Source organism: Pseudomonas sp. Q1-7 (assembly GCF_028010285.1).
Classification (GTDB): domain Bacteria; phylum Pseudomonadota; class Gammaproteobacteria; order Pseudomonadales; family Pseudomonadaceae; genus Metapseudomonas.
Window position 1 is genome coordinate 3,309,693 of sequence record NZ_CP116304.1, and the last position, 114,340, is coordinate 3,424,032.

A 114,340-nucleotide genomic window follows, 5' to 3' on the forward strand; every position below is an offset into this window, starting at 1 on the left:
AGAACGCGCTGGTCGAGCAAGTCGCGATCGCGTACCCGACGCAGTCGGCACTCATGGATCAGCGGACAAGCTTGGCCGCAGCGCCCACATTCGGGGATGGCGTCGGCTCGAGGCTTGAGTTCGATCAGCAGGGTGTTGTCGGCAGAGGGGCGACAGGCGACGACTTCGTAGCCTGGCCAGAACTGGGCAAGATCAATAGGATGCACGGCGGCAGCAGGGAGTGGGGGTTGGTTCGTTTGGCGACTGCCAATTTACCCACTTCCCTGACTGTCAACGCGCTCTTCCCCCAGACTCCGCGAAGAACCTTTTTTTGCCTGCACTAAGGCGCCGGTCGCCCTACTTCCGGCGCAGGCGAAACACCGGCTCATGCAGGGCGTTCAGCCCCCGTGAAGCGAACTTCCAGTTCTTCTCCAGCACATCGTTGCGCTCCAGCAGTTCGACCTCCCAGCCCGCCTCCAGGCGCTGGCGAACTTCCGCCTCCGATACGGAAAACGGCGGGCCGTCCAGGCGCGTCTGTTCATAGTCCAGGGTCACCATCAGCCCCTCGCACGGCTTTGGCAGAATGCGCTCCAGATGGCTCACGTAATCGTCACGCATGGCCGGCGGCAGGGCGATGATCGCTGCGCGGTCGTAGAGCGCGTGGCAATCGGCGACATCGGCGGCACCGAGGGCGAAAAAGTCTCCCTGGAGGATTTCGATGGCCCCCACGCTGTAGCGGCGCAAGGCACCTTGCTGCGTGACCTCGGGAATCAACGCCTGTTCGGCAAAGAAGTCCTGCACCGCCCGCTCGGCCAGCTCGATACCCAGCACGCGGTGCCCCTGCCCCACCAGCCAGACCATGTCCAGGGTCTTGCCGCAGAGCGGCACCAGCACCCGGGCGCCTTGGGGTAACCCCAAGCGTGGCCAGTAGCGCTGCAGATAGGGGTTGACCTCGTGCTGATGGAAGCCGATCTGGCTCTCCGCCCAACGTGCCTGCCAGAACTGCTCGTCCATGATTCCTCCACGAGTTCGATCAAAACGCTCAAATATTTATGCTGGATGTCGATACATCCAGCCCGGATGATGCCGGCATCCTACCTAAGGCACTCCGAAATGCTACCCAGCCTCTATATCTCCCACGGTTCGCCCATGCTGGCCCTGGAACCCGGCGAAAGCGGCCCGGCGCTGAAGGCCCTGGCCGACGCCCTGCCGCGCCCGCAGGCCATTCTGGTGGTCTCCGCCCACTGGGAAAGCAACCTGCTTCGACTCAGCGGCGGCCCCCATCCGGAAACCTGGCATGACTTCCATGGCTTCCCGCCACCGCTCTACGCCGTGCAGTACCCGGCTCCCGGCGCACCGGCGCTGGCCCGCGAGATCGCCGAGCTGCTGACCGGCGCCGGCCTTGACGCCAGTGTCGACCCGCAACGCCCCTTCGACCACGGCACCTGGGTACCGCTGTCGCTGATGTACCCGCAAGCCGATGTCCCGGTACTCCAGCTCTCGCTGCCGAGCCGGCTCGGCCCGGCATTCCAGACCCGCGTCGGCAAGGCCCTGGCCGGATTGCGCCAGCGCGGCATCCTGCTGATCGGCTCCGGCAGCATCACCCACAACCTGGGCGAGCTGGACTGGCGCGCCGGCCCCGAGGTGGTCGCACCCTGGGCCCGGGAATTCCGCGACTGGATGGTGGAGCGCCTGGAAGCCGACGACGAGGCCGCGCTGCACGACTACCGACGCCTGGCGCCTCATGCGGCGCGCAACCATCCCCGCGACGAACACTTGCTGCCGCTCTACTTCGCCCGTGGCGCCGGCGGACGCTTTGGCCTGGTACACAGCGGTTTCACCCTGGGGGCGCTGGGGATGGATATCTACCGCTTCGACTAGCCACGCGCAGGCAAGTAATTGCTGTCCGCGAGTGAACGTATTCGCGAATGAATTCGCTCCCCCCCTTTTCAGCCACCCATGAAAAAGCCCCGCGTTTGCGGTAATGCTGTTCACATAAGCATTTGAGCTGCAGCCGAGGCTCCCCGAGAATCCGATGCCAGACCTCTGGCATCGGATTTTTTATGTCCTTTCAACAGCAGTTGCTCGACCTGGGCGAGTTGTTCAACTTCTCCGACTTGAGCACCTTCACCCAAAACATCCCGATCGAGTGGGTGGCCTCGGCGCTGGACCTTTCTGCCCAGGCCACCATCCGCCGCCGACGCCTGCCCAGTGATCAGGTGCTCTGGCTGGTGCTCGGCATGGCCTTGTTCCGCGACGAGCCGGTCCATGAGGTGGCGCGGCGCCTGAACATCTGCGCCCAGGGGCTGGCCTCCGACCACCTGCTGGCCAGAAGTGGGGTCACCGAGGCACGCAAACGGCTGGGGGCCGATCCGGTTGAATGGCTGTTTCGCCAGACGGGTCAGCAATGGGGGTGTGAGCGCTATGACGGCGATAGCTGGCAGGGCCTGCAGGTGTTGGCGGTGGATGGTGCACTGCTGCGCACCCCGGATACACCCGAACTGCGGGAGCATTTCGGCTCTGGCAATACCGCCACCGACCGTCAGACGCCGTTCCCCATGCTGCGGCTCGTGGCCCTGATGAACGTGCGCTCGCACTTGATTCTGGATGCCCAGCTGAGCCCATACCGGCGCAGTGAAATGCGTTTGGCCGATGCCTTTGTGCAGCAGATTCCCGACCATTCGGTGACCTTGTTCGACAAGGGGTTCTGGAGCGCCGACTTGCTGTTGGGGTTGAACAAGGGCGGTGACCACCGACATTGGTTGATCCCGGCCCGCCAGGGTCTAGTCAGCGAGGAAGTGACGCGTTATGGCAAAGGGGATCGCCTGTTGCGCATGAAGGTGTCGCCCCAGGCGCGAAACCGTAACCCGAACCTACCCACGCACTGGGAGGTGCGCGAGGTCAGCTACGAAGTCCAGGGCAAGGTAAAAACCGTTCTGACCTCGCTGCCGGCCGAGCGCTACAGCGCCAAGGCGGTCGCCACACTGTACCGGGAGCGCTGGGAGATCGAACTGGGTTTCCGGAACATCAAGAGTTCCCTGCAGCAGAATGCGGTGACCCTGCGCAGCAAGGTCAAGGCGTTGGTCTACCAGGAGGTCTGGGGATTGTTGCTGGCCTACAACATCATCCGCCGTGAGGCCGGTCAGGCGGCAGTCGCCTTCGGCCGCTCACCCGCCGACATCCGCTTCAAGCCGGTGGCTCACTATATCGCCGTGCAATTGATCGTGATGGCGGCGGCCAACCCGATTTCGGCCACGGGCCGTCGCCTGTCGGAGTTGCGAGCCGGTATTGGCGGACTGTTTCTGGATCACCGCCCCAAGCCATCAAGACCCAGGACGGTGAAGATTTCCAAGACCCGCTACCCGGTGGACCGCAAGGCTGCTCCGCTTAAGTGAACAGCATTACGCGTTTGCGGGGCTTTCTCGTTGCTGACGGCGTATCAGTCTTCGCGGTAGCGACGCAGCTTCAGTTGCTTGCCGGCGACGCGGGTGTCCTTCAGCTTGCCCAGCAGGCGGTCGAGGCCTTCTTCCGGCAGCTCGATGAGACTGAAGGTCTCGCGGATCTGGATACGGCCGATGGCCTCGCGGGCGATGCCGCCTTCATTGAGGATGGCGCCGAGCAGGTTCTTCGCGGCGATGCCGTCGCGGGTCCCCAGGGCGGTACGGCAACGTACGCGGCCCTCGGCCAGCGGCATCGGCGCCCGACGCTCGCGGTATTCGCCACGCTCGCCACCTTCGCGCTCGCGGCGCTCGCGCGGCTGGAAGCTCGGCACCAGCGGCTGCTCGCGCTCCACATCGGCCAGGTTCAGCGCCTGACCATTGGTGGCCTTCTTCAGCAGCGCCGACGCCAGGGCACGCGGGCTGCAGCCGATATCGGCGATCAGGCGGTCCAGCAGCTCGCCGTGGCTGGCTTCTGCCTCGGCGACCAGCGGAGTGAGGCCGGCGGTGAGCTTCTTGATGCGTGCGTCCAGCACCTGCTGGGCGTTGGGCAGGCGCACCTCGGCAACCTTCTGGCCGGTCACGCGCTCGATCACCTGCAGCATGCGGCGCTCGCGCGGGGTCACCAGCAGCAGCGCACGACCATCGCGGCCGGCACGACCGGTACGGCCGATGCGGTGCACGTAGGATTCCGGGTCGTACGGCATGTCCACGTTGAACACGTGGGTGATGCGCGGTACGTCGATACCACGGGCGGCGACGTCGGTGGCGACGACGATGTCGAGGCGGCCGTCCTTGAGGGACTCGATCACGCGCTCGCGCTGGTTCTGGGCGATGTCGCCGTTCAGCGCGGCGGCCTTGTAACCCTTGGCTTCCAGGGCGCTGGCCAGGTCCAGGGTGGCCTGCTTGGTGCGCACGAAGGCGATCAGGGCGTCGAATTCCTCGACTTCCAGCAGACGCAGCACGGCGGCGGTCTTCTGGTCGGCGTGGACCATCAGGTGGGCCTGTTCGATACGCGCCACGGTCTGGGTCTTGGCAGCGATCTTGACGTGCTGCGGGGTCTTCAGGTGACGCTCGGCGATGGAGCGGATCGACGGCGGCAGGGTGGCGGAGAAGAGCACGCTCTGGCGGCTTTCCGGGAGGGCCTCGAAGATCACTTCCAGGTCGTCCATGAAGCCGAGCTTGAGCATCTCGTCGGCCTCGTCCAGCACCAGTTGGTGCACGGTGGCGAGCATCCTGTCGTCACGGCGCAGGTGGTCGCAGAGGCGGCCGGGGGTGGCCACGATCACCTGAGCGCCCTGGCGCAGGGCCTTGAGCTGCGGCCCCATGGGCGCGCCACCGTAGACGGCGACGACGTTCAGGCCGGGCATCTGCTTGGCGTAGGTTTCGAAGGCGGTGGCGACTTGCAGTGCGAGCTCGCGGGTCGGTGCCAGGATCAGCGCCTGCGGCTCTCGTTTGGCCGGATCGATGCGCGACAGGATCGGCAGCGCGAAGGCTGCGGTCTTGCCGGTACCGGTCTGGGCCTGGCCGATCATGTCGTGACCGGCGAGGATCACCGGAATCGACTGGGCCTGAATGGGGGACGGCTCTTCGTAACCGACCGCCGAGATGGCGGCCAGTACGGAAGGATGAATGCCGAGCGCGGCGAATCCGCCGATTTCCTGGGTCATGGGTCTGCCTCGTGTGCATCCGCAAAGACCCTTGTTCCATGGCTGCGCATGCCGTGAAGGACCTTGTGGGTCAACCCTGGCAGCCTGGTAGAGAATTTGCGTGAACGCTTTTATGGGAATGGATGTGACGTCAAGGGTAGCCCGCAGTGCGGACTCGTCGCCGAAGGCAAAGGGCCTCGGGATAACGCAGTACTTGAACGGGGCCGTCAATTGGCCGGCGCGCATCATACAGCAAAAAACCCGACCAGCGTGCAGTTTTTTTGGCGCCGGGTGTTCCGCTCCGCCGGACGGCGCGGGTCAATGGACAAGCCTCCGGAGGCGGTCTATATCCCACCTGCCCTACCGCCATTCCTTCGAAGGAAAGCCCGCCATGTCCCCGAACGCCCAAGGCCGCGTCAGCCGTGAAACGCGTGGCCACGTCCTGCTGATCGGCCTCGACCGCACCGCCAAGCGCAATGCCTTCGACCTGCCCATGCTGGAGGAGCTGGTCCTGGCACTGGGCGACTACGAGCGGGACGACAACCTGCGCTGCGCCCTGGTCTTCGCCCATGGCGAACACTTCACAGCAGGCCTGGACCTGGCCAGTATCGGCGACACCTTCCGCCAGGGCTGGCAGGTGCCGTCCGGCGCCATCGACCCCTGGGGCACCTTCGGCGGCCCCCGCCTGACCAAGCCCCTGATGGTGGCGGTGCAGGGCTACTGCTACACCATCGGCATCGAACTGATGCTGGCCGCGGACATCAATCTCTGCGCCAGCAACACCCGCTTCGCCCAGATTGAGGTGCAACGCGGCATCTTCCCCTTCGGTGGCGCGACCCTGCGGCTGCACCAGATCGCCGGCTGGGGCAACGCCATGCGCTGGTTGCTCACCGGCGACGAGTTCGACGCCCACGAGGCCTACCGGCTGGGGCTGGTGCAGGAAGTGCTGGCCAGCGAGGACCTGCTACCCCGTGCCATCCACCTGGCAGAACGGGTGGCGGCCCAGGCGCCCCTCGGCGTGCGGGCGGTGCTGGCCTCGGCGCACCAGACCCTGGACGAAGGGGAAAAGGCCGCCGCGCACAGCCTGCCGGCCACCGCCCAGCGGTTGCTGGACACCGAAGACGCCAAGGAAGGGCTGCGGGCGATGTTGGAAAGGCGTGACGGCCACTTCAAGGGTAAATAGCCGGGACCGAACCAGAGAAGGATGACCTGGCAACGCCGCTACCGACTCCTCGCAGCGCCTAGCTCGCCGGCCGCAGCACATCCAGCAGTGACTGCAACGAATAGCCCAGCGCCGGCGCCAGGGCGTCGGCCCTGGCCTTGAGGGCATCGAGGTCCAGCGTCTGGTCCAGGTCGGCCGGCACCAGCAGCACCACGTTGCCCTCCTTCACCGGGCATTCCCAGTAATGCCGGTGGAACAGTCCGCGCAGCAAGGCCGCGCCCAGGGGCCTGCCGTCGTCCCCCGCCCACTGGTTGATTACCAGCCAACCGCCAGGGCTCAGGCGCTTCTGGCAGGCTGCGAGGAAATTCCAGGCCAGGTGACCGACACCCGGCCCCTGGTCGGTGTAGAGGTCGACGAAGATCAGGTCTGCCGGCTCGGCGCTGTCCAGCAGTTCCAGCGCATCGCCGATGCGCACGTACAAGCGCGGATCATCTGTCAGGCCCAGGTATTCCATGGCCAGGCGCGGTACGTCGGGTCGCAGCTCGATCACCTCCACGTCCTCCAGCGGCAGGAACTTCAGGCAGGCCTGGGTCAGCGTGCCGGCGCCCAGGCCGAGGAACAGCGCGTTTTCCGGCGCCTCGTGACACAGCGCGCCGAGCAGCATGGCGCGGGTGTAGTCGTACTCCAGCCAGGCGGGATCGGCGATGAACACACAGCTCTGCTCTACCGCCTCGCCGAATTCGAGAATGCGATAGGGCCCCACCTCGTAGACACGGATCACGCCGAAATCATCGTGCACTTCCGCGAGCAGGCGCTCCTCGGACATCAAGTCATCACTCCTGAAAGGCCGGCGCTGACAATTCGCACCACCCCGACGCAACACCGGCGCCTATTGCCATTGAAGCCGGAACCCATGCTCCCGGCATAATCCAAACCGTTCGCCCGTCGGGGCGAAAACCGCACAAGAATAACAGCGCAGAGGTCGAACCCAGCATGTACGCCATCATCGGCGCCGGCCCCATGGGCCTGTGCAGCGCCCGCCAGCTGCAGAGATACGGCATCCCCTTCATCGGTTTCGAGCTGAACGGCGATGTCGGCGGGCTCTGGGACATCGACAACCCCCACAGCACCATGTACGACTCGGCGCACCTGATCTCCTCCAAGCACACCACGGAGTTCAGCGAGTTCCCCATGGCCGCCGACGTGGCGCCCTATCCGCACCACAGCGAAATGCGCCGCTACTTTCGCGACTACGCCAGGCATTTCGACCTCTACAAGCACTATCGCTTCAATACCCGCGTGCTGCACCTGGAACGCCTGGAGCGCGGCTGGAAGCTGATCAGCGAGCAGGACGGCCAGCGCCGCGAAGGCATCTTCGACGGCGTGCTGATCGCCAACGGCACCCTGCACGCCCCCAATCGCCCCGCCCTGCCCGGCCGCTTCGACGGCGAGCTGCTGCATTCGGCGGACTACCGCTCCGCGGAGCGCTTCGACGGCAAGCGCGTGCTGGTGGTGGGTTGCGGCAACTCGGCCTGCGACATCGCCGTCGACGCCGTGCACCGCGCCCGTTCGGTGGACCTCTCGGTGCGCCGTGGCTACTACTTCCTGCCCAAGTTCCTGCTCGGCCGGCCGATCGACACCTTCGGCGGCGCCGTGAAGCTGCCCCGCCGCCTCAAGCAACTGGTGGACGGCCTGCTGGTACGGGCGCTGATCGGCAAGCCTTCCGACTATGGCCTGCCGGACCCGCACTACAAGCTCTACGAATCCCATCCGGTGGTGAACTCGCTGGTGTTGCACCACCTGGGCCATGGCGACATCACGCCGCGCCCGGACATCACCCTCGTCGAGGGCCGCCGCGTGACCTTCAGCGACGGCCGCCAGGCCGAGTACGACCTGATTCTGCAGGCCACCGGCTACAAGCTCGACTACCCCTTCATCGACCGCGCCGAGCTGAACTGGCCCGAGCGCGCCGGTGCGCCGCAGCTGTACCTGAACATCTTCCACCCCGCGTACGACGACCTGTTCATGATGGGCATGGTCGAGGCCTCCGGCCTGGGCTGGCAGGGACGCGCGGAACAGGCCGAGCTGGTGGCCCTGTACATCCGCCAGCAGCAGGCGCGTAGCGCCCAGGCGGCACGCTTCCGGGCACTGAAGGCGGAGCGCGCCAGCCAGCGCCTGGACGGCGGCTACACCTACCTGGAGCTGGAGCGCATGGCCTACTACGTGCACAAGGACAGCTACCGCAACCAGGTGAAACGGCACATCGCCGAACTGCGCCAGGGCCTTGCGGCCGGCGCTCCCGCAGACGCCACCCAGAGCCTGGCCTGAGCATGGGGAGGCAGGACATGAACGTGATCCTGATCACCGGTGCCGCCAGCGGCCTGGGCTGGGAGCTAGCGCGTGCCTGCCATGCCCGCGGCGACGCGTTGCTGCTCACCGACCTGGACGCCGCCGGCCTCGCCGCGCGGATAGCCGAACTGGGCGAGGCGCGGGTCCTGGGCCTGGCCGGCGACATCACCGACAGCGACCTTCACACACGCCTCGTCGACGCCTGCCGCGCGCGCTTCGGCCGACTCGACCTGCTGATCAACAATGCCGGCATCACGCACCGGTCGCCCACCGTCCGGACCGCGCCGCAGGTGTTGCGCCGGGTGATGGCGGTGGACTACCACGCACCGCTGGAGCTCACCCTGGCCGCCCTGCCGCTGCTGCGCGAAAGCCGGGGCCAGGTGATCGCCATCGGCTCCATGGCCGGCTGGATGCCGGTGCTGGGGCGCGCCGGCTACTGCGCTGCCAAGAGCGCCCTGGCCCAGGCCTTCGAAGTGCTGCGCGCGGAAATCGCCCGTGACGGCGTGGGCCTGCTGATGGTCTACCCGAGCTTTCTCGACACCCCCATCGACCGTAACGCCCTGGGCGGCGACGGGCGCCCGGCGCAGCACGCACGTTCCACGATTGGCAAGGTACGCCGCGCCGACTGGATGGCCGGCGAGATCCTCAAGGGCGCCGATGCCCGCCGCCAGCGGCTGTTTCCCGATCGCGGCAGCTGGCTCGCCAGCCTGCTGTGGCGCATCGCCCCGAACCTCTACTACCGCACGATGAGCCAGCGTTTCGCCGGGGAACTGGATTGACGGAATTCGCCTGGCTGGCCCTGGGCGGCTTCATCCTCCTCGCCTACACCCTGGAAGCCATCACCGGCTTCGGCGGCACCCTGGTCGCCCTCTCCCTGGGGGCCCTGCTGCTGCCGATCCACGACCTGCTGCCGGTGCTGGTGCCGCTGAACATCCTCATGAGCGGGGCCCTCGCCTGGCACCACCGGCGCCTGGTGCAATGGCGCCTGCTGCTGTTCACCGTGCTGCCGGGCATGCTCGTCGGCACCCTGGTCGGCTATGGGCTGCGGCCCTGGCTGGAGGACAGCGCGATGAGGCTCGGCTTCGGCGTGCTGATTCTCTGCGTCGCCCTGCGCGAGCTGCTGCGCGGCGCGCCCAGTGGCCGCGCACCGGCCTGGATGATCCGCCTGCAGACCGGCGCCGCCGGCATCAGCCACGGCCTGTTCGCCTCCGGCGGGCCGCTGCTGGTCCACGCCCTGGCCGGCAGCGCGCTGGACAAGTCGCGCCTGCGCGCCACCCTGCTGTGCGTCTGGTTCGGCCTGAACAGCCTGCTCACCCTGGCCTTCCTCGCGGATGGCAGCCTGGCCCCCGCGCTGCCCCGGGTTGCCGCCTATGCGCCGCTGCTCATCCTCGGCGTGCCGGCCGGGGAATACCTGCACAAGCGCCTGGCGGAGGCGCACTTCCGCACTGCCATCCACCTGCTGCTCGGCCTCTGTGGCGTGCTGCTCTGCTGCCGCGCCCAGGCTTTCGGTTAACATGGCTCATCTACCGCAAGCAGCCGTATCGAGACCCTGATGAGCAGCCAAGAATGGAGCCCTGAAAGCTGGAGGAGCAAACCCATCCAGCAACAGCCCGAGTACCCGGACGCCACCAAGCTGGCCCATGTCGAGAAGACCCTGGCGAGCTTCCCGCCGCTGGTGTTCGCCGGCGAGGCACGCGAACTGCGCCGCCAGTTCGCCGAGGTCACCGAAGGCCGCGCCTTCCTGCTGCAGGGCGGCGACTGCGCGGAAAGCTTCGCGGAGTTCTCCGCCGCGAAGATCCGCGACACCTTCAAGGTGCTGCTGCAGATGGCCATCGTCATGACCTTCGCCGCCGGCTGCCCGGTGGTGAAGGTGGGCCGCATGGCCGGCCAGTTCGCCAAGCCACGCTCCTCCGGCTTCGAGACCCAGGGCGAGGTCACCCTGCCGGCCTACCGGGGCGACATCGTCAACGGTATCGGCTTCGACGCCGCCAGCCGCGTGCCGGACCCTGAGCGCCTGCTGCAGGCCTACCACCAGGCCACCGCCACCCTCAACCTGCTGCGCGCCTTCGCCCAGGGTGGCTTCGCCGACGTGCACCAGGTGCACCAGTGGAACCTCGACTTCATCGCCAACTCGGCCCTCACCGAGAAGTACAGCCAACTGGCCGACCGCATCGACGAAGCCCTGTCCTTCATGCGCGCCTGCGGCCTGGACAGTGCGCCGCAGCTGCGCGAGGCCAGCTTCTTCACCGCCCACGAAGCCCTGCTGCTGAACTACGAACAGGCCTTCGTGCGCCGCGACAGCCTCACCGGCGGCTGGTACGACTGCTCGGCGCACATGCTCTGGATCGGTGACCGCACCCGCCAACTGGAGGGCGCCCATGTGGAGTTCCTGCGCGGCGTGGGCAACCCCATCGGCGTCAAGGTCGGACCGAGCATGGACAGCGAGGAGCTGATCCGCCTGATCGACATTCTCAACCCGGACAACGACCCGGGCCGCCTCAACCTGATCGTGCGCATGGGCGCCGAGAAGGTTGGCGAGCACTTGCCGCGCCTGATCCGTACGGTCCAGGGCGAGGGTCGCAAGGTGCTGTGGAGTTCCGACCCCATGCACGGCAACACCATCAAGGCCTCCAGCGGCTACAAGACCCGCGACTTCGCCGCCGTTCTCGGCGAGGTGAAGCAGTTCTTCGAGGTGCACCGCGCCGAAGGCAGCTACGCCGGCGGCATCCATATCGAAATGACCGGGCAGAACGTCACCGAATGCATCGGCGGCGCCCGCCCGATCACCGAGGACGGCCTCTCCGACCGCTACCACACCCACTGCGACCCGCGCCTGAACGCCGACCAGTCGCTGGAACTGGCGTTCCTGATCGCGGAAACCCTGAAGCAGATTCGCCGCTGACGGCCGTGCTGCTCGTGTGGGAGCGATTTCAATCGCGATGCGGGTCGAAGACCTGCCAGTAAGACCTTGGGACGGCTATGCCGTCCTTTCGCGAATGAATTCGCTCCTACAAGTCCCGTAGGTTGGGCTGAAGCATGAAGCCCAACGTGATCCCGCGCTGGAGGACAGGTCCCTCGTTGGGCTTCGCTCAGCGCCAACAGAGCGTCCCCACACCAGGCGTCAGCCCAGGCAGGCCTGTAACCGCAGCGTCCCCGGCCGGCGACAGGTCACCGCCACTTCGCTCAGCCCCAGCCAGCCCGCCATGCGCCGCAGGCTGTCCGCCAGCGCCTGCATGCCGGCTTCGCCAAGGCCATGTTCTTCCTCGTGCAAGGCATGCACCGCCAGGCGGTCCTGGGCGCGCTCGGCACGCAGGTCGACCCGCGCGGCGAGGCGTTCGTCGTGCAGGAAGGGCAGTACGTAATAGCCATATTGGCGCTTGTGCTGGGGCGTGTAGATCTCCAGGCGGTAGCGGAAATCAAACAGCCGCTCGGTGCGCGAACGCTCCCAGATCAGTGAATCGAAAGGCGACAGCAAGGCACTGGCCCGCACCTTGCGCGGCACCCGTGGCTCGCCCAGGCAGAAGGCCGGCTGCTTCCAGCCAGCCACCCGCGCCGGATGCAGCGCGCCCTCCTCCACCAACTCGGCCAGCCGCGCCTGGCTGTCGCCGGCATCCAGGCGGTAGTAGTCGCGCAGGTCGCGCTCGGTGGCCACGCCCAGGGCCTGGGCCGCGCGCAACAGCAAGTGGCGTTGGGCATCGGCCTCGGGCATGTCCGGCTGGTTGAGGAGGTCGCCGGGAATCACCCGCTCCGGCAGGTCGTAGAGTCGCTCGAACCCGCGCCGTCCGGCCACTGTCACCTCGCCGGCGGCGAACAACCACTCCATGGCGTGCTTTTCCGCGCTCCAGTCCCACCAGGGGCCAGCCCGCTCCTCGCGGGTACTCAGCGCGCCGGCGCCCAGCGCGCCCTGTTCGCGCACCGCCTGCAGGACCCGCTGGACCACATCCCGCTGCTCGACGCCAAAACGCGCCAGTTGCTGGTAGATGCCCTGGCCATTGGCCGCGCGGCGCATGCGCCAGCGCATCAGCGGATAGAGCTCCAGCGGCAGCAGCGACGCCTCGTGCCCCCAGTATTCGAACAGCGCCCGGCGCCGGGGCTTGCCCCAGGCCAGGTCGTCCAGCAGTTCGCGGTCATAGTGGCCGAGCCGGGAAAAGGCCGGCAGGTAGTGCGACCGCACCAGGGCGTTGACCGAATCGATCTGCACCACCCCCAGCGCTTCCAGTTGCGCCAGCAGTTGCCGGTGGCGGATCGCACCACGCGGCGCGCGGGCGAAGCCCTGGGCGGCCAGGGCCAGGCGGCGGGCTTCGGGAAGGGAAAGGCTCAGCGTCATGGGGCTCCGTGCCGACAGGGAAAATGACGCGTCACAGTAGCATCAGCTCGCCTCGCTTTCGCGTGCCGACTCGAAGGGCGCGAAGGGTACGCACTGGTCCGGGGCGAGGAAGGTCTGGCGGAAGGTGAAGGCCTCCGGCGTGGGGCCGGTCTCGCGCAGCCGCGCCAGGCGTTCCGCGGCTTCCTGCACGTCCGGCCGATGCCCTCTGGGCACCCACCAGAGTACCTGGCTCACGCCGTCGATGCGCTCGAACCATTCCTTGCGGCGGCGCAGCATCTCGACATGGGCGGAGCGGTAGACGAATTCATTCAGGCTGGCCACGTCTCGCCACACCGAGAGGTTGACCAGCACGTCCGGGCCGAAGGGGCGGATGGCGGTGGCATCGCCCTCCTCGTCCTGCAGCCGCCAGACGAATCCCGGCGCGCTGTCGGCCAGGGCATTGACCGGCGCCAGGTTAGCGACGAAGTCGGCCATGAGTGGAGAATCCAGGGGCGCCTTCATCGAGGCGATATTCAGTTGGGCCAGTTCGTGGGTGTTCGACATCGTTCCTTTCCTGTCAGTCCGACAAAGGATTGCGGCCCGCCCTGCGCTTCACCGGTGGCGGGCCGCATCGCTGCATCACTTCTTCAACGGCTCTTCCCAGAAGTGGCGCTCGCTTTCTTCCATCACATCGGCGCGGGACAGGCCGATGTCCTTGAGCATTTCGTCGCTCATGCTCGCCAGTTGTTGCCGTTGCCGGGACAGCTCCTCCCAGCGCCGGATGTGCTTCCAGGCGGCGGCGAGCCAGCTTTCGCCATGCGACGGCGCCTCGAAATGGATCTGTTGCAGAATACCGATAAAGCCGCGTTGACCTTTCATCTTGTTGCCCTCCCAGTGGGGATGGCGCCAGTGTCCGTCCGGGTCTAAGATCAATCCAACGAATGTTTCTTATGCACTGCATCTCAGGAATTGATGAATGAGCTACCCCGCCATCGACACTGAACTGCTGCGCACCTTCGTCGCCATCGCCGACAACGGCGGCTTCACCCGCGCGGCGGAAGTGGTCAACCGCACCCAGTCGGCGGTGAGCATGCAGATGAAACGCCTGGAAGAGGACGTGCTGCAGCGCACGGTGTTCGAGCGCGACGGCCGCCAGGTCAGGCTGACCGCCGAAGGACAGATCCTGCTCGGCTATGCGCGGCGCATCCTCAAGCTGCACGGCGAGGTGATGAACACGCTGCGCCAGCCGCATATGGTGGGTTCGGTGCGTATCGGCACGCCGGACGACTACGTGATGCGCTTCCTGCCGGGCATCCTCTCGCGCTTCGCCCAGGCCTATCCGCTGGTACAGGTGGAAGTGCACTGCGAATCCAGCGCCCAGCTACTGCAACGCCAGGACCTGGACCTGACCATCATCACCCGCAAACCGGGCCACGATATCGGCGAACTGCTGCGCCAGGAGCGCTTCGTCTGGGCCGAGGCGGTGGGCTTCAGCCCCCATGAGCAGACGCCTCTGCCGCTGGCCATGTTCAACAGCGACTGTTTCTGCCGCGAATGGGCCTGCAACGCACTGGACGCCATGGGCCGCGAATACCGCGTCGCCTACACCAGCCCCAGCCTGGCGGCGCTCATGGCGGTGGTCAGCGCCGGCCTGGCGGTGACCGCGCAACTGCAAAGCCTGATCACCCCTGACATGCGCGTCCTGGGTGAAGCGGAAGGCCTGCCGCAGTTGCCGCTGAGCAACATCATGCTGCTGCGCAACCAGAGCCATCAGTCGCCGGTAACCGAAACCCTCGCCGAGCACATCATCGAAGGCTTCCGCATCTGAGACCTAGCGGATCATCAGCAGCACCGCGCAGAGCAGCAGGAAAACGCAGAACAGCGAACGCAAAACCCGCTCCGGCAAGGCGTGGGCCAGGCGCACGCCCCAACTGATGCTGAGCAACCCGCCCAGTGCCAGAGGCAGGCCCATCGCCCAGTTCACGTGATCGTGCAGGCCGTAGGTGGCCAGGGTCACCGCCGTGCTCGGGGCCGCCAGCGCCAGCGAAAGCCCCTGGGCGACCACCTGACTGGTGCCGAATACGCTGGTCAGCACCGGTGTGGCGATCACCGCGCCGCCCACCCCGAACAGGCCGCCTGCCGCCCCCGCCACGCCGCCCAGCACCCCCAGCCAGGGCCAGGGCCGGCGCAGTTCGGCACTGGCCTGGACCCTGGCCATGAACATCCGCGCGAAGTTGTACGCGGCCAGCGCCAGCAGGAAGCCGACGAAGGCCAGGCGCATGCTTTCCGAATCCACCCCAACGGCGAAGAGCGAGGCCAGCCAGGCGAAACCGAAGCTGGTGGCCGCCAGCAGCGAGGCGTAGCGCGGATCGATGCGGTTGCGCTGGTGATAGCGCCACAGCGCCAGCAGCACGTTGGGCACCACCATCACCAGGGCCGTGCCCTGGGCCAGTTGCTGATCCAGGCCGAACAGCACGCCCAGGGCGGGAATGGCGATCAGCCCGCCACCGATGCCGAAGAGCCCACCCAGGGTGCCGAGCAGAGCGCCCAGCACGATATTCAGAACGAAAGCCAGGAAATCCATGACGCCTCCCAATCAGGTGGAGAGGATGCTACGCAGGTTCGGTTGTTGCGGAAACGCACAGCGGCGCACAATGGCTTTGCGCAACTCGCACAGGCAAGCCGATGAATCCCGATACCTTGACCGAACAACTGGCCCTCTTCCTCGACGTGCTCGAAGCCGGCAGCTTTTCCGCCGCCGCCCGCCGCCACCCGCTCACCCCCTCGGCCGTGGCGCGGCGCATCGATACCCTGGAGCGCGCCCTGGGCAGCCACCTGTTCGTGCGCAGCACCCATGCGGTGAAGGCCACTCCGGCCGGACTGGCCTTTGCCGAACGGGCAAAGCGGGTGCTGGCGGAACTGCGCCTGGCCCGAGCCGAAGCGGTCTCCCTGAGCAGCGCGCCGGAGGGCTTGATCCGCATCGATGCCCCCGCGCCATTCGGACGTCGTCACTTGGCCCCGGCCATTGCGGAGTTCCTGGCCACCTATGCCGGCCTCGACGTGCAACTGCGGCTGATCGACAGTTTCGTCGACCTGCAGGGCGAGAACCTCGGTCAGGTGGACCTGGTGCTGCGCATCGGCCCACTGGCCGATACGCGCCTGGTGGCCACCCCGCTGGCGCCCATGGTGCGGGTGCTCTGCGCCAGTCCGGAGTACCTGCGCCGACGCGGCGTACCCCGCAACCCGAGCGAGCTGCCGGCACACGACGGGCTGGACTGGGACGCCCTGGCGCCGCCCTATGCCTGGCGCTTCGAAATGGACGGCAAGTTGCAACTGATCCGCCCCGGGCGCATGCGGATGACCGCGAACAACGCCGAGGCCCTGGTCATCAGCGCCCTGGCCGGACTTGGCATCGCCCACCTGCCGACCTGGCTGGTCAGCGACTACCTGGTACGCGGCGAGCTGGTACCGCTGTTCTGCGAAGCCGGGCTGCCGGCACCGGAGCCCAGCGGTATCCATGCGTTGCGCCTGGAGGGGGAAGCCAGCTCGCGAAGCCGCCTGTTGCTGGAGTTCCTGAAGAATCGCTTCGGCCCGGTGCCGCCCTGGGACCTCGCCCTGGCCGGCCTGGGCCGGGCCTGATCAGCGCGGCAACCGCACCACACGGGTGCCGGCCAGCAAGTCATGCAGACAGCGGCGGTCGCCACGGAAGATGAACAGGTAATCCACCAGCACCAGCCACACGCCCACGAGCGGCACATAGGCCAGCAGCCACCAGACCATGTAGCGCTTGAGCAGCAGGCCGCCCAACTCCGGTACCTGGCCGTCAAGGTTGACGATGGCGATCTTCAGCAACCGTTTGCCCAGGGTCTGGCCGTAGGTCTTGAGGAAATGGCCGTTGACCAGCAGGAATACCGCCACGCCCACCACCAGGCTCAGCAACTGCTGGCCAAGGCTCGGCTCGATACCCTGCTGGGCGGCGGCGAAGGTGCCGGAGAAATACGCCACCGGTACGGTCGCCAGGCTCATGATCAGGCCGTCGATCAGCGCCGCGCCGAGGCGCGTCCAGCGGGAAGCCAGCAGGGGTTCGGCGGCGCTGTCGAGCCGAAGTTCCGCCTGCGGGGCCTGATAGGGGTTTTGCAGGTTGTCCATGATGCAGTCCTTGCTGAAGTTGACCGGGCAATTGTGGCGGCTGGTCGGCACTCTGCAAGAACGCCCGGGTAGGCGATGGAAAGAATGAATTTTGCCCACGAAAGGCTTGCGCGCTAAATTGGTCACCGTTCCTTCCCTGTTTCTGGAGTCCGATCATGTCTACCCCCCCCTGCAAGGAGCTGATGCTCGACAACCAATTCTGCTTCGCCCTCTATTCCACCTCCCTGATGATGACCAAGGTCTACAAGCCGCTGCTCCAGGAGCTGGGCCTGACCTACCCGCAGTACCTGGCCATGATGGTGCTCTGGGAAAGCGACGGCATCACCGTGGGCGAGATCAGCAATCGCCTGCTCACCGACCCCGGCTCGGTCACCCCGCTGCTCAAGCGCCTGGAAGCCGAAGGCCTGATCACCCGCACCCGCAGCAGCAAGGACGAACGCGTGGTGGAACTGCGCCTGACCGAAGCAGGCCGGGCCTTGCAGGAAAAGGCCAAGTCAGTGCCGGCGTGCATCCTGGCCGCGACCGAACGCTCGGCCGAGGACCTGGGCAGCCTTCGAGACGAGCTGGTCGCGTTGCGCGGGAGTCTGGGAAAGGTCGTCTGACGGCCTTATTCCAAAATAGTCAGGCGGTTATTCCAAACTCTTCCAAAAAATATATTGCGCACTAAATAAATCGAGATTAACTTCTGCCTCACGCACTTACTTAGCGCGCAAACTTTTAGAAGACAAACCAGTCAGAGAGAGGAACCCGCCATGAAATCCATCAGCACCTTCGCCGCCGCCAGCCTGCTCGCCCTGTCCGTCGGCCACGCCTTCGCCGCTGGCAGCCCGGGCGTGGAACGCAACACCCAGGCCTTCCTCGAAGCCCTGGCCGCCGGGGGTGGCAAGCCCCTGGAAACCCTGGCCCCGAAAGATGCCCGCGCGGTACTGGTGGGCGCCCAGGCCAGCGTGCAGCTGGAGCTGCCGAAAGCCGACGTGAGCCAGAAGACCATCGAGGCCGACGGCCGGAAGATCGACCTGACCATCGTCCGCCCCGCTGGCGTGAAAGGCACCCTGCCGGTCTTCATGTTCTTCCACGGCGGCGGCTGGGTGCTGGGCGACTACCCCACCCATGAGCGCCTGATCCGTGACCTGGTGGCCAACTCCGGCGCGGTGGCGGTCTACGTCAACTACACGCCCTCCCCCGAGGCCAAGTACCCCACCGCCATCAACCAGGCCTACGCCGCGACCCAGTGGGTCGCCGAACATGGCAAGGAAATCGGCGTGGATGGCAACCGCCTGGCGGTGGCCGGCAACAGCGTCGGCGGCAACATGGCCGCGGTGGTCAGCCTGATGGCCAAGGACAAGGGCACGCCGAAGATCCGCTTCCAGGCGCTGCTCTGGCCGGTGACCGACTCCAGCTTCAACAATGCGTCCTACAACCAGTTCGCGGACGGCCACTTCCTGACCCGCAACATGATGAAGTGGTTCTGGGACAGCTACACCACCGACCCGCGCCAGCGTGCGGAGATCTACGCCTCGCCGCTGCAAGCGTCGACCGAGCAACTGAAAGGCCTGCCGCCGGCGCTGGTGCAGACCGCCGAGTTCGATGTGCTGCGTGACGAAGGCGAGGCCTACGCCCGCAAGCTGGATGCCGCCGGCGTGGAAGTGACCGCCGTGCGCTACAACGGGATGATCCACGACTTCGGCCTGCTCAACGTACTGGCCAAGGTTCCGGGTACCCGCGCCGCCATGCAGCAGGCCGGCGAAGCGATCAAGGAGCACCTGAAGTAAGCGTCGCAGAAACGAAAAAGCCCGGCATTGCCGGGCTTTTTCTTGTCTCGCTGAAAGCTTAGGCCTTGACGCGGGACTTGTACTCGCCGGTACGGGTGTCGATCTCGATGGAGTCACCGATTTCGCAGAAGGCGGATACCTGCAGCTCAGCGCCGTTGTTCAGGCGGGCCACTTTCATCACCTTGCCGGAGGTGTCGCCACGAACAGCCGGCTCGGTGTAGGCGATCTGGCGAACGATGGTGGTCGGCAGTTCGACGGAGATCACGCGATCGTTGTAGAACACGGCTTCGCAGACGTCGGTCATGCCGTCTTCGATGAAGGTCAGGACGCCTTCCAGGTCGGCTTTCTCGATCTCGTACTGGTTGAACTCGGTGTCCATGAAGACGTAGAGCGGATCAGCGAAGTAGGAGTAGGTCACTTCCTTGCGTTCGAGGATGATCGGCTCCAGCTTGTCGTCGGCCTTGAACACGGTCTCGGTGCCGGCACCGGTCAGCAGGTTCTTCAGCTTCATCTTGACGACAGCACTGTTACGGCCGGATTTGTTGAACTCGGCCTTCTGGATGACCCAGGGAGCGCCATTGATGTTGGCAACTTGGCCGGCGCGGAACTCTTGAGCGGTTTTCATACGAATATCCGATGTGGATGGGTGACAAAAAACTGGCCGCGTATCATAGCGGTTTTGTACAAAACTGCACCAGACCCGTTGCGAGGTCGGTTCGCGCAGCCTGTGCCGCGCACCAGCGCTCGGCGTGGCGTTGCAGTTCCGGCCACTCCGCCAGCAGGGCGTTCCACGCCACGCCCATGCCTTCGCCCCGGTTCCAAGCCCGCCAGCTATCACTCAGCGCGGCCGCCGCGGACGGGGACAGGTCGCGGCCATAAAGCCCGAGGAACGCCTCGAGCTTGTCCCAGTGGGCGTCCTCTTCCTGCTGGTAGATGTGCCAGAGCAGCGGCCGTCCGGCCCATTGCGCCCTGACGAAGGAATCCTCACCGCGCACCGCGTTGAAATCGCAGCTCCAGAGGACACGGTCATAATCCTCCTGGCTGACGAAGGGCAGCACGGCAATCGACAGGCGGCCGCGGCGGAATCGGGCACCTGCCGCTGGCGTGTCCTCACCCAACCAATGGGCCAGGTCCGTCAGTACGCGGCCGACCGGCACCAGCAGTTGAACCGCCCGGTCACCGGCCGCCAGCGCATCCAGCCAGCCCGCCAGCCCGGCATTCTCGTAGGCAAAGAGGGAAATCAGCAGGGCGTCCGCTTCCAGCGCCACACCCAGCTCCCCGAGAAAGGCGCGGCGCGCCTCGGGATCGGCCTGGAAGGCCTGGCGGCGCGCCACCAGGGCGGTTTCCCGCAGCAGGCCGCCGGTGCCCTCGGTAAAACCGGGGAAATAGAAAGTCTTCTGCAAGCCACCGGGCTGGAAGGACGGCAGACCGTGGCAGCCGACGACCCAATCCTCGGCACTGAGGTATTCCAGGTTCAGCCAGCGCGGCGTGTCCGCGCGCTCGGCCATGGCTTGCAGATAGGGGCCGGGCAACTGGCAGGCGAAAGCCTCGATCACCACATCCGCTGGCGCCACCGGCTGCCAGTCGCGCCGCCAGTGGCGGATTTCCACTCCCTGCCGCCGCTGGCTTTCCGCCTCGGGATCGGCCTGGGGGCAGAGCGGCGCGAACACCGCGGGCTCGTCTACCCAAAGGCGCACCGCCTGGCCGTGTTCGGCCACCAGTTGGCGAGCCAGGCGCCAGGTCACGCCGATATCGCCAAAGTTGTCGACGACGTTGCAGAAGATGTCCCACTTCACAATGCGGTTTCCCGGAAAAAACCGCAGTTTAACCAAGACGCCCGGCCCACGAACAAAATGCCCGCCATGAAGGCGGGCCAAGGGGAGCATTGGGACAAGAAGGTGGTGGGGAACGACGGACTCAGGCCAGCAGGCTGCAACCGTCACCCTGGCGGCGGGCCAGTTCCAACTGCCAGATCGCCTGGCTGGCGCCGGCCGCGTCGCGTGAGGTGAAAGGCCCTGCGCGCATCACGCCGTCCACGACGACGAACCAGCATGCGATGTAGCCATCGGCCCGGAGCGTTTCCGGAACTGCACTGCCGACCAGGGACATGACGTCTACGTGGGACATGGCCTCACCTCCGTCGTTTCGATGGGGCCCAGACTATCGACCCACCCCGGGCAATAGAAATCAGTCGCCTCGATAATGGCTATCCCCCTCAGCGATGGCCGTCCGCCAACTGGCGGCATCGACATCCGCAGCAGGCGCAAGGACAAACTCGGCCAACTGATGCAGGCGATGCAGGACATGACCGAACGCCTGCGCGGCCTGCTCAAGCGCCTCAGCAGCGGCATTCAGTGCCTGTCTCACGCCACCGTGCAAACCTCGGCCGCCAGCCTCGACCTCGCGCGGCCGGCGGCGAGCTGCAGACCGAGGTCAATCGCTTCCGCCCGGGCTGAACGCAAAGCCCCCTGTCCGCTCGCGCGGACAGGGGGCTCACCAGAGACAGTGCAGCGGCATCACGCAGGAGGGCCGGTCGGCCAGGGCTCTCGCCAAGCGAGCCCCCCTGGCATGACACGCGACGCCGTCTCACGACTGACGGCGCCGGGCCCTTCGCACCTTCGGCAGGCGCCGCCGGGAGGCAATCCCCCTGGTGGCGACGTCCCGACTGTGCTGCCGGTTTTCCTCTTCATCCTTGAACGCCCTTGGCAAATCGTGATTCAGGGCTCAAGATAAACACGTTTCGCATACTATACAAACACGATAAGTGAACCAAGGACGATTCATTCCGTCATTAAGATTCGCGGCATGAATACGCTTGGATCGCGCATTGCGCACTACAGAAAACAGAAAGGACTCTCTCAGCAGGCCTTGGCCAACGAGTGTGGGTGGGAATCGCAGTCCCGCATCGGCAACTACGAGCGGGATACCCGTGAGCCCTCGTTCGAGGACCTCAGGCGAATCGCCAAGGCGCTGGAGGTATCAGTCAACGACCTGTTCGGTTCCACCATGCAGATTGCTGAATCCCAGGATGGCCGCTATACCGCCGAAAACGTGCTCAGCCCGCGCTCGCGCCAGGTGCTCGAGCGTCTCACCCTCGCAGCCAGCGAAGGCCGCCTCGTCGAGCAGGACCTGATCCTGCTGGAACAGATCGCCCGTCGCCTGGAAAAGACCGACGGCTGACTGATCGAACCCGACCCTTTCCGCCGGTGGCCCGTTTCAAGGACATCTGGTGCCCTTTCCCACAAGTGGGAGCGGGCTGAACAGCGCAGCATGACCGTCATTCAACGCTGCTGGCGGAATCTACTGCCCATTTCAGCGCCGGGTGTATAGTCGGAACCCCCGGTTTCTCCGCGAGCGGTCAAGCATGGCTGCGTCTTCCCCCGGATTATCCCGCCGCCAGGTGCTCAAGGCGTTCGTCGCCCTGGGTGCCGCCCTGGTCGCGGGCGAAGCCCTGGCCAGCCGGATCGAAGTCACCCTGCGGCCGCGCAACCTCCACGCCCGCCTGCTCAACCGCGACCGCCACCTGCGCCTGGAGCGCCCGGCGGCCGGCGAGGTCGTCACCTTCTGCTATTTCCGCAAGGGCAAGGGCTGGGACCTCGAAGGCTATCGCCAGGGCTGCCGCATCCTGCGGGACGTGAAGTACAAGAGCACGGTGAAGATCAGCGTCAAACTGCTCGACCTGCTGTTCCTCATCCAGGCCTGGCTGCGCATCAACAAGCTGCCCACGCGCATCCTCATCAACAGCGGCTACCGCACCCCGCAGCACAATGCCAGCCTGGAAGGCGCCGCCCGCCAATCCCTGCACATTCGCGGCATGGCGGCCGATATCCGCATCCCCGGCGTCAGCGTCGAGCGGCTGGGCAGGCTGGTGCGCGCCATAGGTGCTGGCGGCGTGGGCTTCTATCCCTCAAAAGGCTTCATCCATGTCGACGTCGGCCGGGTCCGCACCTGGCGCGCGGCGGCGCTGGTGGAGCCGGGGCAGGAGGAATGGGCCCTGGCCGTGCTCGACCAGGGCGAGCATTTCGCCTGAGTTCAGTCGAATTCCGCGCAATCCGCACAGACGAACTGGCCGCGCCGGTCAGTCCTGTCGGTCGGCTCGCCACAGTAGTCGCACGCCCCTTCCACAGCGTCGAGCGGATCGGCGTCCTCATCATCGAAGTACCCGTCGTCCAGGTCGTCGTCATTGTCGAGCAGGTGATCGTGCTCGGGCTCGTGGAGGTCGAGGTCTTCGTCCATCGTGGGGGTCTCAGAGGCTATCGAGGGGAATCTTCAGGTAGCGGATGCCATTGCCTTCGGCCGGCGGCAGTTGCCCGGCGCGCATGTTCACCTGCACCGCCGGCAGGATCAGCGCCGGCATCGCCAGGGTAGCATCGCGGGCGGTGCGCATGGCGACGAAAGCGTTTTCGTCGATGCCCTGGTGAGCGTGGACATTGCCGGTGCGCTCTTCGACCACCGTGGTTTCGCAGCAGTACTGGTCACGCCCGGGCGCCTTGTAGTCGTGACAGAGGAACAGCCGGGTCGCGTCCGGCAGCTGGAACAGGCGACGAATGGAGCGGTACAGCGCACGGGCATCGCCGCCGGGAAAGTCGCAGCGGGCCGTGCCGTAGTCGGGCATGAACAGGGTGTCGCCGATGAAGGCCGCGTCTCCCACCAGGTAGGTCATGCAGGCCGGGGTGTGGCCCGGCGTGTGGATGGCCCGCAGTTCGAGGTTGCCGATAGCCAGTCGGTCGCCGTCCTGCAGCAGCCGGTCGAACTGGCGGCCGTCGGTGGCGAAGCCCTCACCGGCATTGAACAACGCGCCGAAGCGCCGCTGTACCTCGGTGATATGGCCGCCGATGGCCAGCCGCCCCCCCAGCTCGCGCCTGAGCCAGGCCGCCGCCGAGAGGTGGTCGGCATGGACATGGGTTTCCAGCAGCCAGTCGACCTCCAGGCCCTGTTCGCGTACCCGCTCGACGATTCGTCCGGCACCGGCGTGAGAGATGCGGCCACTGGCGGCACAGTAATCCAGCACCGGGTCGATGATCGCGCAGCGGCGGCTGGCCGGGTCGCGGACGAGGTAGCTGTAGGAACAGGTGGCCGGGTCGAAGAAGGCCTGCACCTGCGGACTCATGACGATCTTCCCCCTGCGACTGGGTTCGACCTCAAGTATGGATCGCGAATCCTTGCGGGGGCGATTTCAAGGGTCATGTCCGCATTGCGAGTTGCTGAAACGCCCTCCCAGGCGAGAGCCTTTCTCGCTCGCCAGTGGACGACTGAGCGCGCAGCGATCAGGGCGGGCCGGGTCAGCCCGTACGGAAACCTGAAAGCCCCATTCTAGACGGCGTGACGGCCTCTATCGCTGACACGGCCAGGCCAACCGCCGCTACGCCAGCGCCTCGGCCCTGGCCATGAACTGGTCGGCCGGCACCGGCCTGCCGAACAGGAAGCCCTGCAGGGAATCGCAGCCCAGGCCGGTGAGGAAGGCCTGCTGGGACTCGGTTTCCACCCCTTCTGCGACGATGCGCAGGTTCAGGGCCTGGCCCAGGGCGACGATGGCGGAAATGATCGCCGCGTCGTCGCTGTCGCGTTCCAGGTCACGGACGAAGCCGCGGTCGATCTTCAGTTCGTTGGCCGGCAGGCGCTTGAGGTACAGCAGGCTGGAATAACCGGTGCCGAAGTCGTCGATGGACAGGTCCACGCCCATTCCGGCCAGTTGGCGGAGAATCGCCAGGCTCGCATCGGCATCCTGCATGGCGGTGGTTTCGGTGATTTCCAGAGTCAGGCAGTTGGCCGGCAGGGCGTGCCGCTCCAGAGCCGCACGCACGCTGTCGACCAGCCCCGCCTGACAGAACTGCAGGGCCGAGAGATTGACCGCAACCCGCCACTCGTGGCGGCCTTCGGCGTACCACCGGCTCATTTGCCGACAGGCTTCGTCCAGCACCCAGTTGCCGATGGGGATGATCAGCCCGGTCTTCTCCGCCAATTCAATGAACTCGTCCGGCATCAGCAGGCCGCGTCGTGGGTGCTGCCAGCGCAACAGCGCCTCGGCGCCGATCACCCGGCAGCGGTCGCCGGCGGCGAACTTGGGCTGGTAATGCAGCACCAGTTCCCCGGCTTCCAGTGCCTGGCGCAGGTCGTGCAGCAGTTGCAGGTGGTTGCGCGCATTGGTGTTCATCGACTGTTCGAAGAAGCTGTAGCCGTTCTTGCCCGCCCCCTTGGCGTGATACATGGCGGCGTCGGCGTTCATCAGCAGCTCCTCGCGGGTGGTGCCATCGCCGGGATAGAGGGCGATGCCGACGCTGGTGGACACCCGCAGCACCTGGCCGCTCACTTCGAAGGCGCTGCCCACCAGGGACACCAGTTGGCTGGCGAAGGTCACCGCGTCGTTCGGCTCGCCCAGGCTGGCCAACAGCACGAACTCATCGCCGCCGATCCGCGCCAGGGTGTCCTCGGCGCGCAAGTTGCCGCGCAGGCGCTGGGCAACTTCGCGCAGCAGCAGGTCGCCGACGTGGTGGCCAAAGGCATCGTTGATCGGTTTGAAGCCATCGAGGTCCATGAACAGCAGGGCGAAGCAGCCGCCGTTGCGCTGGACCCGGTGGATGGCCTGGTCGATGCGGTCCTCCAGCAGGGTGCGGTTGGGCAGCTTGGTGAGGTTGTCGTGCAGGGCGAGGTGGGTGAGCTCCTGGTTGGCCTGCTCCAACGAATCGGCGAGCTGGGCGGTACGCGCCTCCAGGCGGGCGTCCAGCACCGAGGTCAGCAAAGCGATGGCCAGCACCGCCAGGGTCACCGCAATCACCAGGCTGGCCAGCCAGCGGCTGTCCAGGCCGGAGACGGCGGCGGCGCAGACGCTACCCAGGGGGAAGTTGGCCGCGGCCATGCCGGTGTAGTGCATGCCGACGATGGCCACGCCCATCACCAGCGCCGCGCCGGCCCGCGCCAGGCGCACGTAAGGGGTGTTGTGGCGCAGGCGGAAGGCGATCCACAGGGCGGCCCCGGAAGCGGCCACCGCAATGCCCAGGGACAGATAGAACAGGCCGGGGTCGTAGTCGATGCCCGGCACCATGCGCATGGCGTGCATGCCCAGGTAGTGCATCGAACTGATGCCGGCCCCCATGGTCACGGCGCCGCAAAGCAGTTGCCAGAGCGGCTGCTCTGGCTGGCTCACCAGCCACAGGGCGAAACCCGAGACCAGCACGGCGATCAGCAGCGACAGCAGGGTCAGCGGCAGGTCGTAGCCCAGCGGAATGGGCAGGCTGAAGGCGAGCATGCCGATGAAGTGCATCGACCAGATGCCGATGCCCATGGCGATGCCGCCGCCGCCCATCCACAGCAGCGCGCCACGCCCCTGGCTGCTGGCGACCCGCCCGGCCAGGTCCAGCGCCGTATAGGAGGCCAGTATGGCCACCAGCAGAGAAATGAAAACGAGGGAGTAGTCGTAGCTGCCCGTGAGCATGAAGAACCTACCAAGCGGAGACCGCCCCGGAATGGGCGGTCAAAATGGAAAGCATTCTAAACAAAGTCACGCCGGGCGGTGAGGGCCGTATGGCAGATGGCCGCCATCCGGGATGGCCTAATGCCTTCCGCCCTGGGCCGGGTCCTTCACTCGCGTGGCGGTTCCAGCCCACGCAGCGGGATGGGCGCCGACATGACGATGGAGGTGCGCGTCTCGCCGAAGTGATTGATGCTGCCCACGAAACGCTCCAGGTGGCGGATGTCCCGCGTCACCACGCGCAGGATGAACGAGTCCTGTCCGGTCACATGCAGGCACTCCAGCACCTCGGGCATCCCCTGCAACTGGGCGAGCAGCCGCGCCTTGTCCGGCTGCGGAGTGGTCATGCCGATCAGCGCCATCACGCCGTAGCCGGCCTTCTCCGCCGCCACCGTGGCGCGGTAGGCCTCGATCACCCCGGCCTCTTCCAGGCGCTTGAGGCGTTCCGACGTGGCCGGCACGGACAGCGCCACCCGCGCCGCCAGGTCGGTCAGGGAGATCCGGCCTTCTACCTGCACCACTTGCAGGATTTTCCAGGATTTCGCATCCAGCTCCACGATTTTAAGGTCTCCCCTGAATATTTCGTTAATTGCTCAGGCAACCGACGAGAACGACCGTAATTCCGGCATTCAACTCCGGCACAGTGCAGCGCAAACTGTAAACCCTGTCCACCACCGCCGGAGCCCGCCGCATGGAAAGCCTGCTGTTTCTCAAATCCGTCCTGATCGGCCTGTCCGTCGCCGCCCCCGTCGGCCCCATCGGCCTGCTGTGCATCCAGCGCAGCCTGGGTCACGGCGCGCGCATCGGTTTCATCAGCGGGTTGGGCGCGGCGGCGGCGGATGCCTGCTACGGCGCCCTGGGCGCCTTCGGCATCGGCGCCATCACCCACGCCTTCGTCACCCTGGCCACGCCACTGGCCCTAGCCGGGGCCCTGTTCCTCGCCTGGATGGGCCTGAAAATGCTGCGCGCCACCCCGCCCCGGCGCGCCGCCAGCGCCGGCGACCCGGCACGGGCGCTGCCGGCCTTCGCCTCGGTGTTCGTACTGACCCTCAGCAACCCGCTGACCATCCTCTCGTTCGTCGCCATCTTCGCCACCCTCTCCGGCGGCGCGGCGCTGTCCGCGGCCGACGGCCTGCTGATGGTGCTCGGCGTGTTCTGCGGCTCGGCCCTCTGGTGGCTGACCCTGAGCCTGGGAGTGGCCACCGTCCGCCACCGCCTGGGCACCCGCACCCTGCAATGGATCGACCGTTCGGCAGGCGCGGTCCTGCTGGGCTTTGCCGCCTGGCAACTGGCGCGGGTGATCGCCCACTGAACGCGGCCTCGGCCCCTCCCACCCTCGATTTCCTGCGGCACCTGGCCCTGATACGGGCAGGGCTATGCTTTCCCCCGGCCCCCATGGGCTTTGGCAGCCAACCTCAACCTGTGGCACGGGCACACAACGGATTGGCACGGACAACAAGTTCCTCGCCGCAGTCCGGCGGCAGACTAGGACTGCAGATTTTTGCCCGCACCCGCGATCCATTCCAATAATTCAGGGAGCCGCCCCTATGCGAATAACCAGGATCCTCGCTCAATCCACGCTGGCCCTGGGCGTCGCGCTCGCCGGCCTGGGCAACGCCAGCGCCGAGCTGCCGGCCGATCCAGGCATCGGCCAGACCACCCTTCCCTTCCCTCCGGAGCCGCACCGCGCCTACATCGTCGACGTGGAGTTCGAGAACTTCGTCGCCGGCCGCGTGACCGTGGTCGACCCGGAGAAAAAGAAGATGCTCGGCATGGTCAGCACCGGCTTCGCCGCGCCCTCCACCCTGAGCCGCGACGGCAAGCGGCTGTACACCGCCGACCTGTTCTACTCCCGTGGCACCCGCGGCATCCGCACCGACGTGCTGACCGCCTGGGACACCAGCAGCCTGTCGCCCTCCTGGGAAGTACTGATCCCCACCAAGCGCGCCGAAACCCTGACCCAGCGCTACGCCCTGGGCACCAGCTCGGATGACCGCTTCGTCTACGTCTACAACTTCACCCCGTCCACCTCGGTGACCGTGGTCGACACCAACGCCCAGGCCGTTTCCTCGGAAATCGCCATCCCCGGCTGCGTGCTGAACTACCCGGTCGGCAAGCGCTCCTTCGCCTCCCTGTGCGGCGACGGCAACCTGCAACTGGTGACTATTGACGACCAGGGCAAGGAAATCGCCCGCACCCACACTGCCTTCTTCGACCCCAACGCCGAGAAACTGGTGGAGCGTGCCTACGCCGTGGGCGACACCTACTACTTCGTCACCACCACCGGCACGGTGCGTGCCGTGGACTTCTCCGGCAAGCAGCCCAAAGTCCTCCCGGCCTGGGAACTGGTGGACCAGGACAGCGAGAAAAAGGCGGGCTGGGCGCCGGGCGGCTGGCAGCTGATCACCGTCGCGCCCAAGCTGAATCGCCTCTATGTGCTGATGCACGACGCCCATGAGCCGATGAAGTGGGAAGACCCGAGCCCCATCGTCTGGGTGTTCGACCTCAAGACCCACAAGCGCATCGGCACCCTGGAAGCGCCGAACCCGATCTGGAGCCTGCACGCCACCAGCGATGACAAGCCCCTGCTGCTGGGCACCAACATCAGCGGCGGCCTGGAAGTCTTCGACCTGACCAGCGGCAAGCACACCGGCACCATGGAAGCCATCGCCAAAACGCCGATCCAGGTCCTCAGCCACTGACGAGGTGCAGCCATGCAACCCGATCCCATCTTTGTCATCGCCGCCGCCCTCGCGGTCGCGGTGATCCTGGCCAGCGCGGCGACCCACAAGCTGCGTGCGCCGGCGCGCTTCGCCAATCAGGTGGAGGACTACCAGCTGCTGCCCCGTAGCCTGGTGCGCCCGGTGGCGCGGCTGCTGCCCTTCGTCGAAGTGGCCGTGGCCTTCGCCCTGCTAGTGCCCGCCAGTCGCAGCGGCGCCGCACTGGCCGCCGCCGCGCTGCTGGCCGGCTACGCCCTGGCGATCACCATCAACCTGTGGCGCGGCCGTCGCGACATCGACTGCGGTTGCGCCGGGCCCGAACAGGCCCAGCCGATCCGCCCGGTGCTGCTGGCACGCAACGCCGTTCTGGTGGGCCTGGCGCTGGTCGCCAGCCTCGTCCCCCACAGCCGCGATCTGGGCCTGTTCGACAGCTTCGTCGTCATCGCCTCCGCCGCCGTGGCCCTGCTCATCTATGCCGCCGCCGATGGCCTGATGGCCAACAGCCCCCGTCTGCTCAAACTCATTGGAAGGTGAATTATGGAAGCCCTGATCGTTTCCAACGTCCTGCTCTGGTGCCTCTTGATCGCCCTGGCCTTCGCCGTCATGGGCCTCGTTCGCCAGATCGGCGTACTCCACGGCCGCCTGGCCCCCGCCGGTGCACTGATGGTCGACAAAGGTGTGGCCGTCAACGAACCGGCCCCGAAAGTCACCGCCGCCGACCGTAACGGCCGTCCGGTGAACTTCGGCTATGCCGGCGAGAAAGCCCAACTGCTGTTCTTCCTCTCGCCCACCTGCCCGATCTGCAAATCGCTGCTGCCGGCCATCAAGTCCATCGCCAAGACCCAGGCCGACCGCCTCGACGTGGTCTACGTCAGCGACGGCGACATGGACGCCCAGCAAGCCCTGATCGCCGAACACAAGCTGGAAGACGCCACCTACGTGGTCGGCCCGGAAGTGGGCATGACCTACCAGATCGGCAAACTCCCCTACGCCGCACTGATCGACAAGGCCGGCGTGCTGCGCTCCAAGGGCCTGGTGAACTCCCGCGAGCACCTGGACAGCCTGTTCGAGGCCGAGCACCTGGGCAGCGCCACCCTGCAGCAGTACCTGCACAACCACCCGCACGCCAACGGCGCACACAACCACTAAGGAAGGGAGCACCCGATGAAACTGCTAGACCGCCTGTTCGAACGCTCCTCGCGCCACGTCGCCGACACCACGTCCCGACGCAACTTCCTCGGCCGCATCGGCTCGCTGATGGTGGCTGGCGCCGCCCTGCCCGTGCTGCTGCCCATCGACCGCACCAGCAAGGCCCTGGCCGCCGAAGCGCCCAAGGCCGGCGATCCGGGCGACCCCAACAGCTGCGACTACTGGCGCTACTGCTCCATCGACGGTTTCCTGTGCAGCTGCTGCGGCGGCTCGGTGACCTCCTGCCCGCCGGGCACCGAGGCTTCCCAGGTGACCTGGATCGGCACCTGCCGCAACCCGGCCGACGGCAAGGACTACATCATTTCCTACAACGACTGCTGCGGTAAGCACAGCTGCGCCCAGTGCGCCTGCACCCGCAACGACAGCGAAGAACCGATGTACCGTCCGTTCAACAACAACGACGTCAACTGGTGCCTGGCGGCCAAGTCGCACATCTACCACTGCACCGTTTCCATCATCCGCGGCGTCGCGATCTGATCCGGGGGGCTGCCATGCGTTTGCTGTTGATCGCCGGATTGCTGTGCACTATGGCCGCCCCGCCGGCCCTGGCCCGCGCCATTCCGGACCCGAACCAGAAGCACGCTCCGGGCAACGAAGCGCCGCAAAAGGCCATCGCCCAGGCCGGCTACAGCACCCCGGTGAACTACCAACTGCAGTGCGCCGGCTGCCACCTGGGCGACGGCACCGGGTCAAAGGCCAACGACACGCCGAAGATGAAGGGCTTCGTCGGCAACTTCCTCAAGGTGGACGGCGGCCGCGAGTTCCTCGTGCGGGTACCGGGCATGTCCCAGTCGGCGCTGAACGACGCCCAACTGGCCGACCTGCTCAACTGGCTGATGCGCAAGGACGGCATGGCCGGCAACAGCGTGCCGGACGACTACAAGCCCTACACCGAGGCCGAAGTCGCGTCCATCCGCAAGGTCTCCCTGCTCAACCTGCCGGAAACCCGTGCGGGCCTGATCAGGGCCATGCGCGAACAAGGCATCGAGATCGACGACGGCATGGATAACGCCTACTGAATTTCACTGCTGGACGGCTTGTGGCCCGCCTTCATGGCGGGCTTTTTTTCGCCAGCGCGAACGCAGGATGGGTAGAGGGACGAAACCCATCACAACGTGCCGATGGGTTTCGCTTCGCTCTAGCGGAACGCCGCCCGCACCATCCTACTGACTGTCGTGACGCTGACGTCCTGTCAGAGAGCTTCTTGTGCGATTCTCTCGTCACCGAAAAGCAAGGAGGTCAAGGATGCAGCCAACATTCGACACGGCCAAGGTCAGGCAGCTTCGTCAGCGGCGGTTCTGGACGCAAGACGACTTGGCAGCCATATCGGGTCTCAGTGTTCGTACGATTCAACGTATAGAGAGTACCGGCGTCTGCTCCACTGAATCGAAAATGGCCCTGGCCTCTGCCTTCGATCTGACCCCGAGTGATCTGATCGCAGCGAGTACACCAGCGGGACAAGGGTACTGGGTGGGACTATGCGTGTTTGTCCCGAACTCTATGGAAGCCCTCGCCTTTTATGTAAATGGTTTCGGAGCTGAGGTACTTCAGCATTGGCCCTCTGTCGAGCCGTCTCGTCCAGCGTCGGTGGATATTCGAGTAGGCAATGGCGTCTTCCGAGTCATCTCGGTCAACCCCCGAGTTGAAACAACGCCGCGGCACGGCTGGGCTAACAGCCCCAGGCGACTCGGCGGAGTCAGCACCCTGTTCTCGGTTCTGGTCGATGACCTTCATGGCGTCATGAGCCGGGCGATTCAGCTGGGGGCGTCTCAAAGATTGGGAGACCCATTAACCCACCAGTCGGAAGACGGAATGGCCCTTGGCATTCTGGTTGATCCATTCGGCTACATCTGGGCGCTTCATGGCTCCATCGACTGACCTCATTCACGCGTAGGGTGACGCAGCTCAATCAGTCCCGACGTAGGATGGGTAGAGGGACGAAACCCATCACAACGTGCCGATGGGTTTCGCTTCGCTCTAGCGGAACGCCGCCCGCACCATCCTATGGACTGGCCTTTCCTGCCCCGCGCGATTCGCCACCCTTCGCATGACATCGAATGATGGCGGCCGGCTAGGCCGTCCCCTCTCCTCCGCCCTGCGCTTCGGCCGCGTGGGGCGGCAAGGTGAACTGGACAGCGGCGCCACGGGGCGGGTTGGCGCCGGCCCACATCCGGCCGCCGTGGGTTTCGATGATCGAGCGGCAGATCGACAGCCCCATCCCCAGGCCGCTGGGCTTGGTGGTGTAGAACGGGGCGAAGAGCTGCTCGCTGCTGGGCGTCGCGAAGCCCGGGCCGGTGTCGCTGACGGTCACCCGCACACTGCCGTCAGCGTCCTCCGCGGTGGCGATGTGCAGGTGTCGCGGCGCATCGACGCCACCCATGGCCTCCAGCGCGTTGACGATGAGGTTGAGCAGCACTTGCTGCAGCTCCACCCGGTCGCCTTCGATGCACGGCAGCCCGGCGGCCAGTTGTGTCCGCACCGAGACGCCGCTCTTGGTGGCCTGGCCGCGGGTGAAGTCGATCATTTCGCGGATGGCCGCGTTGATGTCCACCGGCTCCTTGTGCGGCGGCGCCTTCCTGATCAGGCCACGAATCCGGCCCAGTACGTCCGACGCCCGATTGGCGTCCTTGATGATGCGCGCCAGCACCTTCCCGACCTCGTCCACGTTGGGCGGCTGGGCACCCAGCCAGCGCTGCGCGGCATTGGCGTTGGTCACCGTGGCGGCGATGGGCTGGTTGACTTCGTGGGCGATGGACGCGGCCAACTGCCCCATGGTGGCGACGCGGTTGGCGTGGGCCAGTTCAGCCTGCACCTCGCGGTATCGGCGCTCGCTCTCGCGAATCTTTTCCTCTGCCTGTTTGCGCTCGGTGAGGTTGAGCACGAAGGCCACGCCTTCCTCGCTGCCCGCTTCGAAGGTGGCCAGGCCCAAGATGACCGGCACGCGCCCCCCATCCTTGCGGATGTACTCCTTCTCGAGGGGTTGCACCCGCCCGGACTGCATGGCCTCCGCCAGGGCCCGCACGCTGTCGTCACGCTGTTCCGGCGGCGTAATGTCCCACCAGCGCACGCGGCCCGAGACCAGGTCCTCCCGCTCATAGCCCACCATGCCCAGAAAGGCATCGTTGGCTTCCAGGATCTCGCCATCGGTATTCCAGACGATGATGCCGATGATGTTGGCCTCGACGAGGCGGCGGATCTTCGCTTCACGCTCCGCGACGTCCCGGTACAGGCGGGCGTTCTCCAGGGAAATCGCCGCCTGCGAAGCCAGCAGCTTGAGCACGGCGATCCGCGCCGGGCTGAATACGCGGGCCGTTTGGTTGTTCTCCAGGTAGAGCAGGCCGATCAGCTTGGCCTGGTTCATCAGCGGCAGGCAGAGGATGGAGCGGGCGTGGTGCTGGCTGACGTAGGGATCGCCGGCGTGGAGCGGCTCGGCCGTGGCGTCGTCGAGCACGAGGCTTTCGCGAGTGCGCAGTACCCGGTAGAGGATCGACTCGGCCAGCCGCGCCGGACTGACCGGTTCGTCGCACAGCCGTGTCGAGGCGTCGCCGGCGGTCGTTTCCGCCACGATCCGGTGGTCACCGCCTTCGGACAGGACCAACAAACCCCGCTCCGCGCCGGCCTGTTCGAGGGCCGTGCGCATGACCATGTCGATCAGCCGTTCCAGGACGATGTCGCCCGAAGCCGCCTGGGACACTTTGAGCACGGTGGCCAGGTCGAGCCGCTCGACGGGTGCCGCGATGGTGGCGGTCGGCCCCGGCATGGGTTCCTCCGCACGCAGATAGGGGTACCTCGCCTCCAGTTGCCAGACCTTGCCGTCGGCGCCCCAGCGCCGGTAGCCGTAGTGGGCATCCTGCAGGTACACACGGGCGATCTTTTCCAGCCCACGGGATGCGTAGAAACGCGACGCGAGCTCGTTGGCCAGCGCCTCGATGTGGTCGAAACCGCTGTCCTGCGCGGAGTGGATGGCGTGCTCATAGAGCAGCTCGGCCTCCACCACCTGCCCGTCGAGTCGAGCGATTTCGGCCTCCACCAGCAGGGCACGGCTGGCGAAGTTCTCGGGGCAGAGGTCCGCCCAGCTCTGCAACTGCTTCAGATCAGCGGCCAGTTCGTTCAGGTGCTCGCGGCGTTCGTCGTCGGCAGCGGCGTCGCACAGGGCGGCCCTGGCCAGGGCGTCGTAGAAGTAGTACTCGGCCTCCTCGATGAAGGCGTGGGACGCCCAGAGGATCTGCCGCGCCTTCGATGCCGCGTCCAGGGCCGCATCGAGGTCGCCCGCGAAGTAGCGCGCCTGCAACTTGCGCACCCAGTGCCAGCAACTGAGTACCAGGGAGATCTTCGCCATCCGCTGTTCGGCCTCGGCCTCGTTGAACTGCGCGTCATCCAGGCAGCCGAAAACCGGCGTCAGGCCCCGCAACGTGCGGATCAGCGCCAGCTGGTTGTCGATGAAGCCGACGACCAGGCCGAAGCGGATTTTCCGGGCATAGGCCAGCCCCCGCTCGGCCTCGCCCTGCAGTTCGGGCAAGCGTTCGCCCGCGAACAGCAGATTCGACACGAGGCTGTTGCAGGCGAATGCGCCAAACGGCAGGTCGCCAATCCGGTTGGCCGTGGCGAACGCACTGCGCAGCGGGTCCAGGCAGGTCCGTATGGGCTGAACCCAGCGCGCAACGAAGATGGAGAACGACAGATAGGTACGTGCCTCGTAACGCAGGAGGCCGCGCCGCTCGACGAGTTTGCAGGCGAGCTGGCCGAATCGGTATCCGGCGTCATAGTCGCCGAAGCGCCGTCCAGTGATCCTGGGGATGGTCGCATAGGCCACACACGCGGCATCGCCGTTGCCGTGCTCGATACTGAGGTTGACCGCCTTGCAGACCGTCAGGCAGGCGAGGTTCGGGTCCGCGTGCAAGGCTGGCGCGAGGAGCTTGATCAGCGCGTCGACGGTGGCGAGGGTCGCGGCATCCTCCATCAGCGGCAGGTCGATGAGTGCTTCGATCGACCGCCCCGCGAGCCCCGTCCAGATGCGCTCGTACTCGGCCCGCACCGTCTCGTCGTCCGGGTGGGGCGACCATTCGATGCCGATATGCCGCAGGTAATCGAGGCAGACCGTGACTGCGCGGCTGCTCTGATCCAGGAGCAGGCAGACATCCATGTGCAGGCAGGCCACGCGGGCGCGCTCGGCGGTCGTCGTCGCGCGCTTCGCCAGGGAGAGCAGGCGCTCGTCGGCGTCCACCAGACGACCGGTGAGGAATTCGCATTCCGCCCTGTCCAGTTCCAGCGCGAAAGCCAGCTCATGCCGGTCGCTCCAGCAGGCATCGTCCAGCAGCTCGGCACCGGCGACGAGATAGTCGAGCGCCGAGGCATAGGCGGTCGACGCCTTGGCGCGCCGGCCTGCCAGCAAGTTGATCTCGGCCAGCCGCTCACGCTCCTCGCGCCCGGAGATCAGCGCGGCGCCACGATTGAGCTGCCCGGCGATCTCGAAGATCGCCTCCTCGTGGCCGTCCTGGGGTTGCTGCGCGGCCAGCATCCGCCCGATACGCAAATGGGCCTCGGCGCGCAACGCATCGGGAATCAATGAATAGGCCGCTTCATGGATACGGTCGTGGACGAAGGCATAGGCACCGCCCTGCCGCTCGATCAGTTCCTGGCGGATCGCCTCCCACAGCAGCGCCTGGACCTGGGAACGCCGCTTGCCCAGCACGGTCGCCAGCGTCTGTGCCTTTGCGGCGCTGCCCAGACAGGCCAACTGCTGCAAGGCTTGCTGCGTCTCGGTGGGCAGGCGGCTCAGTTTGTCCACCATCAGGTCGACCACGTTGTCGGTGTAGCCCTTGGCATGGATGCGTTCGGGGTCCCAGTGCCACTGAGCCGTGTTGCGTTCGAAGCTGAGCAGCTCGCCCTCGACCAGGGCGTGCAGGAACTGGATCACGAAGAACGGATTGCCAGCCGTCTTGTCGTGCATGAGCCGCGCCAGCGGTTCGACATGCTCCGGCGCGCAATGGAGCGATTCGGCGACCAATTGCGTGATGTGCGCCGTGGACAGCGGCGAGAGCCTGATCGCCTCGACCCTGCCGCCGGCGCTGCCGATGGCCTGAAGTTTGCAGGCCAGCGGGTGCGTGGCATCCACTTCGTTGTCGCGGTAGGCACCGATGAGCATCAGGTAGCGGAGGTCGGAACTGCCCAGCAGGTCTTCGATGAGGTCGAGGGTCGCCGCATCGAGCCACTGCAGGTCGTCGAGGAACAGCGCCAGGGGGTGCTCCGCGCGGGCGAACACGCCGATGAAGCGGCGGAACACCAGGAGCAAGCGGCGCTTCGCCTGCTGCGGCTCCAGTTCGGCCACCGGCGCTGGCTCGCCGACGATGAGCTTGAGCTCGGGAATCAGCTCGGTCAGCAGCCTGGCGTTGGGCTCCAGCGCATCCAGTAGCGCGGCGCGCCAGTCCGCCAGTTCCGCGTCGCTTTTGCCCAGCAGCGTTCGCACCAGGCTCTGGAACGCCTGGGCCAGCGACGAGTACGGAATGTTGCGCTTGTACTGGTCGAACTTGCCGGAGGCGAACAGCCCCCGCTGCGCCACCAGCGCCTTGTGCAGTTCATTGACCACCGAGGATTTGCCGATGCCGGAATAGCCGGAGACCAGTACCAGCTCCGGCGTGCCGCTGTTGACGATGCGGCCGAAGGCGGACATCAGTGCCTCGACTTCGCGCTCTCGACCGTACAGCTTCTCGGGCACCAGCAGCCAGTCGGGCGCGCCCCGCTCGTCCAGGGGGAAGTCCCGGATGCGGCGCTGCCGCTGCCAGTCGGCCAGGCAGCGCTTCAAGTCATGCTCCACGCCGGCAGCCGTCTGGTAACGCTCCTCGGCCGTCTTGGCCAGCAGTTTCATGACGATGCGCGAAATCACGGGGGGCACCGCCGCCTCCCGCTCAGCCGGCGGAACCGCTTTTCGGGCGATATGGCAGTGCACCCACTCCATGGCATCGGCGGCAACGAACGGCAGCACGCCGGTGAGCATCTGGTAGAAGGTGACGCCCAGGGCGTAGAGATCGCTGCGCGAGTCGATGGAACGGTTCATCCGGCCGGTCTGTTCGGGGGCCATGTAGGCAAGCGTGCCGGCGATGGTTTCCAGCGGTTCCGGCGCCTGCCGCTCACGCGGTAGCCGCGAGGTGAGGCCGAAGCCGGTGAGGCGGGTCTGCCCATCGGCGCAGTTCACCAGGATGTGGGCGGGCTTGAGGTCCTTGTGCACCAGCCCGCGCTGGTGCAGTTGGCCCAGCGCGCCGGCGATGCCCACGGCCAGGCGCAGGAAGCCGCCCGTTTCCATGGGGGCGCCGAGCAGCCGCGAGAGGGGTTCGCCATCGGGGTCTGCCAGCACCAGCAGGGTCTGCCCGGCCTGACGCAGCAGTTCCAGCGGACGCAGCGCCCAGGCGTCGTCCAGTTCATCCCGCAAACCGAACTCGTGGGCCAGGCGCTCCAGGTTGGCCGGTGGCGGCTGTTCGGCTGCCAGCCGCACCACCAGAACGCGGGCCGCGCCCTCCTCCGTGCGCGGCGCGCGGCAGAAGACACGCTCACCGTCGTCCCACACAATCTGCAATCTGTCAGTCATCGAGGTCGGGTCATCCGAGGTGGTGTGCCTGCCCGATGCCGTCACCGGCCGACCGCCGGAGCGCAACCCCGGCACGATCAGGACGATTTGCGCGGCAGCTGGATGCCAAGGGTTTCCGATTTGCGCACCAGGTCAGCGACGGAGCGCGCAGCCAGTTTCTTCATCACTTGCCCGCGATGGACCTTTACCGTCACTTCGCTGAGGTTCAATTCGGCGGCGATCTGCTTGTTCATCAACCCGGCCACGACAAACCCCATCACTTCGCGCTCGCGGCTGGTCAGCGAGTCGTAGGCGGCACGCAGCACGGCGCTGGAACGCTCGGCGGCAAGACGCTCGCCGTCCCGCGCCAGGGCCGTGGCGACCGCGTCCAGCATGTCCTGGTCACGGAAGGGCTTGGCGAGAAAGTCGACGGCCCCGGCCTTCATCGCCTTCACCGTCATGGCAATGTCGCCATGCCCGGTCATGAACACGATGGGCATGCGCACGCCGCTCTGCTCGAACTGTTCCTGCAGGGCGAGCCCGCTCTCGCCGCGCAGCCGGACGTCGAGGATCAGGCAACTGGGAACGTCGCGCCGGGGGAAGGCAAGGAACTGCTGCGACGATTCGAAGGTTTCCACGCGCAGGCCGATCGAACGCAGCAGCCCGTCGAGGGCGAGCCGTATCGACTCGTCGTCATCGACCACGTAGACGACCGGTTCCTTGTGGTCGGCCGGGGCTTCGGTCGGGGGTGAATTCGACCAGGAACTCATCGTGCCTCCTCTGCGCCGGCCGGCAATGCGCGCGGCGCGCAGGTCAAGAAAAAACTAGTCCATGGCGCCCGGCGCGGCAACGCCAGCGGCTGCCCGGACACCCCACCGCAACGGCCCATCAGGCGACCACCGCGGCACGTGCCGCCGGCTCGCCCAGGTAGTGGCGGAAGCGGGTGCGCAGCCAGCGTTCGCTCGGGTCGTTGTGGCTGGCCCCGCGCCAGGCCATGGACAGGTCCGGGGCCGGCAGGTCGACCGGCGGTAGCTCCGCGCGAATCCCCTCGAGCTTCACCAGGGCCTGTGCGACATAGTCCGGCGCCAGGGCCAGCATGTCGCTATCGGCCAGCAGCGCGGGCAAGGCGCTGAACTGCGGCACCGCCAGCACCACCTTGCGCCGCAGCCCGGTCTGGCTCAGGACCTGATCCACATCGTCGATGACCTGCCCCATCGAAGACACCACCACATGGGGCCGCCGGCAGAACGCTTCCAGGTCCAGCGGGCCGACGGCGCCATCCGCGCGCAGCAGCATCGGCTGCTGCGGTCGCAGGCTGCGGCAATGGGAGCTGGCCGGCAGCTCCTGCGCCAGCCCCACGCCCAGGGATATCTCGCCGGAGGTCAACAAATGGGGCAATTGCCAGCGGTCCGCGCGGCGCACCACCAGGGTCACATTGGGCGCCTCGTCGCGCAGGTGCCTCATCAGGCGCGGAAGCAGCGCGTACTCGACATCGTCCGAGAGCCCGATGTGGAAGGACGCATCGCTGGTCAACGGATCGAACGCCTGGGTGAAGCTCAGGGCTTCGGCGATGCCTTCGAGGGCCGGCGCCAGCCGCGCATGGATTTCCTTGGCCCGCGCCGTGGGCTCCATCACCCCGCCCGTGCGAACGAACAGCGGGTCATTGAACATCGAACGCAACCGCCCGAGGGCGCTGCTGATGGTGGTCTGCCCCAGGAACAGCCGCTCGCCGGCCCGGGTCACGTTGCGCTCGCGCATCATGGTTTCAAAGACAACCAGGAGATTGAGGTCGGCACGTCGAAGGTCATTTCTGTTCATCTTGTTCGCCGCCTGGCTAATTGGATTCGATCGCGACGTCGCTGTCCTGCGGCAATCACCACAGGCCAGCGACGTGGGGCCAGCTTATCCACGCCAATATCGGGGCGTCATTTGTACATCGGGCCAGGCGGGTTATCTCTTGGATGCACCCCCCTGTACATGGGTATTGCCGGTGGCGGAAGTTCAACCGCCCCGCAGGTTCGGCGGATACCGCTTCAGCGCCGATTCCAGACCTTGCGGGCCTCCTTCTCCCGCGGCATTCTGCCGTGCATTGTCAAACTACCGATATCAACACTTCAGTGTCATTGAGCTATACATAGGTATACTTCTCCGCCTTTACCGAGGGCGTATCTTTAAATTTGTGACGGTCGCTATCATGAGCGAGTTCAAATGACGCAAGACACTTACAAGGACACTACGACGGTTATTGCAATCGTCGACGACGATGAGTCCGTTCGTGAAGCCCTGGAAGGCCTGTTGAGATCCAGCGGTTATCAGGCCCGTACCTATTCCGACGCCCTGGATTTCCTCGAATCCGCCGACCCCAACGGTACGCATTGCCTGATTTCCGACATCCAGATGCCGGGCATGAGTGGCGTCGAGTTGCACGAAAGACTGGTCGAATCGGGTGTCCTGATTCCCACCATATTGATCACCGCCTTTCCCGAAGCGGCGCAGCGCGCGGGATCCGCGTTGCCGGGCGTGATCGCCTGCCTGCCCAAGCCCTTCCCGGCCGACCGCTTGCTGGAGTGCGTCGAGGACGCCCTTCGCCGCCGGCACTGAACGCCGCCTCGACCTCACCCGACGCACGTCGATATACCTTCGTATAGCGCCTTTCGCCTCCCGAATAACTCCGATGCACTGATGTAGAAGTGCCTTCGGAAAATCTCGCCGATAACATGAAACCACAGCGGACGAACAACTACGGCGATATATAAACCACTGTCCCGACACATAGGCTTCGCTCCGCCAGACTTGAAAACAAAACTTCAAGAGCATTTACCCACTCTTTCAGGAGCAAGTCATGAAACAGCATATTCTGGTAATTGGCGCGGGATTCGGCGGACTCTGGAGTGCATTGAGCGCGGCGCGCCTGCTGGACAAGCACAATCGCCACGACGTGGACATTTCCCTGCTGGCCCCGCAGGCCGAACTGCGCATTCGCCCGCGCTTCTACGAACCCGACGTGCACACCATGTTCGCCCCGCTGGACGCGCTGTTCGACTCGGTGGGCGTGCGCTTCGTCAAGGGCACCGCCACTGGCATCGACGAACAAGCCCGAACCGTGCGCTACCGCGATGAAGACGGTCGCGAAGCCGCGCTGGGCTACGACCGCCTGGTGCTGGCCGCCGGCAGCCAGTTGGCCCGACCGCCGGTACCCGGCCTGGACGCCCACGCCTTCGACGTCGACCAGATCGAAAGCGCGGTCCGCCTGGAAGACCACCTGAAGTCCCTGAAGAACCGCCCCCACAGTGCCGCACGCAACACAGTGGTGGTCGCCGGCGGCGGCTTCACCGGCATCGAAACCGCCACCGAAATGCCGGCGCGCCTGCGTGCCGTGCTGGGTGACGACCAGGATATCCGCGTGGTCATCGTCGATCGCGGCCCGCAGATCGCCGCCGCCCTGGGTGACGGCATTCGCTCGCCGATCGCCGAGGCTTCCGAGCACCTGGGCATCGAATGGATCCTCAATGCCACGGTGGCCGCGGTGGACGCCGACGGCGTGACCCTCGCCGATGGCCGCCGCATCGACAGCCACACGATGATCTGGACCGTCGGCTTCCGCGCCAGCCCGCTGACCGAGCAGCTCTCCGGCGCGCGTGATCCGCAAGGGCGACTGCATGTGGACCAGCACCTCAAGGTGCTCGGCCAGGACCACGTCTTCGCCGCCGGCGATGTGGCCTATGCCGCCACCGACGACCTCGGCAACTTCGCCGCGATGTCCTGCCAGCATGCGATCGCCCTCGGCCGCCATGCCGGCAACAACGTCGCCGCCGACCTGCTGGGCGTCGAGCCGACCCCGTACCGCCAGCCCAAGTACGTGACCTGCCTGGACCTGGGCGGCTGGGGCGCGGCCTTCACCGAAGGCTGGGACCGCCAGTTGAAGTTGGTGAAGAAGGAGGCCAAGGACCTCAAGACCCAGATCAACACCCTCTGGATCTACCCGCCGGCAGCCGACCGCAACACCGCCCTGGCGGCGGCTGATCCGATGATCCCGGTCGCCTGAGCCGCCAACCCGACCCAGGCTTGCGCCGCGCCGTGGCGCAAGCCTGCCGAACATCATCCGCAGAGGGGAACTGGCCATGTCCGCCTTCTTCGAGTCTCCCCGGCGCGTCCAGACGCTTTCCACCCACCTGCTGGCAGGCGGCACGCTGACAGCGGTCCTCGGCACCCTGCTGGCCTATGTCCTGGACGCCTATCTGCCGATTGGCGTCCAGGTGCTGGCCCACTTCCTCACCTTGCTGGGCCCGACCGCGATCAAGCTCGGCTACGTGCTGCGCCTGCACCGGCAGTACCACATCGATGCGGGTCTGCGTCGCCTGGGTGATCGGGGCTGATCGTTCCCCCTCGCCTCCGAAAGGTTCCCCGTCAGGGCAGACACGCGCACGCGCAGACCTGGCTAGCCAGCGCGCTCAGGGGCGATAGCCTTGGGCGAGCAGCCAGCCCTGCACCAGCCGCCGCTGGGGCTCCGGCAACGCCTCCAGGGCCCGGCCCTGCTCCCCGCGCTGGAGGGCGGTGACGATGGGCGCCAGGGGGATGCCCTGCAGGTGCCAGATGCCCAGGGGCTGGTCGGCGGTCACCACCACGTCCTGTTCTTCGATCAGGTCGCCGTGGATCACCGGCGCCCGTTCGACCCTCACCTGGCTGAAATCCGCCGCCGCGTGCAGCGGCTGGGCATCGGGCCATTGGCGGCGCTCGCGCCAGAAGGGTTGCCCGGGCCAGCGTTGTTCCAGGGCGTAGAAATCGCGTCCGGTGCGGGCGAAACGCAGGAACAGGTGCTCCACCCGCCGCTGATGAAAGCGACGGGCCAACTCGGCACGTTCGGGGCATTGCAGGATGGTGTTGATCACCGCCGGCGCCTGCAGGGCGGAGGACAGCGACTGGAAGATGCCGTTGCCGGAGAGCGGGTCCACTGCCATCGCGGCGTCGCCGACCCGCAGCCAGTTCGGGCCGCTGGCTTCGTGGAAGAGGATCGCCGTGCTGCTGCGGGCATGCAGGCTGGCGGGCTGCAGTGCGGCCGCGCCGTAGAGTTCGCGGACCAGCGTGGATTGGCGGCGGCGTTGGGCGCAGTAAGCGGGGAGCTGTTCCTTGGGCGGCAGGTCGCGGGCGTCCAGGGTGATCTGCCAATAGCAGCGGCCATCCGCCAGGCGCGCCATCCAGGCCCAGCCGTCGGGCAGGCTTTCCACCGCCGAACCGGGTCGGCCGGGCGCGTCCTGCCACTGGTTGAGCAGGCTCAGGGTTTCCGGCCCGCGCAGGCGGCCGCCGGCCAGCGGGGCCGAGCGGCCACGGGCTTCGACGAGGAAGTCGGCGCGCAACGCTTCGCCCGGTTCGATCCGGACGTGATGGCCGTCGGCGCCGCTGTCCACTTTCAGGACGCGCGCCTCGACGACCTCGACGCCGGCCTCGCGCAGGTCCTGGCGAAGGGCCGCGTCGAAGCGTGCGCGGTCCAGCAGGCATTCCTGGTTGATCGACTGGCCATCGCCATTCCACAGCACGCGCCGGGGCGATGGCGCGGCGGCGCAGGCCAGCGCCTGGTTCAATCCGGCCTGGCGCAGGCCGTCCAGTACCCGCTGGGAGACGCCCTCCACCGCCGCGAAACGCCGCCCTTCGCCGACCACGCGCACGGCGTGGCCCAGACGCTTCAATCCCAGGGCCACCGCCGCGCCGGCAGGGCCGGCGCCGAGCACGAGGATGTCACTCATGGCCACGCCGCTCCGGCCCGACGAAGGCGGCGCCTTCCCGTAGCCATGCGATGACCGCCTCGCGGCTGGCACCGGGCTGGGCTTGCAGGAAGCCGGCGATGATACCGCTCAAGGCCGCGCAGCCCACGCTGGAGCCGGCCACGCCATTGGCGGCGCACACAGGGGCGCCGAAATCCGCCTGGGGGCTGTTCAGCCAGGACCATTGTCCCGACGCGCAGCGGGCATCGCCGGTGACGCGGATCACGCCCGGATAGGCCGCCGGGTACACCGGCTCGCCCTGGGCCGGGCTGGAGGCGCACAGGATGAGGCCGGATGTTTGGGCCAGCACGCAGGCCTCGCGCAGCACCGGGCGGTCGTTGCGCAGGCCGAGGCTCATGCTGATGAGGGCCACGTCCTGCTCGATCAGCCAGTGCAGTGCGGCCGCGATTTGCAGCGGGCTGGTCTGCCAGCGCTCGCCGAACACCTGGGCCACGCACAGGCGGACAGGTCCGCACTGCTCGCCGAGGGTATCCAGCACCGCGCTGCCGTGGCCCAGGGCATCGGGCCGGGTGTCGCCTTCCAGCAGTTCGCCGCCCTCCAGCCAGAAGCGCCGTGAACGGCTCACGCGGTCGGCCTGGCGGGGCGCGAAACCGCTGTCGATGATGCCGACGACAAGCTCACTGGCCATGGCTCACCGGGTCCTGTTCGAGGCTGTGCAGGCGGCCGTCTTCGAGGCGGAAGCCGATATCGGCCTGGGCCAGGGTGGAAGGCCGGTGGCTGATGAGGATGCGCGTGCGCCCGGCGAAGAGTTGGTCGATGGCGGCGATCACTTCGCGTTCGGTGGCTTCGTCCACCGCCGAGGTGGCTTCGTCGAGCACCAGGATCAGCGGTTCCTGCAGCAGCGCGCGGGCGATGGCGATGCGCTGCTTCTGGCCGCCGGACAACTGTTGGCCGCGTTCGCCCAGGGGGCTGTCCAGGCCCAGCGGCAAGGATTCGATCAGCCCGTCGAGCCGCGCCAGGCGCGCCACCTGTTCCAGGGCTTCGCGGCTGGCCTGCGGGGCGCTGTAGGCGAGGTTTTCGGCGAGGGTGCCACGGAACAGCACGATGTCCTGGCTGACCACGGCGATGCGCCGGCGCAGGGCGAACAGGTCCAGCTCGCGCAGGTCGGCGCCGTCCAGCAGCACACGGCCCTGGTCGGGGTCGTAGAAGCGTTGCAGCAGGTCGATCAGGGTCGACTTGCCGACCCCCGAGGCGCCGCTGATGGCCACTTTGAGGCCGGCGGGGATCAGCACATCCACCCCGCGCAACACCGCGCCGGCGCGCTGCTCGTGGGCGAAGTGCACGCCCTCCAGGCGCAGCTCTCCCCGGCCCTCCGGCATGGGGCGCGGGGTGTCGGGCTGGCGCACCGGCACCGGCTCCTGCTGCAGCTCCATGACCCGGCCGAGGCTGACGGTCATGCGTTGCAGGGCAACATAGAGGCCCAGCAGGCTCTGCACCGGCCCCACGGCCATGCCGAGGTAGGTGGAGAAGGCGATCAGCGCGCCCAGTTGCCAGGTGCCCTGGATCACCCAGTAGCCACCGATCAGGAAGGCGCAGGCGCGGGACAGCGAGGTGAGCGTGCCGGGTACGGCATGGGTGAAGAACTCGGTGACCTGCACCTTGAGCAACTGGCGCATGTAGCCCTGCCCCAGCCCTTCCAGGCGGCGGGATTCGCGCTGCTGCGCCCCGGCGGCCTGGATGAACTTCATCGCCGGCAGGGTTTCGACGAGGAAGGACGAGACATCCGCCGAGCGCTCGCGCAGGCTGCGCACCTCGCGCTCCACCTTGCGCCGCATCCAGCGCAGCCAGAGCACTTCGATGGGAATCAGCAGCGCCAGCAGCAGGGACAGTTGCCAGGACAGCAGCAGCATCAGGGTCACCGCGCCGATCAGGCCGATGACACTGGAAACCGCCGAGAACAGCGAATCCACGGCAAAGCGCTGGATTTCCGCGACATCGCCATCCAGCCGGGAAAGGATGTCGCCGATGCGCTTGCGCCCATAGAAGGCCGGCGAGAGTTGCTGCAGATGGCGGTAGAGGTCATCGCGCAGGGCGAAGAGGATGCGCCCGGAAAGCCGGGTGTGCAGGTAGCGATTGATGCCCGCCAGCAGCGTGCCGAAGATGCCGACGGCGATCATGGCCACCGCCACCTGCACCAGCAGGCCGAAGTCCTTGGCCAGCAGGCCGTCGTCGATCAGGGTCTTGGTCAGCCAGGGCTGGGCCAGCACCAGCAGCGACGCGCCGAGGGACAGCCCGAGCAGCACACCGATAGCACGCATCTGCGGGCGCACGAAGCCGTAGAGCCAGGCCAGGGCGCGGCGCAGCAGGTCGGGGTCGCGGGTTTCCACCAGCTTGAGGAGGAGACGGGTCATGGGGTCATGGCCAGGGATTGCAGGTTCATTGTGGGGGCGAATTCATTCGCTCCGGGCTGCAACGCAGCCCCCATGGACCTTGCAGGGCAGACCTGCGGCCTGCTTAGCGAATGAATTCGCCCCCACAGGTTTCCCATCGCACGCTGGCAACGCGGTCGGCTCATCCCCTTAACTGCTTCAACTTGCGGTACAGGGTCGCGCGGCTGATGCCGAGGGCGTCGGCGGCGGCGGAGACGTTGCCCTGGTGGCGGTCGAGGGTGGCGCGGATCAGTTCCAGTTCGTTCTCGCGGATGCTGCCGGGCTGGCGGCAACTGGCGGTCAGTTCGTCCAGCAGGCTGTCGGTGAGGTGGTCGAGGCCGAGGACGCGCTCGCCCTCCTCGCGCATGGCCAGGGCCGCGCGCAGGACCATTTCCAGTTGGCGGATGTTGCCTGGCCAGTCGTAACCGGCGAACAGCTCGGTCAGGTCCTGGTCGAGGCTGACATCGGCGGCGCCGAACTTGTGCAGCACGCTGCCGATCATCCCGGCCAGGTCGTCGCGCTCGCGCAGGGCCGGCAGGCGCAGGCTGACGCCGTTGACGCGGTAATAGAGGTCTTCGCGGAACAGCTTGTCCTGCACTAGGCGCTTGAGGTCGCGGTGGGTCGCGCAGATCACGGCCACATCGATGGCCTGTTCCTCGCCGGCGCCGAGCGGCGCCACCCGGCGCTCCTGTAGCACGCGCAGCAGGCGCGCCTGCAGGCTCAGGGGCATGTCGCCGATCTCGTCGAGGAACAGGGTGCCGCCGTGGGCCTGCATCAACCGCCCGACCATGCCGCCCCGCCGGGAGCCGGTGAAGGCGCCTTCGCGGTAGCCGAAGAGTTCGGATTCGATCAGGCCTTCCGGGATCGCCGCGCAGTTCACCGCGACGAACGCCTTGTCGGCGCGTGGGCCGGATTGGTGCAGCGCGCGGGCCACCACCTCCTTGCCGGTGCCGGTCTCGCCCAGCAGCAGCACCGGCAGGTCGTTGGCCAGGCCCTGGCGGGCCATGCGCAGGGCGCGGGCGAAGCGGGCGTCGCGGCCGGCCAGTTCTTCCAGCAACGGCAGCTTCTGCGCGGCGGGCGCCTTGGCCGCCGGGGCGATGCCGCCGAGGCTGGTGTGACGCGGCACCTGCAGGGCACGGAAATAGAACTCGCCCTTGGCGGTCTGCACGCTGCTCACGCCGCCCTGCATCAGGCGCGTGATGAACTGCGGCGAGCGCTCGCCGATCAGCTCGCTGGAGCGGCGGCCAACCAGGGCTTCGCGGCGCACCTGCAGCAGGTCGCAGGCGCGTTCGTTGGCGGCCAGCACTTCGCCGTCCAGGCTCACCGCCAACAGGCCGTGCCAGGCGCTGCCGAGGTACTGCGGACGGCTGTGGAAGGCCAGCACCAGGTGGTCCGGGTAGCAGAGGCCGAACATGCGACTCTCGATATTGCCGGCGGCCAGCATCAGGGTGGCGAGGTTGTCCTGGGGCTGGGCCATGACGCCCTGGCGGGTCAGGTCGATCACGCCGACCACCCGACCCTGGGGGTCGCGCAGCGGCACCGAGGTGCAGGAAAACGGGCTGAGGCGGTCCAGGTAATGCTCGCCACAGTTGATCAGGGTGGGCCGCCCTTCGACCACCGCGGTGCCAATGGCGTTGGTGCCGCGGAGGGATTCGCTCCAGCAACTGCCGGGGCGCAGGTCGCGCAGGCCGAAGTGTTTGAGGTACTCGGTCTGCCCCTCGATGGCCAGCACGTTGGCCTGGGCGTCGCCGAGGATGATCAGACCGCCCTTGCCCTGCTGGCTGACCAGGTATTCCAGCTCCGGGGTGGCGGCATCGATCAGCAGGCGGTTGCTGTCCAGCAGCAGTTGCAGGTCGTGTGTCTGTTCCAGGCCGACCTGCTCGCCTTCCAGGCAATTGAGGCCATGGCCCAGGCTGCGCCGCCAGGAGGCGTCGATCTCGTCGCGCAGCACACCCTGGGGCAGCTCGCCATCGCTGACCAGCTTCAGCCTGGCCTGTCGCGATTCGTGCAAGGGATCGGTAGCGTTTTTTATTCGAATGTCTTGCGCCATCTCTCGCTCCAACGTGCGCCCCGGCAGCGGCCGGCGGTCAAATCGCACGCCTTGAATGTCTACACCCCCGGCCCGCCTCCGTAAAGTGCGAGCCAACCGTCCGGCAGACAGCAAGGTTCGGGCCGAATCGGCGGTCGACCGGCGTTGGGCGGCGCAGTTGACAGTCAGGTTGGCACAGGTTTACGTTAACGTAAAGGTAAACGCCAACACGAGCATTCGCCCATGCCCACCACCTACAGCATTTCCGACCTGGCCCGCGAACTGGATGTCACCACCCGCGCCATCCGCTTCTATGAGGAGCAAGGCATGCTCAGCCCCGAGCGCCGTGGCCAGGAGCGCATCTACAGCCCGAAGGACCTGGTGGCGCTGAAGCTCATCCTGCGCGGCAAGCGCATCGGCTTCTCCCTCGCCGAGTGCAAGGAACTGATCGACCTCTACGACCCCAGCAGCGGCAACCGCAAGCAGTTGCAGACCTTCATGGACAAGATCGCCGCGCGCCGCGCGCAGCTCGAACAGCAGTTGCTGGACATCCAGCAGATGCAGCTGGAACTGGATACGGCCGAGGAACGCTGCCTGGCGGCAATGGCCGAAACCGAACGCAAACTGGGCGCCAACGCCTGACCCATCACCCGACAACGACTAGAACAGGTGGAACCATGAGCTACCCCACTCTCAACTTCGGTCTCGGCGAGACCATCGACATGCTGCGCGATGCCGTCCATCAGTTCGCCCAGGCCGAACTGGCCCCGCGTGCCGCGCAGATCGACCGCGATAACGAGTTCCCCATGGACATGTGGCGCAAGTTCGGCGACATGGGCCTGCTGGGCATGACCGTGGAAGAGGAGTACGGCGGCACCAACATGGGCTACCTGGCTCACGTGGTGGCGATGGAAGAAATCAGCCGCGCCTCCGCCTCGGTCGGCCTGTCCTACGGCGCCCACTCCAACCTGTGCGTCAACCAGATCCGCAAGAACGGCACCCACGAGCAGAAGCAGAAGTACCTGCCCAAGCTGTGCTCCGGCGAACACGTCGGCGCGCTGGCCATGAGCGAGCCCAACGCCGGCTCGGACGTCGTGTCGATGAAGCTGCGCGCCGAGAAGAAAGGCGACCGCTACGTGCTCAACGGCAACAAGATGTGGATCACCAATGGCCCGGACGCCAACACCTACGTGATCTACGCCAAGACCGACGTCAACGCCGGCTCGCGCGGCATGACCGCCTTCATCGTCGAGCGCGACTACAAGGGTTTCTCCCGTCACCAGAAGCTGGACAAGCTGGGTATGCGCGGCTCCAACACCTGCGAGCTGGTGTTCGAAGACGTCGAGGTGCCGGAGGAAAACATCCTTGGCGCGGAAGGCCGTGGCGTGGCCGTGCTGATGAGCGGCCTGGACTACGAGCGCACCGTGCTCTCCGGCGGCCCGACCGGGATCATGAGCGCCTGCATGGACGTGGTGCTGCCCTACGTGCACGAGCGCCAGCAGTTCAAGCAGTCCATCGGCGAGTTCCAGCTGGTGCAGGGCAAGCTGGCCGACATGTACGCCGGCATGAACGCCTCCAAGTCCTACCTGTACACCGTGGCCAAGGCCTGCGACCGCGGCGAGGAATCGCGCAAGGACGCCGCGGCGGTGATCCTCTACACCGCCGAGATGGCCACCAAGATGGCCCTGGACACCATCCAGCTGCTCGGCGGCAACGGCTACACCAACGAGTACCCGGCAGGCCGCCTGCTGCGCGACGCCAAGCTCTACGAGATTGGCGCAGGCACCAGTGAAATCCGCCGCATGCTGATCGGTCGCGAGCTGTACAACGAAACCCGCTGATCGTCTGACAGTCCCCCTCTCCCGCCCACGGGAGAGGGGCGTAGAACGCACGACTCGGAGCGCGCCAGATGGCCATCCTGCACACCCAGATCAATACCCGTTCCCCGGAGTTCGCCCACAACAGTGCGGCGATGCTCGAACAGGTCGGCGCCCTGCACACGCTGCTCGGCCGCATCCATGAAGGCGGCGGCGCCAAGGCCCAGGAACGCCACACCTCGCGCGGCAAGCTGCTGCCCCGCGAGCGCATCAACCGCCTGCTGGACACCGGTTCGCCCTTCCTGGAAATCGGCCAGCTCGCTGCCTTCGAGGTCTACGGCGAGGACGTGCCCGCCGCCGGCGTGGTCGCCGGCATCGGCCGCGTGGAAGGCGTGGAATGCATGATCGTGGCCAACGACGCCACGGTGAAGGGCGGCTCCTACTACCCGCTGACGGTGAAGAAGCACCTGCGCGCGCAGACCATCGCCCAGCAGAACCGCCTGCCCTGCATCTACCTGGTGGACTCCGGCGGCGCCAACCTGCCGCGCCAGGAAGAGGTGTTCCCGGACCGCGAGCACTTCGGCCGGATCTTTTTCAACCAGGCCAACATGAGCGCCCTGGGCATCCCGCAGATCGCCGTGGTCATGGGCTCCTGCACCGCTGGCGGCGCTTATGTGCCGGCGATGTCCGACGAAACCATCATGGTGCGGAACCAGGCCACCATCTTCCTCGCCGGCCCGCCGCTGGTGAAGGCCGCCACCGGCGAGGTGGTGACCGCCGAAGAACTGGGCGGCGCCGACGTGCACTGCAAGACCTCCGGCGTGGCCGACCACTACGCCGAGGACGACGAGCACGCCCTGGCCCTGGCCCGCCGCAGCATCGCCAACCTCAACTGGCGCAAGGCCGGCGAACTGAACCTGCGCGCCCCGCTCGCCCCGCGCTATGCCGCCGACGAGCTGTACGGCGTGATTCCGGCCGACGTCAAGCAGCCCTTCGACGTGCGCGAAGTCATCGCCCGCCTGGTGGACGATTCCGAGTTCGATGAATTCAAGGCGCTGTTCGGCACCACCCTGGTGTGCGGCTTCGCCCACCTGCACGGTTACCCCATCGCCATCCTCGCCAACAACGGCATCCTCTTCGCCGAAGCCGCGCAGAAAGGCGCGCACTTCATCGAACTGGCCTGCCAGCGCGGCATTCCGCTGCTGTTCCTGCAGAACATCACCGGCTTCATGGTGGGCAAGAAGTACGAAGAAGGCGGCATCGCCAAGCACGGCGCCAAGCTGGTCACGGCCGTGGCCTGCGCCAGGGTGCCGAAGTTCACCGTGATCATCGGCGGCAGCTTCGGCGCCGGTAACTACGGCATGTGCGGCCGCGCCTACGACCCGCGCTTCCTGTGGATGTGGCCCAACGCGCGCATCGGCGTGATGGGCGCCGAGCAGGCCGCCGGCGTGCTCACCCAGGTCAAGCGCGAGCAGAGCGAACGCGCCGGCCACCGTCTGAGCGACGAGGAAGAGGCACGCATCAAGCAGCCGATCCTCGAACAGTACGAACGCCAGGCGCATGCCTATTACTCCAGCGCACGGCTGTGGGACGACGGCGTGATCGACCCGGCGCAGACCCGCGACGTACTCGGCCTGGCCCTCTCCGCCAGCCTCAACGCCCCGATCGAGCGGACCACCTTCGGCGTGTTCCGGATGTAACGCCCTCCTCCCCTCTCCCGCCTGCGGGAGAGGGGCCGGGGGAGAGGGAAATCCGGAAGACCATTCGAGAGCCTGACAAGATGACCGACTTCACCACCCTGCAACTGGACATCGCCGCCAACGGCGTCGCCACCCTCTGGCTCAACCGCCCGGAGAAGAACAACGCCTTCAACGCCGGGATGATCCGCGAACTCGTCCTCGCCCTGGACGCGGTCAAGGCCGCCGCCCACGTGCGCTTCCTGGTCCTGCGTGGCCGGGGCCGGCACTTCTCGGCCGGGGCGGATCTCGCCTGGATGCAGGAATCCGCCCAGCTCGACTACAACGCCAACCTCGACGACGCCCGCGAGCTGGCCGAACTGATGTACAACCTCTACCACCTCAAGGTGCCCACCCTGGCCGTGGTACAGGGCGCGGCCTTCGGTGGCGCCCTGGGTCTGATCAGTTGCTGCGACATGGCCATTGGCGCGCTGGACGCGCAATTCTCCCTCTCCGAAGTGCGCATTGGCCTGGCGCCGGCGGTGATCAGCCCCTTCGTGGTGCAGGCCATCGGCGAACGCGCCGCGCGTCGCTACGCCCTGACCGCCGAGCGCTTCAGCGGTGAGCGCGCCCGCGAACTGGGCCTGCTCGCCGAGTGCTACCCCGCCGAGGAACTGGACCAGGCGGTGGAAACCTGGACCGCCAACCTGCTGCAGAACAGCCCGCAGGCCATGAGCGTCAGCAAGGACCTGCTGCGCGAAGTCGGCAGCGGCGCGCTCTCCCCCAACCTGCGCCGTTACACCGAAAGCGCCATCGCCCGCATCCGCGTGAGCCCCGAAGGCCAGGAGGGCCTGCGCGCCTTCCTGGAAAAACGCAAGCCGTCCTGGCAGGAGCAATAACCATGATCACCACCCTGCTGATCGCCAACCGTGGCGAAATCGCCTGCCGCGTGATGCGTACCGCCAAGGCCCTGGGCATTCGCACCGTGGCCGTGCACAGCGCCATCGACCGCAACGCCCGCCACGTGCGCGAAGCCGATATGGCGGTGGACCTGGGCGGCGCCAAGCCAGCGGAAAGCTACCTGCTGGTGGACAAGCTGATCGCCGCCGCCAAGGCCAGCGGCGCCCAGGCCATCCACCCGGGCTACGGCTTCCTTTCCGAGAACGCCGGCTTCGCCCGCGCCATCGCCGACGCGGGTCTGATCTTCCTCGGCCCGCCGGCCAGCGCCATCGACGCCATGGGCAGCAAGTCCGCCGCCAAGGCGCTGATGGAAGCCGCCGGCGTGCCCCTGGTGCCCGGCTATCACGGCGAGGCCCAGGACCTGGAAACCTTCCGCGCCAGCGCCGAACGCATCGGCTACCCGGTGCTGCTGAAGGCCGCCGCCGGCGGTGGCGGCAAGGGCATGAAGGTGGTGGAGCGGGAAAGCGAGCTGGCCGAGGCCCTGGCCTCCGCGCAACGTGAAGCGCAGTCCGCCTTCGGCGACGCGCGCATGCTGGTGGAGAAGTACGTCCTCAAGCCGCGCCACGTGGAAATCCAGGTGTTCGCCGACAGCCACGGTAACTGCCTGTACCTCAACGAGCGCGATTGCTCCATCCAGCGCCGCCACCAGAAGGTGGTGGAAGAAGCCCCCGCCCCCGGCCTCTCCGCGGAACTGCGCCGCGCCATGGGCGAGGCCGCCGTGCGCGCCGCCCAGGCCATCGGCTACGTGGGCGCCGGCACCGTGGAGTTCCTGCTGGACGAGCGTGGCGACTTCTTCTTCATGGAGATGAACACCCGCCTGCAGGTGGAGCACCCGGTCACCGAAGCCATCACCGGCCTCGATCTGGTGGCCTGGCAGATCCGCGTCGCCCGTGGCGAGGCCCTGCCCATCAGCCAGGAGCAGGTGCCGCTGAACGGCCACGCCATCGAAGTGCGCCTCTACGCCGAAGACCCGGACCAGGACTTCCTGCCCGCCAGCGGCCGTCTCGCCCTCTACCGCGAAGCCTCTGCCGGCCCCGGCCGCCGGGTGGACAGCGGCGTGGCCGAAGGCGACGAGGTGTCGCCCTTCTACGACCCGATGCTGGCCAAGCTGATCGCCTGGGGCGAAACCCGCGAGGAAGCCCGCCAGGGCCTGCTGGCCATGCTCGACGAAACCGCCGTGGGTGGCTTCAAGACCAACCTGGCCTTCCTCCGTCGCGTGCTGGCCCACGCCGCCTTTGCCGACGCCGAGCTGGACACCGGCTTCATCGCCCGTCACCAGGCGCAGTTGCTGCCCGCCCCGGCCGCCCTGCCCCCGGCCTTCTGGCAGGTGGCCGCCGAGGCGTTCCGCCAGAGCGAGGCCGAGCGCGTGCGTGGCGACGACCCGCACTCGCCCTGGAGCCGCAACAGTGGCTGGCGCGCCGGCCTGCCCAGCGCGACCGACCTGCACCTGACCTGCGGCGACGAATGCCAGGTGGTACGCCTGCGCGGCGTGGCCGCCAGCCCGATCCAGCTCAAGGGCGAGCAGATCACCCTGGAACAGGACGGCCTGCGCCGCCAGCACCTGGCGATCCGCCGGGGCGAAACCCTCTACCTGGAGTGGGATGGCGAGCTGCGCAGCGTCGGCCGTGTCGACCCCATCGAGGAAGTGGAAGCCGCTCATGCCCATCACGGCGGGCTGACGGCACCGATGAACGGCAGTATCGTGCGCGTCCTGGTGGAAGCCGGGCAGAAGGTCGAAGCCGGCACCGCCCTGGTGGTGCTGGAAGCCATGAAGATGGAACACAGCATCCGCGCGCCCCACGACGGCGTAGTCAAGGCGCTGTATTGCAGCGAAGGCGAACTGGTCAACGAAGGCACCGCCCTGGTGGAGCTGGACGAGGCCTGAGTGTTCGCCGTCCCGTAGGATGCGGTAGAGCGAAGCGAAACCCATCAACCCCGCGATGGGTTTCGCAGGCTCTACCCATCCTACGGTTTACCACCCGCCCTCTTTAGGTTGGCGCCGAGGAACGAGGCCCAACACCCGAACCGAGAGATGACGCAATGAACATTCCCCGCAAGGTCCGCCTGGTCGAAGTCGGCCCCCGCGACGGCCTGCAGAACGAGAAGCAACCCATCAGCGTCGCCGACAAGGTGCGGCTGGTGGACGACCTCACCGCCGCCGGCCTCGGCTATGTCGAAGTGGGCAGCTTCGTCTCGCCCAAGTGGGTGCCGCAGATGGCCGGCTCGGCCGAGGTCTTCGCGCAGATCCAGCGCAAGGCTGGCGTCACCTACGCCGCCCTGGCGCCGAACCTGAAAGGCTTCGAGGCCGCCCTGGAAGCGGGTGTGAAGGAAGTGGCGGTGTTCGCCGCCGCCTCCGAAGCCTTCTCGCAGAAGAACATCAACTGCTCCATCGCCGAGAGCCTGGAGCGCTTCGTGCCGGTGATGGAAGCGGCCAAGGCCAGTGGCATCAGCGTGCGCGGTTACGTGTCGTGTGTGCTGGGCTGCCCCTATGACGGCGCGGTGCCGGCCGAACAGGTCGCCGCCGTCGCCGCCGAGCTGTACGCCATGGGCTGCTACGAAGTGTCCCTGGGCGACACCATCGGCACCGGCACCGCCGGCGCCACCCGCCACCTGATCAACGTGGTGGGCACCCGCGTGCCGCGCGACCGGCTGGCCGGGCACTTCCACGACACCTTCGGCCAGGCCGTGGCCAACGTCCACGCCAGCCTGCTGGAAGGCATCGCCGTATTCGACAGCTCGGTCGCCGGCCTCGGCGGCTGCCCCTATGCCAAGGGCGCCACCGGCAACGTCGCCACCGAAGACGTGCTCTACCTGCTCAACGGCATGGGCGTGGAGACCGGCATCGACATGGACAAATTGGTGGACGCCGGCCAGCGCATCTGTGCCGTGCTCGGCAAGGAAAATGGCTCGCGGGTGGCGCGAGCCATTCTGGCGAAGCGGAGCTGAGCTCGCACGTCTCGTAGGTTGGCGCCGAGCGCAGCGAGGCCCGACACCGGAAACGGCAGCGTTGGGCTTCGTGACCTCAGCCCAACCTACGGACTGACTTCAGGGCATCACCGGCGGAAGATACGCCAGGGTCGTGCCCAGCCCCCACAGCAGCACCATCACCAGCGGGATGTGTACCAGCAGCTGGACGAAGGAGAAGCCGATCAGGTCGCGCGCCTTCAGGCCCAGCACGCCCAGCAGCGGCAGCATGTAGAAGGGGTTGATCAGGTTCGGCAGCGCCTCGGCGGCGTTGTAGATCTGCACCGACCAGCCCAGGTGGTAGTTCAGCTCGTTGGCCACCTGCATCACGTAGGGCGCCTCGATGATCCACTTGCCGCCACCGGACGGGATGAAGAAGCCCAGCACGGCGGAGTACACGCCCATCAGCAGCGCGTAGGTGTCGTGGTTGGCGATCTGCACGAAGAAGGTGGAGATGTGGTGCGCCAGGGTCTGGCCGTCGACGCCTTTCACCGTGGTCATGATGGCGGCAATGGAGCCGTACAGCGGGAACTGGATCAGCACACCGGTGGTGGTGGGCACCGCGCGGGCCACCGCATCGAGGAAGCTGCGCGGACGCCAGTGCAGCAGCGCGCCGGCCATGATGAACAGCAGGTTGTAGGTGTTCAGGCCGGAAATGGCGGTGATCGCCGGCTTGCTGGCGAACTCCTGGGCCAGCCAGCCACCGGCCAGGACAACCAGCAGGATGATCAGCAGCGGGCTGTGCTCCAGCCATTCGCCCGGACGGGTCGGCTTGACCTGGGGCGGCGCGCTGAAGCTCGGGTCGATGCCACAGGCCTTGGCGTCACGGGCGCTGGCGGCGCTGGGCGCGGTCATGTAGGCGACGATCAGCGACACCACCATCAGCGCCAGCAGCATCACGCCGGATTGCCAGAGGAAGATGGTCTCGGTGAAGGGAATCACGCCGGTGATGGCGAGGATCGAAGGCGGCAGGCTGGCCGGGTTGGCCTGCAGCTGCGCGGCGGAGGACGACAGGCCCAGGGCCCAGACGGCGCCCAGGCCGAGGTAGGCGGCGGCACCGGCGGCACGGTAGTCCATCTTCAGCTCTTCGCGGCGCGCCAGGGCACGCACCAGCAGTCCGCCGAACACCAGCGAGAGGCCCCAGTTGAGCAGCGAGGCGAGCATGGAGATCAGCGCTACCCAGCACACTGCCGAACGACCGTTTTTCGGCACGCGGGCCAGCAGGTCGATCAGCTTCGAGGCCGGGCCGGAACTGGCGACCACGTAGCCGCCGATGACCACGAAGGCCATCTGCATGGTGAAGGGGATCAGGCTCCAGAAGCCGTCCCCGAACGCCTTGGCGGCCTGGCTGGCCGGCGCACCCATGGCGAGGGCAGCAATCGTGACCAGCAGCACGGCGACTGCGGCGAAGACCCAGGAATCGGGGAACCAGCGTTCCGCCCAGGCGGAGCAACGCATGGCAAAACGTGCTGATCGGCTTTCTTGTAGTGATGTGGCCATCGGGATACCTCGGGAGTTTTGTTTTTATCGGCATTCGCCCAGCCGCGACTGCGGCCGGGCGCCGGGACAGTGGTCTTGATCGAATCCGAGGGTCTTTGCCCTCTTTCTGTCTGAAACGACGACGCCACGCCCGGCGTGGGCGTGGTGAGGTCTTCTGCCCGTGGCTTTTCGGCCTTGGGCTCGTGCGTGATGGCCTTGCGTGGACCAGGTGGGCCCGGTCCGTGGGTACTTCTAGTTATGGGGTGGAGCTATCGTAGGTTGGTGCAGAGCGAAGCGAAGCCCAACGCGACGGATGTCAGATCATCGACGCTGGGCCGCTCGGCACTTGGCACCCACCTACGGGGTTACGCAATCCAACGTCGAATCAGCGCTCGATGGCCAGGGCCACACCCATGCCGCCGCCGATGCACAGGGTTGCCAGACCCTTCTTCGCATCGCGCTTGATCATTTCGTGCAGCAGGGTCACCAGCACGCGGCAGCCAGAGGCGCCGATGGGGTGGCCGAGGGCGATGGCGCCGCCGTTGACGTTGACCTTGGCCATGTCCCAGCCCAGCTCCTGGCCCACCGACAGCGACTGCGCGGCGAAGGCTTCGTTGGCTTCGATCAGGTCCAGTTCGTCCAGGCTCCAGCCGGCCTTCTCCAGGCAGCGGCGGGTGGCGCCGACCGGGCCGATGCCCATGATCGCCGGGTCGACGCCGGCATTGGCGTAGCCCTTGATCCGCGCCAGCACCGGCAGGCCCAGGGCCTCGGCCTTGTTGGCGCTCATCAGGACCACGGCGGCGGCGCCGTCGTTGAGGCTGGAGGCGTTGCCGGCGGTGACGCTGCCGTCCTTCTTGAACGCCGGCTTGAGCTTGGCCAGCGACTCGGCGGTGGTGCCGGCGCGCGGGCCTTCGTCGGTGGCGAAGGCGACCGGCTCGCCCTTGCGCTGCGGGATCAGGATCGGGGTGATCTCGTCCTTGAAGCGGCCGGCTTCGATGGCGGCGACGGCCTTCTGTTGGGAGGCGGCGGCGAAGGCGTCCTGGGCTTCGCGGCTGATGCCGTACTTGTCCACCAGGTTCTCGGCGGTGACGCCCATGTGGTAGTGGTTGAAGGCGTCGGTCAGGCCGTCGTGGATCAGGCTGTCCAGGGCCTGGGCGTGGCCCATGCGCAGGCCGGTGCGGGCGGCCGGAAGGATGTAGGGCGCCAGGCTCATGCTTTCCTGGCCGCCGGCGATGACCACTTCGGCGTCGCCGCAGCGGATCGCCTGAATGCCCAGGTGCAGGGCCTTGAGGCCGGAGCCGCAGAGCTTGTTCAGGGTCATGGCCGGCACCGCGTGGGGCAGGCCGGCGAGGACGGCGGCCTGGCGCGCGGGGTTCTGGCCGCTGCCGGCGGTGAGCACCTGGCCGAGGATGACTTCATCCACCTGCTCGCCCTTGAGGCCGGTCTGCGCCAGCAACTGGCGGATCACCGCGGCGCCCAGTTCGTGGGCCGGGATGTTGGCCAGGGCGCCCTGGAAGCTGCCGATGGCGGTGCGGGTGGCGGCGACGATGACGACGTCTTGCATGTTGGAACTCCTGCGAGTTGCGTCGGCATCGCTCGGGAATCGCCGACGGGCGATGGGCGTCGCTCCGCGATACCCATCCTACGGATCGGGCCCACACTGATGTCCAGGCGGGCCCGACAACGAGAAAAACCGCTCTGGAGGGGCCCATGCGTGGTGGCCCCCTCCAGAGCGGCAGAGCAATCAGAAGGTCATTTCGACCACGTCGTCCGGGACGATCAGGCGGCCGGCGGTCTTCTCGGCGATCTCGGCGATGCTCACGCCCGGCGCGGTCTCGCGCAGGATGAAGGCGCCGTCTTCGATCTCCAGGTAAGCCAGGTCGGTGAGCACTTTGCGGATGCAGCCGGCGCCGGTCAGCGGCAGCGAGCAGTTGTCCAGCAGCTTGGACTCGCCGTCCTTGGAGGCGTGGGTCATGGTGACGATGATGTTGTCGGCACCGGCCACCAGGTCCATGGCGCCGCCCATGCCCTTGACCAGCTTGCCGGGGATCATCCAGGAGGCGATGTTGCCCTGCACGTCCACCTCGAAGGCGCCGAGCACGGTGAGGTCGACGTGGCCGCCGCGGATCATCGCGAAGGACTCGGCGGAGGAGAAGATGGAGGCGCCCTTGATCGCGGTGACGGTCTGCTTGCCGGCGTTGATCATGTCGGCGTCCACTTCGTCTTCGGTGGGGAAGGCGCCCATGCCGAGCAGGCCGTTCTCGGACTGCAGCATCACTTGCATGCCTTCAGGCACGTAGTTGGCCACCAGGGTCGGAATGCCGATGCCCAGGTTCACGTAGTAGCCGTCTTTCAGTTCGCGGGCCACGCGCTGGGCCATCTGTTCGCGGGTCAGTGCCATGTCGGTTTCCTCGAATTCTTCTTGTCGTGATCAGGAGCGGACGGTGCGCTTTTCAATGCGCTTCTCGAAGGTCCCGCAGATGACGCGGTCCACGTAGATGCCGGGGGTGTGAATCTGCGCCGGGTCCAGTTCGCCCGGCTCGACGATTTCCTCCACCTCGACCACGGTAATGCGGCCGGCGGTGGCCACCATCGGGTTGAAGTTCTGCGCGGTGTGGCGGTAGATCACGTTGCCGAAGTGGTCGGCCTTCCAGCCCTTGACGATGGCGAAGTCACCGGTGATGGAGGGCTCGAGGATGTACTTGCGGCCATTGAACTCGCGGACTTCCTTGCCCTCGGCTACCGGGGTGCCGTAGCCGGTGGCGGTGAAGAAGGCCGGGATGCCGGCGCCGCCGGCGCGAAGTTTCTCGGCCAGGGTGCCCTGGGGCGTCAGTTCGACTTCCAGTTCGCCGCTCAGCAGTTGCTGCTCGAACAGCGCGTTTTCGCCGACGTAGGAAGCAATCATCTTGCGGATCTGGCGGTCCTCCAGCAGCACGCCGAGGCCGAAGCCGTCGATGCCGCAGTTGTTGGAGACCACGGTCAGGCCCTTGACGCCACGGCGGCGGATTTCGGCAATCAGGTTCTCCGGGATACCGCAGATGCCAAAGCCGCCGGACAGGACGGTCATGTCGTCGGTCAGGCCGGCCAGGGCCTCTTCGTAGGAGCTCACGCGTTTGTCGAGTCCGCTCATGCTGTTGCGCCTCTTGTCTTTATTGGATGCGGCGGCAGACCGCCGTTGGGTGAGGCAGAGCTTCTCCCGTCAGGACTGATTTGTTAAGTTTGTTTTTCCTAACCATTGATAACGAAAACAAATCAATGACCCTCAAACAGCTGCGCGCCTTCCTCGCCGTGGCGCAGAGCCTGAGCTTCGCCCAGGCCTGCGAGCGGTTGCACCTGTCCCAGCCGGCGCTGAGCCTGGCGATCAAGAACCTGGAGGATTCCCTCGGTGGCCAGTTGCTGGTGCGCACCACCCGCAGCGTGGCCCTGACCCCCGAGGGCGAGACGCTGCTGCCCATCGCCCGGCGCCTGCTGGCGGACTGGGACAACGCCGAGGAACTGCTACGCCAGCACTTCACCCTGCAGTTGGGCAAGGTTTCCATCGCCGCCATGCCCTCCTTCGCCGGCAACCTGCTGCCGGTGGCGCTCAAGGCCTTCCGCGACCAGCACCCGAAGGTGAACGTGGCGGTGCATGACGTGATCAACGAGCAGGTGCTGGAGATGGTGCGCAACCACCGGGTGGAACTGGGTATCGCCTTCGAGCCGGAATCCCTCGACGGCCTGGATTTCATACCGTTCTACACCGACCGTTTCGTCGCCGTGGTGCCGGGCGACTGCGCGCTGGCGCAACGCGCCGAGGTGAGCTGGGCGGAACTGCTGCAGGGCAATTTCATCGCCCTGCAGCGGCCATCTGCCGTACGCCTGCTGCTGGAGGAAAGCATCGCCGCGCAGCACGGCAAGCTGCCGGTGGCCTTCGAGAGCCACCAGTTGGTCACCATCGGCCGCATGGTGGCCCAGGGGCTGGGCGTCAGCGTGGTGCCGAGCCTGTGCCTGCAGCAGATGCAGGAGCTGGGTGGCCGCTGCATCGCCCTGCACAGCCCGCAGGTGGAGCGTCGGGTAGGCCTGCTGCGGCTGGCCGGGCACCAGCTTTCCACCGCGGCCCAGGCCCTCTGCGACGTGCTGCTGCACGTACATGACTGGAATCGCCTCGACCCGACCAGGGCCTATGCTGAATAGCAACCGGACAAGACGCCGCCGATGAGGACGCGCAGATGGATCGCCCACTGTGGACCCCAGGCCCGGCGCGGGTTGCCGCCTCCCGCATGGATGCCTTCCGCCGCCAGGTCAGCCAGCGCCACGCCCTGGACCTGCCTGACTACCCTGCCCTGCATGCCTGGAGCCTGGATCATCGCGAGGCCTTCTGGCAGGCCCTGGTGGAATTCTTCGATATCCGCTTCAGCACGCCACCGACCCGGGTGCTGGAGGAAGGGCCGACAATGCCCGGCGCGCGCTGGTTTCCCGGCGCCCGGCTGAACTTCGCCGAGCACCTGCTGCGTCGCCGCGACGACCGCCCGGCCCTGATCGCCGTCGGCGAGGACGGCAGCCGCGCGCAATTGAGCCATGCCGAGCTGGCGGCCCACGTCGCCGGCCTGCAGCAGAGCCTGAAGGCCTGCGGCGTGGGCCTGGGCGACCGGGTCGCGGCCATCATGCCGAACACCTGGCAGACGGTGGTGGGCATGCTCGCCGCCACCAGCCTGGGGGCTACCTGGTCGTCCTGCTCGCCGGACTTCGGCACCCAGGGGGTGATCGACCGCTTCGGCCAGATCGAGCCCCGGGTGCTGATCGCCGCCGCCGGCTACCGCTACGCCGGCAAGAACCTCGACCTGACTGCCAAACTCAACGAAATCCTCGAACGCATGCCCTGGCTGGAGCAGGTGGTGCTGGTGCCCTACTCCCGCCCCGAGGCGTGCCCGGCGGACCTCCGCACCGGCGCGCGGGTGGTCCTGTGGAACGACGTCTACCAGCCCGGCGGCGAACCGGACTTCACCCCGGTGCCCTTCGACCAGCCGCTGTACATTCTCTATTCCAGCGGCACCACCGGCGTGCCCAAGTGCATCGTCCACGGCGTCGGCGGCACCCTGCTGCAGCACGTCAAGGAACACGGCCTGCACGGCGACCTGACGGCCTCCGACATCCTGTTCTACTTCACCACCTGCGGCTGGATGATGTGGAACTGGCTGGTCTCCGGCCTGGCCCTGGGCGCCACCCTGGTGCTCTACGACGGCTCGCCCTTTCACCCCGGCGCGGAACGCCTGATGGACCTGATCGACGCCGAGGGCATCAGCGTCTTCGGCACCAGCGCCAAGTACCTGGCCGCCCTGGAGAAGGCCGGCGCCAAGCCGCGCCAGAGCCACCGCCTGGAGCGCTTGAAAGCCGTGCTTTCCACCGGCTCGCCGCTGTCCCACGAGAGCTTCGAGTACGTCTACCGCGACATCAAGGCAGAGCTCTGCCTCTCCTCCATTTCGGGCGGCACCGACATCGTCTCCTGCTTCGCCCTGGGCAACCCGGTACTCCCCGTGTGGCGCGGCGAACTGCAGTGCAAGGGCCTGGGCATGGACGTGCAGGTGTGGAACGAGGACGGCAAGCGGGTGTTCGGCGAGAAGGGCGAACTGGTCTGCACGCGCAACTTCCCGTCCATGCCGGTGGGCTTCTGGAACGACCCGGACGGGGCCAGGTTCAGGGCCGCCTACTTCGACACCTTCCCCGGCGTCTGGGCCCACGGTGACTACGCCGAGGAAACACCCCATGGCGGGCTGGTAATCCACGGCCGCTCCGATGCCGTGCTCAACCCCGGCGGCGTGCGCATCGGTACGGCGGAAATCTACCGCCAGGTGGAAAAGGTGGAAGACGTGCTGGAATCCATCGCCATCGGCCAGGACTGGCAGGACGACGTGCGGGTGGTGCTGTTCGTCCGTCTGCGGGATGGCGTGTCCCTCGACGACGCCCTGCGCGAACGCATCCGCCAGGTGATCCGCGCCAATACCACGCCACGCCACGTGCCGGCGAAGATCATCGCCGTGGCCGACATCCCCCGGACCCTCTCCGGCAAGATCGTCGAGCTGGCGGTGCGCAACGTGGTGCATGGCAAGCCGGTGAAGAACACCGACGCCCTGGCCAATCCGCAGGCGCTGGAGTTGTATCGGGACCTGCCCGAGCTCCAGGCTTGATAGGGGTCTGCAACCAGGCATCGCCCGACCTGACTGCCCTGGCTGGAGAAAATGCCTTGTGGGGGTGATTTCAATCGCCCCCACAGAAAAGCGGTCCCTGCCTACAGATACGGCCTGATCACACCCAATGCCCGCTCGATGAACGCCTCCTTCTCCCCCACCGGCGCCACGTAGTGCAACGCCGTGGCGCAGGCGTCCTCGCCGGCCAGCTTGGCGATCACCCAGGCGGCGAGATAGGGCGCGGACAGGCAGCCGCCGGCGGTGGCGAGATTGCCCGAGGCGAAGAAAGGCTGATCCAGCACCTGCACACCCGCCTCGATCACCCAGGGCTTGGTGGTGAGGTCGGTGCAGGCGGGCAGGTTGCCGAGCAGGCCGAGCCTGGCCATCAACAGCGCGCCGGAGCATTGCGAACCGATCAGTTGGCGCGAGGGGTCCAGGCGCAGACGGTCGAGGATGCCGCGATCCTTGGCGATATCGCGGGTCTGGATGCCGCTGCCGAATAGCACCACGTCGGCGCCATTGGCCGCCTCCAGGGGTTGCTGGGCCTGGACGCGCACGCCATTCATCGAGGTGACCCACTCGCTGGGCGCGGTGATTTCCGCCTGCCAGCCCTGCCCGCGCATACGGTTGAGCAGGCCGGCGGCGACGAAAGAGTCCAGTTCGTTGAAGCCTTCGAACGTCAGTACGGCGATTCGCATCACGACCTCCCGGATCGCATGGGGTGGGTGGTGCGAATTTAGGGAGACCGGCACATGGCCGCCATGTACAGACGAAATTAAATTTCGCGATACAGGTGAGGCCACGGACCGCTAACTTGTGGGGGCGATTTCAATCGCCAAGGGCAGCGAAGCTGCCCCAGAGGGCCCAAGGCCTGACCTTCGGCCCGGTTGGCGAATGAATTCGCCTCTACAGGATGGTGCCTGACCGCTTACCGCGGCCCCGGCTCCTCGGGTTCGCCGTCATCCAGGTCTTCCAGCTTCAGCTCCAGCCCCCAGTTGGCGGCATCCTCGGTGCGCGTCGGGGCGGCAGCCGGTGTGGGCGCCGGCTGGGCCGGAGCGGCGGCCGGGCCATCGCGGTAGAGCTTGAGCTTCAAGCGCAGGTTGTTCGCCGAATCGGCGTTCTTGATCGCTTCGTCCTCGGGAATGGCGCCCTCCACCACCAGGTCGAACAGGGCCTGGTCGAAGGTCTGCATGCCCAGGCCACGGGACTTTTCCATGATCTCCTTGATGGAGTGGAATTCGCCGCGCTTGATCAGGTCGCTGATGGTAGAGGTGCCCAGCAGCACCTCCACCGCCGCGCGGCGCTTGCCGTCCTGGGTACGCACCAGGCGTTGGGAGACGAAGGCCTTGAGGTTGTTGCCCAGGTCGTTGAGCAGTTGCGGCCGGCGTTCCTCGGGGAAGAAATTGATGATGCGGTCCAGCGCCTGGTTGGCGTTGTTGGCATGCAGGGTGGAAATCGCCAGGTGGCCGGTGTCGGCGAAGGCCAGGGCGTGCTCCATGGTTTCGCGGTCGCGGATCTCGCCGATCAGGATCACGTCCGGCGCCTGGCGCAAGGTGTTCTTCAGCGCGGCGTGGAAACTGCGGGTGTCCACCCCCACTTCGCGCTGGTTGATGATGGATTTCTTGTGCCGGTGCACGTACTCCACCGGGTCTTCGATGGTGATGATGTGCCCGCCGCTGTTGCGGTTGCGGTAGTCGATCAGCGCCGCCAGGGAGGTGGACTTGCCCGAGCCGGTGCCGCCGACGAAGAGCACCAGGCCACGCTTTTCCATGACCATCTTGAGCAACACTTCGGGCAGCTTGAGGTCTTCGAAGCGCGGGATGTCCAGCTTGATGTTGCGCGCGACGATGGACACCTCGTTGCGCTGGCGGAAGATGTTGATGCGGAAGCGGCCGATATTGGCCAGCGAGATGGCCAGGTTCATTTCCAGCTCGCGGTCGAATTCGGCGCGTTGCTCGGCGTCCATGATCGACTCGGCGATCCTCGCCACGTCGCCGGCCTTCAACGGCTCGGCGGACAGCGGCCGGAGCAGGCCGTTGAACTTGGCGCAAGGCGGCGCGCCCGTGGACAGGTAGAGGTCGGAACCATCCTGGCTGGCCAGGATTTTCAGCATGGCGGAGAGGTCCATGGGGCGTGCTCGTCCAGTGAAAGGTGAAGGCATCCGCGCGGCGGATCACCGGTGCCCAACTGTATGGCGGCAACCCGTGCTGGCACAATGAACCGATCCACAGTCCAAGAGGAATTCCCATGGCCAAGGCCCTTGCCCGCCACATCCTGGTCAAGACCGAGGAGGAAGCCGCACAACTGAAGAAGCGCCTGGACAAGGGCGAAGACTTCGCCACCCTGGCGAAGAAGCATTCCATCTGCCCTTCCGCCAAGCGCGGCGGCGACCTGGGCGAAGTACGCCCCGGCCAGATGGTGCGGGTGATCGATCAGGTGATTTTCAAGAAACCCGTGCGGGTCATCCATGGCCCGGTGAAGAGCCCGTTCGGCTACCACCTGGTGCAGGTGTTCTTCCGCGACTGAGGGCATTGCGGGGAGATGGGCACCGTCCGTGGCGCGGTGCCCATTCTAGGAGAGGGATATGACGATTCGGTTACCGGCTCACTGCAGGGTTTCGCGCGCGCAGGAACGCGAAATGTCGGTCAGCACTGCCAACTCGTCCTCGGAGGGTTTCCTGTTCTGGACGACCGCAGCCAACTGCTCGGAGGTGAAGGCTTCCTGCATCATGCCGTTGGAGCATTGGCAGTAGGCCACCGCCCTGTCCTGCGGCACCTGCCGGGCCGCACTGGCGACGCATTCCCGGGTAAATTTCTCGCCGCCACCTGCTGGCCACTCCCCCGCCAATGCCCCGAAGGCGAGGGCCTGCAGGGCCATTCCGAATAACAGAGTCTTCTTCACTGCGCGTCTCCCACCGGTTGCCTGGAGCATTCCTGTCCTGACGAACGATAGCCCGGTCTGGGGCTCCGCGTCGGACCGGCCACGTCAGCCTTCCGCCGGTTGCGCCGCGGGCAAACCCGCGTGCGGCAGCCGATGAGGGGCCTCGACCCGCTCCTGCAGCCTGAGCGCGAAGGCCAGCGCGGCCGCCCGGTCGCGGAACGGCACTGTCATGCCGAGGGTCTCCACCTGCCACTCATCCCGGCCGTTGCGGCTGACCTGTTGAATCGCGATTTCCATGCCTGGCTCCTGTCGTTCGGCACCACGGCACGGGGTATGGGCAGAAAAAAGGCCAACCTGCGGGGTTGGCCTGCACCGTAAGAGGTGGTCGATGCGTCGCCGCATCGAGAAGTGCCGTGGAAGCCGATTCAGGCTAGCGCCGGGATATGACGAACAGGCGACGGCGGCCACGCCGCGCCCCCCGACGGTGTCTTCACAGTGTTTCACAACACCTAACGCGGGTCAGTCGGCCCACAGGCCTAGCATCAAGGATGACAGCCACTGCGCCATCGCCTGCCCACGGGAGCCGTTATGTCGAACCTCAAGCCTGAACCCGCCAACGCCCCTGATGATCCCCTGCGCCGGACCCTGCTAAAGGGCGCCGGCATCCTGGCCGCCGGCAGCCTCGCCGGGTCCGCCCTCGGGCTGGCCCCGGCGGCGCGCGCGGAAACCAGCGCCGGCCTGGGCGGCCGGCTGCGCGGCGTGCAGCACTTCGGGATCACGGTACAGAACATGGACCGCGCCTTCGAGTTCTACACCGAAGTCCTCGGCGGGACCGAGGTGATGCGGGATGGCGACTTCTTCGGCGACCGCATCCAGAACACCCTGTTGCTGACCGAGGAGGTCCGGGCGGTCCGTGATGGCGTCAACCCCGTCACACTGGGGATTCCCGATCTGCGCAGCGGCGCGCAGCGCCTGGATGTCCGGTTCATCCAGTTCGATAACGTGGTGATCGAACTTCTCCAGTACCGCGACAAGGAGCAACCCACCGGCAGCGGCAAGGCCTTCGCCCCCGCGCAGGATCTCACCAGCCCGGCGTTCCCCCGCGCCATGCATGTGTGCTTCTACATCCGCGACGACGTCGACTTCAATCAGTTCGTCCGCGACCTCGAGGCGGAATCCGCCCGACGCGGCATGAGCAACGTCAAGGCCAACCGCATCGTCAGGGCGACCACCGACGAGCAGCGCCTCGGCGCGTCCCTCGACAGCAACACCAACAGGATCACCGAAGGGCCTTCCGCCGGCTGGTCGCTGATCTACTGCAAAGGGCCCGAGGGCGAGCAACTGGAGTTCGTCCAGGTGCAGGGGCACGCCAAGCAGGTTTTCGACGGCGCCTATGAATCCCGCCGCAAGCAGCTCGGCGCCTGAGCCGCGGAGCCGCGCCGCCCATCCGTGCGGATGGAACGGAGCACTTCACCGCGAGCCACCCTCCCCCAACCACGCGCCGAATCGAGGTACCGCCATGAAAACAGTCGCCTCCTCGTTCCTGCTGCTCCTGCTGGGCTGGGCCATTCCAGGCCACGCCGATCCCCAGCCGCTGGTGGTGGGCCAGGTTCATCTCAGTTTCTACACGGCCAGCGCAGCCGTGGTGACGGAAGTGCTCGATCGCCTCGGGCATCCCCTGCAGGTGGTGGAAGGCAACCACCCGGACATCTATGGCCGGCTGGGGCGCGGCGAAACGGACCTGCTGATCGCCTCCTGGTTGCCCAATGCCCACGGCCACCTGCAGGCGCCGATGGCGGATCAACTGGTGGAGGCGGCGACGCTCTACGATGACGCACGCCTGTATTGGGCGGTGCCGAGTCACGTGCCGGCCGAGGCCGTGCGCTCGATCGACGACCTGAAGAAGCCCGAGGTGCTGGCGCGCATGGACCCGCTCATCCTCGGCGTGGGGCCGGGCTCCGGCCTGATGAACGGCTCCGAGCGGATCATGCAGCGCTACGGACTGCGCACGGCGGGGTACGAGCTCCAGGTGGCGCCGGCCGCCGAGTGGTCGCAGCGCCTGGCCGAGGCCTCGGCCAACGGCCGCTGGATGGTGATGCCGCTGTGGCAGCCGCAGTACCTCAATGCGCTGTACCCCCTGCGGATACTGGAAGACCCGCAGGGCATCTTCGGCGTCGATCGGGCGGTGGTGGTGGTGCGCAAGGAGGTCTGGCAGCAGTTGCCCGAGCGCACCCGCGTGGTCCTCGGGCGTGTACGCCTGGGCGTTCCCCTGGCCACCGAGCTGGAGCGCCGAATGATGGTGGACGGCCAACCGGCCGAGCAGGTGGCCCGCGACTGGATGGCGGCGAACCCGGATACCGTCGCGACCTGGTTCCGGGAATAGCGGCACGGCAACCGGCTGGGCCCTTGCCAACCGCCTTCGAGCGCAAGGCCCGGCCTGGACACGCAGGAGAGAGTGCGATGAACACACTTAACCCCAACTGGTTGGCCACCGTTCTGGCGGCCTCCGTCTTCGTCACCGCGACCCACGCCGAGCAGCCCGAGGTAGGCGAGGTCGAGCTGGTGGCCGAATTGCACATCACCCCCGGCAATGTCACCGCCTCGAAGGACGGCCGGGTGTTTGCCAGCGTCCACGGCATGCGCCGCGGCCCCGTGCAATTGGTGGAGGTCACCGGCAAGGACAGCTATGTGCCCTTCCCGAACGACGCCTGGAACGCCAAGCCGGGCAGCGGGCAGGATGTCCTGAACACGCCCCACGGCGTGGTGATCGACAGCCGTGATCGCCTCTGGGTGATCGACCACGGCAACTGGCTGGACAAGCCCCAACCGCCGAAGCTGGTGGCCTTCGACATCCATTCGCGGGAGCTGGTCTATCGCCACGACTTCAATCGCTGGGTCGCCCCCGACGGGCAGATCCTCCAGGACCTGGCCGTCGACGGCGAGCGCGGCTTCGTCTACGCCGCCGACTGCGGCCTGGACCCGGCCATAGTGGTAGTCGACATCCAGCGCGGCACCAGCCGCCGCTTCCGGGGCCACGCATCGCTGGCCGCCGAAGACGTCGAACTGGTGGTGGAAGGCAAGCCGCTGCTGTTCCCCGGCGAGGGCGGCCGCATGGCCCCGGCGCGGGTCGGGATCAACCCGATTACCCTCTCGGCCGACGGCGAAACCCTCTACTTCGGTTCGATGAACGGCACCAGCTGGTACTCGGTGCCGGCCGGCCTGTTCCGCGAGGGGGCCGCGGACGAGCGGATCGCCGCCGCCATCGCCCGTGTCGGTGCCAAGCCGGTGTCCGATGGCGCGGCGACGGACGCCGAGGGCAATCATTTCATCACCAACCTGCCGGACAACGGGATCGACGTCCTGACCAACAAGGGCGAGCTGAAGCCGCTGGTGCGCGACGAGCGCTTCCTCTGGGCCGACAACGCCCATTTCGGCCCGGACTCCTGGCTCTACGTCGCCATCAACCAGCTCCATCGCAACCCCATCTTCACGGGCGCGGAGGACACCGGGAAACCACCGTACCTGATCGTGCGCATCTGGACTGGCACCGATGGGCAGCCGGGGCGCTAGCTCAGGTCGCTTCGAGCGCCCCCGCCAGCGCCACGAGGTCGCGCGTTTCGAAACCTTCGGTGAAGCGGGCGTGAAGGTCTTCGAGCAGCACTCGCGCGTCCTCCTTGCGCCCCTGGGCAACACGCACCCGCGCCAGACTGAGCGCGACCCGCAGCTCCCAGCCGGACGCGGACTGGCGCCTGGCGCAATCCAGGGCCTGGCACAGCGCGTCGTCGATCGCCGCAATCCCGGCCGACGGCAGGTCCAGCATCACCTCGGCGCGGGTCCGCTGCAGGTCGGGCAGGTTGAACTCGCCCCCGGTCTTCTCCGCCAGGCTGATCGCCTCCTCGATCGACGCCAGCGCGCCGATCCCGTCTCCGCACGCCTGCTGCGCCTCCGCCAGGGCCTGCAAGGCGTCCGTCCGCACCACGCTCATCTTCGGCGGCGGCAGCATGGCCAGGCACTGTTGCAGCTGTTCGGCGGCCGCCGCGAAGCGCCCCTGGTGATGCAACAGCAGGCCGTTGAGAAAGTGGATGACCTGGCGACGCACCGCCACCTTGTAGTCGATGGCGACATCCTCCATCTCCTGGATCAGCGCCTCGGCATGCTCCGTGAGGCCGTTGACGAGCAGGATGGGAAAACACAGGGTCGTGCACAGGTAGAAGGAGTCCGGGTGCCGCCGACTCTTGTCGATGGCGCCAAGTGCCAGTTGCAGCGCCTGGGTCGGCAGCCCCTGCATCCACTTGACCCGCGCCCTGCAGAGGCTGGCGACCACCTGTTCCTTGGCCTCGAAATACTGCAGCGGGCGCAACTCGTGCCCGGCCGCGCGTTCGGAGCCGGCCGAGAAACGCTCATCGGCCTCCGCCTGGCTGCCCGAAAAATGCCGGGACGCCCCTTCCATCCAGCGTGCGATGATCGCCTCGTCGGGCCCGCCGTGGGCCAGGGCCACGCGGGCGTATGCCTGGCTCACGGCCAGCGACTCGCGAAACCTGCCGTTGGCCATCAACGCCATGTGCAGACCCGCATGGAAATGGAACATCGACGCGCGGTCATCCAACTGGCGGGACAGCGCCAGGCCACGCTCCACGACAGGCGTCAGTTCGCCGTCGTAGTCGCCGCCGGCGTAATAGGTGATAGCCGTCGAGCGCAGCAGATCGAGCTCGACGCCCGTCGAACGGCAGTCGTCCGGCAGCCGCTTCAGCGCGCGTTCGCAACAGCGCTTGCATTCGCGCAGCAGCCCCAGCTCCAGCAACAGCGGGGCGGCCATGCGGCTGATCTCCGTCGCCAGCGCCAGCTCCCGCCCCTCGGCGAAGGCCCATTCCATCGCCGCGCGCACATTGCCCACGTCCGGCGCGCGCGGCGGCGCACCCGCGCTACCCGGCGCCACCTGGCCCTCGCCGTACCGGCGCAGTTGCGCGGCGTAGCACAGGGCATGGCGACGGGCGATCTCGTCACGGCACTCGAGCCTGGCCAACCGGGACGCGGCGTAGGCCCGAGTCGTCTCCAGCAGCCTGAACTGGGTTTCGCCGTGCGCCAGGCCGATGGCGACCAGCGACTTGTCCACCAGGTCCCCGATGGCCTCGCCAACCTGGAACTCGTCGATCTCCCCGTCGGTGACCACGGCCACCGCGGCATCCAGCGGGAATACCCCGCAGAACACCGAGAGCCGGTAGAGCACCTGCCGGTCCCGCTCGACCAGCAGATTGTGGCTCCAGGCGATCATCGCCTCGACCGTCTGTTGGCGCGGGCAGGCATCACGGCGCCCCTGCCAGTGCAGGGCGAACTGGCTCGCCAGCAGGTCCGCGACGCCCTGCACCCCGTAGGTTCCCACCCGGCTGGCCACCAGGCCGATCGCGTGGGGATTGCCGTCCAGGCGGCGGCAAAGTGCAGCGACTGTGGGCGCATCGTCATCACTCAGGTCGCCCCGCGCGCCCCCTTCCCGCGCGCGCTCCATGAACAGCTGGACGGCCGGCCAGAGCAGCGCCTGCAGCGCCGTCAGGCGGCCGGTGTTGGGCGGCGATGCCAGCGGGCGCAGCAAGTGGGTGAACTCATCGTTGACCCGCAGCGCTTCGCGGCTGGTGTTCAGGAAGGACACCGTTGCCGTTCCCTCGACGATGCGCGCGCAGAGGGCCGCCACGGCGGCGATCACATGCTCGCAGTTGTCGAGCACGATCAGCGTCCGCCTGCTGGCGAGGACTTCCAGCAGCCCCGGGAACAGGTCGCCGCCGGACGCGGTGTAGCCCACCGCCGAAGCCAAGGCTTCGGCGACCATCTCGGGGCCGTCCAGGACACTCAGGTCGACGAAGAAGATCGCCCCATCGAAGGCTTCGAGCAGCCCATGGGCGACCAGCACCGCGAGGGTGGTCTTCCCGGCTCCCGCGGCGCCGACCACGGTGACCAGGCGCCTGTCGAGAACCACCTGGGAGAGTTCGGCGACGCAATCCTCCCGGCCGACCGCGCCTCGCAATGGCGCGGGAAAGCCGGCGAGCGCGGGCGAGGCTTGCGACGCGCAGGGCGAGGTGGCGAGTTCGATCCGCTCGATCGCCGCGACAAAGCAGTAGCCGCGCCCCGCCACGCTGGCGATGTAGCGCGCGCCGTCGCGGCCGCATCCCAGTGCGCGGCGGACGTTGGCGATCTGCACGCGCACATTGGAGTCCTCGACCACCAGTTCCGGCCAGGCGACGGCCATCAGTTCACGATGGGTGAGCACCCTGCCGTCGCTCTCGACCAACGCGGCGAGGATGTCGTAGGCACGGCTGCCGAGGACGACGTCCACGCCGTCCTTCAGCAGGATGCGGGTACTCGGGTGCAAGCGGAACGGACCGAATGAGAAGGCGGTGCTCATGACCTGCTCTCCTGCGGCCAGTCGTGGAAACGAGCGGTAGTCGATGGCTCGGGAGGCGGTTGCCCGGAGTTGCCGACGCCGTCGGGGTTTCCGTGCGGCATCAGCCATTTGAAGTAATAGCAGCTTGGGCCGAAGGCACTTCGGCCAGGCGCGCAGAGGCAGACTGGCGGCGGCATAGCGGGACGGCGCGCCAGGGGCGGCGGCATTCCCGCCTCCGCCCCGGCGAGCGGCGAACAGCGGCGAACAGCGTCGAAATACACGAAATCTCTCGTAACAAGATCGACGGAAAGGAGGAAGCGCCGTGCACTGTCCGACACTCTTCGAGCCGCTGCGCCTCGGCGCTCTCGAACTGGCCAATCGCATCCTCGTCGGGCCGATGTGCCAATACTCGGCAGAGGATGGCTGCATGAGCGACTGGCACCTGATCCACCTCGGCCATCTTGCGCTGTCGGGCGCCGGCCTGCTGGCGCTGGAAACGACGGCGGTGCTGCCCGAGGGGCGCATCAGCCACGCCGACGTCGGGCTCTGGAACGATCACACCCAGGCGGCGCTGGGCCTGACGCTGGAAAGCCTCAGGCGCTGGTCGGACGTCCCCATCGCCGTGGAACTCAACCATGCCGGCCGCAAAGCGTCGGTTGACGTGCCCTGGAAAGGTGGCGCACAGCTCGCCTGCGGCCATCCCCTGGGCTGGCAGACCCGGGCGCCGTCCGCCCTGCCCTGCAGCCCGGACCGGAGCGTTCCACAGGTGCTGGACCAGCTGGACCTGCAACGGATAGGCGAAGCCTTCGCCAACGCCGCGATACGCGCGGCACGCGCCGGCGTCGACATCGTGCAGCTCCACGCCGCCCACGGTTACCTGCTGCATCAGTTCCTTTCCCCGCTGTCCAACCGACGCAGCGACGAATACGGCGGCGCCCTCGACGGGCGGATGCGCTTTCCGCTGGAGGTCTTCGACCAGGTACGCGCAGCCTTCCCGGCGAATCGCCCGGTGCTCGTCCGCCTGTGTGCATGCGACAGCCTCGAGGGTGGCTGGACCCTCGACCAGGCCCTGGCCTTCGCCCAAGCGCTGGAGGCCCGAGGCTGCGCCGCCATCCAGGTGTCCAGCGGCGGGCTGCTCGACGGGGCGCCCGTGGAAGCAGACGACCAGGCCGCGTTGGCCCGCGCCTTCAGGCACGCCACCGGCCTTCCCGTGGTGCTGCCCGGCCATACCGACGATTGCGCGCAGGTCGAGGCACGGCTGGCCAATGGCGATGCGGACCTGGTCGCCCTGACCCAGACGCTCCTCCACGATCCCCGCTGGCCCTGGCGGGCAGCGAACGCGCTGGGCGGCCGGGTCCGGCTGCCGCGCCAGTACCGGCACGCCTAGCCCGCGCTTCGGTCAGCGGGAAGACCGCGACCGCGCGGCTTCGCTGCCGCCGGACGAGAGCGGGCTGTGGATCCGGGAGCCAAGTGATACCATTGCCGCCTTTCGCGCCACACTGGCTGCCTCGGCATCGCCAGACAGCCGCGCTACGACGCCCGACATCTCCACGTCTCCCGCGCCCCAGACCGCCTAGAACCCTGCGTTCAGCGCGGGCCTGCCCGGCCATGACCTCCAGCTGTCGCGGCCGAGCCACGTCCCTGGTCGACTCCTGTTCCAGCCGCTGGCGCCACTTCGCACGTCATTGATAGGTAAAGCCCTTGATCTCCACCGCCAACATCACCATGCAGTTCGGCCCCAAGCCGCTGTTCGAGAACGTTTCCGTCAAATTCGGCAACGGCAACCGCTACGGCCTGATCGGCGCCAATGGCTGCGGCAAGTCGACTTTCATGAAGATCCTCGGCGGCGAGCTGGAAGCTTCCGCCGGCCAGGTGATGCTGGAGCCCAACGTGCGCCTCGGCAAACTGCGCCAGGACCAGTTCGCCTACGAAGACTTCAGCGTGATCGATACCGTGATCATGGGCCACGAAGAGCTGTGGAAGGTGAAGGCCGAACGCGACCGCATCTACTCGCTGCCGGAAATGAGCGAGGACGACGGCATGGCGGTGGCCGAACTGGAAGTGCACTTCGCCGAGATGGACGGCTATACCGCCGAATCCCGCGCCGGTGAGCTGCTGCTGGGCGTGGGCATTCCGCTGGACCAGCACTTCGGCCCGATGAGTGCCGTGGCGCCGGGCTGGAAGCTGCGGGTGCTGCTGGCCCAGGCGCTGTTCTCCGATCCGGACGTGCTGCTGCTGGACGAACCGACCAACCACCTGGACATCAACACCATCCGCTGGCTGGAAGGCGTGCTCCGCGAGCGCAACTCCACCATGATCATCATTTCCCACGACCGCCACTTCCTGAACAGCGTCTGCACCCACATGGCCGACCTGGACTACGGCGAGCTGCGCCTGTTCCCGGGCAACTACGACGAATACATGACCGCCGCCGAGCAGGCCCGTGAGCGCCTGCTGTCGGACAACGCCAAGAAGAAGGCGCAGATCGCCGAACTGCAGCAGTTCGTCAGCCGCTTCTCGGCCAACGCCTCCAAGGCCAAGCAGGCCACCAGCCGCGCCCGCCAGATCGACAAGATCCAGCTGGAAGAGGTCAAGCCGTCCAGCCGCGTCAGCCCCTTCATCCGCTTCGAGCAGTACAAGAAGCTGCACCGTCAGGCGGTGACCCTGGAGAAGATCAGCCAGGGCTTCGACGGCACCCCGCTGTTCAAGAACCTGTCGCTGCAGGTCGAAGCCGGCGAGCGCGTGGCCATCATCGGCCCGAACGGCATCGGCAAGACCACCCTGCTGCGTACCCTGGTGGGCGAGATGGCGCCGCTGGGCGGCGAGGTGAAGTGGACCGAGAGCGCCGACGTCGGCTACTTCGCCCAGGACCATGCCGAGGACTTCGCGGACGACGTCACCCTGTTCGACTGGATGGCCCAGTGGACCCAGGGCGGCGAACAACTGGTGCGCGGCACCCTCGGCCGCATGCTGTTCTCCAACGACGAAATCAAGAAGTCGGTGAAGGTGATTTCCGGTGGCGAGCAGGGCCGCATGCTGTTCGGCAAGCTGATCCTGAAGAAGCCCAACGTGCTGGTGATGGACGAACCCACCAACCACCTGGACATGGAATCCATCGAGGCGCTCAACCTGGCGCTGGAAAACTACCCGGGCACGCTGATCTTCGTCAGCCATGACCGCGAATTCGTCGGCTCCCTGGCCACCCGCATCATCGAGCTGTCGGAAAACGGCGTGACCGACTTCAGCGGCACCTACGACGATTACCTGCGCAGCCAGGGTGTGGTGGTCTGAGGACCCCACTGGGCATTCCGCTCCCACAGGAAAGGCAGGCGCGCCCCATCGCATTCAGCGCGCGCAAACGACAAAGCCCCGCAATCGCGGGGCTTTGTGTTTTCCGGGGCCGGATCAGGCGGTGGCGAACAGCTCGCCGATTCGCGCGTTGGCGGCACTGAAGGCATTGGCGCGCGGCTCGTCGCCGTAGGCCAGGCCTTCGGCGCGGACGATCTCGATATCGGTCACGCCGAGGAAGTTCAGCACCAGCTTCAGGTAATCCTCATGGGCCTGGCCGCTGGCCTGGCCGGCATGGATGCCGCCGGCGGTGGAGACGATCACCACTTTCTTGCCGACCGCCAGGCCTTCCGGGCCGTTCTCGGTGTAGCGGAAGGTCTTGCCGGCGACGGCGATGCGGTCGATCCAGGCCTTCAGCTGGCTGGGAATGGTGAAGTTGTACATCGGTGCGCCGATGACGATGGCGTCGGCGGCAAGGAATTCGTTCAGGGTGGCTTCACCCAGCTCGGCTTCATGCTTCTGCGCGGCGTCGCGCAGCTCGGCCGGGGTGCCACCGGCCACCAAGCTCAGCGCGGACAGGTGGCTGATGGCGTCATTGGCCAGGTCGCGGTGGGTGACCTGGGCCGCCGGCTCGGCGGCTTTCCAGGCGGCGACCACGTCGCGGCTCAGTTGGCGGGAGGCGGAGGCGTCGCCGAGGATGCTGGAATCGAGGTGCAGGAGTTTCATGGAAGGTTCCTCTCATGGGATCGACCGGCGACGGCCGATCGGGATGGAGGCAATCCTATCCATGTCGATAAAGACTGATTAGTCTGGGATTTTGTGATTCAGCGTCTCACCAGCAGAACGATATCAGGCCGCAGGTTGGGCAGAATGCCGCGAAGCCCGACGACCCCAGGCACGGAATCGTCGGGCTTCGCTACGTCCAGCGCCCACCTACCGGAGCATCAGACGCCGCCCAGGAAATCCATCTTGCCCACGTCCACGCCGTTGTGGCGAAGGATCGCGTAGGCAGCGGTGATGTGGAAATAGAAGTTCGGCAGGGCAAAGCTCAGCAGGTAGTCCTGACCGCTGAAGCTCATGTCGCCACTGCGCATCTTCAACACCACCGTGCGGCTCTCGCTGCCCTCCAGTCGGGCGGCATCGATGCCCTTGATGAAGTCCAGGGTCTTGGAAATCCGCGCCTGCAGCTCCTCGAAACTGGTTTCGGTGTCGGCCCAGCTCGGCACCTCGACGCCGGCCAGGCGCGCGGCACAGCCCTTGGCCATGTCGCTGGCGATCTGCACCTGGCGGGCCAGGGGATACATGTCCGGCGCCAGGCGCGATTCGATGAACACCGTGGGATCGATGCCGCGGGCCTGGGCGTTGGCCTCGCCTTTCTTCAGCAGGTTGGACAGGTTGCCGAGCATGCGCGTCAGGACCGGGATGGACGCCTCGTACATGGACAAGGGCATGGTGATCGCTCCGTTTTCGGGTGGATGAAAGAGGCTCAGGTATACGCCTTGCCCAGGCGGCCGGCAATGTGCCCGGAAAAGTCCCACCAGGATCGGCAATGATCGGATAAATTCACCTTCCGCCCCATTTCGTCCCAGGCACAGGACAACACCATGCAAGACCTCAACGACCTCTTCTATTTCGCCAAGGTTGTCGAACACGGCGGTTTCTCATCCGCCGGCCGCCTGCTCGGCGTACCCAAGTCGCGGCTGTCGCGGCGCATCGCCGAACTGGAAGCCCGCCTGGGCGCACGCCTGTTGCAGCGCACCACCCGCAAGCTGGCGCTGACCGACGTCGGCGAGCGCTTCCTGCGCCATTGCCAGGCCATGCTGCTGGAGGCCGAACAGGCCGAGGAAGTGGTGGCCAGCCTCACCGCCGAGCCACGCGGCCGCCTGCGGGTCTCCTGCCCGGTGGAGCTGGCCCACGCCATGCTGAAAACGCTGATCATCGATTTCCTGCAACGCCATCCGCTGGTACAGCTGGACATGATCCTCACCAATCGCCGGGTGGACCTGCGAGAGGAAGGCGTGGACGTGGCCCTGCGGGTGCGCGAGGCGGGCGACGAGGACCCCACCCTGATCGCCCGCGTGCTGGCCCCGGCCCAGGCCTTCCTGGTGGCCGCGCCGAGCCTGCTCGAAGGACTGAGCATCCGCACCCCGGACGATCTCCAGGGCCTGCCCGCCCTGGGTGGCGTGGAGGCCGACCGGCGCATCCACCACTACCTGCAGGACGCTCGCGGCAACCGCCGTGAGGTGGTGTTGGATGCGCGCCTGGCCATCGAGGACTTCGACGTGCGCAAGGAAGCGGCCCTGGCCGGCCTGGGCTTCAGCATGCTGCCGCGAATGAACTGCGAGACCGAGCTGGCCGACGGCCGCCTGGTGCGCCTGCTGCCGGACTGGCACCTGCCGGGAGGCAATCTGCAGGCCGTCTACACCCATCGGCGCGGCATGCTGCCGGCGGTGCGCGCCTGGATCGAGCACCTGCTGGAAGCCTTCCAGAACAGCCCGGGTCGCAGCGTTTGAGGCATTGCCAGCAAGACAACCATTAGCCTGCTTTCTTTGCCGCCAGGAGTCAGGGATGATGGGCGGCGCCTCCCTTTTTTCCACCTCCAGGTTCTGCCATGCGCATGCCACGGCTGCCCACGTCCTCCATCACCCTGCAGATCGTCACCGTCGTCTTTTTCACCTTCATCAGCTTCTTCTGCGTCGGCCTGCCCATCGCCGTGTTGCCCGGCTACGTGCACGACGACATGGGCTACGGCTCGGTGATGGCCGGTATCGTCATCAGCGCCCAGTACCTCTCCACCCTGCTCTCCCGGCCGATGTCCGGCAGCCTTGCCGACCGCCTGGGGGCCAAGCGCGCGGTGATGTACGGCATGGCCTGCTGCGGATTCTCGGGGGTGCTGACGCTGCTCTCCACCAGCCTGATGCAGGTGCCCACGGCGAGCCTGGCGCTGCTGCTGGCCGGGCGCGTGCTGCTGGGCATCGGCCAGGGGCTGGTGGGGACGGGCTCGATCAGTTGGGGCGTCGGCCTGGTGGGCGCGGAGAACATGGCGCGGGTGATCTCCTTCAACGGCATCGCCTCCTACGGCGCGGTGGCCATCGGCGCGCCGCTGGGGGTGGTGATGGTGAACAGCCTGGGGCTGTGGAGCGTCGGCGGCCTGATGGCCCTGCTCTGCGCCGTCGCCCTGCTGCTGGCCTGGCCCAAGCGCCCGGCCCCTATCGTCCAGGGCGAACGGCTACCGTTCGGCAACGTTTTCCTGCGCATCGCCCCCAACGGCACGGCGCTGGCCCTGGGCTCCATCGGTTTCGGCACCCTGGCCACCTTCATCACCCTCCACTACGCCAGCCTCGGCTGGGAAGGCGCCGCCTACTGCCTGACGGCCTTCGGCTGTGCGTTCATCGGCGCGCGGCTGCTGTTCATCGGCAGCATCAAGCACCTGGGCGGCTACCGGGTCGCCATCGCCTGCCTGGCCGTGGAAAGCCTCGGCCTGTTCCTGCTCTGGGCGGCGCCGACGCCCTGGCTGGCCCTGGCGGGCGCCGCGCTCACGGGTTTCGGGTTGTCGCTGGTCTATCCTGCCCTCGGCGTCGAAGCCGTCACGCGCATTCCGGCCGCCAGCCGCAGTTCGGCGCTGGGCGCCTACGCGGTATTCTTCGACCTGGCCCTGGGCGTTGCCGGGCCGCTGATGGGCGCCATCGCCGGCTTCGCGGGCTTCGCCGCGATCTTCCTGGTGGCCGCCCTGATGGCGTTGACCGGCCTGATGCTGAGCCTCTGGTTGCTGCGCAGCGAAACCCGACCCTGAAGGAACCGAAGCAATCATGACACCCGATCAAGTCGCCGCATTCTGCCTGCAACTGCCCGGTGCCCGGGAAGACCTCAAATGGGGCAGCAACCGGGTGTTCTCGGTGGCCGGCAACAAGATGTTCGCCATCCTCGACTTCCTCGGCGATGGCCTGGCCTTCAAGGTCGACCAGGCGCTTTTCCTCGGTTACGTCGACCGCCCCGGCGTCCGCCCCGCGCCCTACCTGGCCCGCGCCCACTGGATCGCCATGCAGCACCCCTACCCCATGGCCGACCAGGAGTTGCGCGAACTGATCAGCCGCTCCCACCAGTTGGTGGTGGCGCGCCTGCCGAAGATCCGCCAGACCGGCCTGTTGCTGGACTGAGGCGGCGCGTGCCAGTTGCTACCCTTCTTCCAAGACTCGCCCACTCCCGGTGCTACGAGACCTGAACCGATGAGAACCACCGCCCTCTGGACACATCTCTGGAACAACCGGGCGCCCACCCAGGGCCTGGAGGACTTCCGCCTGGAGGGTCGGCGGGCGGACAGCGGCGTACTGGCCTTCGACAACGACGGCAAGTCCTACCGCCTCAACTACAGCCTGGAGTACGAGAAAGGCTGGGAGCCACGGGCGTTCAACGCGACGGTGCGCGACGGACGCGGCACCCGCGGCCTGACCCTGCGCCGCGACGGCCTGCACTGGTTCGATGGCAATGGCCAGAAGCTGGCGGAGTTGTCCGGCAGCCTTGACCTGGACCTCTGGCCCACCCCCTTCACCAACAGCCCGAGCATCTGGCGGCTGTTCCTCAACCCCGGCGAGCGCCGCGAAATCGAGGTGGTGTTCGTCGAGGCGCCACAGCTCACCGTGCGGCGCATGCGCCAGGCCTACACCCGCCTGGATCAGACCCACTACCTCTACCAGAACCTGGACGGCAGCGACTTCGAAGCGGTGCTGAGCCTGGACGAGGATGGGCTGGTGAGCCGCTACCCGAAGTTCTTCCAGCGGGTGTGATGGCCCGAATGCCCCCCACCAGCAACAACCCTTGTAGGAGCGAATTCATTCGCGATGCGGACCGCAGGTCCGCCCTCCGGGCGTCCGAAGCTGCTACGCAGCCCTTCGCGAATGAATTCGCCCTTACAGTTGCCCGATCTCAGGCCGGTGCCGGCTCCAGCGCATGGATCGGTTTCCAGCGGCGCAGCAACTGGTAGAGGGTCGGCACCACGAAGAGGGTGAAGAAGGTTCCCACCAGCAAACCGCCGACGATGACCATGCCGATCTGCTGCCGGCTTTCCGCCCCGGCGCCGCTGGCAATGGCGAGCGGCACCGAGCCCAGCACCATGGCGCCGGTGGTCATCAGGATCGGCCGCAGGCGTTTCACCGAGGCTTCCATCACCGCCTCGTGCAGGCCGACGCCCTGGCGCAGCAGCTGGTTGGCGAATTCGACGATGAGGATGCCGTGCTTGGTGATCAGGCCGATGAGGGTGACCATCCCCACCTGGGAATAGATGTTCAGGGTGCCGCCGAACAAGGTCAGCGCCAGCAGCGCGCCGGCCATCGACAGGGGCACGCTGAAGAGGATGATCAGCGGGTCGACGAAGCTCTCGAACTGCGCCGCCAGCACCAGGTAGATGAACACCAGGGCCAGGGCGAAAATCAGCGCCACGCCGGCGCTGGAGTCTTTGAATTCCCGCGAGGTGCCGGTGTAGTCGAACTGGGTATCCGGTGGGAACACCGCCCGCGCCGCTTCCTCCAGGTGGTCGAGGGCCTCGCCCAGGGTGAAGCCGGAGCCGACGTTGGCGGTGACGGTCACCGCGCGCAACTGGTTGAAGTGGTTGAGCTCGCGGGGTGCCACGGTTTCCCGCACGTCGATCAGGTTGGCCAGTTGCACCATGCTGTCGTTGCGCCCGCGCACGTAGACACGGTTGAGGTCGTCCGGGTTGCTGCGGTCGACATTGGCCAGTTGCACCAGCACGTCGTATTGCTCGCCGTTCTGCTTGAAGCGGGTCACCTGGCGGCTGCCGAACAGGCTTTCCAGGCTGCGACCGATGGCGGCCACGTCGGTGCCCACGGCCACCGCCTGCTCGCGGTTGACCGTGACCTTGAGCTGCGGCGAGTTGAGCTTGAGGTCACTGTCCAGGCTCTCCAGCCCAGGATAGTCGCGCACCCGCTCCATCAACTGGTCGACGTACTGCTGCAGCTCGCCGTATTCCATGGAGGAGCGGATGACGAAGTTCACCGGCTGGTTGCGCGCGCTCTGCCCCAGGGGCGGCCGGTTGATGGGGAAAGCACGGACGCCGGGAATGTCGCGCAGTTTCGGCAGCAGCTCGTCGCGGATTTCGAACTGGTCGCGCTCGCGGTCGTCCCAGGGCTCCAGCTTGAGGAAGGACAGGCCCTGGGCCACCGTGGGGAAACCCACCACCACCATGTAGCGGTTGGCCTCCGGGATGGCGGAGTAGGCCTCCTCCAGCATCCGCGCATAACGGCTGGTGTACTCGATGGTGGCGCCGTCGGGACCGTTGATGGAGCCGACTATGGTGCCCGTGTCTTCGGTGGGCGCCAGCTCGCTGCGCAGGCCGTTGAACAGCGCCAGGCAGAGCACCAGGATGCCCGCCAGCAGCAGGACGATCAGCACCCAGGCACGCAGCACCCGCTCCAGCACGTGGCGATAGCTGTAGGTCAGGCCGTGGAGGAAGGATTCCACCAGGTTGTACAGCCTGCCGTGTTGCTGGGGCGCGTAGGGCTTGAGCAGGTGCCCGCACATCATCGGCGAGAGGGTCAGGGCAACGAAGCCGGACACCAGCACCGCGCCGGCGAGCGTCCAGGAAAATTCGGTGAAGAGCTTGCCCGACGTGCCCTGCATGAAACCGATGGGGGCGTAGACGGCGGCCAGGGTCAGGGTCATGGCGATCACCGCGAAGGCGATCTCGCGGCTGCCCTTGTAGGCCGCCTGCAGCGGCGCCATGCCTTCCTCGATGTGCCGGTGGATGTTCTCCAGCACCACGATGGCGTCGTCCACCACCAGGCCGATGGCGAGCACCATGGCCAGCAGCGTCAGGGTGTTGATGGAGAAGCCCAGCAGCGCCATCAGGCTGAAGGCGCCGATCAGCGACACCGGGATGGTCACCAGCGGAATCAGGGTCGCGCGCAGGGAGCGCAGGAACAGGAAGATGATCAGGATGACCAGCACCACCGCTTCCCAGATGGTGGTGTAGACGTTGTCGATGGACTCGCGAATGAACAGCGAGCTGTCGTTGGCGATGGTCATCTGCATGCCCTCCGGCAGCAGCGCGCGCAGCTCCGGCAGGGCGGCTTCGAGGCCGTCGGAGATTTCCAGCGGATTGGCCGTGGCCTGCTTGACCAGCCCCAGTGAAACCGCCGCGCGGCCGTTGAAGCGCACGATGCTGCGCTCGTCCGCCGCCCCGATCTCGGCATGACCGACATCGGCCAGGCGCAACAGGTAGCCGCGCTGGTCGTTGAGGATCAGGTCGTTGAATTCCTCCGGGGTACGCAGGTCGGTTTCCGACAGAACGCTGAACTCGCGCTGCACCGATTCGATGCGCCCCGCCGGGATTTCCACGTTCTGCCGGCGCAGGGCGTCTTCCACGTCCTGCACCGTGAGGTCGTGGGCGGCAAGCTTCTCCGGGTCCAGCCAGATGCGCATGGCGAAGCGCCGGGCGCCGCGGATCTGCACCTCGGAGACCCCCGGGATGGTCTGCACGCGGTCGCGGATCACCCGTTCCAGCACGTCGGTGATCTCCATCGCCGAGTGCCGCTCGCTGTAGAAGGCGATCCAGATCACCGGCTGGGCGTCGGCCTCCACCTTCTGCACGATGGGTTCGTTGATCTCGTCCGGCAGCAGCCCGCGCACCCGCCCCAGGCGGTCGCGCACATCGTTGGCCGCCTCGTCGGCGTTGGTGCCGAGGCGGAACTGGGCGGTGATCTGGGTGTTCTCGGAGCGGCTGATGGAGGCCACGAAGTCCAGGCCCTCGATGCCCGAGAGCACGTCCTCGATGGGCTGGGCCACCTGGGATTCCATGATCTCCGGGCTGGCGCCGGGGTAGATGACGTTGACGGTGACAATGGGCACGTCGATGTTGGGGTATTCCCGCACCGCCAGGCGCTGGTAGGCCAGCAGCCCGAGCAGGACCAGGATCAGCGACAGCACGGTGGCGAACACCGGCCTGCGGATGCACACATCAGAGAGGGTCATACCCCACCTCGCGCTACGGTGCGGACCTCCAGCCCAGGGCTGACCTTCTGCCAGCCCGCGGTAATGACCTGCTCGTTGCCCTGCAGGCCTTCACGAACCTCGGCCTTGCCGCGCAGGCGCTGGCCGATCTTGATGGGGCGCCGCTCCACCTTGCCGTCCACCACCAGGTTGACGTAGAGCTGCTGCCCCACCGGCATCACCGCTTCCTCGGGAATCAGCAGGGCCTCGGGACGCTCGGCGAGGATCACCGAAACCTTGACGAACTGGCCGGGCTTGAGGCGGTGGTCCTGGTTGGGAATCTGCGCGCGGATCGCCTGGCTGCGGCCGACTTCGTCCAGGCGCGGGTTGAGGGCGATGATCTCACCGCGGAAGCGCTCGCCCGGATAGGCGTCCAGGCTGAGCTCCACCGGCTGGCCGATGCTCACCTGGCTGACCGCCTTCTGTGGCACGCGGAAGTCCACCTTCAGCGGGTCCAGCACCTCCAGGTTGACCACGTCCTGGCCGGCGCTCAGGTAGTCGCCGACGCTCACCTGGCGCAGGCCAAGGGTGCCGTCGTAGGGCGCACGGATCTGGGTCTTGTCGAGGCGCGCCTGGGCCAAAGCCAGGCTGGCGCGGGCGGCCTGCTGCTGGGACTGCGATTCGTCCTGCGCCTGGGCGTTGCTGGCGCCACGGGCGAAGAGCATGCGCGCACGCTCGTAGCTCTTTTCCGCCAGGTCCAGGTTGGCCCGGGCCTGGGCCAGTTCGGCACGGGCGATGGAGTCGTCCAGGCTGACCAGCAGCGTCCCGCCCTTGACGGCCTCGCCTTCGCGAAAATGCAGCTGCGCCACCCTGCCCTCCACTTCCGGGCGAATCATCACCGACTCGTCCGAACGCAGGGAACCGAAGGTCACCAGTTCGTCGCGCACCAGCGCCCGCTGCGGCTCGGCCACTTCCACCAGGGGCGCCTCCTGGGCCATGGCGGACAGCGTGGCGAGCGCCCCGAACAACAGCCAGACACTGCGACGGACCTTCATCTGGAGCCTCTGTGACGATGGGGACGGAAACGGCGGCCTGCCGAGAATCTCGGCAGGCCGCCAGGCGGGCATCCAGAAGATAATGCCACGCCGTGTCGCGTTGTTTCGCCTTATTGACGCATGCCGCGCCCGCTCACCAGCAGGTGGATACAGGCGACGTAGAGGACGGCCATGGTCAGCAGCATCAGGGCGATGGCGATACCGATGTTGATGTCGGATACGCCGAGGATGCCGTAGCGGAAGGCGTTGACCATGTGCAGGATCGGGTTGCCCAGGGACACCGTCTGCCAGAACGGCGGCAACAGGTTGATCGAGTAGAAAACGCCGCCCAGGTAGGTCAGCGGCGTCAGCACGAAGGTCGGGATGATGGAAATGTCGTCGAAGTTGCGCGCATAGACGGCGTTGATGAAGCCGCCCAGGGAGAAGATGGTGGCGGTGAGCAGCACCACCAGCGCGGTCACCCCGATGTGGTGAACCGAGAGCTTGGTGAAGAACAGCGACAGGAAGGTGACGATCAGCCCCACCGCCAGGCCGCGCAGCACACCGCCGATGGTGTAGCCAAGGAGAATGGTGTGCGCCGACACCGGCGACACCAGCAGTTCCTCCACCGAGCGCTGGAACTTGCTGCCGAAGAAACTCGACACCACGTTGCTGTAGGAGTTGGTGATGACCGACATCATGATCAGGCCGGGGACGATGTAGTCCATGTAGCTGAAGCCGCCCATGTCGCCGATCTGCTTGCCGATCAGGTTGCCGAAGATGACGAAATACAGGGCCATGGTGATGGCCGGGGGCAGCAGCGTCTGCGGCCAGATGCGCATGAAACGGCGCACTTCACGGGTGACGATGGTTTCCAGGGCGACCAGGTTGGCCTGCAGTTCCGAACTCATACGGCCACCTTCGCCAGGTTTTTCTCCACCAGGGACACGAACAGCTCCTCGAGGCGATTGGACTTGTTGCGCATGCTCAGCACGTCGATGTTCAGGGCGGCCAACTGGCGGAACAGCTCGGTCAGGCCCTGGGTCTTCTCCACTTGCACTTGCAGGGTGTGGTCATCGACCAGCTCGGCCGGGTAGCCATTGAGCCGCGGCACCACTTCCAGGGGCTCCTTGAGGTCGAGCAGGAAGGTTTCCTTGTGCAGCTTCTTCAGCAGCTCCTTCATGCTGGTGTGCTCGACGATGCGGCCGTGGTCGATGATGCCGATGTGACGGCAGAGCTGCTCGGCCTCTTCCAGGTAGTGCGTCGTCAGGATGATGGTGATGCCCTGCTCGTTGAGCTCGGTGAGGAAGCCCCACATGGAACGGCGCAGCTCAATGTCGACGCCGGCGGTGGGTTCGTCGAGGATCAGCAGGCGCGGCTGATGGATCAGCGCGCGGGCGATCATCAGCCGGCGCTTCATGCCGCCGGACAACTCGCGGGAAGCCGCGTTGCGCTTCTCCCACAGGCCGAGCTGGTTCAGGTACTGCTCGGCGCGCTCCTTGGCGATCTTCGCCGGAATGCCGTAGTAGCCCGCCTGGGTGACGACGATGTCGAAAACCTTCTCGAACTGGTTGAAGTTGAACTCCTGGGGCACCACGCCGAGGCAGCGCTTGAGCGCGTAGGGCGACGTGTCCAGGTCATTGCCGAAGACATTGACCGTGCCACTGGTCTTGTTCACCAGGGTGGAGAGGATGCCGATGGTGGTGGATTTGCCCGCGCCGTTGGGGCCGAGCAAGGCGAAGAAGTCTCCCTCGGCCACTTCCAGGTCGATGCCTTTGAGGGCCTGGAAGCCATTGCCGTAGGTCTTGGTCAACTGCCGGATGGACAGGGCGGAACTCATGATGGATTCGTCTACTTCTGGGGAAAGGGGGTAGATGAGGCTCAATGCCAGCAAATTCAACCGAGAATGGCTGCTCATCAGCCTAGGTTGCAAGGGTGGGATCGACGAATGCCGATCAGGTCAGCGCCGTCATCACCGCCTTGCGATAGGCCGGGCGGGCCTTCAGGCGCTCGTACCAGGCTTCGAGATTGGGCAGTTCCGGACGCAGGATGGGCATCTCGAACCAGGCGTAGGCGAAGCAGCCCAGGGGGATGTCGCCCATGGCGAAGGCGTCGCCGGACAGGTAGGGCCGCCCGGCCAAGGCGCGGTCGGGAATGGCCAGCAGCTCGCCACAGCGGGTCAGCGCGGCGTCGATCAGCGCCTGGTTGCGCTCGGCCGGCGGCGTGCGCAGGGTGCCCCAGAACAGGTCACGGAACGGCGTGGCGAAACTGGAGGTGGCCCAGTCCATCCACTTGTCGCCCTCGGCGCGCAGCACCGGGGATTCCGGGTAGAGGCTGCCGGCGGCGTAGCGTGCGGCCAGGTAGCGGACGATGGCATTGGACTCCCAGAGCACCAGGTCGCCGTCCTCGATCATCGGCACCAGGCCGTTGGGGTTGCGCGCGCGGTAGGCCGCCTCGTTCACCAGGCCGAAGGCGCCGCCGGCATCCAGCCGCTCGTAGGCGATACCGGCTTCCTCGGCCGCCCAGAGGGCCTTGCGCACGTTGGTGGAATTGATTCGCCCCCAGATTCTTAGCATCGCGACACTCCAGGCCGGTTGGACAGGGGCACCATTCTAGGGTGCCGCGCCGGGCGACGGAATGCCGAATCCTCCAGAGTTTCGGCGAATGTCAGAGCCGGAAGCTGGCCGCCATGCCCTGCAACTCGCTGCCCAGGTGCGCCAGTTGCACGCTGGAGGATGCCGTTTCGTCCATGGCCAGGGCCGACTGGTCGGCGATATCGCGGATGCTGGTGACGCTGCGGTTGATTTCCTCGGCCACCGCGCTCTGCTGCTCCGCCGCGGCGGCGATCTGCTGGTTCATCTGGTGGATCAGGGTCACGGCTTCGGCGATGCCGGCCAGGGCTTCCTCCGTCAGGTTGGCATCCTGCACCGTCAGCCCCACCAGGCTTTCGCTCTCCTGCATGTGCTCCACGGAACGGCGCACGCCCTCGCGCAGGGTGGCGATCAGCCGTTCGATCTCGGCGGTCGACTGCTGGGTGCGCCTTGCCAGTGCCCGGACTTCGTCGGCCACCACGGCGAAGCCGCGGCCCTGCTCACCGGCACGGGCCGCCTCGATGGCCGCGTTGAGGGCCAGCAGGTTGGTCTGCTCGGCGACGCTCTTGATCACGTCCAGCACGGTGCCGATGCTCTGGGTGTCCTGGCTGAGACGCTGGATGCTGCCGGTGGTTTCCTCCATGGCGTGGGCCAGCTGGTTGATCCGTTCCAGGGTCTGGCGCACCACCTGGCTGCCGCTGCTGACGCGGTGGTCGGCGGCCTCGGTGGAGCTGGCCGCGGCCTCGGCATTGCGCGCCACCTCCTGCACGGTGGCGGCCATCTGGCTCATGGCGGTGGCGACCTGGTCGGTTTCTTCCTTCTGGCCATTGACGCCCACGCGGGTCTGCTCGGTGACGCCGGACAGCGCCTGGGCCGAAGCGGATATCTGCGCCACCCCGCCCTGCAGGCGGCCGACCATGTCCCGCAGATTGCCGGACATGCCGGCCATGGCCTCCATCAACTGGCCGATCTCGTCGCGGCGCTGCACCTCGATGCTGGCACTGAGGTCGCCCTCGGCGATCTGCCGCGCCAGCCCGATCACCCGCCGCAGGGGCCGCACGATCAGCAGGCTGATCAGTGCCGTGGCGGCCAGGCCGATCAGCAGCGCCAGGGCGGCCGCCAGCAGGATCAGCAGCGAGCTGGAGGCCTGCTGGGCCTGCATGTCGGCCTTCTGCTGCGCATAGGCCCGTTCCACGGCCTGCACCACGCGCTCGGCCTGGGCGGCCAGGCGGGTGTACTCCTGGCGCTGCTGCTCCAGGGTCGCGGTGTAGTCCTTGAGGCGTTCATTGAAGGAATCGACGTTGCCGATCACTTCGGTGAGCACGGCGGCGTAACCCGGGTCCTGCATGGCATCGCGCAACTCGGCGGCGAGCTTCTGGGCGTCCAGCGCCTCCTGAATCTGCGGCGTGCCGGCTTCGTCGGAGCCCCGGCTCTGTTCCAGGCGCACGCGGGCCTGGTTGAGCGCCTGCAGCAGCAACTGATAGACGCGGCTGATCTGTCCGCCCTGCTCCACCAGTTCGGCGCCCTGGGCGCCCTGGGAGCTCTTCAGCAGGTCGACGCCGTCCTCGTTCAAGCCGCTCTGCAGCACGTCAAGGCTGTTGGAGGCGCTGACCACCAGCCAGTTGGCCGCTTCCAGGGCCAGGCGCTGGTTGTCGGTGAGTTCCACGTAGCGGTCGAAGGCGCCACGGTACTCGGCCATGGCCTGGGTGACTTCGCCCAGGGCGTCGCGGCCCGGGCCGGACAACTGTGCGGCCAGCGCCTCGCTGCGGGCGACTATGGCTTCGGCCTGCTGGCGCAGCGTCTCGGCATATTTGGCGTCGGAGGTGAGGGCGTAGTCCTTCTCGGTGCGGCGGATCAGCAGCACATCGCTGTCGATGGCGCGCATTTCCTCCAGCAGGCGGGCCCGGCCATCCACCGCGCGCAAGGCGGTGAACCCCGTGGCCGCCACGACCAGGGTCAGCGCCAGGACGATGCCGAACCCGAGCATCAACTTGTTGGCCGTACTCAGGCTGGCCAACCTACGTTGCAAGACAGTCCACATGCTCCTACCTCCCCACAAGGCGACTACTGCATGGACGCGATCTGCTATCCACTTCCCCAAGGTCGAACATAGGAGCAGCCGAATACTGGCGACAAGCCACATTTCTGCCACCTCGGCGGACAATGCTGTTTTTGGCTAACTGGATGTCGTTTTTGGATCATTTTCCAGGCCGGGCGCAATGATCCGGCAACTGACCCAGGGCAATAGGCGGTGTGGCCAGAGAGGCTAGGCTTTCGTACGACGTCCTACGGAGGCCGCCATGAACGCCCCATCCCCCCTCCACTGGCATGCGCAGAGCACCGAGTCCAGCCTGCGGCACCTGGGCAGCGGGCCAGCCGGGTTGGACCCGGAAGAAGCCGAGCGCCGCCTGGCCCGCCTGGGCCCCAACCGCCTGCCCGAACGCGCCGGCGCCGGGCCGTTGAAACGCTTCCTGCTGCAATTCCACAACCTGCTCATTTATGTGCTCCTGGCGTCCACCCTGGTCACCCTGGTCCTGGGCGAATGGCTGGACAGCGCGGTGATCTTCGGCGTGGTCCTGATCAACGCCGTGGTCGGTTTCATCCAGGAGGGCAAGGCCGAATCGGCCATGCGCGCGATCCAGAAGCTGCTGACCCTGGACAGCCGGGTCAAGCGTAATGGCGAGGTCCGCCAGGTGCCGGCGGCGGACCTGGTGCCAGGCGACCTGGTACTGCTGGAAGCTGGCGACCGGGTGCCGGCGGACTTGCGCCTGCTGGAAACCCGCGACCTGCGCATCGAGGAAGCGGCCCTCACCGGGGAATCCCTGCCCAGCGACAAGAGCAACCGGCCGGTCGCCGCCGAAGCCAGTCTGGGCGACCGCCACAGCATGGCCTATTCCGGAACCCTGGTCTGCGCCGGCAGCGGCCTGGGCGTGGTGGTGGCCACCGCGGAGCAAACGGAACTGGGGCACATCAGCCACCTGCTGAGTTCGGTGGAACCGCTACAGACCCCGCTGCTGGCGGACATGGCGCGATTCGCCCGCCAGCTCACCCTGGTCATCCTGGTGCTGGCGGCGGCCACCTTTGCCTTCGGCATCCTGCTGCGCGGCTACAGTGCCAGCGACATGCTGATGGCCGCCGTGGGCCTGGCGGTGGCCGCCATCCCCGAGGGCCTGCCAGCGGTGCTGACCATCATCCTGGCCCTGGGCGTGCAGCGCATGGCCCGCCGCCAGTCGATCATCCGCCGGCTCCCGGCGGTGGAAAGCCTGGGCGCGGTGACCGTGGTCTGCTCGGACAAGACCGGCACCCTGACCCGCAACGAAATGACGGTGCAGCGCGTCTACACCGCGAGCCGCCGCTACGAAGTATCGGGCGTGGGCTATGCCCCCGAAGGCGATGTCAGCCCTGGCCTCGACCTGGCCCACGACCTGCACGAACTGGCCCGCGCCGGCCTGCTGGCCAACAGCGCCAGCCTCTGCGAGGTGAACAACCAGTGGTGCATCACCGGCGACCCCACCGAGGCAGCCCTGCTCACCCTGGCCGGCAAGCTGCGACTGGACCCGGACGAGGAGAGCAGCCGCCGCCCCCGGGTCGACGCCCTGCCCTTCTGCTCCGAACGCCGTTACCTCGCCAGCCTGCACCGCGACGGCCAGGGCGAGGGCGTCATCTTTCTGGTCGGCGCGCCGGAACGCTTGCTGGAGGTCTGCGACCGGCAATGGCGCGACGGCGCCGCCGAAGCGCTGGACCCGCGCATCTGGGACGAGGTACTGGGCGAGGGCGCTGCGGCTGGCCTGCGCATGATCGGCCTGGCCCGGCGCAGCGCCGGCGACGGCCAGCACGAACTGGACCACGCCGACCTGGGCGGTGGCTTCGTCCTGCTCGGCCTGGTGGGCATGGTCGACCCGCCTCGGGCGGACGCCATCCTCGCCATCGAGGAGTGCCGCAGCGCCGGCATCCAGGTGAAGATGATTACCGGCGACCACGCGGCCACCGCGGCTGCCATCGCAGCACGCCTGGGCCTGCCGGCCGGCACGCCGTTGACCGGTGCGGATCTGGACGAGCTGAGCGACACCGAGCTGGATGGCCTGCTCAAGGAAACCAGTGTGTTCGCCCGCACCAGCCCCAGCCACAAGCTGCGCCTGGTGGAGCGCCTGCAGGCGATCGGCGAACGGGTGGCGATGACCGGCGACGGAGTCAACGACTCCCCGGCCCTCAAGCGCGCCGATATCGGCATCGCCATGGGCATCAAGGGCACCGAGGCGGCCAAGGAAGCGGCGCAGATGGTGCTGGCCGACGACAACTTCGCCACCATCGCCCATGCCGTGGAAGAAGGCCGTACCGTCTACGACAACCTGAAGAAATCCATCCTTTTCATCCTGCCCACCAACGGCGCCCAGGCCTTTGTGCTGCTGAGCGCGATCCTGCTGGGACTGACCCTGCCCATCACCCCGCTGCAGATTCTCTGGGTGAACATGATCACCGCCGTCACCCTGGCCCTGGCCCTGGCCTTCGAGCCGGCGGAGGACGACCTGATGCGGCGCCCGCCGCGGGACCCGAAGGCCCCGCTGCTGTCCGGCGACGTGCTCTGGCTGATCCTGCTGGTATCGGTGGTGCTGACCCTGGCGAGCCTGGGGTTGTTCATCCATACCCAGCAACTGGGCTGGAGCATGGAAGCCAGCCGCACCCTGGCGGTGAACGTCCTGGTGTTCGGCGAAATCGGCTACCTGTTCAGCAGCCGACGGTTGAACGGCCCGGCGCGATTCACCCTGCATGACAACCCCATGGTCTGGGGCATGGTCGGCCTGATGGTGCTGCTGCAGTTGGGTTTTACTTACCTGCCGGCGCTGCAGACGCTGTTCGGCACCGCCGGGTTGGGCCCGCTGGGCTGGACCTGGTGCCTGGCGACGGCGGCGAGCACCTGCGCGGTGGTGGAAATCGACAAATGGGCGCGGCGCCGCGCCAGGAACCGGCGCGGCTAGTCCTTGTCGCGGGGGGTCAGGCCGGCCGAACCATGTTGAAGGTGTCGCGGGTGCGCGTGTAGGCACTGCCGCCCAGGCGACCCACCAGGTCCAGGCGCTGCGGGTCGGTGCGCCCCGCCTCGGTCAGCACGGCGTCGTCGACATGCGCCAGCAGCACCTCGGCGAACACCAGGTGGCAGTTGGGATTGGCACGCGGATAGGGCTGGATCTCCGCCACCCGGCACTCGAAGGCCACCGGGGCGCCCTGCACGCGGGGCGGCCGCACCCGCAGCGACGGCTCGGTGGCGATGCCGCAATGCTCGAACTCGCTCACGCCATGGGGCAGCCAGGCGGCACTGGCGTTCATGGACTCGGCCTGCTGGAAGGACACCAGCTGGATCACCAGCTCACCGGTGTCCTGCACGTTGCGCAGGGTGTCCTTCAATTGCCCGTCGTCACGGGTGCTGATGTTCACCAACAGGGTTGCCGGGTCATCGCTGATCACCTGGAAGAAGCTGAACGGCGCCAGGTTGCTGATGCCGTCCTTCGACAGGCTGGACACCCAGGCAATGGGGCGCGGCGTGACGGTGTTGGCCAGCCAGCGGTAGGCATCCAGCGGCGCCATCTGGGCGAAATCGAGCTGCATGTGGAGACTCCAACGGGGAGAAAACGGCGATTATGCCTGTGCAGGCGGCGATCGGGGCAGGGAAAACAGCGGGCGGAAGCACCACCGCTTGGCTACTCCTCTTCCTCGCCCTCCTCCGGCGTGTCGAACAGCTCCGCTGCGTGCAGCAGGGCGGCAAGCAGCGAGTGACGCTCCCACTCGGCCAGCGCGGCAAAACGGGCCAGCACGTGCTCCGGCAATAAGGAAGGGGCTTCGGCCAGGGCCTCCAGCCCCCTATCCGTCAGGACGAGCCAGTGCTTGCGCCGATCCCGTTCGTCCCGCCGTCGATTCAGCAATCCCCGGCTCTCCAGCCGGTCCAGCACCCCGGAAAGTGAGGCCTGGGTGAGACTGACCTCGCGGGCCAGATGGCTGGCTGTCAGTTCACCCTGGCTGGCCATGATGCGCAGGATCAATAACTGCAAGGGAGTCAGGCCGCCGAATCGGGCCAAACGCTTGGCATGCACCTCGGTCGCCTGCTGCAGGCGGCGCAAGCCTTTGAATACGGCAAGTGAGTAAGCATCCGCCAATACCCCTTTATAGAGGCTCTCGCTCATGGATTCGGCCCTTCATTGAGTTGTTTCGTCATGAAAATTTTACACCAGATACTTTGACCTGAAAGCATTTTTCTGTTTAGGTAATAGAGGTGCCCCGGGCGCACACCCCTCCCCAACGGCAATCCGGTAAGGACTTATGTGCGGCATTTCTGGAGAATTACGTTTCGACAACACCCCTGCCAACCTCGCTGCAATTGAGCGTATCACCCATCACATGGAGCCTCGCGGCCCCAACAGCCACGGCTTTCACTGCCAGGGCCCGCTAGCGTTCGGTCATCGGCGGCTGAAGATCATGGACCTCGCCGAATCGTCCGGCCAGCCCATGCTGGACCCGCAACTGGGTCTGGCGATGGTCTTTAATGGTTCCATCTATAACTATCCAGAGCTGCGTGTAGAGCTCCAGCAGCTGGGCTACCGCTTTTTCTCGGAAGGCGACACCGAAGTGCTGCTCAAGGCCTGGCATGCCTGGGGCAAGGACATGCTGCCCAAGCTCAACGGCATGTTCGCCCTGGCCATCTGGGAGCGGGATACGCAACGCCTGTTCCTCGCCCGCGACCGCCTCGGCATCAAGCCGCTGTACCTGTCGCGCACCGGGCAACGCCTGCGCTTCGCCTCCAGCCTGCCGGCCCTGCTGCAGGGTGGCGACCTGGATACTGCCCTCGACCCGCAGGCGCTGAACTTCTACCTCAACTTCCACGCCGTGGTGCCGGCGCCACGCACCCTGGTCAAGGGCGTGGAAAAGCTGTCGCCGGGCAGCTGGATGATGTTCGACGCCGCCGGCAACTCCGATCACGGCACGTGGTGGCAACTGGAGTACGGTCCCCGCGAGGACGAACAGGGCCTCGGTTTCGATGACTGGCGCGACCGGCTGCTGGACAGTCTGCGCGACGCCGTCGCGATCCGCCAGCGCGCCGCCCGCGAAGTCGGCGTGCTGCTCTCCGGCGGGGTGGATTCCAGCCTGCTGGTGGGCCTGCTGGCGGAAACCGGCGTCGAACAGTTGGCGACCTTTTCCATCGGTTTCCAGGACGCCGGTGGCGAGCGCGGCGACGAGTTCGAATATTCCGACCTGATCGCCCGCCACTACGGCACCCGCCACCAGCAACTGCGCATCGGCGAACACGAAGTGCTGGAACAGTTGCCCGCCGCCTTCGCCGCCATGAGCGAGCCGATGGTCAGCCACGACTGCATCGCCTTCTACCTGCTCGCCCGCGAGGTGTCCAAGCACTGCAAGGTGGTGCAGAGCGGCCAGGGCGCCGACGAATTGTTCGGCGGCTACCACTGGTACCCGCCGCTGGCCGACACCCGCGACCCGTTCGGCAGCTACCGCACGGCCTTCTTCGACCGGGACCACAGCGAATACCAGGCCACGGTGCAGCCGGCCTGGCTCACCGACGACCTGGCCGGCGACTTCGTGCGCCAGCACTTCGCCCGCCCTGGCGCCCTCGACCCGGTGGACAAGGCCCTGCGCCTGGACAGCACGGTGATGCTGGTGGACGACCCGGTGAAGCGCGTGGACAACATGACCATGGCCTGGGGCCTGGAGGCGCGGGTGCCCTTCCTCGACTACCGGGTGGCCGAGCTGTCGGCACGCATCCCCTCGCGCTTCAAGCTCGGCGACGGTGGCAAGGCGGTGCTCAAGGCCGCCGCGCGCCAGGTCATTCCCGCCCAGGTGATCGACCGGCCCAAGGGCTATTTCCCGGTGCCCGGCCTCAAGCACCTGGAAGGCCGGACCCGCGACTGGGTGCGCGAACTGCTGCTGGACCCGAGCCAGGACCGCGGCCTGTTCCAGCCGGCCATGCTGGAACAGCTGCTGGCCAGCCCGGAGCAGGACATCACCCCGCTGCGCGGCTCCAAGCTCTGGCAGATGGCCGCCCTCAACCTCTGGCTCAATCAACAGGGACTCTGAACAAGCATGAAAGCTCATACCTTGCACAGCCAACGCCTGCTGCGTGGCCAGGCACCGTCCTACCAGCGCCTGCAGGCGCGCCTGGCGGAAGTCCGGCAAGACCCGCACGATGAGCCCAAGGTCTTGCACTGCGGCTGGGGCCGCCTGCTGCTTGGTCACACCTTCGCCACGCCGGGCGGTCTCGCCCAGGAGCTGCTCTCCGAACGCCCCGGCGAGCGCGACATCGCCCTCTATGTCGCCGCCCCCCAGCAGGTGCTGGCGCAGGCGCCGCAGCAGCTGTTCCTCGACCCGTCCGATACCCTGCGTCTCTGGTTCACCGACTACCGCCCGGCGCGCCGCGCCTTTCGCGGCTTCCGCATCCGCCGCGCCGTGAGCGAGGCGGACTGGCAGGCGGTGAACCAGCTCTACCGCTGCCGCGACATGCTGCCGGTGAACCAGGACGCCATCACCCCGCGCCACCAGGGCGGGCCGGTGTACTGGCTGGCCGAGGACGAACGCGACAGCCAGGTGATCGGCGCCGTCATGGGCCTCAACCACGCCAAGGCCTTCGGCGACCCGGAAGGCGGTTCCAGCCTCTGGTGCCTGGCGGTGGACCCGCAATGCAGCCGCCCGGGCGTCGGCGAAGCGCTGGTGCGCCACCTGATCGAGCACTTCATGAGCCGCGAACTCAGTTACCTCGACCTCTCGGTGCTGCACGACAACCGCCAGGCCAAGGCGCTCTACGCCAAACTGGGCTTCCGCGAGCTGGCCACCTTCGCGGTGAAGCACAAGAACAGCATCAACCAGACCCTGTTCATCGGCCCCGGCCCCGAAGAGCAGCTCAACCCCTACGCCCGCATCATCGTCGACGAGGCGCTGCGCCGTGGCATCGGCGTGCAGGTGGACGACGCCGAGGGCGGCCTGTTCAGCCTCAGCCTGGGCGGCCGGCGGATCCGCTGCCGCGAATCGCTCTGCGACCTGACCAGCGCAGTGAGCATGACCCTCTGCCAGGACAAGCACCTCACCCACCGCGCGCTGGCCCAGGTCGGCATCCGCCAGCCGGCCCAGCGCCTGGCCGGCTCGGAGGCGGACAACGCCGCCTTCCTCGCCGAGCACGGCAGCCTCGTCGTCAAGCCGGTCAATGGCGAGCAGGGCCAGGGCGTGGCCGTCGACCTGCGCAGCCCGGACGAGGTGCGCACCGCCATCGCCGCCGCCGAACACTTCGACAGCCGCGTGCTGCTGGAAAGCTGCCACCCGGGCCTGGACCTGCGGGTGGTGGTGATCAACTACGAGGTGGTGGCCGCCGCCGTCCGCCGCCCGGCCGAAGTGGTCGGCGACGGCCAGCGCAGCCTGCGCCAGCTGATCGAGCGGCAGAGCCGCCGACGCCAGGCCGCCACCCAGGGCGAGAGCCGCATTCCGCTGGACGGCGAGACCGAGCGCACCCTGCGCGCCGCCGGCTTCGACTACGACAGCGTGCTGCCGGCGGGCACCCGCCTGGCCGTGCGGCGCACCGCCAACCTGCACACCGGCGGCACCCTGGAAGACGTCACCGCGAGCCTCCACCCGGCCCTGGCCGAGGCCGCCATCCTCGCCGCCCGCACCCTGGAAATCCCGGTGGTGGGGCTGGACCTGCTGGTGCCGGCCGCCGACCAGCCGGACTACGTGCTGATCGAGGCCAACGAGCGCGTCGGCCTGGCCAACCACCAGCCGCAGCCCACGGCGGAGCGCTTCATCGATCTGCTGTTTCCCCTCAGCAAGGCCCACGCGTGAATGCCCCGGGGCCACGCATCCTCTCCCGGGGATGAACGCATCCCCGGTCCGCAGGTGCGGTTGCGGCCTGCGGTTCGGCACTGACTGAGGGGGCGTCCCGCCTTCTGCGATACGGGTTCTGCGGCGCCGCCATCAGCAAGCGCCGCAGAACCTGGGCACTCCAGCCTCAACCGATGTTCGACGAAGCGCCGTAGCGGGTGGCGACCATCCGGGTATCCACATGGTTGATGGTGGCGATGATCCGCTTCGCGTCGCAGAGCGCCGGTGCCATGGTCCAGCGCTGGGTGCGATCGTTGCCGATGCGCAACATCCCGGTGTGGGTCGACAGGTTCTCGTCCACTTCCGGCACCGGGTCGAAGAAGCCCAGGCTGTAGCGCAGCCGCCGGATATCCCCCGGGGCGCCCGTCAGGAAGGTCCAGCCGGGCTGCGCACCATGCCGGGCGGCATAGGCCTTGAGCACCTCGGGGGTGTCCATCAGCGGCTGCAGCGTGATCGAGTACAGGTGAACCTCCCGGCCCAGGCGATCGCCCAGCAGCCACTGCACCCTGCGCATATTGACGGTCATGGTCGGGCAGATGCCCTCGCACATGACGTACATCATGCTGATCACCACCACCTTGCCGTGGATCAGATCGTCGTAGAAATGCACCTTTTTCCCATCCTGGGTGTACAGCGGCACGTTGGCGAACGGGGTGCGGGCTTTCCTGGCCGGATCCGCTTCGCCCGCCACCTGCGGAACGCTGTACCAGAGCGCGCCACCCAGGGCCGCGACACCCAGGCCGGCTATCAAGTCGCGTCGAGTGTTCATGGACAGACCTCCTCTTGCCGGATCAGCCGATTCGCCGTTTGCCAGGTTGTCGAGTGGTATCGGCACTGCCGCTGCCACTGTTGGGCGAAGGGCCGCTGGTATCCGCTTCGATGTCCCAGCGCACCATCATCGCGTGGTCCTCGTGGATGAGGTTGTGACAGTGCATGGGGTGCTTGCCGAGAAAATCGCGGAAGCGCAGGAAGACCTTGATGGTCATGTCCTCGCCCAGCACGAAGACGTCCTTGCGGCCCACCTCATGGGGTGGAATGGGGACTTCCCGCCCTTTCACGGTCTTGCTGATGATGCGCCCCTCCTCGAAGTGGATATGGATGGGGTGGTCCCAGCCATCTTCGGGGTTGACCAGTTCCCAGACCTCCGCACTGCCCTGGCGGATTCGCGCACTGACGACGGTCGGGTCGAAGAATCGGCCATTCACCGCCCACATGCCGTTCCTGCGCTCGAATACCCAGCGCCGCACCGGGGCCGCGGCGATCTCCTCCGGATCGAGCGGTCGCAGCGGACGCAACACCGGTGGCACCTGGCTCACGTCCTGCTCGGTGGGGAAGCGGTCGACGATGATTTTCAGCACCCGGACGCCCGGCTCGCGCACGTCCTTGGGCTGCCGCGTATCGTCTGGCCGGTGCGTCAGGCGGTTCACCAGGTACAGCTCCGTGCCCACCACGTAGCGGGAGAAGTCGACGACGATGTCGGCGCGCTCGGTGACCCCGAGACGAACCTTGGTCTGGTTCAGCAGCGGCGCCGGCAGCAGATTGCCGTCGTTACCGATGTAGGTGAACTTCTGCTCCACATCGCGCGACGACACCAGGTAGAACTCATAGAAACGGCTGGGCCCGCCGTTGAGCAGGCGGAGTCGATAGCGGCGCGCGGCGACCCGCAAGACCGGCTCGATATAACCGTTCACGCAGATCTTGTCGCCCAGTACCCCTTCGGGACTGACCTGGTCCCAGTACAGGATGCCCTCCGGGTCGAAGCGCTTGTCGTTGAACATCAACGGATAGTCGTAGGGGTGGCTGGGCAGGCGCAGGGCGCTGGGACTCGGGTCATGCTCATCGCCCGAGTCGATGTCGTCGAAGAGCAGGTAGAACCCGGCCAGGCCGCGATACACGTTCGGCGCCGTGAAGTCGAAGGTGTGGTCGTGGTAGAACAGCGTGCCCAGCGCCTCGCGCGGATCGCCGATGCCATTCTGGAACTCGTCGAAGCCGGCGTAGATATTGCCGTAGTGGTGATCCTTGAACTCACCGGGCGAGGCCAGCGTCGGCCCCGCCTTGACGGCGCTGTAGTAGTCCCCCGGGAAACCATCGCTCTCCGACGCCGTATGGGCATTGTGCAAGTGCGTGGAAATTTCCGGGGAGCCGAAGCCGACGTGATCCTGAGGCAACCCGTTGTGGATACGCAGAATCATCGGCTGGCCATAGCGCGCGAAAATGGTGGGTCCCGGGGCCGTGGCGCCCCGCGTGTTGCCGGCATACCCCCAGACCCTCTGGGGCGGATAAGCCGGATTGAACACCCAGTCCGGCCGCTCCAGGGCGGTCAGTTCATAGGTGACCGCGACGCCCAGTTCGGTAAATCGCTGGTGGGGAGCACGCCCCGCCTCGCCCGCGGCGGTATTCGCCTCCTCGGTCGGCGCAGGGTCCAGGGTGACCGGCTGGAGCACCGGGATTTCCTGGGGAAGCTCGATCTGCCAGGGGATGGTCGGTGGACTCGGCGGGATGAGCACACGGACGTCATCGTCGTCCTCATCATCGTCATCGCGATCACGATCGCGGCGTCTCTTCGCGGTCAGGCTCAAAGGTACCGCGGTTGCGGATAGCGCCAGCGCCGTCGCGGACAGTTTGAGAAAGTTTCTTCTGGGGGACTGACTGTTCGCCCTAGCGTTGTCCTCGACTTCAGGTGTTTCAGGAGTTGGATGTTTCATGGGGCCTCCCATCCCCCCAATCAATAATTATTGTATGTATTGATGATTTGAATGAGTGACACAGGACCAACAAGCACAAGGCTTCGCAGAACCCCTGCCACACCCCAACCAAAGCACCATGATAACAAATTGTAAAGAATATCCTTGAAAATAATGGCAATTTAACCACAACCGGCCATTGATAAATAACTATCGCCCATCCGTCTTATTCTCCCCAGAATTAACAGCCACCCGGCAAAGTGACTTTTGATATTTAGTCATATTATGAGCGCCAATCGAGTGACAGCATCCTCAAGAAATCAGACACCTAGGAGCAATAGGGCCACAGCGTTAAAAACCAGGTGACCAACCCAGCAAATACCAGAGGTTAAAAATCAATAAAACTTGAAATACTCGCCGAACAAAAAGGGGCCGCCCTGAAGGCGAAAACCATGCGAGACCGGTCACAGCTTTGAATCGACGCCAAATGACTGAAGCGGGCTGGAAACTCCCGCGGTATTGGACGCGGTATCAACATCTCGACAAAGCTCGATGTGCTGGACGCATTTTTCATTGGTTTTGCGTAGTGCATCTATGGCGTCGAGCACCGTATCAATATTTGACATGGAAGCCGACCGCATCAGCAGCCTGACCTGATAGTTGGAGTGCCTGATGTGTGCCTCGATTGCTTTTCGATGTTCCTCATTCACCTTTCGCCCCTGGGTGTTTATGGAATTATTATCCGAGGCGTTTGACTGATTAACTTCCGTTGCCACCCTGGCGTTATCATCTGACACACCAGGCGCTGCCAGAATATGCGTCGACAACAATAGCGACAGCGGAAGCCACAGTACTTTGCAGACACTCATGACTGACTCTCCCGGAATCAGACTCCGTCAAGTCGAAACCGTAGACGATAATGCAGCGCCCACTCTGTCATTGGGTCTGAAGATGCGGCCGTTCGGTCATCGAGCCCCGGTAATCGCCGTCGCCGAACCCCGAACGCTCAACGACTGGAAGGGGTTCGGCGGTGGGTCCCTTCCCGGGTTGCATCAGGGCTACCGACGCCTGCGAACACTCCGCGCCCGACTGCAACAGGGGACCGTCGTCATGAGCGCGGCCTAGAATCCGGGCCTAACACGCGGCCGGACTGACCGACCGCGCGCGCAGCCAGCACGCGGCCAAAGGCCAGACCGATGACACCCGCGATCAGCGAGGCGATCAGCACCCCCAACTTGGCGGCGCTCAAGAGCTCCTGCTGCGCGAAGGCGAGGTTGGCGATGAAGATCGACATGGTGAATCCGATCCCCGCCAGACAGCCGATCAGGGTCATCCAGGACCAGTTGATCCCCGCGGGCAGGCTGCACAACCCCATGCGCACCGCCAGCCAGCTGCAGCTCAGCACCCCCAGCGGCTTGCCGGCCACCAGGGCCAGCGCGACCCCGGTAAGCACCGCCAGGGAACCGCCATCGTCCAGGTCCACGCCGGCCAGGCTCACCCCCGCATTCGCCAACGCGAACAGTGGCATCACCAGAAAGGCGACCCAGGGGTGCAGGGCCATTTGCACACGCGTCACCGGCGGCAACAGTTCACGTTGCGCCTGTCTGAGCTGCCTGATAGGCACCAGCAGCTCGTTGGTATCGCCGTGCGACGCCTGCTCGCGCTCGGCGAAATCCTGAATCGCCTGCTTCGCCAGTTGCAGCGGCTGCTCGATGACCTTGACCGGGCGCACCGGGGTCATGAGCCCCAGCACCACCCCCGCCAGCGTCGGGTGGGCGCCCGTTTTCAGCAGGCCATACCAGAGCAACGCACCGGGTAGCAGGTAGGCATAGGCCGAGCCGACGCCAATCCACTGCAAGCCCAGCACCAGCAGGATGCCCGCACCGGCGATGACAAAGCCCAGGGCATCCAGCCCCCCGGAATAGAACAGGGCGATTATCAGCACCGCGACGATGTCGTCGATGATCGCCAGGGCCAGCAGGAACACCCGCACCGAAGCCGGGACAGAGCGCCCGAGCAAGGCCAGGACCCCCACCGCGAAGGCAATGTCGGTGGCCGTCGGAACCGCCCAGCCCCGGCGCAATTCATCGCTGCCATTGAGCGAGAGATAGAGCAAGGCCGGCACCAGGACCCCGCCGCACGCGGCGACCACCGGCAGGGTCGCCAGCTTGATGTCGGCCAACGCCCCTTCGTGAATCTCCCGGCGTATCTCCATACCGACCACCAGGAAAAACACGGTCATCAGCGCATCGTTGATCCAGAAGTGCAGGGAATACGAGATGGCATGGTCACCCAGGGCGATGGATAGCGGCGTGTGCCAGAGGTGTTCATAGCTGGCGGCGGCGGGCGAGTTGGCCCAGATCAGCGCGACGGCGGCAGCGATCAGTAGGACCACGCCACTGAGCGCTTCGATGTGGAGGAATTTTTCGAGGGAATTGAAGGCCTTGTCAGCCACGCGTTGCGCAGCCGGCAACACCTCGCGGGAAGGATGCTGGTTCATGGTCGCTCGTTCTCGACTACTGTGCGGCGGCCCGACCGACACAAGAAACCTGTCTGACTGCAGCGCGCAGAAACGACACCCGGCGGTTACCTTACCTTCCATGCCCCCGGTTTGCCTAGCGGCCTGAAGCCCCCGGAATCATGCGGCCAGGCCCCGGCTTCCACCATTGCCAATCCGGGTCCGGCGCCGCCCCGGAGACGGCAGATTGACGCCGCACCTTGGACGCTACCACTGATGCCGACTTTTTGACCTTTCGCCAAATGCGAATCGCTTGCACATTGACACATTTAGTTACAGGGAAAAAGATCGATTCGAGGCCATAGTGCCACTACTCCAAACACTCCTACTCGGCGGGCGGGCAAGGTCTGTCCCGATGAGTCTTGTCGTGCCGTGTTTCCTGCCAGTGGCCCGTTGACCGTGACTATCCCTCAGTCCACGTCGAAGAGGTGGATATGTCCCGCCGCCGTCCCGAAACCGCCACCAACGGCTCCAGGCACCCGGCCTGCGGCCGCACTCGCCAGTCCGCGCTGGCCATTGGCATTCTGCTCGCCATCGGACTTACCACGGCCGATGAAGGTCCCTCCTCCGACCAGCCCCCGCCTGGCGACCCCTCGGCCTACACCGATCAACCGAAAAAAGCCGGCGATACGCGAAAGATCCTCAAGGGCCTGCCACCGGCCAACCAGGGTGCCTTCGAGCAAGCCGGCGGAGTGAAAGGCAACCGGGCGACCGTACTGGCCGAGAATGTGTTGCCGCCCGGCCAGCAGACGGCCTTCAACATTCCCACCAATGGCCGGCCGAGCCCGCTGTTCAATGCCCAGCCCTTCAGCCAGCAGATGCTGCGCTTCGAAGCCTTCGGGCTGGAACCGCTGGACCCAAGCGCGCCGCCGCCCGCCGCGGGATTTCCTCAACCCAGCCTGGGCGCCGCGCCGGAGCAGGACCCTTCCAACCTCTATCGCAGCGGACCGTCGGGCCATGACCTCGACGCCTTCCTGGCGACCCCCGGTCTGTTCCCCTTCCCTGCCCAGTATTCCAATGTCGTGGACGGCAACCCTTGGAACGCCCTGGTCCGGGGTTTCCTCCATCGTCCGGTACTGGGTCCGGCGGAGGGACGGCCACCGGGCAAGGGGTGGTCGCACCAGCGCTGGGAAGAGTTCTACCCGCAACGGGACATCAAGACGGTGCAGGCCGGCGCCCGCGCCAATGGTGGCGTGCGCGACCACTACCAGCGGCACCGGTATGCCGAGGGTGAGTTCGCCCCGGGCGGGCTCTACTACAACACCGCCGGCCTGCCGTACACGAACGGCACCACCGCCGGCATCCAGCCACGTTTCCACCCCAACATGCCGGTGCAGGACCACAACGCCCTGTGGACCTTCGACGGCACCTTCCCGCCGAAACTGCTGATGGTGCGCTACGGCCAGCCGCTGCTGTTCCGTCATTACAACGCGCTGCCCATCGACCCGGCGGCTAACCGGGGTTTCGGCCTGCACACCATCACCACCCACGAACACAATGGCCACACCCCGGCCGAGAGCGACGGCTACACCAACGCCTTCTTCTTTCCCGGCCAGTACTACGACTACCGCTGGCCAATCCAGCTGGGCGGCTACGACAGCATCAACACCACCGCCAGCGACCCGCGCGCGGCCTTTCCCTGCGAGGCGGGCGAAACCCTCTGGGTAAACGACGAAAGTCCGGGCCTGAAAACCTGCCAGAGCGGCAGAATCCAGATTCGCGGCGACTGGCGCGAAACCATGAGCACCCACTGGTTCCACGACCACATGCTCGATTTCACCGCGCAGAACGTCTACAAGGGCAACGCGGCGATGATGAACTACTACAGCGCCGTGGACCGTGGCAACGAGGCCTTCGAAGACGGCATCAACCTGCGCTTCCCCAGCGGCACGGGCCTGTCGTGGGGTAACCGCGACTATGACGTGGACCTGCTGATCGCCGACAAGGCGTGGGATCAGCAGGGCCAGTTGTGGTTCAACCCCTTCAACACCGACGGCTTCCTCGGTGACCAGATCCTCACCAACTGGCTCTACAAGCCGTACTTCAACGTACGCGCCCGCAGCTACCGCTTCCGCATCCTCAACGGCTCGGTGTCGCGCTTCCTGAAGCTGGCCATCGTCCGCGAGGTCAAGGGTACCGGCGGCGAGCTCAAGGGGCCCAAGGGGGCGAACTATTCGTATGCGCGAGTCCCGTTCCACATGATCGCCAACGACGGCAACATCATGGAGCACGCGGTGCCGTTCGACGGCACGCTGGACCTGGACCACGACGGCAACTTCAAGGACCACTTCGGCGAATTGCCAAGCCAGGGCATCGCCGAGCGCTACGACATCATCGTCAACTTCGCCAAGGCGGGGATCCAGCCCGGCGACAAGCTGTACGTCGTCAACCTCCTGGAGCACGACACCGGCGAAGGCAGCAAGAAGGCCATCGCGCTGGCCGACGTCCTCTCGGAGAAGTACAAGCCGGTGCTCAAGCAGTCGAGCAAGGGGCTGATGTGGGACAAGGGCGACCCGGCCGTGGGCAAGTTCCTCGAACTGCGCGTGCAGCCCTACAGCGGCCAGGACCTGGCGATGAACCCGGCCGACTACGAACCCGCCAAACCGGGCAAGGCGGAAGGCAAGGTGATGATCCCGCTGACGCTGCATGCCGACGACCCCAGCGACCGCGTGCTGCTCAGCCAGGCGCGTCATCGCCGATTCGAGTTCGGCCGGTCCAATGGCACCGACGACGCCCCCTGGACCATCCGCACCGACGATATTCCCCTGGCCAACAATGCGCGCGGCTTCGCCATGGACCCCAGGCGCATCTCGGCCTCCCCGCAACTGGCCAGCGGCCCCATGCCGGCCGGCTACAGCGGCGCCGGCACCCTGGAGATCTGGAAACTGGAGACCGGCGGCGGCTGGAGTCATCCGGTTCACATCCACTTCGAAGAGGGCATCATCCTCAGCCGGGGCGGCAAGGCACCGCCGGAGTGGGAGAAATGGGCGCGCAAGGACGTCTATCGCATCGGCCGGGAAGAGGACAGCCTGAAGGAAGTGGAACTCGCCATTCGCTTCCGCGAGTTCGCCGGCACCTACATGGAGCATTGCCACAACACCCAGCATGAAGACACCTCCATGTTGCTGCGCTGGGACCTCGAGCACCCCGGCCAGGTCCAGTTGATGCCCACGCCGCTGCCCACCTGGGACGGCGTGAAGTACGTGAGCTCGGTGGCCTTGCCGACCTTCCGCGAAGGCGATGGCGTCGGCCCGCAAGGCACCGACAACGTCGAAGACTGAGCGCGCGAGGCCACCGGACGATGAACGGAAAGCTGCGCAGGAGGTTGGTCGCGGTCGCAGCCCTGGCCCTGCTCGGCGCGGCAATCGGCACCCGGATGCTGGCAGGGGGCTCCCCTCCCCTGCCGGCTGCAACATCGACCTGGGGCGCCAACTATTTCCCCAATACGCTGCTGACCAGTCACGAGGGGCGTCACCTGCGCTTCTTCGACGACCTGATCGACGGCAATGTGGTGCTGCTGAACTTCATCTTCACCAGTTGCGGCGATACCTGTCCGCTGGAAACCGCGCGCCTGCGCCAGGTGCAGAAAATCCTCGGCGACCGCGTGGGCCGGGATATCCACTTCTACTCCATCAGCATCGACCCGCTCCACGACACGCCAGCGGTACTCAAGGCCTATGCGGAGAAATTCCAGGTGGCGCCGGGCTGGCTCTTCCTGACCGGCGACTACGACGCGATCACCCAGTTGCGGGAACGTCTCGGGCTGCTGGCGCAAGGGGAAGAACCGGGCGATCTCAAACAGCACAACCTCAGCCTGATCATCGGCAACCAGGCCACCGGGCAGTGGATCAAGGCCTCCCCTTTCGAAAACCCCTACATCCTCGTCGACAAACTCGCCAACAGCCTGCAGAACTGGAAGCAGGACAACAGCCCCGCACCGGACTACACCCAAGCCCCCGCCATCCGCCCGCCCTCGACCGGGGAACAGCTGTTCCGCACCCGCTGCAGCGCGTGCCATACCATCGGCGCCCAGGCCGGTGAACTCAGTGCCCTTCGCAGCATCGGCCCGGACCTTCTGGGGGTGACCCGGCAACGGGACCCCGCCTGGCTGGCGCGCTGGATCAAAGAGCCGGACAAGCTGCTGGCGGAAGGGGATGAGCTGGCCAGCAGCCTGTTCCGGCAATACGACCAGGTACCCATGCCCAACCTCCGCCTGGCCGACTCCGACGTCCTGGCGCTGATGAAGTACCTGGAGGCGGAAGACCGGCGATTGGGACAAACGAAAAAAGTCCCATCCACGCCAAACTCCCACTGAGTCGGGAAAGTCCAGTCGCCGAGGTGCTGCTCCGCCTCATACGCCCAAATGCCGGGCTGGCGCATCCTCCAAAGCGGCAAAGCCTCGCCCCGCACGGAGAGCCGGGGTCAGCTCGGCTCCCCGCCCATCCCGCCCCATGCCGCCGTGCGCAAGGCCTGCGCAATATTCGAATTTCCATATATTTGATTTTCCATATATAAAGTAACCCCCAAATACCCCGCTCCGGCTTTGGCAGCCCCTTTCCGCCAGCCTTCGCGATGGGTGGATCGACAGAATCAGTAAACGCCGAGGCCGCCGTGGCTGACCCACTGACCCCCACCACCGTTTTCAAATGCCTGGCCGACGAAACCCGCGTGCGCCTGATGCTGCTCATCACCCGCGAGGAGGAGCTGTGCGTCTGCGAGCTGACCTGCGCCCTGGATGAGAGCCAGCCAAAGATTTCCCGCCACCTGGCGCAGCTGCGCACCTGTGGTTTGTTGGCGGATCGCCGCCAGGGGCAGTGGGTGTACTACCGCCTGCATCCCAACCTGCCGGACTGGGTACACAGCGTGCTGACGACGGTACTGGGGGCCAACACGCATTGGCTGAGCCCCGACTCGAAGCGGCTCGATGGCATGGGTGACCGCCCCGAGCGCGCCACCGCCTGCTGCTGAGCCCTAAGCCACTTGGCACACGGCCCACGTCGACTGGATCGGCCAGTTCGACGCTGGCCATTGATTTCACCCCTCTCCCGAGAACACGAGCATGAGCATCAAAGTCGGTATCAACGGTTTCGGTCGTATCGGTCGTCTGGCGCTGCGCGCCGCCTGGGACTGGCCGGAGCTGGAATTCATCCGCATCAACGACATCGCGGGTGACGCCGCCACCCACGCCCACCTGCTGAACTTCGATTCGGTACACGGCCGCTGGCACCATGAGGCCGGCGCCGAGGACGATTGCGTGGTGATCGGCGGCAAGCGCATCCAGGTCACCGCCAACAAGGCCATCGCCGACACCGACTGGTCGGACTGCGATCTGGTGATCGAGGCCAGCGGCAAGATGAAGACGGTGGCCGTACTCCAGGCCTACCTGGACCAGGGCGTGAAGCGTGTGGTGGTCAGTGCGCCGGTCAAGGAGCAAGGCGCATTGAACGTCGTCATGGGCGTCAACCAGCACCTGTTCAAGGCCGCCGAACATCGCATCGTCACCGCCGCTTCCTGCACCACCAACTGCCTGGCGCCAGTGGTCAAGGTGATCCACGAGAACCTGGGCATCCGCCACGGCTCCATTACCACCATCCACGACCTGACCAATACCCAGAGCATCCTCGACCAGCCGCACAAGGACCTGCGCCGTGCCCGCGCCTCGGGCATGAGCCTGATCCCCACCACCACCGGCTCGGCGACCGCCATTGCGGAAATCTTCCCCGAGCTGCGCGGCCGGCTGAACGGCCATGCCGTACGGGTGCCGCTGGCCAATGCCTCGCTGACCGACTGCGTGTTCGAGGTGGAGCGCGCCACCACGGCGGAAGAGGTCAACCAGCTGCTCAAGCGCGCCGCCGAGCATGAGCTGAACGGCATCCTCGGTTACGAGGAGCGCCCGCTGGTGTCCATCGACTACCGCACCGACCCGCGCTCGTCGATCATCGACGCGCTGTCCACCCTGGTGGTCAATGGCACCCAGGTGAAGCTCTACGCCTGGTACGACAACGAGTGGGGCTACGCCAACCGCACCGTCGAGCTGGCCCGGCTGGTCGGCCTGGCAGGCTGAAGGAGCGCGCGGCGATCATGAATGCGTTGTCAGGCCTCTCCACGGAAGTCCGCCAGTACCTGCTGGTCACCGGCAATTACTGGGCTTTCACCCTCACCGACGGTGCCCTGCGCATGTTGGTGGTGCTGCACTTCCACGCGCTGGGCTACACGCCGCTGCAGATCGCCGCGCTGTTCCTGTTCTACGAGATCTTCGGGGTCATCACCAACCTGGTGGGCGGCTACCTCGGCGCGCGGCTGGGGCTCAACCGCACCATGAACATCGGCCTCGGGATGCAGGTCGTCGCACTGCTGATGCTCACGGTGCCGGGGGCCTGGCTCACCCTCCCCTGGGTGATGGGAGCCCAGGCGCTGTCGGGGATCGCCAAGGACCTCAACAAGATGAGCGCCAAGAGCTCGATCAAGCTCCTGGTGCCGGACAGCCAGCAAGGCACCCTGTACCGGTGGGTGGCGATCCTCACCGGTTCGAAGAACGCGCTGAAAGGCGTGGGCTTCTTCCTCGGCGGCGCCCTGCTCGCGCTGCTCGGCTTCAAGGGGGCCCTCTTCGCCATGGCGACGGTGCTGGCACTGATCTGGCTTGGCAGCCTGGCAATGCTGAAGAAGGACCTCGGCAAGGCCAAGGCGAAGCCGAAGTTCCGCGACCTGCTGTCCAAGAGCCGGGCGATCAACATCCTCTCGGCGGCGCGACTGTTCCTCTTTGGCGCGCGCGATGTCTGGTTCGTGGTGGCGCTGCCGGTCTACCTGAGCACCGTCTTCGGCTGGGACTTCTGGCGGGTGGGCGGTTTCCTCGCGGCCTGGATCATCGGTTACGGCATCGTGCAGTCCCTCGCCCCGGCCATCACCGGCAAGCAGCGCGGCCAGGTGCCGGATGGCCGCGCGGCCTTCGTCTGGGCCGGCCTGCTGGCGGTGTTGCCCGCGGCCATCGCCAGCGGCCTTGCGGCAGGCTGGTCGGCCCAGGTGGTGCTGCTGGGCGGGCTGATGCTGTTCGGCGCGCTGTTCGCGGTGAACTCGTCGCTGCACAGCTACCTGATCGTGTCCTACGCCCAGGAAGACGGCGTATCGCTGGATGTGGGCTTCTATTACATGTCCAACGCGCTCGGCCGGCTGATCGGGACGCTGCTGTCCGGCTGGGTGTTCCAGGCATGGGGGCTGGAAGCCTGCCTGTGGATTTCGACGGCGTTCGTCCTGTCGGCCGCGCTCATCTCCATCGCCCTGCCCCGGCACGCCACCAGCCCGGCGCCCGGCGCCTGAGCCCGCCCGGCCTCAATCGTCGCGGCGCGGATAGAGCGGACTGCCGCAGCGGTCGCAGAAGGCCGCGGTCACGTCGTGCTCGGGCTTGGCGCAACTCGGGCAGGGGTGCTGGCGGCGCTCTCCCCCACGCAGTGCGGTGGCCAGCTCGGCACCGAAGATGCCCGTCGGCACGGCGATCACCGAGTAACCGGTGATCATCACCAGCGATGCCAGGGCCTGACCCAGTGCCGTCTTCGGCACCAGGTCACCGAAACCCACGGTGGTCAGCGTGACGATGGCCCAGTAGATGCTCTTGGGGATGCTGGTGAACCCGTTCTGAGGCCCCTCGATCGCGTACATCAGCGCACCGAAGACCGTCACCAGGGTGGCGATACAGACAAAGAACACCGTGATCTTCTGCTGGCTGCCGCGCAGCGCCGTGAGCAGAAAGTTGGCCTGCCGCATGTACGGGCTCAGCTTGAGCACGCGGAACACCCGGATCAGGCGCAGGACGCGGACGATCAGCAGGTACTGGGCGTCGCCGTAGAACAGGCTGATGAAGGCGGGCAGGATGGCCAGCAGGTCGATCAGGCCGAAGAAGCTGAAGGCATAACGCAGGGGCTTGGGCGAGCAGTACAGGCGCACGGCGTATTCGATGGCGAAGATCGCCGTGAACCCCCACTCCAGGCCCAGCAGCCAGGCGCCGTAGTCGCGGTGGATCTCCACGATGCTGTCCAGCATCACCACCACCAGGCTGGCCAGGATGCACAGCAGCAGCCAGTGGTCGAAGCGCTGCCCGGCCGGGGTGTCGGTGAAGAAGATGATGCGATGCAGGTGTTCGCGCAGGGGCTGCTGGTTGTTCATCTCAAGCGGTCCTTGTGTCGTACGGGACGACTGACGACGGGCACGGGGTCTGCCCAGAGCGTAGTGCCACAGGCGTCACGGTGCGCAAAAGCACCCTGGACCGCAAGCCTTTCGCTCGCGCAGTCGCAGCGGCCAGCGCGCGGCGAACCGGCGCAAGCGGCCGGTCACGAGGAGACCCTGGTCCGAGCGCAACTTCGCCCCACATCCCGCACGTCGCTGGGCTTCGCAGGCTCCGCACCCGCCTGCGAAATGCCTTCACGCGCCCCAGCCAGGCCACCCGACAAGGGGGGGGTGGGGAGTCGGACGCCCCAGCAGAATCCGCTGACGCGTTCCGACCCCTGGTCGCGCCCGACCCAAGGAGCATTCCCATGCTGTACGAATCGATCGACACCGCCGCCATCAACGACGAAGACCTGCCCTGGGTGCCCTTTGCGCCCTACAGCGACGAGGTTTTCGTCAAGTACATCAAGTGCGACCCGGTGCGCGGGGAAACCATCACCCTGCTCAAGTCGCCGGCCGGCATTACCATGCCCAAGCACCACCACTCCGGCACCGTGATCGTCTACACCATCAAAGGCGCCTGGAAGTACGTCGAACACGACTGGATCTCCAGGGAAGGCGGCGTGGTGTTCGAGACCGCGGGCACCCGCCACACCCCCGTCGCCCTGGGCGAGTACGGTGACGAGATCATCACCCTGAACATCGTCCAGGGCGACCTGCTGTACTTCGACGAGAACGACAACCTCTGCGCCATCGAGAACTGGAAGAGCGGCGTCGAGCGCTACCTGGCCTTCTGCGCGGCCAATGGCATCGCGGCCAAAGACATCACCAGCTTCGCCGTCTGACCCGCCACCCTGCCGGCCGCCGAGGCCGGCAGGCTCGTTCCAGAACAACACGACGGATGCCCCCATGATCAAGAAGCCTTGTCCGGGCGAGATCGCCCTGGCGGTCGGCGCGCTGCTCGGCAGCCCGGCGGCCGTGGCGCAGAACAGCCTGCCCTTCCCCCCGACGCCTTCCGCCAGTGAGGCCGGCCCCACCCTGCAGGAATCCCGGCACCAGAAGCGCCAGGAGCAGACGCACCTGCCGGCGGATGCGCCCAACATCCTGGTGATCATGCTCGACGACGCCGGCTTCGCCCAGGCCGATACCGTCGGCGGCGGCATCCACACGCCGACCCTCAGCCGCGTCGCCGACAGCGGCATCCGCTACAACGCCTTCCACACCACCGCCATCAGCTCGGCGACGCGCGCCGCGCTGCTCACCGGGCGCAACCACCACCGGGTGGGCAACGGCGTCATCGCCGAGCTGGCCACCGACTGGGACGGTTACACCGGGGAGATTCCCAAGAGTTCGGCGACCATGGCCGAAGTGCTCAAGCAGCATGGCTACAGCACCGCCGCCTTCGGCAAATGGCACAACACCCCGACCCACGACGCCACGGCGGCGGGGCCTTTCGATACCTGGCCCACCGGCTACGGTTTCGAGCATTTCTACGGATTCCTCGCCGGCGAGACTTCCCAGTACGAGCCACGCCTGTACCGCAATACCACGGCGATCGAACCGCCCCGCGAGCCGGGCTACCACCTCAGCGAGGACCTCGCCGAGCAGGCGGTGGACTGGCTGCACGAGCAGCAGAGTCTCGCGCCGGACAAGCCCTTCTTCCTCTACTGGACGCCGGGTGCCGTGCACGGCCCGCACCAGGTCAACGCGAGCTGGGCGGACAAGTACAAGGGCAAGTTCGATGGCGGCTGGGATCGCTACCGCGAAGAAACCTTCGCCCGCCAGAAGGCCCTCGGCTTCATTCCGCAGAATGCCCAGCTGACTCCACGCCCGGCCGAACTGCCGGCCTGGGACAGCCTCAGCCCCGAGCAGCAGCGCTACCAGGCCCGCCTGATGGAGGTCTATGCCGGGTTCATGGAACATGCCGACACCCAGGCCGGCAAGATCCTCGACGAGCTGGAACGCCAGGGCGAACGCGACAACACCCTGATCTTCTACGTGCTCGGCGACAACGGCGCCTCCGCCGAAGGCATGGAGGGCAGCATCAGCGAGCTGCTGGCGCAGAACGGCATCCCCTTCCCCAAGGAACAGCAGCTCAAGCTGCTCGATACGATGTACGGCGGCCTGCCGGCCCTGGGCAGCGCCAAGCTGGAGAGCATGTACAACGCCGCCTGGGCCTGGGCCGGCTCCGGCCCCTTCCCCGGCACCAAGCTGGTGGCCGGCTACTTCGGCGGCACCCGCACGCCGCTGGCGATCTCCTGGCCCAAGGGCATCGCCGCGGACAAGCAGGTGCGCAGCCAGTTCCACCATGTCAACGACATCGCCCCGACCGTCTACGACATCCTCGGCATCACGCCGCCGCCGTCGGTCAATGGCGTCGCCCAGGACCCGCTGGACGGTGTGAGCATGCGCTACAGCTTCGCCGAGGCCGGGGCCGCATCGCGCAAGCCGCCGCAGTACTTCGAGGTGTTGGGCAGCCGCGGCCTCTACAAGGACGGCTGGATGGCCTCGGTGTTCGGCCCGCGCAAACCCTGGGTGCAGGGCTTCTCCCAGTTCATGGGCTGGCAGCCGCAGAATGATCACTGGGCCCTGTACGACCTCGGCAGCGACTACTCCCAGGCCGTCGACCTGGCGGAGCAGCACCCCGAGAAGCTCGCCGAGCTCAAGGCCGAGTTCGACAAGCAGGCCAGGGCCAACCAGGTCTACCCCATCGGTGCGGGCCTGTATCCCTTCCTCGACCCGACGGTGCTGGCCGGCGACGGCCGCCAGGCGTGGCACTTCGACGCCCGCCTCAAGCGCCTGCCGGAATTCGCCGCCCCCAACCTGCGCAACCGCGGCAGCCTGGTGCGCGCCGAGGTCGAATTGCCGGAGCAGGCCAACGGGGTGATCTATGCCCTGGGTGGCATCAGCGGCGGTGTGACCCTCTACCTGGACCGCGGCCATGTGGTTTACGAGTACAACGCCATGGCCGTCGCCCGCATCCGGCTGCGCGCCGAGCGCCCACTACCCGCCGGGCCGGCGAACATCGAAGTGCAGACCCGGCCGACCGCCGCCAAGCCCGGTGCGCCGGTGGCGCTGAGCCTGCGGGTCAACGGCGAGGAAGTGGCCAGCGGCACCACGCCCTTCGCCCCGCCGCTGACCTTCACCGCCAGCGAGACCTTCGACGTCGCCGAGGATCTCGGCTCGCCGGTGGCACTGGACTATTTCGAGCGGGCGCCCTTCGCCTTCGACGGCACGGTGCGCGACCTGCATATCCGCTATATCCCCTGAAACCCGGGCCACGCCAGGCGTGGCCCCCGGAGACGACCATGGCCATCGCCGACCTGCACAACAAGAACGTCCTGATCACCGGCGCCGCCTCGGGCATCGGCCGCGCCGCCGCACAGGCCTTCGCCCGCCAGGGCGCCAGGCTGCTGCTGTGCGACATCGACGCGATCGGGCTGGAGGCGCTGCGCCAGCAGATCGCCGAGGCCGGCGGCACCTGCAGCACCTATCTGCTGGACGTCACCGACGCGACCGCCATGGCGGAACTGGCAGCGCGCATACACGCCACCCAGGGCACACTCGACGTGCTGGTCAACAACGCCGGCGTCGGCTACCTGGGGCGCTTCCTGGACAGCGACCTGCAGCACTGGCAGCGGGTGCTGGACATCAACCTGATGGGCGTCGTGCATGGCTGCCACTGCTTCATCCCGCGCATGGTGGAAGCCGGCGGCCCGCGCCAGGTGATCAACGTGGCCTCGGCGGCGGCGCTGTTCCCCTCACCCAGCATGGCCGCCTACGCGGCGTCCAAGCATGCGGTCTACGGCCTCAGCGAAGTGCTGAAGATGGAGCTGAGCGACACGGAAGTGCAAGTGACCACCCTGTGCCCCGGCGTGATCAACACCCCGATCGTGGCCGACCGTAGGAATATCGCCGCCTCGGTGAGCGCCGAACAGCTTGCCCGGCTGCAGGACTACTACCGCAGCAAGGGCTGCAGCCCGGACCTGGTGGCCGACAGCATGGTCC

The 114,340-nt window shown here is 66.7% G+C and carries 99 protein-coding genes and 2 pseudogenes (2 of these 101 only partly in view); 52 read left to right on the top strand and 49 right to left on the bottom strand.

The genetic code is table 11. The features are described from left to right. Positions 1–206 carry the beginning of an ISL3 family transposase gene (locus tag PJW05_RS15280; RefSeq protein WP_271407857.1) on the bottom strand. Its footprint begins 997 nt before the window's first position, so the window shows 206 of its 1,203 coding nt (coding positions 1–206); its start codon is at positions 204–206; its stop codon lies beyond the left edge, outside the window. A gap of 130 nt (positions 207–336) precedes the next feature. Next, the gene (locus PJW05_RS15285) at positions 337–993 is read right to left on the bottom strand and encodes a thiopurine S-methyltransferase (protein WP_271407858.1); all 657 of its coding nucleotides are present in this window, start codon (positions 991–993) and stop codon (positions 337–339) included. A 99-nt stretch (positions 994–1,092) separates the two neighbouring features. Between PJW05_RS15285 and PJW05_RS15290 the strand changes: the two genes are divergently transcribed. Next, positions 1,093–1,860 (top strand): DODA-type extradiol aromatic ring-opening family dioxygenase, encoded by a 768-nt coding sequence (locus PJW05_RS15290; RefSeq protein WP_271407859.1) that lies wholly within the window; start codon positions 1,093–1,095, stop codon positions 1,858–1,860. A gap of 182 nt (positions 1,861–2,042) precedes the next feature. Further along, positions 2,043–3,374 carry an IS4 family transposase gene (locus PJW05_RS15295; RefSeq protein ID WP_271407860.1) on the top strand — a complete coding sequence of 444 codons (1,332 nt, stop codon included), beginning with the start codon at positions 2,043–2,045 and terminating at the stop codon, positions 3,372–3,374. Positions 3,375–3,418: 44 nt separating this feature from the next. On the opposite strand, the gene PJW05_RS15300 is transcribed toward PJW05_RS15295, so the two are convergent. Beyond that, a complete protein-coding gene (locus PJW05_RS15300) occupies positions 3,419–5,086 on the bottom strand; it encodes a DEAD/DEAH box helicase (protein ID WP_271407861.1) in 1,668 nt (555 codons plus the stop codon). Between the two features lie 370 nt (positions 5,087–5,456). Here PJW05_RS15300 and PJW05_RS15305 point away from each other — a divergent pair, with 370 nt between their 5' ends. Beyond that, positions 5,457–6,248 carry a crotonase/enoyl-CoA hydratase family protein gene (locus PJW05_RS15305; protein ID WP_271407862.1) on the top strand — a complete coding sequence of 264 codons (792 nt, stop codon included), beginning with the start codon at positions 5,457–5,459 and terminating at the stop codon, positions 6,246–6,248. 58 nt (positions 6,249–6,306) lie between these two features. Here PJW05_RS15305 and PJW05_RS15310 read toward each other — a convergent pair whose 3' ends face one another. Further along, positions 6,307–7,053, bottom strand: coding sequence for a spermidine synthase (locus tag PJW05_RS15310; RefSeq protein ID WP_271407863.1), 747 nt, complete (start codon positions 7,051–7,053; stop codon positions 6,307–6,309). Positions 7,054–7,220: 167 nt separating this feature from the next. Between PJW05_RS15310 and PJW05_RS15315 the strand changes: the two genes are divergently transcribed. Genes PJW05_RS15315 through PJW05_RS15330 form a run of 4 tightly spaced genes read left to right on the top strand, consistent with a single transcriptional unit; the run spans position 7,221 to position 11,478 of the window. Beyond that, positions 7,221–8,555 (top strand): flavin-containing monooxygenase, encoded by a 1,335-nt coding sequence (locus PJW05_RS15315; RefSeq protein WP_271407864.1) that lies wholly within the window; start codon positions 7,221–7,223, stop codon positions 8,553–8,555. Between the two features lie 17 nt (positions 8,556–8,572). Next, positions 8,573–9,355, top strand: a complete 783-nt coding sequence (locus PJW05_RS15320) for an SDR family NAD(P)-dependent oxidoreductase (RefSeq protein ID WP_271407865.1) — start codon at positions 8,573–8,575, stop codon at positions 9,353–9,355. Then, entirely contained in the window at positions 9,352–10,089 is a 738-nt protein-coding gene (locus PJW05_RS15325) for a sulfite exporter TauE/SafE family protein (RefSeq protein ID WP_271407866.1), read from the top strand. Before PJW05_RS15320 ends, PJW05_RS15325 begins: the two co-directional genes overlap by 4 nt. A gap of 39 nt (positions 10,090–10,128) precedes the next feature. Next, on the top strand, positions 10,129–11,478 hold the full coding sequence (locus tag PJW05_RS15330; protein WP_271407867.1) for a class II 3-deoxy-7-phosphoheptulonate synthase: 1,350 nt from the start codon (positions 10,129–10,131) through the stop codon (positions 11,476–11,478). A 219-nt stretch (positions 11,479–11,697) separates the two neighbouring features. On the opposite strand, the gene PJW05_RS15335 is transcribed toward PJW05_RS15330, so the two are convergent. From PJW05_RS15335 to PJW05_RS15345, 3 genes are all read right to left on the bottom strand, one after another. Next, positions 11,698–12,903 (bottom strand): winged helix-turn-helix domain-containing protein, encoded by a 1,206-nt coding sequence (locus tag PJW05_RS15335; RefSeq protein ID WP_271407868.1) that lies wholly within the window; start codon positions 12,901–12,903, stop codon positions 11,698–11,700. A gap of 42 nt (positions 12,904–12,945) precedes the next feature. Then, positions 12,946–13,446: a DUF3291 domain-containing protein gene (locus tag PJW05_RS15340; protein ID WP_271407869.1), complete on the bottom strand. Its 501-nt coding sequence runs from the start codon at positions 13,444–13,446 to the stop codon at positions 12,946–12,948. 75 nt (positions 13,447–13,521) lie between these two features. Then, a complete protein-coding gene (locus PJW05_RS15345) occupies positions 13,522–13,761 on the bottom strand; it encodes a DUF1127 domain-containing protein (protein WP_271407870.1) in 240 nt (79 codons plus the stop codon). 97 nt (positions 13,762–13,858) lie between these two features. On the opposite strand from PJW05_RS15345, the gene PJW05_RS15350 reads away from it, so the two are divergent. Next, positions 13,859–14,710, top strand: coding sequence for a LysR substrate-binding domain-containing protein (locus tag PJW05_RS15350; protein ID WP_271407871.1), 852 nt, complete (start codon positions 13,859–13,861; stop codon positions 14,708–14,710). A gap of 3 nt (positions 14,711–14,713) precedes the next feature. Here PJW05_RS15350 and PJW05_RS15355 read toward each other — a convergent pair whose 3' ends face one another. Beyond that, complete coding sequence (locus tag PJW05_RS15355; protein ID WP_271407872.1) at positions 14,714–15,466, bottom strand: sulfite exporter TauE/SafE family protein; 753 nt, start codon at positions 15,464–15,466, stop codon at positions 14,714–14,716. A gap of 101 nt (positions 15,467–15,567) precedes the next feature. On the opposite strand from PJW05_RS15355, the gene PJW05_RS15360 reads away from it, so the two are divergent. Further along, a complete protein-coding gene (locus PJW05_RS15360) occupies positions 15,568–16,521 on the top strand; it encodes a LysR family transcriptional regulator (protein ID WP_271407873.1) in 954 nt (317 codons plus the stop codon). On the opposite strand, the gene PJW05_RS15365 is transcribed toward PJW05_RS15360, so the two are convergent. Further along, on the bottom strand, positions 16,522–17,031 hold the full coding sequence (locus tag PJW05_RS15365; protein WP_271407874.1) for an RDD family protein: 510 nt from the start codon (positions 17,029–17,031) through the stop codon (positions 16,522–16,524). Between the two features lie 155 nt (positions 17,032–17,186). Between PJW05_RS15365 and PJW05_RS15370 the strand changes: the two genes are divergently transcribed. Together PJW05_RS15370 and PJW05_RS15375 are read left to right on the top strand one after the other, a co-directional pair. After that, the gene (locus tag PJW05_RS15370) at positions 17,187–17,633 is read left to right on the top strand and encodes a MarR family winged helix-turn-helix transcriptional regulator (RefSeq protein ID WP_271407875.1); all 447 of its coding nucleotides are present in this window, start codon (positions 17,187–17,189) and stop codon (positions 17,631–17,633) included. 150 nt (positions 17,634–17,783) lie between these two features. Continuing rightward, entirely contained in the window at positions 17,784–18,803 is a 1,020-nt protein-coding gene (locus tag PJW05_RS15375) for an alpha/beta hydrolase (RefSeq protein WP_271407876.1), read from the top strand. 58 nt (positions 18,804–18,861) lie between these two features. Here PJW05_RS15375 and efp read toward each other — a convergent pair whose 3' ends face one another. The 4 genes from efp to PJW05_RS15395 all read right to left on the bottom strand — a co-directional run bounded on the left by efp (position 18,862) and on the right by PJW05_RS15395 (position 21,170). Then, positions 18,862–19,428, bottom strand: coding sequence for an elongation factor P (efp, locus tag PJW05_RS15380; protein WP_044875372.1), 567 nt, complete (start codon positions 19,426–19,428; stop codon positions 18,862–18,864). 43 nt (positions 19,429–19,471) lie between these two features. Further along, positions 19,472–20,602, bottom strand: coding sequence for an elongation factor P maturation arginine rhamnosyltransferase EarP (gene earP / locus PJW05_RS15385; protein WP_271412231.1), 1,131 nt, complete (start codon positions 20,600–20,602; stop codon positions 19,472–19,474). A gap of 118 nt (positions 20,603–20,720) precedes the next feature. Then, positions 20,721–20,930 carry a hypothetical protein gene (locus tag PJW05_RS15390; protein ID WP_271407877.1) on the bottom strand — a complete coding sequence of 70 codons (210 nt, stop codon included), beginning with the start codon at positions 20,928–20,930 and terminating at the stop codon, positions 20,721–20,723. A 60-nt stretch (positions 20,931–20,990) separates the two neighbouring features. Continuing rightward, entirely contained in the window at positions 20,991–21,170 is a 180-nt protein-coding gene (locus PJW05_RS15395) for a hypothetical protein (protein WP_271407878.1), read from the bottom strand. A gap of 438 nt (positions 21,171–21,608) precedes the next feature. On the opposite strand from PJW05_RS15395, the gene PJW05_RS15400 reads away from it, so the two are divergent. Together PJW05_RS15400 and PJW05_RS15405 are read left to right on the top strand one after the other, a co-directional pair. Next, entirely contained in the window at positions 21,609–21,983 is a 375-nt protein-coding gene (locus PJW05_RS15400) for a helix-turn-helix domain-containing protein (protein WP_271407879.1), read from the top strand. Between the two features lie 184 nt (positions 21,984–22,167). Continuing rightward, a complete protein-coding gene (locus PJW05_RS15405) occupies positions 22,168–22,833 on the top strand; it encodes a YcbK family protein (RefSeq protein ID WP_271407880.1) in 666 nt (221 codons plus the stop codon). Between the two features lie 2 nt (positions 22,834–22,835). Here PJW05_RS15405 and PJW05_RS15410 read toward each other — a convergent pair whose 3' ends face one another. The 4 genes from PJW05_RS15410 to PJW05_RS15425 all read right to left on the bottom strand — a co-directional run bounded on the left by PJW05_RS15410 (position 22,836) and on the right by PJW05_RS15425 (position 26,828). After that, entirely contained in the window at positions 22,836–23,039 is a 204-nt protein-coding gene (locus tag PJW05_RS15410; RefSeq protein ID WP_271407881.1) for a hypothetical protein, read from the bottom strand. Positions 23,040–23,049: 10 nt separating this feature from the next. Next, a complete protein-coding gene (locus PJW05_RS15415) occupies positions 23,050–23,913 on the bottom strand; it encodes an MBL fold metallo-hydrolase (protein WP_271407882.1) in 864 nt (287 codons plus the stop codon). Positions 23,914–24,165: 252 nt separating this feature from the next. Then, complete coding sequence (locus PJW05_RS15420; protein WP_271407883.1) at positions 24,166–26,235, bottom strand: putative bifunctional diguanylate cyclase/phosphodiesterase; 2,070 nt, start codon at positions 26,233–26,235, stop codon at positions 24,166–24,168. Positions 26,236–26,381: 146 nt separating this feature from the next. Further along, the gene (locus PJW05_RS15425; RefSeq protein WP_271407884.1) at positions 26,382–26,828 is read right to left on the bottom strand and encodes an Lrp/AsnC family transcriptional regulator; all 447 of its coding nucleotides are present in this window, start codon (positions 26,826–26,828) and stop codon (positions 26,382–26,384) included. Positions 26,829–26,962: 134 nt separating this feature from the next. On the opposite strand from PJW05_RS15425, the gene PJW05_RS15430 reads away from it, so the two are divergent. The 7 genes from PJW05_RS15430 to PJW05_RS15460 all read left to right on the top strand — a co-directional run bounded on the left by PJW05_RS15430 (position 26,963) and on the right by PJW05_RS15460 (position 32,078). After that, positions 26,963–27,583: a LysE family translocator gene (locus PJW05_RS15430; protein WP_271407885.1), complete on the top strand. Its 621-nt coding sequence runs from the start codon at positions 26,963–26,965 to the stop codon at positions 27,581–27,583. Between the two features lie 235 nt (positions 27,584–27,818). Next, entirely contained in the window at positions 27,819–28,973 is a 1,155-nt protein-coding gene (locus tag PJW05_RS15435) for an amine dehydrogenase large subunit (protein WP_271407886.1), read from the top strand. 12 nt (positions 28,974–28,985) lie between these two features. Further along, positions 28,986–29,525 (top strand): MauE/DoxX family redox-associated membrane protein, encoded by a 540-nt coding sequence (locus PJW05_RS15440; RefSeq protein ID WP_271407887.1) that lies wholly within the window; start codon positions 28,986–28,988, stop codon positions 29,523–29,525. Positions 29,526–29,528: 3 nt separating this feature from the next. Continuing rightward, entirely contained in the window at positions 29,529–30,140 is a 612-nt protein-coding gene (mauD, locus tag PJW05_RS15445) for a methylamine dehydrogenase accessory protein MauD (protein WP_271407888.1), read from the top strand. Positions 30,141–30,155: 15 nt separating this feature from the next. Next, positions 30,156–30,677: a methylamine dehydrogenase light chain gene (locus PJW05_RS15450; RefSeq protein WP_271407889.1), complete on the top strand. Its 522-nt coding sequence runs from the start codon at positions 30,156–30,158 to the stop codon at positions 30,675–30,677. A 14-nt stretch (positions 30,678–30,691) separates the two neighbouring features. After that, positions 30,692–31,219 carry a cytochrome C gene (locus PJW05_RS15455; protein ID WP_271407890.1) on the top strand — a complete coding sequence of 176 codons (528 nt, stop codon included), beginning with the start codon at positions 30,692–30,694 and terminating at the stop codon, positions 31,217–31,219. A gap of 226 nt (positions 31,220–31,445) precedes the next feature. Beyond that, positions 31,446–32,078, top strand: coding sequence for a helix-turn-helix domain-containing protein (locus tag PJW05_RS15460; protein ID WP_271407891.1), 633 nt, complete (start codon positions 31,446–31,448; stop codon positions 32,076–32,078). 193 nt (positions 32,079–32,271) lie between these two features. On the opposite strand, the gene PJW05_RS15465 is transcribed toward PJW05_RS15460, so the two are convergent. From PJW05_RS15465 to PJW05_RS15475, 3 genes are all read right to left on the bottom strand, one after another. Continuing rightward, positions 32,272–37,770 carry an AAA family ATPase gene (locus tag PJW05_RS15465; protein WP_271412232.1) on the bottom strand — a complete coding sequence of 1,833 codons (5,499 nt, stop codon included), beginning with the start codon at positions 37,768–37,770 and terminating at the stop codon, positions 32,272–32,274. 89 nt (positions 37,771–37,859) lie between these two features. Beyond that, positions 37,860–38,531: a response regulator transcription factor gene (locus tag PJW05_RS15470; RefSeq protein ID WP_271407892.1), complete on the bottom strand. Its 672-nt coding sequence runs from the start codon at positions 38,529–38,531 to the stop codon at positions 37,860–37,862. A gap of 118 nt (positions 38,532–38,649) precedes the next feature. Further along, positions 38,650–39,579 carry a LysR substrate-binding domain-containing protein gene (locus PJW05_RS15475; RefSeq protein WP_271407893.1) on the bottom strand — a complete coding sequence of 310 codons (930 nt, stop codon included), beginning with the start codon at positions 39,577–39,579 and terminating at the stop codon, positions 38,650–38,652. Positions 39,580–39,969: 390 nt separating this feature from the next. On the opposite strand from PJW05_RS15475, the gene PJW05_RS15480 reads away from it, so the two are divergent. The 3 genes from PJW05_RS15480 to PJW05_RS15490 all read left to right on the top strand — a co-directional run bounded on the left by PJW05_RS15480 (position 39,970) and on the right by PJW05_RS15490 (position 42,137). Beyond that, positions 39,970–40,362 carry a response regulator transcription factor gene (locus tag PJW05_RS15480; protein WP_271407894.1) on the top strand — a complete coding sequence of 131 codons (393 nt, stop codon included), beginning with the start codon at positions 39,970–39,972 and terminating at the stop codon, positions 40,360–40,362. Positions 40,363–40,603: 241 nt separating this feature from the next. Beyond that, positions 40,604–41,806 (top strand): NAD(P)/FAD-dependent oxidoreductase, encoded by a 1,203-nt coding sequence (locus PJW05_RS15485; protein WP_271407895.1) that lies wholly within the window; start codon positions 40,604–40,606, stop codon positions 41,804–41,806. A gap of 76 nt (positions 41,807–41,882) precedes the next feature. Further along, positions 41,883–42,137, top strand: coding sequence for a transmembrane sensor/regulator PpyR (locus PJW05_RS15490; protein ID WP_271407896.1), 255 nt, complete (start codon positions 41,883–41,885; stop codon positions 42,135–42,137). Positions 42,138–42,212: 75 nt separating this feature from the next. On the opposite strand, the gene qhpG is transcribed toward PJW05_RS15490, so the two are convergent. The 4 genes from qhpG to PJW05_RS15510 form a co-directional block, all read right to left on the bottom strand. Beyond that, on the bottom strand, positions 42,213–43,502 hold the full coding sequence (gene qhpG / locus PJW05_RS15495) for a flavin-dependent monooxygenase QhpG (RefSeq protein WP_271407897.1): 1,290 nt from the start codon (positions 43,500–43,502) through the stop codon (positions 42,213–42,215). Then, positions 43,495–44,169 (bottom strand): subtilisin-like serine protease QhpE, encoded by a 675-nt coding sequence (gene qhpE / locus PJW05_RS15500; RefSeq protein ID WP_271407898.1) that lies wholly within the window; start codon positions 44,167–44,169, stop codon positions 43,495–43,497. The genes qhpG and qhpE overlap by 8 nt, the downstream gene beginning before the upstream one ends. Then, positions 44,159–45,892 carry an ABC transporter ATP-binding protein gene (locus PJW05_RS15505; protein WP_271407899.1) on the bottom strand — a complete coding sequence of 578 codons (1,734 nt, stop codon included), beginning with the start codon at positions 45,890–45,892 and terminating at the stop codon, positions 44,159–44,161. Before PJW05_RS15505 ends, qhpE begins: the two co-directional genes overlap by 11 nt. Before the next feature lie 160 nt (positions 45,893–46,052). Next, complete coding sequence (locus tag PJW05_RS15510; RefSeq protein ID WP_271407900.1) at positions 46,053–47,960, bottom strand: sigma-54-dependent Fis family transcriptional regulator; 1,908 nt, start codon at positions 47,958–47,960, stop codon at positions 46,053–46,055. Between the two features lie 222 nt (positions 47,961–48,182). Between PJW05_RS15510 and PJW05_RS15515 the strand changes: the two genes are divergently transcribed. The 6 genes from PJW05_RS15515 to PJW05_RS15540 all read left to right on the top strand — a co-directional run bounded on the left by PJW05_RS15515 (position 48,183) and on the right by PJW05_RS15540 (position 55,338). Next, on the top strand, positions 48,183–48,581 hold the full coding sequence (locus PJW05_RS15515; RefSeq protein ID WP_271407901.1) for a MerR family transcriptional regulator: 399 nt from the start codon (positions 48,183–48,185) through the stop codon (positions 48,579–48,581). 35 nt (positions 48,582–48,616) lie between these two features. Then, the gene (locus PJW05_RS15520; protein ID WP_271407902.1) at positions 48,617–49,780 is read left to right on the top strand and encodes an isovaleryl-CoA dehydrogenase; all 1,164 of its coding nucleotides are present in this window, start codon (positions 48,617–48,619) and stop codon (positions 49,778–49,780) included. A 68-nt stretch (positions 49,781–49,848) separates the two neighbouring features. Beyond that, a complete protein-coding gene (locus tag PJW05_RS15525) occupies positions 49,849–51,456 on the top strand; it encodes a carboxyl transferase domain-containing protein (RefSeq protein WP_271407903.1) in 1,608 nt (535 codons plus the stop codon). Between the two features lie 80 nt (positions 51,457–51,536). After that, positions 51,537–52,331, top strand: coding sequence for a gamma-carboxygeranoyl-CoA hydratase (locus tag PJW05_RS15530; RefSeq protein ID WP_271407904.1), 795 nt, complete (start codon positions 51,537–51,539; stop codon positions 52,329–52,331). A gap of 2 nt (positions 52,332–52,333) precedes the next feature. Then, positions 52,334–54,277 (top strand): acetyl/propionyl/methylcrotonyl-CoA carboxylase subunit alpha, encoded by a 1,944-nt coding sequence (locus PJW05_RS15535; protein ID WP_271407905.1) that lies wholly within the window; start codon positions 52,334–52,336, stop codon positions 54,275–54,277. Between the two features lie 155 nt (positions 54,278–54,432). Next, positions 54,433–55,338, top strand: a complete 906-nt coding sequence (locus PJW05_RS15540) for a hydroxymethylglutaryl-CoA lyase (protein WP_271407906.1) — start codon at positions 54,433–54,435, stop codon at positions 55,336–55,338. 99 nt (positions 55,339–55,437) lie between these two features. On the opposite strand, the gene PJW05_RS15545 is transcribed toward PJW05_RS15540, so the two are convergent. From PJW05_RS15545 to PJW05_RS15560, 4 genes are all read right to left on the bottom strand, one after another. After that, positions 55,438–56,856: a short-chain fatty acid transporter gene (locus PJW05_RS15545; protein WP_271407907.1), complete on the bottom strand. Its 1,419-nt coding sequence runs from the start codon at positions 56,854–56,856 to the stop codon at positions 55,438–55,440. A 364-nt stretch (positions 56,857–57,220) separates the two neighbouring features. Then, entirely contained in the window at positions 57,221–58,399 is a 1,179-nt protein-coding gene (locus PJW05_RS15550) for an acetyl-CoA C-acetyltransferase (RefSeq protein ID WP_271407908.1), read from the bottom strand. Between the two features lie 180 nt (positions 58,400–58,579). Continuing rightward, the gene (locus PJW05_RS15555; protein ID WP_271407909.1) at positions 58,580–59,236 is read right to left on the bottom strand and encodes a CoA transferase subunit B; all 657 of its coding nucleotides are present in this window, start codon (positions 59,234–59,236) and stop codon (positions 58,580–58,582) included. A 30-nt stretch (positions 59,237–59,266) separates the two neighbouring features. Then, a complete protein-coding gene (locus tag PJW05_RS15560; RefSeq protein WP_271407910.1) occupies positions 59,267–59,965 on the bottom strand; it encodes a CoA transferase subunit A in 699 nt (232 codons plus the stop codon). Positions 59,966–60,090: 125 nt separating this feature from the next. On the opposite strand from PJW05_RS15560, the gene PJW05_RS15565 reads away from it, so the two are divergent. Together PJW05_RS15565 and PJW05_RS15570 are read left to right on the top strand one after the other, a co-directional pair. Next, a complete protein-coding gene (locus tag PJW05_RS15565; RefSeq protein WP_271407911.1) occupies positions 60,091–61,008 on the top strand; it encodes a LysR family transcriptional regulator in 918 nt (305 codons plus the stop codon). A gap of 35 nt (positions 61,009–61,043) precedes the next feature. Next, positions 61,044–62,999: an acetoacetate--CoA ligase gene (locus PJW05_RS15570; RefSeq protein WP_271407912.1), complete on the top strand. Its 1,956-nt coding sequence runs from the start codon at positions 61,044–61,046 to the stop codon at positions 62,997–62,999. 101 nt (positions 63,000–63,100) lie between these two features. Here the strand turns inward: PJW05_RS15570 and PJW05_RS15575 are convergent, their stop codons facing one another. Together PJW05_RS15575 and PJW05_RS15580 are read right to left on the bottom strand one after the other, a co-directional pair. After that, a complete protein-coding gene (locus PJW05_RS15575; RefSeq protein ID WP_271407913.1) occupies positions 63,101–63,697 on the bottom strand; it encodes a DJ-1/PfpI family protein in 597 nt (198 codons plus the stop codon). Between the two features lie 230 nt (positions 63,698–63,927). After that, positions 63,928–65,127, bottom strand: coding sequence for a PilT/PilU family type 4a pilus ATPase (locus PJW05_RS15580; RefSeq protein WP_271407914.1), 1,200 nt, complete (start codon positions 65,125–65,127; stop codon positions 63,928–63,930). A gap of 119 nt (positions 65,128–65,246) precedes the next feature. On the opposite strand from PJW05_RS15580, the gene PJW05_RS15585 reads away from it, so the two are divergent. Then, positions 65,247–65,525 (top strand): peptidylprolyl isomerase, encoded by a 279-nt coding sequence (locus tag PJW05_RS15585; RefSeq protein ID WP_271407915.1) that lies wholly within the window; start codon positions 65,247–65,249, stop codon positions 65,523–65,525. Between the two features lie 78 nt (positions 65,526–65,603). On the opposite strand, the gene PJW05_RS15590 is transcribed toward PJW05_RS15585, so the two are convergent. Together PJW05_RS15590 and PJW05_RS15595 are read right to left on the bottom strand one after the other, a co-directional pair. Then, positions 65,604–65,900, bottom strand: coding sequence for a hypothetical protein (locus PJW05_RS15590; protein WP_271407916.1), 297 nt, complete (start codon positions 65,898–65,900; stop codon positions 65,604–65,606). 84 nt (positions 65,901–65,984) lie between these two features. After that, complete coding sequence (locus PJW05_RS15595; RefSeq protein WP_271407917.1) at positions 65,985–66,176, bottom strand: hypothetical protein; 192 nt, start codon at positions 66,174–66,176, stop codon at positions 65,985–65,987. Between the two features lie 291 nt (positions 66,177–66,467). On the opposite strand from PJW05_RS15595, the gene PJW05_RS15600 reads away from it, so the two are divergent. The 3 genes from PJW05_RS15600 (at position 66,468) to PJW05_RS15610 (ending at position 69,449) form a co-directional block, all read left to right on the top strand. Next, positions 66,468–67,304 (top strand): VOC family protein, encoded by an 837-nt coding sequence (locus tag PJW05_RS15600; RefSeq protein WP_271407918.1) that lies wholly within the window; start codon positions 66,468–66,470, stop codon positions 67,302–67,304. A gap of 94 nt (positions 67,305–67,398) precedes the next feature. After that, complete coding sequence (locus tag PJW05_RS15605; protein WP_271407919.1) at positions 67,399–68,262, top strand: glycine betaine ABC transporter substrate-binding protein; 864 nt, start codon at positions 67,399–67,401, stop codon at positions 68,260–68,262. Positions 68,263–68,339: 77 nt separating this feature from the next. Continuing rightward, complete coding sequence (locus PJW05_RS15610) at positions 68,340–69,449, top strand: L-dopachrome tautomerase-related protein (protein WP_271407920.1); 1,110 nt, start codon at positions 68,340–68,342, stop codon at positions 69,447–69,449. Position 69,450: 1 nt separating this feature from the next. Here PJW05_RS15610 and PJW05_RS15615 read toward each other — a convergent pair whose 3' ends face one another. After that, entirely contained in the window at positions 69,451–72,273 is a 2,823-nt protein-coding gene (locus PJW05_RS15615) for an ATP-binding protein (protein ID WP_271407921.1), read from the bottom strand. Between the two features lie 301 nt (positions 72,274–72,574). Between PJW05_RS15615 and PJW05_RS15620 the strand changes: the two genes are divergently transcribed. Both PJW05_RS15620 and PJW05_RS15625 read left to right on the top strand, forming a co-directional pair. Beyond that, positions 72,575–73,639, top strand: a complete 1,065-nt coding sequence (locus PJW05_RS15620; RefSeq protein ID WP_271407922.1) for an oxidoreductase — start codon at positions 72,575–72,577, stop codon at positions 73,637–73,639. A gap of 314 nt (positions 73,640–73,953) precedes the next feature. Then, positions 73,954–75,543: an ABC-F family ATPase gene (locus PJW05_RS15625; protein ID WP_271407923.1), complete on the top strand. Its 1,590-nt coding sequence runs from the start codon at positions 73,954–73,956 to the stop codon at positions 75,541–75,543. Between the two features lie 114 nt (positions 75,544–75,657). Here PJW05_RS15625 and PJW05_RS15630 read toward each other — a convergent pair whose 3' ends face one another. Together PJW05_RS15630 and PJW05_RS15635 are read right to left on the bottom strand one after the other, a co-directional pair. After that, entirely contained in the window at positions 75,658–76,266 is a 609-nt protein-coding gene (locus PJW05_RS15630) for an FMN-dependent NADH-azoreductase (protein WP_271407924.1), read from the bottom strand. Between the two features lie 218 nt (positions 76,267–76,484). Next, positions 76,485–76,991 (bottom strand): DUF1993 domain-containing protein, encoded by a 507-nt coding sequence (locus tag PJW05_RS15635; RefSeq protein WP_271407925.1) that lies wholly within the window; start codon positions 76,989–76,991, stop codon positions 76,485–76,487. Positions 76,992–77,144: 153 nt separating this feature from the next. Between PJW05_RS15635 and PJW05_RS15640 the strand changes: the two genes are divergently transcribed. The 4 genes from PJW05_RS15640 to PJW05_RS15655 all read left to right on the top strand — a co-directional run bounded on the left by PJW05_RS15640 (position 77,145) and on the right by PJW05_RS15655 (position 80,324). Then, positions 77,145–78,053, top strand: a complete 909-nt coding sequence (locus PJW05_RS15640) for a LysR substrate-binding domain-containing protein (protein ID WP_271407926.1) — start codon at positions 77,145–77,147, stop codon at positions 78,051–78,053. A gap of 104 nt (positions 78,054–78,157) precedes the next feature. Beyond that, the gene (locus PJW05_RS15645; protein WP_271412233.1) at positions 78,158–79,333 is read left to right on the top strand and encodes an MFS transporter; all 1,176 of its coding nucleotides are present in this window, start codon (positions 78,158–78,160) and stop codon (positions 79,331–79,333) included. 16 nt (positions 79,334–79,349) lie between these two features. After that, the gene (locus PJW05_RS15650) at positions 79,350–79,697 is read left to right on the top strand and encodes an MmcQ/YjbR family DNA-binding protein (protein WP_271407927.1); all 348 of its coding nucleotides are present in this window, start codon (positions 79,350–79,352) and stop codon (positions 79,695–79,697) included. 69 nt (positions 79,698–79,766) lie between these two features. Beyond that, positions 79,767–80,324: a putative glycolipid-binding domain-containing protein gene (locus PJW05_RS15655; protein WP_271407928.1), complete on the top strand. Its 558-nt coding sequence runs from the start codon at positions 79,767–79,769 to the stop codon at positions 80,322–80,324. A 139-nt stretch (positions 80,325–80,463) separates the two neighbouring features. Here PJW05_RS15655 and PJW05_RS15660 read toward each other — a convergent pair whose 3' ends face one another. From PJW05_RS15660 to PJW05_RS26815, 7 genes and pseudogenes are all read right to left on the bottom strand, one after another. Then, positions 80,464–83,523, bottom strand: coding sequence for an efflux RND transporter permease subunit (locus PJW05_RS15660; RefSeq protein ID WP_271407929.1), 3,060 nt, complete (start codon positions 83,521–83,523; stop codon positions 80,464–80,466). Beyond that, on the bottom strand, positions 83,520–84,536 hold the full coding sequence (locus PJW05_RS15665) for an efflux RND transporter periplasmic adaptor subunit (protein ID WP_271407930.1): 1,017 nt from the start codon (positions 84,534–84,536) through the stop codon (positions 83,520–83,522). Before PJW05_RS15665 ends, PJW05_RS15660 begins: the two co-directional genes overlap by 4 nt. Positions 84,537–84,646: 110 nt before the next feature. Continuing rightward, positions 84,647–85,426: an ABC transporter permease gene (locus PJW05_RS15670; RefSeq protein ID WP_271407931.1), complete on the bottom strand. Its 780-nt coding sequence runs from the start codon at positions 85,424–85,426 to the stop codon at positions 84,647–84,649. Continuing rightward, positions 85,423–86,355: an ABC transporter ATP-binding protein gene (locus tag PJW05_RS15675; RefSeq protein WP_271407932.1), complete on the bottom strand. Its 933-nt coding sequence runs from the start codon at positions 86,353–86,355 to the stop codon at positions 85,423–85,425. The genes PJW05_RS15670 and PJW05_RS15675 overlap by 4 nt, the downstream gene beginning before the upstream one ends. Positions 86,356–86,470: 115 nt before the next feature. Further along, positions 86,471–87,091 carry a glutathione S-transferase family protein gene (locus PJW05_RS15680; protein ID WP_271407933.1) on the bottom strand — a complete coding sequence of 207 codons (621 nt, stop codon included), beginning with the start codon at positions 87,089–87,091 and terminating at the stop codon, positions 86,471–86,473. 91 nt (positions 87,092–87,182) lie between these two features. Further along, a pseudogene (locus PJW05_RS26810) lies at positions 87,183–87,701 on the bottom strand (methyl-accepting chemotaxis protein); the annotation flags it as partial. Between the two features lie 384 nt (positions 87,702–88,085). Then, positions 88,086–89,249: pseudogene (locus PJW05_RS26815) on the bottom strand (methyl-accepting chemotaxis protein); the annotation flags it as partial. Between the two features lie 157 nt (positions 89,250–89,406). Between PJW05_RS26815 and PJW05_RS15690 the strand changes: the two are divergent. After that, complete coding sequence (locus PJW05_RS15690; RefSeq protein ID WP_271407935.1) at positions 89,407–92,082, top strand: cation-transporting P-type ATPase; 2,676 nt, start codon at positions 89,407–89,409, stop codon at positions 92,080–92,082. A gap of 16 nt (positions 92,083–92,098) precedes the next feature. Here the strand turns inward: PJW05_RS15690 and PJW05_RS15695 are convergent, their stop codons facing one another. Next, positions 92,099–92,707: a flavin reductase family protein gene (locus PJW05_RS15695; protein ID WP_271407936.1), complete on the bottom strand. Its 609-nt coding sequence runs from the start codon at positions 92,705–92,707 to the stop codon at positions 92,099–92,101. A gap of 92 nt (positions 92,708–92,799) precedes the next feature. Continuing rightward, the gene (locus PJW05_RS15700; RefSeq protein ID WP_271407937.1) at positions 92,800–93,279 is read right to left on the bottom strand and encodes a MarR family winged helix-turn-helix transcriptional regulator; all 480 of its coding nucleotides are present in this window, start codon (positions 93,277–93,279) and stop codon (positions 92,800–92,802) included. Between the two features lie 136 nt (positions 93,280–93,415). On the opposite strand from PJW05_RS15700, the gene PJW05_RS15705 reads away from it, so the two are divergent. Together PJW05_RS15705 and ngg are read left to right on the top strand one after the other, a co-directional pair. Then, positions 93,416–95,185 carry an N-acetylglutaminylglutamine amidotransferase gene (locus PJW05_RS15705; RefSeq protein ID WP_271407938.1) on the top strand — a complete coding sequence of 590 codons (1,770 nt, stop codon included), beginning with the start codon at positions 93,416–93,418 and terminating at the stop codon, positions 95,183–95,185. A gap of 6 nt (positions 95,186–95,191) precedes the next feature. Then, positions 95,192–96,934, top strand: a complete 1,743-nt coding sequence (gene ngg / locus PJW05_RS15710; protein ID WP_271407939.1) for an N-acetylglutaminylglutamine synthetase — start codon at positions 95,192–95,194, stop codon at positions 96,932–96,934. Between the two features lie 166 nt (positions 96,935–97,100). On the opposite strand, the gene PJW05_RS15715 is transcribed toward ngg, so the two are convergent. From PJW05_RS15715 to nhaA, 4 genes are all read right to left on the bottom strand, one after another. After that, positions 97,101–97,742: an SCO family protein gene (locus PJW05_RS15715; protein ID WP_271407940.1), complete on the bottom strand. Its 642-nt coding sequence runs from the start codon at positions 97,740–97,742 to the stop codon at positions 97,101–97,103. 22 nt (positions 97,743–97,764) lie between these two features. Continuing rightward, positions 97,765–99,552 (bottom strand): multicopper oxidase family protein, encoded by a 1,788-nt coding sequence (locus PJW05_RS15720; protein WP_333908706.1) that lies wholly within the window; start codon positions 99,550–99,552, stop codon positions 97,765–97,767. Between the two features lie 569 nt (positions 99,553–100,121). Continuing rightward, the gene (locus PJW05_RS15725; protein WP_271407942.1) at positions 100,122–100,526 is read right to left on the bottom strand and encodes a hypothetical protein; all 405 of its coding nucleotides are present in this window, start codon (positions 100,524–100,526) and stop codon (positions 100,122–100,124) included. 239 nt (positions 100,527–100,765) lie between these two features. After that, on the bottom strand, positions 100,766–102,157 hold the full coding sequence (gene nhaA, locus PJW05_RS15730; RefSeq protein ID WP_271407943.1) for a Na+/H+ antiporter NhaA: 1,392 nt from the start codon (positions 102,155–102,157) through the stop codon (positions 100,766–100,768). 452 nt (positions 102,158–102,609) lie between these two features. On the opposite strand from nhaA, the gene PJW05_RS15735 reads away from it, so the two are divergent. The 5 genes from PJW05_RS15735 (at position 102,610) to arsJ (ending at position 109,489) form a co-directional block, all read left to right on the top strand. Next, positions 102,610–105,456 carry a multicopper oxidase domain-containing protein gene (locus PJW05_RS15735; protein WP_271407944.1) on the top strand — a complete coding sequence of 949 codons (2,847 nt, stop codon included), beginning with the start codon at positions 102,610–102,612 and terminating at the stop codon, positions 105,454–105,456. A gap of 20 nt (positions 105,457–105,476) precedes the next feature. Next, positions 105,477–106,490, top strand: a complete 1,014-nt coding sequence (locus PJW05_RS15740) for an SCO family protein (protein ID WP_271407945.1) — start codon at positions 105,477–105,479, stop codon at positions 106,488–106,490. Positions 106,491–106,786: 296 nt separating this feature from the next. Continuing rightward, entirely contained in the window at positions 106,787–107,143 is a 357-nt protein-coding gene (locus tag PJW05_RS15745; protein ID WP_271407946.1) for a metalloregulator ArsR/SmtB family transcription factor, read from the top strand. Between the two features lie 91 nt (positions 107,144–107,234). Next, positions 107,235–108,239, top strand: coding sequence for an ArsJ-associated glyceraldehyde-3-phosphate dehydrogenase (locus tag PJW05_RS15750; protein WP_271407947.1), 1,005 nt, complete (start codon positions 107,235–107,237; stop codon positions 108,237–108,239). A 17-nt stretch (positions 108,240–108,256) separates the two neighbouring features. Further along, complete coding sequence (arsJ, locus tag PJW05_RS15755; protein WP_271407948.1) at positions 108,257–109,489, top strand: organoarsenical effux MFS transporter ArsJ; 1,233 nt, start codon at positions 108,257–108,259, stop codon at positions 109,487–109,489. 12 nt (positions 109,490–109,501) lie between these two features. On the opposite strand, the gene PJW05_RS15760 is transcribed toward arsJ, so the two are convergent. Next, on the bottom strand, positions 109,502–110,332 hold the full coding sequence (locus PJW05_RS15760; protein ID WP_271407949.1) for an ion transporter: 831 nt from the start codon (positions 110,330–110,332) through the stop codon (positions 109,502–109,504). 368 nt (positions 110,333–110,700) lie between these two features. Between PJW05_RS15760 and PJW05_RS15765 the strand changes: the two genes are divergently transcribed. From PJW05_RS15765 to PJW05_RS15775, 3 genes are all read left to right on the top strand, one after another. Then, a complete protein-coding gene (locus PJW05_RS15765; RefSeq protein WP_271407950.1) occupies positions 110,701–111,177 on the top strand; it encodes a 2,4'-dihydroxyacetophenone dioxygenase family protein in 477 nt (158 codons plus the stop codon). Positions 111,178–111,241: 64 nt separating this feature from the next. Then, a complete protein-coding gene (locus tag PJW05_RS15770) occupies positions 111,242–113,602 on the top strand; it encodes an arylsulfatase (protein WP_271407951.1) in 2,361 nt (786 codons plus the stop codon). A 38-nt stretch (positions 113,603–113,640) separates the two neighbouring features. After that, positions 113,641–114,340, top strand: the 5' portion of a protein-coding gene (locus PJW05_RS15775; protein ID WP_271407952.1) for an SDR family NAD(P)-dependent oxidoreductase. It continues 134 nt past the right edge of the window; the window shows 700 of its 834 coding nt (coding positions 1–700); its start codon is at positions 113,641–113,643; its stop codon lies beyond the right edge, outside the window.

Bases quoted from the DNA above. Each gene is read 5' to 3' on its own strand.
- PJW05_RS15285 (WP_271407858.1), bottom strand. From the start codon at position 993: ATGGACGAGCAGTTCTGGCAGGCACGTTGGGCGGAGAGCCAGATCGGC.
- PJW05_RS15290 (WP_271407859.1), top strand. From the start codon at position 1,093: ATGCTACCCAGCCTCTATATCTCCCACGGTTCGCCCATGCTGGCCCTG.
- PJW05_RS15295 (WP_271407860.1), top strand. From the start codon at position 2,043: ATGTCCTTTCAACAGCAGTTGCTCGACCTGGGCGAGTTGTTCAACTTC.
- PJW05_RS15300 (WP_271407861.1), bottom strand. From the start codon at position 5,086: ATGACCCAGGAAATCGGCGGATTCGCCGCGCTCGGCATTCATCCTTCC.
- PJW05_RS15305 (WP_271407862.1), top strand. From the start codon at position 5,457: ATGTCCCCGAACGCCCAAGGCCGCGTCAGCCGTGAAACGCGTGGCCAC.
- PJW05_RS15310 (WP_271407863.1), bottom strand. From the start codon at position 7,053: ATGTCCGAGGAGCGCCTGCTCGCGGAAGTGCACGATGATTTCGGCGTG.
- PJW05_RS15315 (WP_271407864.1), top strand. From the start codon at position 7,221: ATGTACGCCATCATCGGCGCCGGCCCCATGGGCCTGTGCAGCGCCCGC.
- PJW05_RS15320 (WP_271407865.1), top strand. From the start codon at position 8,573: ATGAACGTGATCCTGATCACCGGTGCCGCCAGCGGCCTGGGCTGGGAG.
- PJW05_RS15330 (WP_271407867.1), top strand. From the start codon at position 10,129: ATGAGCAGCCAAGAATGGAGCCCTGAAAGCTGGAGGAGCAAACCCATC.
- PJW05_RS15335 (WP_271407868.1), bottom strand. From the start codon at position 12,903: ATGACGCTGAGCCTTTCCCTTCCCGAAGCCCGCCGCCTGGCCCTGGCC.
- PJW05_RS15340 (WP_271407869.1), bottom strand. From the start codon at position 13,446: ATGTCGAACACCCACGAACTGGCCCAACTGAATATCGCCTCGATGAAG.
- PJW05_RS15345 (WP_271407870.1), bottom strand. From the start codon at position 13,761: ATGAAAGGTCAACGCGGCTTTATCGGTATTCTGCAACAGATCCATTTC.
- PJW05_RS15350 (WP_271407871.1), top strand. From the start codon at position 13,859: ATGAGCTACCCCGCCATCGACACTGAACTGCTGCGCACCTTCGTCGCC.
- PJW05_RS15355 (WP_271407872.1), bottom strand. From the start codon at position 15,466: ATGGATTTCCTGGCTTTCGTTCTGAATATCGTGCTGGGCGCTCTGCTC.
- PJW05_RS15360 (WP_271407873.1), top strand. From the start codon at position 15,568: ATGAATCCCGATACCTTGACCGAACAACTGGCCCTCTTCCTCGACGTG.
- PJW05_RS15365 (WP_271407874.1), bottom strand. From the start codon at position 17,031: ATGGACAACCTGCAAAACCCCTATCAGGCCCCGCAGGCGGAACTTCGG.
- PJW05_RS15370 (WP_271407875.1), top strand. From the start codon at position 17,187: ATGTCTACCCCCCCCTGCAAGGAGCTGATGCTCGACAACCAATTCTGC.
- PJW05_RS15375 (WP_271407876.1), top strand. From the start codon at position 17,784: ATGAAATCCATCAGCACCTTCGCCGCCGCCAGCCTGCTCGCCCTGTCC.
- efp (WP_044875372.1), bottom strand. From the start codon at position 19,428: ATGAAAACCGCTCAAGAGTTCCGCGCCGGCCAAGTTGCCAACATCAAT.
- PJW05_RS15390 (WP_271407877.1), bottom strand. From the start codon at position 20,930: ATGTCCCACGTAGACGTCATGTCCCTGGTCGGCAGTGCAGTTCCGGAA.
- PJW05_RS15400 (WP_271407879.1), top strand. From the start codon at position 21,609: ATGAATACGCTTGGATCGCGCATTGCGCACTACAGAAAACAGAAAGGA.
- PJW05_RS15405 (WP_271407880.1), top strand. From the start codon at position 22,168: ATGGCTGCGTCTTCCCCCGGATTATCCCGCCGCCAGGTGCTCAAGGCG.
- PJW05_RS15410 (WP_271407881.1), bottom strand. From the start codon at position 23,039: ATGGACGAAGACCTCGACCTCCACGAGCCCGAGCACGATCACCTGCTC.
- PJW05_RS15415 (WP_271407882.1), bottom strand. From the start codon at position 23,913: ATGAGTCCGCAGGTGCAGGCCTTCTTCGACCCGGCCACCTGTTCCTAC.
- PJW05_RS15420 (WP_271407883.1), bottom strand. From the start codon at position 26,235: ATGCTCACGGGCAGCTACGACTACTCCCTCGTTTTCATTTCTCTGCTG.
- PJW05_RS15430 (WP_271407885.1), top strand. From the start codon at position 26,963: ATGGAAAGCCTGCTGTTTCTCAAATCCGTCCTGATCGGCCTGTCCGTC.
- PJW05_RS15435 (WP_271407886.1), top strand. From the start codon at position 27,819: ATGCGAATAACCAGGATCCTCGCTCAATCCACGCTGGCCCTGGGCGTC.
- PJW05_RS15440 (WP_271407887.1), top strand. From the start codon at position 28,986: ATGCAACCCGATCCCATCTTTGTCATCGCCGCCGCCCTCGCGGTCGCG.
- mauD (WP_271407888.1), top strand. From the start codon at position 29,529: ATGGAAGCCCTGATCGTTTCCAACGTCCTGCTCTGGTGCCTCTTGATC.
- PJW05_RS15450 (WP_271407889.1), top strand. From the start codon at position 30,156: ATGAAACTGCTAGACCGCCTGTTCGAACGCTCCTCGCGCCACGTCGCC.
- PJW05_RS15455 (WP_271407890.1), top strand. From the start codon at position 30,692: ATGCGTTTGCTGTTGATCGCCGGATTGCTGTGCACTATGGCCGCCCCG.
- PJW05_RS15460 (WP_271407891.1), top strand. From the start codon at position 31,446: ATGCAGCCAACATTCGACACGGCCAAGGTCAGGCAGCTTCGTCAGCGG.
- PJW05_RS15470 (WP_271407892.1), bottom strand. From the start codon at position 38,531: ATGAGTTCCTGGTCGAATTCACCCCCGACCGAAGCCCCGGCCGACCAC.
- PJW05_RS15475 (WP_271407893.1), bottom strand. From the start codon at position 39,579: ATGAACAGAAATGACCTTCGACGTGCCGACCTCAATCTCCTGGTTGTC.
- PJW05_RS15480 (WP_271407894.1), top strand. From the start codon at position 39,970: ATGACGCAAGACACTTACAAGGACACTACGACGGTTATTGCAATCGTC.
- PJW05_RS15485 (WP_271407895.1), top strand. From the start codon at position 40,604: ATGAAACAGCATATTCTGGTAATTGGCGCGGGATTCGGCGGACTCTGG.
- PJW05_RS15490 (WP_271407896.1), top strand. From the start codon at position 41,883: ATGTCCGCCTTCTTCGAGTCTCCCCGGCGCGTCCAGACGCTTTCCACC.
- qhpG (WP_271407897.1), bottom strand. From the start codon at position 43,502: ATGAGTGACATCCTCGTGCTCGGCGCCGGCCCTGCCGGCGCGGCGGTG.
- qhpE (WP_271407898.1), bottom strand. From the start codon at position 44,169: ATGGCCAGTGAGCTTGTCGTCGGCATCATCGACAGCGGTTTCGCGCCC.
- PJW05_RS15505 (WP_271407899.1), bottom strand. From the start codon at position 45,892: ATGACCCGTCTCCTCCTCAAGCTGGTGGAAACCCGCGACCCCGACCTG.
- PJW05_RS15510 (WP_271407900.1), bottom strand. From the start codon at position 47,960: ATGGCGCAAGACATTCGAATAAAAAACGCTACCGATCCCTTGCACGAA.
- PJW05_RS15515 (WP_271407901.1), top strand. From the start codon at position 48,183: ATGCCCACCACCTACAGCATTTCCGACCTGGCCCGCGAACTGGATGTC.
- PJW05_RS15520 (WP_271407902.1), top strand. From the start codon at position 48,617: ATGAGCTACCCCACTCTCAACTTCGGTCTCGGCGAGACCATCGACATG.
- PJW05_RS15525 (WP_271407903.1), top strand. From the start codon at position 49,849: ATGGCCATCCTGCACACCCAGATCAATACCCGTTCCCCGGAGTTCGCC.
- PJW05_RS15530 (WP_271407904.1), top strand. From the start codon at position 51,537: ATGACCGACTTCACCACCCTGCAACTGGACATCGCCGCCAACGGCGTC.
- PJW05_RS15535 (WP_271407905.1), top strand. From the start codon at position 52,334: ATGATCACCACCCTGCTGATCGCCAACCGTGGCGAAATCGCCTGCCGC.
- PJW05_RS15540 (WP_271407906.1), top strand. From the start codon at position 54,433: ATGAACATTCCCCGCAAGGTCCGCCTGGTCGAAGTCGGCCCCCGCGAC.
- PJW05_RS15545 (WP_271407907.1), bottom strand. From the start codon at position 56,856: ATGGCCACATCACTACAAGAAAGCCGATCAGCACGTTTTGCCATGCGT.
- PJW05_RS15550 (WP_271407908.1), bottom strand. From the start codon at position 58,399: ATGCAAGACGTCGTCATCGTCGCCGCCACCCGCACCGCCATCGGCAGC.
- PJW05_RS15555 (WP_271407909.1), bottom strand. From the start codon at position 59,236: ATGGCACTGACCCGCGAACAGATGGCCCAGCGCGTGGCCCGCGAACTG.
- PJW05_RS15560 (WP_271407910.1), bottom strand. From the start codon at position 59,965: ATGAGCGGACTCGACAAACGCGTGAGCTCCTACGAAGAGGCCCTGGCC.
- PJW05_RS15565 (WP_271407911.1), top strand. From the start codon at position 60,091: ATGACCCTCAAACAGCTGCGCGCCTTCCTCGCCGTGGCGCAGAGCCTG.
- PJW05_RS15570 (WP_271407912.1), top strand. From the start codon at position 61,044: ATGGATCGCCCACTGTGGACCCCAGGCCCGGCGCGGGTTGCCGCCTCC.
- PJW05_RS15575 (WP_271407913.1), bottom strand. From the start codon at position 63,697: ATGCGAATCGCCGTACTGACGTTCGAAGGCTTCAACGAACTGGACTCT.
- PJW05_RS15580 (WP_271407914.1), bottom strand. From the start codon at position 65,127: ATGGACCTCTCCGCCATGCTGAAAATCCTGGCCAGCCAGGATGGTTCC.
- PJW05_RS15585 (WP_271407915.1), top strand. From the start codon at position 65,247: ATGGCCAAGGCCCTTGCCCGCCACATCCTGGTCAAGACCGAGGAGGAA.
- PJW05_RS15595 (WP_271407917.1), bottom strand. From the start codon at position 66,176: ATGGAAATCGCGATTCAACAGGTCAGCCGCAACGGCCGGGATGAGTGG.
- PJW05_RS15600 (WP_271407918.1), top strand. From the start codon at position 66,468: ATGTCGAACCTCAAGCCTGAACCCGCCAACGCCCCTGATGATCCCCTG.
- PJW05_RS15605 (WP_271407919.1), top strand. From the start codon at position 67,399: ATGAAAACAGTCGCCTCCTCGTTCCTGCTGCTCCTGCTGGGCTGGGCC.
- PJW05_RS15610 (WP_271407920.1), top strand. From the start codon at position 68,340: ATGAACACACTTAACCCCAACTGGTTGGCCACCGTTCTGGCGGCCTCC.
- PJW05_RS15615 (WP_271407921.1), bottom strand. From the start codon at position 72,273: ATGAGCACCGCCTTCTCATTCGGTCCGTTCCGCTTGCACCCGAGTACC.
- PJW05_RS15630 (WP_271407924.1), bottom strand. From the start codon at position 76,266: ATGAAACTCCTGCACCTCGATTCCAGCATCCTCGGCGACGCCTCCGCC.
- PJW05_RS15635 (WP_271407925.1), bottom strand. From the start codon at position 76,991: ATGCCCTTGTCCATGTACGAGGCGTCCATCCCGGTCCTGACGCGCATG.
- PJW05_RS15640 (WP_271407926.1), top strand. From the start codon at position 77,145: ATGCAAGACCTCAACGACCTCTTCTATTTCGCCAAGGTTGTCGAACAC.
- PJW05_RS15645 (WP_271412233.1), top strand. From the start codon at position 78,158: ATGCCACGGCTGCCCACGTCCTCCATCACCCTGCAGATCGTCACCGTC.
- PJW05_RS15650 (WP_271407927.1), top strand. From the start codon at position 79,350: ATGACACCCGATCAAGTCGCCGCATTCTGCCTGCAACTGCCCGGTGCC.
- PJW05_RS15655 (WP_271407928.1), top strand. From the start codon at position 79,767: ATGAGAACCACCGCCCTCTGGACACATCTCTGGAACAACCGGGCGCCC.
- PJW05_RS15660 (WP_271407929.1), bottom strand. From the start codon at position 83,523: ATGACCCTCTCTGATGTGTGCATCCGCAGGCCGGTGTTCGCCACCGTG.
- PJW05_RS15665 (WP_271407930.1), bottom strand. From the start codon at position 84,536: ATGAAGGTCCGTCGCAGTGTCTGGCTGTTGTTCGGGGCGCTCGCCACG.
- PJW05_RS15670 (WP_271407931.1), bottom strand. From the start codon at position 85,426: ATGAGTTCGGAACTGCAGGCCAACCTGGTCGCCCTGGAAACCATCGTC.
- PJW05_RS15675 (WP_271407932.1), bottom strand. From the start codon at position 86,355: ATGAGTTCCGCCCTGTCCATCCGGCAGTTGACCAAGACCTACGGCAAT.
- PJW05_RS15680 (WP_271407933.1), bottom strand. From the start codon at position 87,091: ATGCTAAGAATCTGGGGGCGAATCAATTCCACCAACGTGCGCAAGGCC.
- PJW05_RS15690 (WP_271407935.1), top strand. From the start codon at position 89,407: ATGAACGCCCCATCCCCCCTCCACTGGCATGCGCAGAGCACCGAGTCC.
- PJW05_RS15695 (WP_271407936.1), bottom strand. From the start codon at position 92,707: ATGCAGCTCGATTTCGCCCAGATGGCGCCGCTGGATGCCTACCGCTGG.
- PJW05_RS15700 (WP_271407937.1), bottom strand. From the start codon at position 93,279: ATGAGCGAGAGCCTCTATAAAGGGGTATTGGCGGATGCTTACTCACTT.
- PJW05_RS15705 (WP_271407938.1), top strand. From the start codon at position 93,416: ATGTGCGGCATTTCTGGAGAATTACGTTTCGACAACACCCCTGCCAAC.
- ngg (WP_271407939.1), top strand. From the start codon at position 95,192: ATGAAAGCTCATACCTTGCACAGCCAACGCCTGCTGCGTGGCCAGGCA.
- PJW05_RS15715 (WP_271407940.1), bottom strand. From the start codon at position 97,742: ATGAACACTCGACGCGACTTGATAGCCGGCCTGGGTGTCGCGGCCCTG.
- PJW05_RS15725 (WP_271407942.1), bottom strand. From the start codon at position 100,526: ATGAGTGTCTGCAAAGTACTGTGGCTTCCGCTGTCGCTATTGTTGTCG.
- nhaA (WP_271407943.1), bottom strand. From the start codon at position 102,157: ATGAACCAGCATCCTTCCCGCGAGGTGTTGCCGGCTGCGCAACGCGTG.
- PJW05_RS15735 (WP_271407944.1), top strand. From the start codon at position 102,610: ATGTCCCGCCGCCGTCCCGAAACCGCCACCAACGGCTCCAGGCACCCG.
- PJW05_RS15740 (WP_271407945.1), top strand. From the start codon at position 105,477: ATGAACGGAAAGCTGCGCAGGAGGTTGGTCGCGGTCGCAGCCCTGGCC.
- PJW05_RS15750 (WP_271407947.1), top strand. From the start codon at position 107,235: ATGAGCATCAAAGTCGGTATCAACGGTTTCGGTCGTATCGGTCGTCTG.
- arsJ (WP_271407948.1), top strand. From the start codon at position 108,257: ATGAATGCGTTGTCAGGCCTCTCCACGGAAGTCCGCCAGTACCTGCTG.
- PJW05_RS15760 (WP_271407949.1), bottom strand. From the start codon at position 110,332: ATGAACAACCAGCAGCCCCTGCGCGAACACCTGCATCGCATCATCTTC.
- PJW05_RS15765 (WP_271407950.1), top strand. From the start codon at position 110,701: ATGCTGTACGAATCGATCGACACCGCCGCCATCAACGACGAAGACCTG.
- PJW05_RS15770 (WP_271407951.1), top strand. From the start codon at position 111,242: ATGATCAAGAAGCCTTGTCCGGGCGAGATCGCCCTGGCGGTCGGCGCG.